Annotated in this window: 104 protein-coding genes, 2 tRNA genes and 2 pseudogenes (2 of these 108 running past the window's edge); 47 read left to right on the forward strand and 61 right to left on the reverse strand. The window is 67.8% G+C overall.

What is annotated here, in order from left to right; translation table 11 throughout:
- Window positions 1–2718, reverse strand: the 5' portion of a protein-coding gene (locus tag AC0B44_RS00920; RefSeq protein WP_471901051.1) for an AAA family ATPase. Its footprint begins 261 nt before the window's first position; only the first 2718 of its 2979 coding nucleotides appear in the window; the start codon lies at window positions 2716–2718; the stop codon falls past the left edge of the window.
- Window positions 2715–3899 carry an exonuclease SbcCD subunit D gene (locus AC0B44_RS00925; protein WP_471901052.1) on the reverse strand — a complete coding sequence of 395 codons (1185 nt, stop codon included), beginning with the start codon at window positions 3897–3899 and terminating at the stop codon, window positions 2715–2717. The genes AC0B44_RS00920 and AC0B44_RS00925 overlap by 4 nt, the downstream gene beginning before the upstream one ends.
- A gap of 78 nt (window positions 3900–3977) precedes the next feature.
- Between AC0B44_RS00925 and AC0B44_RS00930 the strand changes: the two genes are divergently transcribed.
- Both AC0B44_RS00930 and AC0B44_RS00935 read left to right on the forward strand, forming a co-directional pair.
- Entirely contained in the window at window positions 3978–5141 is a 1164-nt protein-coding gene (locus AC0B44_RS00930; protein ID WP_471901053.1) for a DNA recombination protein RmuC, read from the forward strand.
- Between the two features lie 24 nt (window positions 5142–5165).
- Window positions 5166–6083, forward strand: coding sequence for a DUF6542 domain-containing protein (locus tag AC0B44_RS00935; RefSeq protein WP_471901054.1), 918 nt, complete (start codon window positions 5166–5168; stop codon window positions 6081–6083).
- A gap of 7 nt (window positions 6084–6090) precedes the next feature.
- Here the strand turns inward: AC0B44_RS00935 and AC0B44_RS00940 are convergent, their stop codons facing one another.
- Complete coding sequence (locus AC0B44_RS00940) at window positions 6091–7089, reverse strand: 4-hydroxy-3-methylbut-2-enyl diphosphate reductase (protein WP_471901055.1); 999 nt, start codon at window positions 7087–7089, stop codon at window positions 6091–6093.
- A gap of 78 nt (window positions 7090–7167) precedes the next feature.
- Here AC0B44_RS00940 and AC0B44_RS00945 point away from each other — a divergent pair, with 78 nt between their 5' ends.
- The 3 genes from AC0B44_RS00945 to AC0B44_RS00955 are packed head-to-tail and all read left to right on the forward strand — an operon-like array spanning window position 7168 to window position 9433.
- The gene (locus AC0B44_RS00945; RefSeq protein WP_471901056.1) at window positions 7168–7914 is read left to right on the forward strand and encodes a lipid droplet-associated protein; all 747 of its coding nucleotides are present in this window, start codon (window positions 7168–7170) and stop codon (window positions 7912–7914) included.
- A complete protein-coding gene (gene xseA, locus AC0B44_RS00950; protein WP_471901057.1) occupies window positions 7911–9158 on the forward strand; it encodes an exodeoxyribonuclease VII large subunit in 1248 nt (415 codons plus the stop codon). The genes AC0B44_RS00945 and xseA overlap by 4 nt, the downstream gene beginning before the upstream one ends.
- Window positions 9155–9433 carry an exodeoxyribonuclease VII small subunit gene (locus tag AC0B44_RS00955; RefSeq protein ID WP_471901058.1) on the forward strand — a complete coding sequence of 93 codons (279 nt, stop codon included), beginning with the start codon at window positions 9155–9157 and terminating at the stop codon, window positions 9431–9433. Before xseA ends, AC0B44_RS00955 begins: the two co-directional genes overlap by 4 nt.
- A 31-nt stretch (window positions 9434–9464) precedes the next feature.
- On the opposite strand, the gene AC0B44_RS00960 is transcribed toward AC0B44_RS00955, so the two are convergent.
- Window positions 9465–10034: a DUF4245 domain-containing protein gene (locus AC0B44_RS00960; RefSeq protein WP_471901059.1), complete on the reverse strand. Its 570-nt coding sequence runs from the start codon at window positions 10032–10034 to the stop codon at window positions 9465–9467.
- A 183-nt stretch (window positions 10035–10217) separates the two neighbouring features.
- On the opposite strand from AC0B44_RS00960, the gene glpX reads away from it, so the two are divergent.
- Complete coding sequence (glpX, locus tag AC0B44_RS00965) at window positions 10218–11255, forward strand: class II fructose-bisphosphatase (protein WP_471901060.1); 1038 nt, start codon at window positions 10218–10220, stop codon at window positions 11253–11255.
- An 87-nt stretch (window positions 11256–11342) separates the two neighbouring features.
- Window positions 11343–12761 (forward strand): class II fumarate hydratase, encoded by a 1419-nt coding sequence (locus AC0B44_RS00970; protein ID WP_471901061.1) that lies wholly within the window; start codon window positions 11343–11345, stop codon window positions 12759–12761.
- A gap of 21 nt (window positions 12762–12782) precedes the next feature.
- Here the strand turns inward: AC0B44_RS00970 and AC0B44_RS00975 are convergent, their stop codons facing one another.
- The gene (locus tag AC0B44_RS00975; protein ID WP_471901062.1) at window positions 12783–13373 is read right to left on the reverse strand and encodes an LGFP repeat-containing protein; all 591 of its coding nucleotides are present in this window, start codon (window positions 13371–13373) and stop codon (window positions 12783–12785) included.
- A 179-nt stretch (window positions 13374–13552) separates the two neighbouring features.
- Between AC0B44_RS00975 and AC0B44_RS00980 the strand changes: the two genes are divergently transcribed.
- Genes AC0B44_RS00980 through AC0B44_RS00990 form a run of 3 tightly spaced genes read left to right on the forward strand, consistent with a single transcriptional unit; the run spans window position 13553 to window position 16094 of the window.
- On the forward strand, window positions 13553–15193 hold the full coding sequence (locus tag AC0B44_RS00980) for a serine hydrolase (protein ID WP_471901063.1): 1641 nt from the start codon (window positions 13553–13555) through the stop codon (window positions 15191–15193).
- Window positions 15190–15633 carry a limonene-1,2-epoxide hydrolase family protein gene (locus AC0B44_RS00985; RefSeq protein ID WP_471901064.1) on the forward strand — a complete coding sequence of 148 codons (444 nt, stop codon included), beginning with the start codon at window positions 15190–15192 and terminating at the stop codon, window positions 15631–15633. The genes AC0B44_RS00980 and AC0B44_RS00985 overlap by 4 nt, the downstream gene beginning before the upstream one ends.
- A 50-nt stretch (window positions 15634–15683) precedes the next feature.
- Window positions 15684–16094: a carboxymuconolactone decarboxylase family protein gene (locus tag AC0B44_RS00990; protein WP_471901065.1), complete on the forward strand. Its 411-nt coding sequence runs from the start codon at window positions 15684–15686 to the stop codon at window positions 16092–16094.
- A gap of 83 nt (window positions 16095–16177) precedes the next feature.
- On the opposite strand, the gene AC0B44_RS00995 is transcribed toward AC0B44_RS00990, so the two are convergent.
- The 3 genes from AC0B44_RS00995 to AC0B44_RS01005 all read right to left on the reverse strand — a co-directional run bounded on the left by AC0B44_RS00995 (window position 16178) and on the right by AC0B44_RS01005 (window position 20367).
- On the reverse strand, window positions 16178–17539 hold the full coding sequence (locus AC0B44_RS00995) for a PhoH family protein (RefSeq protein WP_471901066.1): 1362 nt from the start codon (window positions 17537–17539) through the stop codon (window positions 16178–16180).
- Window positions 17540–17786: 247 nt separating this feature from the next.
- Window positions 17787–19082, reverse strand: coding sequence for a serine hydroxymethyltransferase (glyA, locus tag AC0B44_RS01000; protein WP_471901067.1), 1296 nt, complete (start codon window positions 19080–19082; stop codon window positions 17787–17789).
- Window positions 19083–19176: 94 nt separating this feature from the next.
- Window positions 19177–20367: a DUF885 domain-containing protein gene (locus tag AC0B44_RS01005; protein ID WP_471901068.1), complete on the reverse strand. Its 1191-nt coding sequence runs from the start codon at window positions 20365–20367 to the stop codon at window positions 19177–19179.
- A 175-nt stretch (window positions 20368–20542) separates the two neighbouring features.
- Between AC0B44_RS01005 and coaA the strand changes: the two genes are divergently transcribed.
- The gene (gene coaA, locus AC0B44_RS01010) at window positions 20543–21475 is read left to right on the forward strand and encodes a type I pantothenate kinase (protein ID WP_471901069.1); all 933 of its coding nucleotides are present in this window, start codon (window positions 20543–20545) and stop codon (window positions 21473–21475) included.
- Window positions 21476–21493: 18 nt separating this feature from the next.
- On the opposite strand, the gene AC0B44_RS01015 is transcribed toward coaA, so the two are convergent.
- Window positions 21494–22261 carry an isoprenyl transferase gene (locus AC0B44_RS01015; RefSeq protein WP_471901070.1) on the reverse strand — a complete coding sequence of 256 codons (768 nt, stop codon included), beginning with the start codon at window positions 22259–22261 and terminating at the stop codon, window positions 21494–21496.
- Between the two features lie 161 nt (window positions 22262–22422).
- On the opposite strand from AC0B44_RS01015, the gene trhA reads away from it, so the two are divergent.
- Window positions 22423–23094, forward strand: coding sequence for a PAQR family membrane homeostasis protein TrhA (trhA, locus tag AC0B44_RS01020; RefSeq protein ID WP_471901071.1), 672 nt, complete (start codon window positions 22423–22425; stop codon window positions 23092–23094).
- A 76-nt stretch (window positions 23095–23170) separates the two neighbouring features.
- Complete coding sequence (locus AC0B44_RS01025; RefSeq protein WP_471901072.1) at window positions 23171–24100, forward strand: mechanosensitive ion channel family protein; 930 nt, start codon at window positions 23171–23173, stop codon at window positions 24098–24100.
- 51 nt (window positions 24101–24151) lie between these two features.
- On the opposite strand, the gene AC0B44_RS01030 is transcribed toward AC0B44_RS01025, so the two are convergent.
- A complete protein-coding gene (locus AC0B44_RS01030) occupies window positions 24152–26233 on the reverse strand; it encodes an ABC transporter permease (RefSeq protein WP_471901073.1) in 2082 nt (693 codons plus the stop codon).
- Window positions 26234–26407: 174 nt separating this feature from the next.
- Between AC0B44_RS01030 and AC0B44_RS01035 the strand changes: the two genes are divergently transcribed.
- Window positions 26408–27070, forward strand: a complete 663-nt coding sequence (locus AC0B44_RS01035; RefSeq protein ID WP_471901074.1) for a TetR/AcrR family transcriptional regulator — start codon at window positions 26408–26410, stop codon at window positions 27068–27070.
- 34 nt (window positions 27071–27104) lie between these two features.
- Here the strand turns inward: AC0B44_RS01035 and AC0B44_RS01040 are convergent, their stop codons facing one another.
- The 3 genes from AC0B44_RS01040 to mca all read right to left on the reverse strand — a co-directional run bounded on the left by AC0B44_RS01040 (window position 27105) and on the right by mca (window position 30387).
- Window positions 27105–29099: a thioredoxin domain-containing protein gene (locus AC0B44_RS01040; RefSeq protein WP_471901075.1), complete on the reverse strand. Its 1995-nt coding sequence runs from the start codon at window positions 29097–29099 to the stop codon at window positions 27105–27107.
- A gap of 80 nt (window positions 29100–29179) precedes the next feature.
- Window positions 29180–29512, reverse strand: coding sequence for a hypothetical protein (locus tag AC0B44_RS01045; RefSeq protein ID WP_471901076.1), 333 nt, complete (start codon window positions 29510–29512; stop codon window positions 29180–29182).
- Complete coding sequence (gene mca / locus AC0B44_RS01050) at window positions 29509–30387, reverse strand: mycothiol conjugate amidase Mca (RefSeq protein ID WP_471901077.1); 879 nt, start codon at window positions 30385–30387, stop codon at window positions 29509–29511. Before mca ends, AC0B44_RS01045 begins: the two co-directional genes overlap by 4 nt.
- Before the next feature lie 162 nt (window positions 30388–30549).
- Here mca and AC0B44_RS01055 point away from each other — a divergent pair, with 162 nt between their 5' ends.
- Entirely contained in the window at window positions 30550–30978 is a 429-nt protein-coding gene (locus tag AC0B44_RS01055) for a DUF4307 domain-containing protein (protein WP_471901078.1), read from the forward strand.
- Window positions 30979–31203: 225 nt separating this feature from the next.
- On the forward strand, window positions 31204–31698 hold the full coding sequence (greA, locus tag AC0B44_RS01060; protein ID WP_471901079.1) for a transcription elongation factor GreA: 495 nt from the start codon (window positions 31204–31206) through the stop codon (window positions 31696–31698).
- A 61-nt stretch (window positions 31699–31759) separates the two neighbouring features.
- Here greA and AC0B44_RS01065 read toward each other — a convergent pair whose 3' ends face one another.
- The 7 genes from AC0B44_RS01065 to AC0B44_RS01095 form a co-directional block, all read right to left on the reverse strand.
- Complete coding sequence (locus tag AC0B44_RS01065; RefSeq protein ID WP_471901080.1) at window positions 31760–33115, reverse strand: C40 family peptidase; 1356 nt, start codon at window positions 33113–33115, stop codon at window positions 31760–31762.
- A 149-nt stretch (window positions 33116–33264) separates the two neighbouring features.
- The gene (locus AC0B44_RS01070) at window positions 33265–35175 is read right to left on the reverse strand and encodes a YecA family protein (protein WP_471901081.1); all 1911 of its coding nucleotides are present in this window, start codon (window positions 35173–35175) and stop codon (window positions 33265–33267) included.
- A 108-nt stretch (window positions 35176–35283) separates the two neighbouring features.
- Window positions 35284–36435, reverse strand: coding sequence for a cystathionine gamma-synthase (locus AC0B44_RS01075; RefSeq protein WP_471901082.1), 1152 nt, complete (start codon window positions 36433–36435; stop codon window positions 35284–35286).
- Window positions 36436–36449: 14 nt separating this feature from the next.
- Window positions 36450–37835 carry a cystathionine beta-synthase gene (locus tag AC0B44_RS01080; RefSeq protein ID WP_471901083.1) on the reverse strand — a complete coding sequence of 462 codons (1386 nt, stop codon included), beginning with the start codon at window positions 37833–37835 and terminating at the stop codon, window positions 36450–36452.
- A gap of 108 nt (window positions 37836–37943) precedes the next feature.
- The gene (locus AC0B44_RS01085) at window positions 37944–38795 is read right to left on the reverse strand and encodes a Bax inhibitor-1/YccA family protein (protein ID WP_471901084.1); all 852 of its coding nucleotides are present in this window, start codon (window positions 38793–38795) and stop codon (window positions 37944–37946) included.
- 117 nt (window positions 38796–38912) lie between these two features.
- Window positions 38913–40040, reverse strand: coding sequence for a class I SAM-dependent methyltransferase (locus AC0B44_RS01090; RefSeq protein ID WP_471901085.1), 1128 nt, complete (start codon window positions 40038–40040; stop codon window positions 38913–38915).
- Complete coding sequence (locus AC0B44_RS01095) at window positions 40034–40393, reverse strand: hypothetical protein (RefSeq protein WP_471901086.1); 360 nt, start codon at window positions 40391–40393, stop codon at window positions 40034–40036. The genes AC0B44_RS01090 and AC0B44_RS01095 overlap by 7 nt, the downstream gene beginning before the upstream one ends.
- A gap of 161 nt (window positions 40394–40554) precedes the next feature.
- Here AC0B44_RS01095 and AC0B44_RS01100 point away from each other — a divergent pair, with 161 nt between their 5' ends.
- Both AC0B44_RS01100 and AC0B44_RS01105 read left to right on the forward strand, forming a co-directional pair.
- Window positions 40555–44037 carry a protein kinase domain-containing protein gene (locus AC0B44_RS01100; RefSeq protein WP_471901087.1) on the forward strand — a complete coding sequence of 1161 codons (3483 nt, stop codon included), beginning with the start codon at window positions 40555–40557 and terminating at the stop codon, window positions 44035–44037.
- A 70-nt stretch (window positions 44038–44107) separates the two neighbouring features.
- Entirely contained in the window at window positions 44108–45127 is a 1020-nt protein-coding gene (locus tag AC0B44_RS01105) for a magnesium transporter CorA family protein (protein WP_471901088.1), read from the forward strand.
- A 3-nt stretch (window positions 45128–45130) separates the two neighbouring features.
- On the opposite strand, the gene AC0B44_RS01110 is transcribed toward AC0B44_RS01105, so the two are convergent.
- Window positions 45131–45292, reverse strand: coding sequence for a hypothetical protein (locus AC0B44_RS01110; protein ID WP_471901089.1), 162 nt, complete (start codon window positions 45290–45292; stop codon window positions 45131–45133).
- 149 nt (window positions 45293–45441) lie between these two features.
- On the opposite strand from AC0B44_RS01110, the gene AC0B44_RS01115 reads away from it, so the two are divergent.
- The gene (locus AC0B44_RS01115) at window positions 45442–45642 is read left to right on the forward strand and encodes a CsbD family protein (protein ID WP_471901090.1); all 201 of its coding nucleotides are present in this window, start codon (window positions 45442–45444) and stop codon (window positions 45640–45642) included.
- Between the two features lie 64 nt (window positions 45643–45706).
- On the opposite strand, the gene AC0B44_RS01120 is transcribed toward AC0B44_RS01115, so the two are convergent.
- Window positions 45707–45898 carry a hypothetical protein gene (locus AC0B44_RS01120; RefSeq protein ID WP_471901091.1) on the reverse strand — a complete coding sequence of 64 codons (192 nt, stop codon included), beginning with the start codon at window positions 45896–45898 and terminating at the stop codon, window positions 45707–45709.
- A gap of 279 nt (window positions 45899–46177) precedes the next feature.
- On the opposite strand from AC0B44_RS01120, the gene AC0B44_RS01125 reads away from it, so the two are divergent.
- Window positions 46178–46318: a hypothetical protein gene (locus AC0B44_RS01125; RefSeq protein ID WP_471901092.1), complete on the forward strand. Its 141-nt coding sequence runs from the start codon at window positions 46178–46180 to the stop codon at window positions 46316–46318.
- A gap of 5 nt (window positions 46319–46323) precedes the next feature.
- Here the strand turns inward: AC0B44_RS01125 and AC0B44_RS01130 are convergent, their stop codons facing one another.
- Window positions 46324–48048: a hypothetical protein gene (locus AC0B44_RS01130; RefSeq protein ID WP_471901093.1), complete on the reverse strand. Its 1725-nt coding sequence runs from the start codon at window positions 48046–48048 to the stop codon at window positions 46324–46326.
- A 184-nt stretch (window positions 48049–48232) separates the two neighbouring features.
- Between AC0B44_RS01130 and AC0B44_RS01135 the strand changes: the two genes are divergently transcribed.
- Entirely contained in the window at window positions 48233–48385 is a 153-nt protein-coding gene (locus AC0B44_RS01135) for a hypothetical protein (RefSeq protein ID WP_471901094.1), read from the forward strand.
- 194 nt (window positions 48386–48579) lie between these two features.
- Here the strand turns inward: AC0B44_RS01135 and AC0B44_RS01140 are convergent, their stop codons facing one another.
- Window positions 48580–48768: a hypothetical protein gene (locus AC0B44_RS01140; protein ID WP_471901095.1), complete on the reverse strand. Its 189-nt coding sequence runs from the start codon at window positions 48766–48768 to the stop codon at window positions 48580–48582.
- 555 nt (window positions 48769–49323) lie between these two features.
- Between AC0B44_RS01140 and AC0B44_RS01145 the strand changes: the two genes are divergently transcribed.
- Complete coding sequence (locus AC0B44_RS01145; RefSeq protein WP_471901096.1) at window positions 49324–50067, forward strand: GAF and ANTAR domain-containing protein; 744 nt, start codon at window positions 49324–49326, stop codon at window positions 50065–50067.
- A gap of 206 nt (window positions 50068–50273) precedes the next feature.
- Here AC0B44_RS01145 and AC0B44_RS01150 read toward each other — a convergent pair whose 3' ends face one another.
- Window positions 50274–51920 (reverse strand): sensor histidine kinase, encoded by a 1647-nt coding sequence (locus AC0B44_RS01150; protein WP_471901097.1) that lies wholly within the window; start codon window positions 51918–51920, stop codon window positions 50274–50276.
- Between the two features lie 274 nt (window positions 51921–52194).
- Between AC0B44_RS01150 and AC0B44_RS01155 the strand changes: the two genes are divergently transcribed.
- On the forward strand, window positions 52195–52659 hold the full coding sequence (locus AC0B44_RS01155) for a hypothetical protein (protein WP_471901098.1): 465 nt from the start codon (window positions 52195–52197) through the stop codon (window positions 52657–52659).
- 30 nt (window positions 52660–52689) lie between these two features.
- Here the strand turns inward: AC0B44_RS01155 and AC0B44_RS01160 are convergent.
- The 7 genes and pseudogenes from AC0B44_RS01160 to AC0B44_RS01190 all read right to left on the reverse strand — a co-directional run.
- Window positions 52690–52763 (reverse strand) — tRNA-Leu (locus AC0B44_RS01160).
- Between the two features lie 13 nt (window positions 52764–52776).
- Entirely contained in the window at window positions 52777–53730 is a 954-nt protein-coding gene (locus AC0B44_RS01165; RefSeq protein WP_471901099.1) for a Ppx/GppA phosphatase family protein, read from the reverse strand.
- A complete protein-coding gene (locus AC0B44_RS01170; protein ID WP_471901100.1) occupies window positions 53727–54254 on the reverse strand; it encodes a DUF501 domain-containing protein in 528 nt (175 codons plus the stop codon). Before AC0B44_RS01170 ends, AC0B44_RS01165 begins: the two co-directional genes overlap by 4 nt.
- A complete protein-coding gene (locus AC0B44_RS01175; RefSeq protein ID WP_471901101.1) occupies window positions 54251–54901 on the reverse strand; it encodes an FtsB family cell division protein in 651 nt (216 codons plus the stop codon). Before AC0B44_RS01175 ends, AC0B44_RS01170 begins: the two co-directional genes overlap by 4 nt.
- A gap of 62 nt (window positions 54902–54963) precedes the next feature.
- Window positions 54964–56250 (reverse strand): phosphopyruvate hydratase, encoded by a 1287-nt coding sequence (eno, locus tag AC0B44_RS01180; protein WP_471901102.1) that lies wholly within the window; start codon window positions 56248–56250, stop codon window positions 54964–54966.
- Between the two features lie 139 nt (window positions 56251–56389).
- Entirely contained in the window at window positions 56390–57151 is a 762-nt protein-coding gene (locus AC0B44_RS01185) for a lytic transglycosylase domain-containing protein (RefSeq protein WP_471901103.1), read from the reverse strand.
- Between the two features lie 47 nt (window positions 57152–57198).
- Window positions 57199–57423 (reverse strand): annotated as a pseudogene (locus AC0B44_RS01190) (sugar transferase); the annotation flags it as partial.
- A gap of 200 nt (window positions 57424–57623) precedes the next feature.
- On the opposite strand from AC0B44_RS01190, the gene AC0B44_RS01195 reads away from it, so the two are divergent.
- Together AC0B44_RS01195 and AC0B44_RS01200 are read left to right on the forward strand one after the other, a co-directional pair.
- A complete protein-coding gene (locus AC0B44_RS01195) occupies window positions 57624–58388 on the forward strand; it encodes a PIG-L family deacetylase (RefSeq protein ID WP_471901104.1) in 765 nt (254 codons plus the stop codon).
- Window positions 58385–59491 carry a methyltransferase domain-containing protein gene (locus AC0B44_RS01200; protein ID WP_471901105.1) on the forward strand — a complete coding sequence of 369 codons (1107 nt, stop codon included), beginning with the start codon at window positions 58385–58387 and terminating at the stop codon, window positions 59489–59491. Before AC0B44_RS01195 ends, AC0B44_RS01200 begins: the two co-directional genes overlap by 4 nt.
- A 19-nt stretch (window positions 59492–59510) precedes the next feature.
- On the opposite strand, the gene AC0B44_RS01205 is transcribed toward AC0B44_RS01200, so the two are convergent.
- From AC0B44_RS01205 to AC0B44_RS01230, 6 genes are all read right to left on the reverse strand, one after another.
- A complete protein-coding gene (locus AC0B44_RS01205; RefSeq protein WP_471901359.1) occupies window positions 59511–60113 on the reverse strand; it encodes a nucleoside triphosphate pyrophosphohydrolase in 603 nt (200 codons plus the stop codon).
- Between the two features lie 50 nt (window positions 60114–60163).
- A complete protein-coding gene (gene mfd, locus AC0B44_RS01210; protein WP_471901360.1) occupies window positions 60164–63808 on the reverse strand; it encodes a transcription-repair coupling factor in 3645 nt (1214 codons plus the stop codon).
- A gap of 96 nt (window positions 63809–63904) precedes the next feature.
- Window positions 63905–64504, reverse strand: coding sequence for a PIN domain-containing protein (locus AC0B44_RS01215; RefSeq protein WP_471901106.1), 600 nt, complete (start codon window positions 64502–64504; stop codon window positions 63905–63907).
- 20 nt (window positions 64505–64524) lie between these two features.
- Entirely contained in the window at window positions 64525–64854 is a 330-nt protein-coding gene (locus AC0B44_RS01220; RefSeq protein WP_471901107.1) for a helix-turn-helix domain-containing protein, read from the reverse strand.
- A 71-nt stretch (window positions 64855–64925) separates the two neighbouring features.
- On the reverse strand, window positions 64926–65567 hold the full coding sequence (locus tag AC0B44_RS01225; protein WP_471901108.1) for a ScbR family autoregulator-binding transcription factor: 642 nt from the start codon (window positions 65565–65567) through the stop codon (window positions 64926–64928).
- Window positions 65568–65694: 127 nt separating this feature from the next.
- Window positions 65695–66285, reverse strand: coding sequence for a TetR/AcrR family transcriptional regulator (locus AC0B44_RS01230; protein WP_471901361.1), 591 nt, complete (start codon window positions 66283–66285; stop codon window positions 65695–65697).
- Window positions 66286–66518: 233 nt separating this feature from the next.
- Between AC0B44_RS01230 and AC0B44_RS01235 the strand changes: the two genes are divergently transcribed.
- The 6 genes from AC0B44_RS01235 (at window position 66519) to AC0B44_RS01260 (ending at window position 71660) form a co-directional block, all read left to right on the forward strand.
- Window positions 66519–66590, forward strand: a tRNA-Gln gene (locus tag AC0B44_RS01235).
- Window positions 66591–66673: 83 nt separating this feature from the next.
- A complete protein-coding gene (glmU, locus tag AC0B44_RS01240) occupies window positions 66674–68149 on the forward strand; it encodes a bifunctional UDP-N-acetylglucosamine diphosphorylase/glucosamine-1-phosphate N-acetyltransferase GlmU (RefSeq protein WP_471901109.1) in 1476 nt (491 codons plus the stop codon).
- Complete coding sequence (locus AC0B44_RS01245; protein ID WP_471901110.1) at window positions 68146–69123, forward strand: ribose-phosphate diphosphokinase; 978 nt, start codon at window positions 68146–68148, stop codon at window positions 69121–69123. The genes glmU and AC0B44_RS01245 overlap by 4 nt, the downstream gene beginning before the upstream one ends.
- 59 nt (window positions 69124–69182) lie before the next feature.
- Window positions 69183–69812 carry a DUF2461 domain-containing protein gene (locus AC0B44_RS01250; protein ID WP_471901111.1) on the forward strand — a complete coding sequence of 210 codons (630 nt, stop codon included), beginning with the start codon at window positions 69183–69185 and terminating at the stop codon, window positions 69810–69812.
- A gap of 155 nt (window positions 69813–69967) precedes the next feature.
- On the forward strand, window positions 69968–70636 hold the full coding sequence (locus AC0B44_RS01255) for a hypothetical protein (RefSeq protein WP_471901112.1): 669 nt from the start codon (window positions 69968–69970) through the stop codon (window positions 70634–70636).
- Between the two features lie 52 nt (window positions 70637–70688).
- Window positions 70689–71660 carry a sodium:calcium antiporter gene (locus tag AC0B44_RS01260; RefSeq protein WP_471901113.1) on the forward strand — a complete coding sequence of 324 codons (972 nt, stop codon included), beginning with the start codon at window positions 70689–70691 and terminating at the stop codon, window positions 71658–71660.
- A gap of 4 nt (window positions 71661–71664) precedes the next feature.
- Here AC0B44_RS01260 and AC0B44_RS01265 read toward each other — a convergent pair whose 3' ends face one another.
- Window positions 71665–72744: a hypothetical protein gene (locus tag AC0B44_RS01265; RefSeq protein WP_471901114.1), complete on the reverse strand. Its 1080-nt coding sequence runs from the start codon at window positions 72742–72744 to the stop codon at window positions 71665–71667.
- A gap of 177 nt (window positions 72745–72921) precedes the next feature.
- On the opposite strand from AC0B44_RS01265, the gene AC0B44_RS01270 reads away from it, so the two are divergent.
- Complete coding sequence (locus tag AC0B44_RS01270) at window positions 72922–73890, forward strand: TIGR03557 family F420-dependent LLM class oxidoreductase (RefSeq protein ID WP_471901115.1); 969 nt, start codon at window positions 72922–72924, stop codon at window positions 73888–73890.
- 156 nt (window positions 73891–74046) lie between these two features.
- Complete coding sequence (locus AC0B44_RS01275) at window positions 74047–76638, forward strand: LuxR C-terminal-related transcriptional regulator (protein WP_471901116.1); 2592 nt, start codon at window positions 74047–74049, stop codon at window positions 76636–76638.
- Here the strand turns inward: AC0B44_RS01275 and AC0B44_RS01280 are convergent.
- From AC0B44_RS01280 to egtA, 5 genes are all read right to left on the reverse strand, one after another.
- Entirely contained in the window at window positions 76622–77845 is a 1224-nt protein-coding gene (locus AC0B44_RS01280) for an MFS transporter (RefSeq protein ID WP_471901117.1), read from the reverse strand. The genes AC0B44_RS01275 and AC0B44_RS01280 overlap by 17 nt on opposite strands.
- 126 nt (window positions 77846–77971) lie before the next feature.
- Window positions 77972–78928 carry an L-histidine N(alpha)-methyltransferase gene (gene egtD / locus AC0B44_RS01285; protein ID WP_471901118.1) on the reverse strand — a complete coding sequence of 319 codons (957 nt, stop codon included), beginning with the start codon at window positions 78926–78928 and terminating at the stop codon, window positions 77972–77974.
- Window positions 78925–79674, reverse strand: a complete 750-nt coding sequence (gene egtC / locus AC0B44_RS01290; protein ID WP_471901119.1) for an ergothioneine biosynthesis protein EgtC — start codon at window positions 79672–79674, stop codon at window positions 78925–78927. Before egtC ends, egtD begins: the two co-directional genes overlap by 4 nt.
- Window positions 79667–81013, reverse strand: a complete 1347-nt coding sequence (gene egtB / locus AC0B44_RS01295) for an ergothioneine biosynthesis protein EgtB (protein ID WP_471901120.1) — start codon at window positions 81011–81013, stop codon at window positions 79667–79669. The genes egtC and egtB overlap by 8 nt, the downstream gene beginning before the upstream one ends.
- On the reverse strand, window positions 80974–82197 hold the full coding sequence (gene egtA, locus AC0B44_RS01300; protein WP_471901121.1) for an ergothioneine biosynthesis glutamate--cysteine ligase EgtA: 1224 nt from the start codon (window positions 82195–82197) through the stop codon (window positions 80974–80976). Before egtA ends, egtB begins: the two co-directional genes overlap by 40 nt.
- Window positions 82198–82348: 151 nt before the next feature.
- Here egtA and AC0B44_RS01305 point away from each other — a divergent pair, with 151 nt between their 5' ends.
- The 5 genes from AC0B44_RS01305 to AC0B44_RS01325 all read left to right on the forward strand — a co-directional run bounded on the left by AC0B44_RS01305 (window position 82349) and on the right by AC0B44_RS01325 (window position 87585).
- Window positions 82349–83527 carry an aminotransferase class V-fold PLP-dependent enzyme gene (locus AC0B44_RS01305; RefSeq protein WP_471901122.1) on the forward strand — a complete coding sequence of 393 codons (1179 nt, stop codon included), beginning with the start codon at window positions 82349–82351 and terminating at the stop codon, window positions 83525–83527.
- A 209-nt stretch (window positions 83528–83736) separates the two neighbouring features.
- Complete coding sequence (locus tag AC0B44_RS01310; protein ID WP_471901123.1) at window positions 83737–84357, forward strand: 50S ribosomal protein L25/general stress protein Ctc; 621 nt, start codon at window positions 83737–83739, stop codon at window positions 84355–84357.
- 101 nt (window positions 84358–84458) lie between these two features.
- Window positions 84459–85031 carry an aminoacyl-tRNA hydrolase gene (pth, locus tag AC0B44_RS01315; RefSeq protein WP_471901124.1) on the forward strand — a complete coding sequence of 191 codons (573 nt, stop codon included), beginning with the start codon at window positions 84459–84461 and terminating at the stop codon, window positions 85029–85031.
- 120 nt (window positions 85032–85151) lie between these two features.
- Window positions 85152–86840: a peptide chain release factor 3 gene (locus AC0B44_RS01320; RefSeq protein ID WP_471901125.1), complete on the forward strand. Its 1689-nt coding sequence runs from the start codon at window positions 85152–85154 to the stop codon at window positions 86838–86840.
- 100 nt (window positions 86841–86940) lie between these two features.
- On the forward strand, window positions 86941–87585 hold the full coding sequence (locus tag AC0B44_RS01325) for a hypothetical protein (protein WP_471901126.1): 645 nt from the start codon (window positions 86941–86943) through the stop codon (window positions 87583–87585).
- Between the two features lie 40 nt (window positions 87586–87625).
- Here the strand turns inward: AC0B44_RS01325 and AC0B44_RS01330 are convergent, their stop codons facing one another.
- The 5 genes from AC0B44_RS01330 to AC0B44_RS01350 all read right to left on the reverse strand — a co-directional run bounded on the left by AC0B44_RS01330 (window position 87626) and on the right by AC0B44_RS01350 (window position 91141).
- Window positions 87626–88663, reverse strand: a complete 1038-nt coding sequence (locus AC0B44_RS01330; protein WP_471901127.1) for an enoyl-CoA hydratase/isomerase family protein — start codon at window positions 88661–88663, stop codon at window positions 87626–87628.
- 57 nt (window positions 88664–88720) lie between these two features.
- A complete protein-coding gene (locus tag AC0B44_RS01335) occupies window positions 88721–89395 on the reverse strand; it encodes a pyridoxine/pyridoxamine 5'-phosphate oxidase (RefSeq protein WP_471901128.1) in 675 nt (224 codons plus the stop codon).
- Window positions 89396–89452: 57 nt separating this feature from the next.
- Entirely contained in the window at window positions 89453–89902 is a 450-nt protein-coding gene (locus tag AC0B44_RS01340; protein WP_471901129.1) for a VOC family protein, read from the reverse strand.
- Window positions 89903–89918: 16 nt separating this feature from the next.
- Complete coding sequence (locus AC0B44_RS01345; protein ID WP_471901130.1) at window positions 89919–90404, reverse strand: nuclear transport factor 2 family protein; 486 nt, start codon at window positions 90402–90404, stop codon at window positions 89919–89921.
- Between the two features lie 131 nt (window positions 90405–90535).
- Complete coding sequence (locus tag AC0B44_RS01350; protein WP_471901131.1) at window positions 90536–91141, reverse strand: TetR/AcrR family transcriptional regulator; 606 nt, start codon at window positions 91139–91141, stop codon at window positions 90536–90538.
- Between the two features lie 97 nt (window positions 91142–91238).
- Between AC0B44_RS01350 and AC0B44_RS01355 the strand changes: the two genes are divergently transcribed.
- Genes AC0B44_RS01355 through AC0B44_RS01365 form a run of 3 tightly spaced genes read left to right on the forward strand, consistent with a single transcriptional unit; the run spans window position 91239 to window position 94710 of the window.
- The gene (locus AC0B44_RS01355; protein WP_471901132.1) at window positions 91239–92762 is read left to right on the forward strand and encodes an acetyl-CoA acetyltransferase; all 1524 of its coding nucleotides are present in this window, start codon (window positions 91239–91241) and stop codon (window positions 92760–92762) included.
- Window positions 92759–93553: an enoyl-CoA hydratase/isomerase family protein gene (locus tag AC0B44_RS01360; protein ID WP_471901133.1), complete on the forward strand. Its 795-nt coding sequence runs from the start codon at window positions 92759–92761 to the stop codon at window positions 93551–93553. Before AC0B44_RS01355 ends, AC0B44_RS01360 begins: the two co-directional genes overlap by 4 nt.
- A gap of 2 nt (window positions 93554–93555) precedes the next feature.
- A complete protein-coding gene (locus AC0B44_RS01365; RefSeq protein WP_471901134.1) occupies window positions 93556–94710 on the forward strand; it encodes an acyl-CoA dehydrogenase family protein in 1155 nt (384 codons plus the stop codon).
- Between the two features lie 60 nt (window positions 94711–94770).
- Here AC0B44_RS01365 and AC0B44_RS01370 read toward each other — a convergent pair whose 3' ends face one another.
- The 4 genes from AC0B44_RS01370 to mgtE form a co-directional block, all read right to left on the reverse strand.
- Window positions 94771–95235 carry a DUF6069 family protein gene (locus AC0B44_RS01370; RefSeq protein WP_471901135.1) on the reverse strand — a complete coding sequence of 155 codons (465 nt, stop codon included), beginning with the start codon at window positions 95233–95235 and terminating at the stop codon, window positions 94771–94773.
- Between the two features lie 98 nt (window positions 95236–95333).
- Entirely contained in the window at window positions 95334–97130 is a 1797-nt protein-coding gene (locus AC0B44_RS01375; protein WP_471901136.1) for an ABC-F family ATP-binding cassette domain-containing protein, read from the reverse strand.
- Window positions 97131–97154: 24 nt separating this feature from the next.
- Entirely contained in the window at window positions 97155–98090 is a 936-nt protein-coding gene (locus AC0B44_RS01380) for a 4-(cytidine 5'-diphospho)-2-C-methyl-D-erythritol kinase (RefSeq protein ID WP_471901137.1), read from the reverse strand.
- Between the two features lie 75 nt (window positions 98091–98165).
- Window positions 98166–99524, reverse strand: coding sequence for a magnesium transporter (mgtE, locus tag AC0B44_RS01385; protein ID WP_471901138.1), 1359 nt, complete (start codon window positions 99522–99524; stop codon window positions 98166–98168).
- An 83-nt stretch (window positions 99525–99607) separates the two neighbouring features.
- Here mgtE and AC0B44_RS01390 point away from each other — a divergent pair, with 83 nt between their 5' ends.
- The gene (locus AC0B44_RS01390) at window positions 99608–100576 is read left to right on the forward strand and encodes a helix-turn-helix transcriptional regulator (RefSeq protein ID WP_378528587.1); all 969 of its coding nucleotides are present in this window, start codon (window positions 99608–99610) and stop codon (window positions 100574–100576) included.
- A gap of 90 nt (window positions 100577–100666) precedes the next feature.
- Here AC0B44_RS01390 and AC0B44_RS01395 read toward each other — a convergent pair whose 3' ends face one another.
- From AC0B44_RS01395 to AC0B44_RS01425, 7 genes and pseudogenes are all read right to left on the reverse strand, one after another.
- Complete coding sequence (locus tag AC0B44_RS01395; protein WP_072699748.1) at window positions 100667–100873, reverse strand: cold-shock protein; 207 nt, start codon at window positions 100871–100873, stop codon at window positions 100667–100669.
- Between the two features lie 368 nt (window positions 100874–101241).
- Complete coding sequence (locus AC0B44_RS01400) at window positions 101242–101448, reverse strand: cold-shock protein (protein WP_072699748.1); 207 nt, start codon at window positions 101446–101448, stop codon at window positions 101242–101244.
- Between the two features lie 231 nt (window positions 101449–101679).
- Window positions 101680–102576 (reverse strand): 16S rRNA (adenine(1518)-N(6)/adenine(1519)-N(6))-dimethyltransferase RsmA, encoded by an 897-nt coding sequence (gene rsmA, locus AC0B44_RS01405; protein WP_471901139.1) that lies wholly within the window; start codon window positions 102574–102576, stop codon window positions 101680–101682.
- 59 nt (window positions 102577–102635) lie between these two features.
- Entirely contained in the window at window positions 102636–103772 is a 1137-nt protein-coding gene (locus AC0B44_RS01410) for a transglycosylase family protein (protein WP_471901140.1), read from the reverse strand.
- A 324-nt stretch (window positions 103773–104096) separates the two neighbouring features.
- Window positions 104097–104525, reverse strand: a complete 429-nt coding sequence (locus AC0B44_RS01415; RefSeq protein ID WP_471901141.1) for a DoxX family protein — start codon at window positions 104523–104525, stop codon at window positions 104097–104099.
- A gap of 113 nt (window positions 104526–104638) precedes the next feature.
- Window positions 104639–105295, reverse strand: a pseudogene (locus tag AC0B44_RS01420) (iron-containing alcohol dehydrogenase).
- A 78-nt stretch (window positions 105296–105373) separates the two neighbouring features.
- On the reverse strand, window positions 105374–106204 hold the full coding sequence (locus AC0B44_RS01425) for a TatD family hydrolase (RefSeq protein ID WP_471901142.1): 831 nt from the start codon (window positions 106202–106204) through the stop codon (window positions 105374–105376).
- Between the two features lie 21 nt (window positions 106205–106225).
- On the opposite strand from AC0B44_RS01425, the gene metG reads away from it, so the two are divergent.
- The 5 genes from metG to AC0B44_RS01450 all read left to right on the forward strand — a co-directional run bounded on the left by metG (window position 106226) and on the right by AC0B44_RS01450 (window position 112444).
- On the forward strand, window positions 106226–107782 hold the full coding sequence (gene metG, locus AC0B44_RS01430; protein WP_471901143.1) for a methionine--tRNA ligase: 1557 nt from the start codon (window positions 106226–106228) through the stop codon (window positions 107780–107782).
- Window positions 107783–107846: 64 nt separating this feature from the next.
- The gene (locus AC0B44_RS01435; RefSeq protein ID WP_471901144.1) at window positions 107847–108986 is read left to right on the forward strand and encodes a DUF2786 domain-containing protein; all 1140 of its coding nucleotides are present in this window, start codon (window positions 107847–107849) and stop codon (window positions 108984–108986) included.
- Between the two features lie 126 nt (window positions 108987–109112).
- Window positions 109113–110267 (forward strand): NAD(P)/FAD-dependent oxidoreductase, encoded by a 1155-nt coding sequence (locus AC0B44_RS01440; protein ID WP_471901145.1) that lies wholly within the window; start codon window positions 109113–109115, stop codon window positions 110265–110267.
- Window positions 110264–111145, forward strand: coding sequence for an RNA polymerase sigma-70 factor (locus AC0B44_RS01445; RefSeq protein ID WP_471901146.1), 882 nt, complete (start codon window positions 110264–110266; stop codon window positions 111143–111145). The genes AC0B44_RS01440 and AC0B44_RS01445 overlap by 4 nt, the downstream gene beginning before the upstream one ends.
- Before the next feature lie 12 nt (window positions 111146–111157).
- Complete coding sequence (locus AC0B44_RS01450) at window positions 111158–112444, forward strand: aminodeoxychorismate synthase component I (protein ID WP_471901147.1); 1287 nt, start codon at window positions 111158–111160, stop codon at window positions 112442–112444.
- Here the strand turns inward: AC0B44_RS01450 and AC0B44_RS01455 are convergent.
- Window positions 112389–115343: the 3' portion of an nSTAND1 domain-containing NTPase gene (locus tag AC0B44_RS01455; protein ID WP_471901148.1), read on the reverse strand. It continues 1020 nt past the right edge of the window; the window shows 2955 of its 3975 coding nt (coding positions 1021–3975); its start codon lies beyond the right edge, outside the window; its stop codon occupies window positions 112389–112391. The genes AC0B44_RS01450 and AC0B44_RS01455 overlap by 56 nt on opposite strands.

Here is a 115343-nt window from a genome sequence, read left to right on the forward strand (position 1 = left end):
CGACGCCTGGAAGGACTCGCCGCCGGAGAGGGTTTTCGTCGACCGCACCACGCCGGTGTATTCGTCGTGGATGTCGAGTCCCAGGCCACCCCGTCGGCCACGGGTGTCGGCCGCGTCGGAGTGCACGAATTCGTATCGGCCACCGGACATCCTGCGCAGTCTCTCGGACGCCGCCTCGGCAACCTCCTCGAGTCGGGCCGCGAGGACGTACGACCGCAACGACATCTTCTTGGCGTTGGAACCGCCACCGGCGACGACGTCTGCGAGATCGGAGAGTTCGGCCTGTTCGTCGCGCAACGGCACGAGTTTCGCGTACGCCTGCTCGAGGCGGGCCGTGAACGCGTCGATGTCGAGAGCCCGCCGTGCCGCTTCGGTCGCGGCCGCGTGCGCCCCGTCGAGCGCAGCAGCGCCCGCCTCGACCCGCTCCCGGGCGCCGGTGACATCGGCCTGCTCGTCTCCGGTGAGCACAGCAATCGCCGGCTCCGCCAGCGTGGCCGTCGCGACCGCGCGTTCGTTGTCGGCTGCCCGAAGGACACGGTCGATCTCGTCGAGCCGCTCGGCCGGACGGAGCGCCGCGCGGGCAGCCTCCAGATCGGCGAAGCCGGCGTCTTCCGCGGCGTCGAGAGCCTCGGCGGACCGCTGGTCGGCCACCCTGCGGGCGTGAGCAGCCGTCGCGCGCGCGTCGAGCAACGCAGTCGCCGCCGCGGCGAGCCCCGCGACCCGTCGTCGCCGCGGCGCTAGGGACTCGGCATCCCCGACAGCGTCGGTGATGCGGGTCCGGATCTCGGCGGCCTCCGCCGACAGCACGGCGTGACGACGGTCCAGGTCGGCGAGTTCCGATTCCACCCGGCGGATTCGTTCGTCGAGGTCGGTGGCGTGACGGTGCAGTTCGTCGACCGCGGCGCGTCGTCGAGCGAGCTGCGCTGCCTCGGTTTTTGCTTCGTCGTGTGCTCGTACCGCGTGTTCGTGGCGCACGGTGAGATCGTCGACGGGTGCGTCACCGCAACGCTGGCGCAGCATCGCGACGGCACCGGCAGTGTCAGCGGCGACGGTGCGCGCATCGGCGAGTGCCGCCTCCGCCCGCTGTTCCGCAGCCTGTGCGGCGGTCTCGTCGTCCTTGGTGACCGTGTCCGGTGCGGGGACGGCCGGAGCGGGATGTTCGGTGGCGCCGCAGACTTCGCAGGGTTCGCCCGCGGTGAGGCGGGCCGCCAGTTCCGCTGCCATCCCCTCGATACGGCGGCGGCGGATGTCGAGATGGGTGTCGCGGGCATCGTTGAATGCCGAGTGCAACTCCAGCACTCGCTGCTGCGCCCGCTCGAGGTCGGCGCTGCGCACCGCAAGTTCGGCGGCGGCCTTCAACGAATCCGCAGCCAGATCGCGGGCCGCGACGAGTCCCGGAACGGTCGCGGCGGCCTGCTCCGCGGCACTCACCGACGCCACTGCCGCAGTGAGCCGGTCGGGTATGGCCGCGCGCTCGGTGACCAGACGTCCGTGATCGTCGCCGAGGGCGCCGCGACGCTCAGCCACACGAACCAGGTCTTGCTCGACGGTTGTCAGGCGCCGGTGCTGTTCCATCAGATCGTCGAGCCGGGCAGCCTCGGCAGACCACTGTTCGCACCGGGGCCGGATCAGCGCCCGGTCGGTGTCGGCGGGGACGTCGCCGATCTCGGACAGCAGGTTCGAGCCTTCGTCGTCTCCCCGCAGCGGGTTCGTGGCTGCTTCCGCTGCGCGGGCCGCTTTCTCTGCGTCCGAAACAGCCCGCACCGCATCACGGTCGAGGATCGATACCGGTATCGCGCGGCGTGCGGCGTCGCGTTCGCTCCGCAGGCCCGCACGGACAGGCTCGATCGCATCGAGCTTTTCGAGTGCGGCCAGCCCGTCGGCGCGACGACGCAAGCTTTGTTCCAGCGCCACGGCGGCGTCGAGTGCCCGCCGGTTCGCGCTGTCGGCCTCGCGGGCGCGTTCGAGGACCGAGGCCGCGGCGTCGCGGGTGTCCGCGGCGTCGGCCGACAGTCGGTGCGCCCACTCGACCGGGTCTGCATCGGCTCCCGCCTCGATGCCTGCTGCGGCGGCTACCTTCGCCGCGAGCAGATCGACCGCCTTCTGTTGCTCGGCGAGGAGTTTGCCGCCCGTGCCACGCCGTTCGCGAAACCACTGCTCGACATCGCCGAAGCGGGTGGTGTCGAACAGACGCTCGAGCAATCTGCCGCGTTCTTCGCTGCCTGCGCGCAGGAACTTCGCGAAGTCGCCCTGGGGCAGAAGCACCACCTGGAAGAACTGTTCGGCGCTCATGCCGAGCAGGCCCTTGACGGCGTCACCGATATCGGGGATCCGGGACAGGTTCTCCCCTCCTCCGTCGAGCCAGGTCAGGGTGGCTTTGGCCTGCTGCTTGACGGTGCCGGTGCCCCGCAACTTGGGACGCTCGTACTCGGGACTGCGTTCGAGGAGGATCCGCCGGCCCGAGATGGTGGCTTCGAGACTGACACGGGGCGCGACGCCCGCCGGAGCATGGTCGGACAGCAGGCGACGGCCGTCGGCGCGCGCCCCCGGAACCGTGCCGTACAGGGCGAAGGCCACCGCGTCGAGGATTGATGTCTTGCCCGCGCCCGTCTGACCGTGGAGCAGGAACAACCCGTCTGCGCCGAGTTCGTCGAAGTCGATCTCGACGGTGTTCGCGAACGGCCCGAACGCCGTGACCTCGAGCGTGTGAAGCCTCACGCGGGCACATCCGTCCGGGCGCGGTCGGCACCGGGCAGTGCGTCGCCGACGCCCTGCTTGCGGTCGGCGTCGCGCAGTGCCTGGTCGATCCACCCCAGTTCGCGAGGCGACGGCGCGGACCGGACGTCGGCGAGGAACGACTCGGCGATCTGCACGTCGCTGCGTCCGCGCACCTTGTCTCGGTAACTGCCCTCCGACGAGGTGGCGGGCCGCTGCCACTCGACGTGGACGGCATGAGGGAAGCGCTCCTGAAGCCTGCGCATCGCGTCGAGCGGACGGACCGGATCGGTGAGCGTGGCTGAGACGTAGTGCTCGACCGCCTCGGCGTGCGCCGAGTCGTCGAGCAGAGTGTCGAGGGTGCCCGTCAGCTTCGTCAGCGGCCGGACCACCGGCAGATCGATCCGGTCGACGGAGCGCAGACCCGTCTCGTCCAGATCTACGACCCACACCGCTTTGCGGTGGGTGCGCTCACCGAACGAATACGGCAGCGGCGACCCGGAGTACCGGACGTGTTCGGCGACCGTCTGGGGCGAATGCAGATGTCCGAGGGCCACGTAGTCGGCACCGGCGAACGACGATGCCGACACGGTCTCGACGCCGCCGACGGAGATGGATCGTTCCGACCCCGTGGGCTCTGCGCCGACCACGAACGCGTGCGCGAGCACCACCGTGCGGCCCCCGCGCCTCGCAGCGTCCTCCCGCACCCGGCGCATCGCAGCATCGAGGATCTCCTGGTGCGACCGTGCTTTCGGCACATCGAGTTCGGCACGGGTGATTTCGGGCTCGAGGTACGGGATGCCGTAGAAAGCGACCGGTCCGTGCTCGTCGTGGAGGACGACGGGATGCTCGATCTGCGACACCCGGGTGATCAGGTGCAAACCACCGTGTGCGGCGAACGCTGCTCCGGCTCCGAGCCGCACCGGGGAATCGTGGTTGCCGGAGGTCGCGACGATGACCGCGCCCGCCGCGCGGATGGCCTCGAAGCCCGCATTGCACACCGCGACCGCGTCGGAACTCGGGATCGAGCGGTCGTAGACGTCGCCGGGTACGACCACCACATCGATGTCCTGCTCCGCGACGAGGTCGGCGATCGCGTCGAGCGCACGACGCTGGTCGGCGAGAAGGTCGACACCGTGGAAGGTGCGACCGATGTGCCAGTCGGAGGTGTGCAGGATGCGCATGGACTCCGACGGTAGAGGAGCGTGCCGACACGTCCCGGTTCCGGGCAGGTGTCGGACGAGTGCGGCATCATGCGCCACATGACTGCACTCACGGCGCTCGGACTGCTTGTCGCCCTCGTTCTCGGTGCCGTCGTCGGATGGCTTGCCCGCGCGTCGCGCGACGGCGAACGTGCGGCACGGGCGGAGGCCGAGCTCGCCGCGCTGCGCGGCAACGAGGCACAGCTGAGGCAGTCGCTGGCCGCCGTGAGCGAGGACGCCGCCCGCCGGCAGTCCGGCGCGATCGGCGACCAGGTCTCGCGGCTGGTCGATCCGCTGCAGGACGCGGTGGGAGCCCTGGCCCGGCAGGTCGAGCAGGTCGAGCGCAGCCGGGTGCACGCGTACGCGGGGCTCACCGAGCAGGTGGAGGGGATGCATCGGGTGTCGCAGTTGCTCTCGACCCGGACGCAACAACTCGTCACCGCGCTGCGGGCACCCCAGGTTCGCGGACGGTGGGGCGAGATCCAGCTCGAGCGCGTCGTCGAACTCGCCGGGATGGTCCGGCACTGTGACTTCGACACACAGGTCACCAAGGATGGGGCACGCCCCGATCTCGTCGTCTACCTGGCCGGCGGCAAGCAGATCGTCGTCGACGCGAAGGTGCCGTTCGCCGCCTACCTCGACGCCGCCGAAGCCGACGACCCGGCCGAGCGCACGAAGCACCTCACCCGTCATGCACGGCAATTGCGCACCCACGTCGACCAGTTGTCCGCCAAAGCGTACTGGGAGTCGTTCGATCCGACCCCGGAGTTCGTGGTGCTGTTCGTCCCGGGCGACCCGTTCCTCGACGCCGCGCTGGGGGCGGACGCAGGTCTGCTCGAGTACGCGTTCGCGCGGAACGTCATCCTCGCGACGCCCACGACGCTCGTGGCGCTTCTGCGGACCATCGCGCACACCTGGAGGCAGGAGGCGCTCTCCCGCGACGCTGCGACGATCCACCGGCTCGGACGCGAGTTGTATCAGCGGCTCGGCGCGGTCGGGTCGCATCTCGACCGGCTCGGTTCGCAGTTGGGGAAGGCGGTGGAGTCGTTCAACGTCACCGTGTCGTCGATGGAGACGCGAGTGGGTGTCACGGCTCGCAAGCTGCACGACCTGGAGATTTTCGACGGCGAGGTGCCCGAGGTGCGGCGGGTCGAGGCGTGGCCTCGACGGAGCACGCACACGAGCAGAACGGAATCCGACGGTCCTGTCGACGAAGCAAGCTGACACCGCCGCGCTAGTGTTTAGCTCGTGTCTCCAACCCAACGTGCTCGCTCGGCGGTGCCGCTCGACACGCGGTCGTTGATTTCGACGGTTCCGGGTGTGCCGTGGTGGGGTGCGATCGCCATCGCAGCCGGGGTCACCGCCGTCGGAATTCTGATCGACGCCGCGCGTGGCAACGAACTCACGGCCGCGTTCACCGCCTTCTACGTGCTCGGGTGCGTAGCGGCAGTCGCCGCGGTTCGCCACAGCGGACTTTTCACCGCGATTGCGCAACCGCCGCTGCTCCTCATGGCGGCCGTGCCGCTGGGCCAGGAGATCATTTCCACGGGAACCTCGTCCGGCCTGAGGGATCTCGTGCTCAATGTCGCGTATCCGCTGGTCAACCGCTTCCCGGCGATGCTGCTCGCGACAGTGCTGGTGCTGCTGATCGGCGGCTTCCGGATCTACGCCGCCCAGCAGAGCGCTGGTGCACGTTCACGTTCGTCTCGTACTCGCTCGGCGTCGAGGTCCCGGCCGGCTCGTCGCAGGCCTTCCGAGCAGGACACCGAATCCAGGCGGGCACGGGTCTCCCGGCGTGCGAGTCCCCGGTCCGGGCAGCCTCAGGGCGGCTCCGAGAAGGCTCCCGTGCGCAAGTCCGCGCCTCCGACAGCGTCGGTGCGCGACGTGACCGATAGCCGGTCCGGTGGGGCGCCCAGGCGCCGCCCCGCGCCGGCGAGCGAGGGGGCTCGCGCCGTCGATCCCCCGACTCGCGTCGAACGGGCCGCGCGACGTCCTCGCGCGCCCCGCGCCGACTTCGTGCCACCGGCCGAGGAACGTGCCCTGCGCCGGCGTCCTCCTGCCCCCGAGGCCGTTCGCCGGGAGCCGCGTCCGGTCGCGGCACCGCAGCCAGCGCCGACTCATCAGCCGCCGCCGCAGGTGCGGTACCGCGACCGCTACGAGGACTGACCCGGAGTCAGTGCCGCGCCGCGCGCAGTTCGCGGGGCAGGGCGAACACCAGGGTCTCGTTGGCCGTGGTCACCGACCGGACGTCGTGGAAGCCGTGCTCGTCGAGCAGATCGACCACTCCCTGGACGAGGATCTCGGGGACCGAGGCACCCGAGGTGATACCGACGGTCTCGACACCTTCGAGCCAGGCCGGGTCCACTTCGCGGGCGTAGTCCACCAGGTGAGCGGCACGCGCGCCGGCGTTGAGGGCCACCTCGACGAGGCGAACCGAGTTCGACGAATTGCGGGAACCGACGACGATGACCAGGTCGCATTCGGGTGCCATCGCCTTCACCGCGACCTGCCGGTTCTGGGTGGCGTAGCAGATGTCGTCGGACGGCGGATCCTGCAACTGCGGGAACTTCTCCCGCAGACGCTGCACGGTCTGCATCGTCTCGTCGACGCTCAGTGTCGTCTGGGACAGCCAGATGACCTTCTCGGGATCGCGGATCGTGACCGCATCGACCGCGTCGGGGCCGTCGACCAGCTGGACGTGTTCGGGTGCCTCGCCGGCGGTGCCCTCGACCTCTTCGTGGCCTTCGTGACCGATGAGCAGGATGTCGTAGTCGTCGCGGGCGAAGCGCTTGGCTTCCTGGTGGACCTTGGTGACGAGAGGGCAGGTCGCGTCGATGGTCCGGAGTTCGCGCTCGGCGGCGGCCTCGTGCACGGCCGGGGACACCCCGTGTGCCGAGAACACCAGCACCGACCCGGCGGGTACCTCGTCGGTCTCCTCGACGAAGACGACGCCGCGCTCGGCGAGGGTCTCGACGACGTGCCGGTTGTGCACGATCTCCTTGCGGACGTAGAGGGGCGCACCGTATTTGTCGAGAGCCTTCTCGACCGTTTCGACGGCCCGGTCGACACCGGCGCAATAGCCGCGCGGTTCGGCGAGCAGCACTCGTTTGCCCGAGGCCTCGCTACGGGCCGATCGAGTGATCCCGACTTCGAGTGGAACAGACGCAGACATAACACCAGAGTACGGGCCGCGTTGTGCCCGGGCCCGTGTCGGCTACCAATCATGCGGTTCATCGGGCAGGCTTGAGGCATGATCCGTCCACCGTTCATGGCCCGGGTGGCCGCCGGCATGGCTGTCACCGCCTTCGAAGAGACCCTCAAACTTCCGAGTACCGCTGTGTCGCTACCGATGACGACGGTGAGCCAGATCCTCCAGACGACGATGCGGTTTCAGCAGGTACTGACGTCGCTGGCGATCAAGGGCGATCATCTTTTCGAGACTCTCGGCGCGCGTCCCGAGGAAAACCCCGAGTGGGCGGTGTTCGACGACGCTGTTCCGTCGAACACGGGCACCGGCACACGCACAGGTACCGGCGCGAACGGCGAGGCACCGGCGACGCCCGGGCGCTTCGCGCTGTATTCGACACCGCCGCCGGTCGCAGGCGACGAGTCGGACAATTCCACGGAAGACTCCTCCACACTCGGTGTGGTGGCGTCCCGTCCGGCCGAGAAGTCGGCGCCCGCCAAGAAACGGCCCGCCAAGAAGACCGCTGCGAAATCGACGGCATCGAAAGCCACGACCTCCAAGGCTTCGGCGTCGAAAGCTTCGGCTTCGAAAGCTGCCCCGAAATCGGGTGCCACGAAGACCGCCGACGTCCCCGAGATCGTCGAGTACCTCGACTACGACGCGCTCACCCTCGCGCAGTTGCGTGCACGTCTGCGCACGCTCTCGATCGACGATCTGACGGTTTTGCTCGACTACGAGACGGCACATGCGGCGCGCGCACCGTTCATGACGATGTTGTCGAACCGGGTCTCGAGCGTGCGTAACAAGTGACGGCGGCACAATCCGCGGCGCGGCCGAACTCCCCGGAGAATCCGTGGCCCGTCCGCACCGTCTCGCAGAAGGTCGCCGGGTGGATCGACCGCCTCGGCACCATCTGGGTGGAAGGTCAGGTCACGCAGATCAACGCGCGCCCGGGCACCCGGACGGCGTTCCTGACGCTGCGTGATGCTTCGGTGGACATGTCGCTGCCGGTGACGTGTTCGCCGCAGTTGCTGCAGAACTCACCGGTGCCGATCACCGAGGGCAGCCGCGTCATCATGTTCGGCAAGCTCACGTACTGGGCGGGGCGCGGCACCCTGTCGCTGCGAGTGACGGAGATCCGGGCCGTCGGCATCGGTGAGTTGCTCGCCCGTATCGAACGGCTGCGGAGCCTGCTCGCCGCCGAGGGCCTGTTCGATCCGCGGCTCAAGCGGCCGCTGCCGTTCCTCCCCCGGCGTATCGGGCTGATCACCGGTCGTGCCAGCGCCGCCGAACGGGACGTGGTGTCGGTCGCTCAGCGGCGATGGCCCGCGGTGCAGATCGACATACGGCACACCACCGTGCAGGGCCCGACCGCGGTCCCACAGATCCTGGATGCGCTCGAAGCACTCGACGTGGACCCGGCAGTGGACGTGATCATCCTCGCGCGCGGCGGAGGCAGCGTCGAAGACCTGCTGCCCTTCTCCGACGAGGCGCTGTGCCGGGCCATCGTCGCGTGCACCACGCCGGTGGTCAGTGCCATCGGGCACGAGCCCGACAGCCCGTTGTCCGATCACGTCGCCGATCTCCGAGCGGCGACGCCCACCGACGCCGCGAAGCGAGTGGTGCCCGATGCGGTCGCCGAGCAGTATCTGGTCGACGAACTGCGCACCCGATCCGCGGCGGCTCTGCGTTCCTGGGTCCGGCGGGAGGAACACGTCATCGCGCAACTACGCGACCGGCCGGTGCTGGCCGACCCGTTCCGTGCCCTGGACCGCAGGCACGAAGAGATCGACCGGTTGCGGCAGGCCGGGCGGCGAGACATCGGCCGGACGATCTCGATGGCGTCGTCGACGCTCGAACACATGCGGGCGCGCCTGAGCACGCTGGGGCCGGCAGCAACCCTGGCGCGCGGTTACGCCGTGGTCCAGCGGGTCGTCCCGGGTGGCAACCCCGAAGTGGTCCGGACGCTGGACGAAATGCCCATCGGCACCCAGTTACGGGTGCGCGTCGCCGACGGCGCGGCGCGAGCCGCAGTGATGGGACACGAGAAATGACGAACACGAGAACCGAGGCAACAACTGTGGACGAGGCCAACGCCGACGTGCGGGAATTCGGCTACGAACGGGCGCGCGACGAACTGGTCAACGTCGTGAAGATGCTCGAACAGGGCGGGCTCGACCTGGACGAGTCGCTTCAGCTGTGGGAGCGCGGCGAAGCCCTCGCCAAGCGCTGCGAGGAACACCTTGCGGGCGCCCGCGAGCGGGTCGAGAGTGCGCTCGCCCAGGCGGACGACATCGACACCGACGAGGACACCGACGACGACGAATAACGCGGCCGCCGAGTACGACGAATGACGCCGGTCAGGGCTCGAGCGGCTCCGCTCGACCGGCGGCGGTCGCCAAGGTGGTGAGTTCCGCCTCGTCGCCGGATCCGCCGATCAGGATCCGGACGTCGCCGAAGTCCGACACCCACAGCGGTTCGACGCCCTCGCCGCCGTAGACCACCCATTCGCGTCCGTCGATCTCGCGGAAGTCGGTGACGGCACGCGAGCCGCCCGCGACGAAGGACACGAGTTCGGTCGGGCCCGCGTCCGACTGGGTGAACCGGACGTACCGGCCAGCCCCCGTGATGTAACCGACGGTGCTCGAGTCGCCGCCCTGGGCGCCGGTGATGATGCTGCGGCTACCCGAGTTGGCCTGCCATTCGTCCGGCACCTCCGGCTGCCGGATCGGGAAGCCGAGTTCGCCGGCGTCGTACTGCAGACCTGCATCGACGTCGAACGACGGCACCGGACCGGCGGTCGGTCCGCCCGGGCTGAACGAGCACTGGGCTGCGATCGCTGCGATGAGGAGACACAGCGCGACCAACGGAATGAGCGACCAGGCCATGTCGCGGGAATCGTTGAGGATGCGGGGTTTGTCGGATGCCACGCATCCAGTCTGACAGCCCGATGTCGCGTGTGCCGACGCCGCCCGGGTCCGGCACGCTGTGCGAGCGGCGGTGGTGAGACAATCAGGACGCGATACACGTATCGGATCGTGCGGGCGCCGAACGGCGGCCGCCCACGTGCCGGCGCTCCGCGTCGACCGAAATTCTTCAGGAGGCAGTAGCCCATGACGGCCAGCACCCCATCTCGTCGCGAAGCTCCGGACCGCAACCTCGCACTCGAGCTGGTGCGTGTGACAGAAGCCGCGGCAATGGCTGCAGGCCGCTGGGTGGGACGCGGTGACAAGGAGGGTGGCGACGGCGCCGCCGTCGACGCGATGCGCCACATGGTGAGCTCCGTGTCCATGCAGGGCGTCGTCGTGATCGGCGAGGGCGAGAAGGACGAAGCGCCCATGCTCTACAACGGCGAAGAGGTCGGCAACGGCGACGGCCCGGACTGCGACGTCGCAGTCGACCCGATCGACGGCACCACGCTGATGGCGAAGGGTGCGCCCGGATCGATCGCCGTCCTCGCGGTCGCCGAGCGCGGGACGATGTTCGACCCGTCCGCCGTGTTCTACATGAACAAGATCGCCGTCGGCCCCGAAGCCGCCGACGTGATCGATCTGTCCGCCGGTGTCGCCGAGAACATCCGTCGCGTCGCGAAGGCCAAGAACCGCGCGGTCTCCGACACCACTGTCGTCATCCTCGACCGTCCGCGGCACGCCGAAATCATCCGTCAGACCCGCGAAACCGGTGCCCGCATCCGGCTCATCTCCGACGGTGACGTCGCCGGTGCGATCGCGACGGCACGCCCGGACTCCGGCGTCGACATGCTGCTCGGTATCGGCGGCACCCCCGAGGGCATCATCGCCGCGGCAGCACTCCGCTGCATGGGCGGCGAGTTGCACGGTCAGCTCGCGCCGACCGACGACGCCGAGCGCCAGAAGGCCATCGACGCCGGACACGATCTCGACCGCGTGCTCACCACGCGTGAACTCGTCACGGGCGACAACATCTTCTTCTGCGCGACCGGCGTGACCGACGGCGATCTGCTCAAGGGCGTCCGGTACTACGGTGGCGGCGCGACCACGCAGTCGATCGTCATGCGAAGCAAGTCCGGCACGGTCCGCATGGTCGAGGCGTACCACCGGCTCGAGAAGCTCGGTGAGTTCTCATCCATCGACTTCCACGGTGTCGAGGGCGCTACGCCTCCGATGCCCTGATCCTCGATCCTCCGTGTGCGGGGCGGCACGTCGACTTTGTCGTCGTGCCGCCCCGCGCTGTAGGGGTGCCGGGCATACGGTGGATTCATGACCGACACATCCGAACAGTCTTCCCAGCAGTTCCGTATCGAGCACGACACGATGGGTGAAGTCCGGGTTCCGGTGGACGCCCTGTGGCGAGCCCAGACGCAGCGGGCCGTCGAGAATTTCCCCATTTCGGGTCGGCCGCTCGAGCCGGCGCAGATCCACGCCCTGGGCTTGCTCAAAGGCGCATGCGCACAGGTCAACAAGGACCTCGGGTTGCTCGACCCCGAGAAGGCCGACGCCATCATCGCGGCCGCGAACGAAATCTCCGCGGGCAAGCACAACGACCAGTTCCCGATCGACGTCTTCCAGACCGGGTCCGGCACCAGTTCGAACATGAACACCAACGAGGTCATCGCCTCTCTCGCGAGCCGCGCCGGCGTCGAGGTCCACGCCAACGACCACGTCAACATGTCGCAGTCCTCGAACGACACCTTCCCCACCGCAACGCACGTCGCGGCCACCGAAGCGGTTGTGAAGGATCTCATTCCGGCGCTCGAACACCTCCGGGCGGCGCTGGCTGCGAAGTCCGAGGAGTGGCGCACCGTCGTCAAATCCGGTCGTACGCACCTGATGGACGCCGTGCCTGTGACATTGGGACAGGAGTTCGGCGGCTACGCCCGGCAGATCGAGGCCGGGATCGAGCGACTGGGCGCCACGTTGCCCAGGCTCGGTGAACTGCCCATCGGCGGGACCGCTGTGGGCACCGGGCTCAACGCGCCCGAGGACTTCGGTGTCCGCGTGGTCGCGGAACTGGTGAAGGCCACCGGCGTCGAGGATCTCCGGCCCGCGCTCGACAGCTTCGAGGCGCAGGCGGCACGCGACGGGCTCGTCGAGGCGTCCGGCGCGCTCCGGACGGTGGCGGTGTCGCTCACCAAGATTGCCAACGATGTGCGCTGGATGGGATCCGGGCCGCTCACCGGTCTCGCCGAGATCCGCCTCCCGGATCTGCAGCCGGGCAGCTCGATCATGCCGGGCAAGGTCAACCCTGTTCTGCCCGAAGCGGTTACGCAGGTAGCGGCACAGGTGGTCGGCAACGACGCCGCGATCGCGTGGGGAGGCGCGGGCGGAGCGTTCGAGCTCAACGTCTACATCCCGGTGATGGCCCGCAACCTGCTCGAATCGATCCGGTTGCTCGCCAATGTCTCCCGGCTGTTCGCCGACCGCTGCATCGAAGGTCTCACCGCGAACGTCGAGCACCTGCGCACACTCGCGGAATCTTCACCGTCGATCGTCACGCCGCTCAATTCCGCGATCGGTTACGAGGAAGCCGCGGCCGTGGCGAAAGAGGCGATCAAGGAAGGCAAGACCATCCGGCAGACCGTCGTGGACCGCGGACTGATCGGTGAGAGCCTCAGCGAGGAAGAACTCGACCGCAGGCTCGACGTGCTCGCGATGACGCGCGTCGACCGGGAAAGCTGACCCGCGCGGAGCGGGCGGCGGTCATTCCTGGACGACTTCGGTGGCACCGTCGATGAAGGTGATGTAGCCGAACTGGAAGTTGCTGCGGAACCCTCCGGGAATCGTTTCCTCGTCGCTGATGGGGAATCCGAGCACCCCGCCCGCTCCCCCGTCCGCCTCCCACGCGACACGGATCTCGCCCCACACGATGTGGGCGTCGGTGTCCGGGCTCCAGGCGATTATGCCGCCCTCGAACTCGGCGACGTAGCCGTCCCCGACCTCTTCCTGGTTGCCGGTCGCGTTGCCGAGCGGGCTCTCCGCACCGCCGGCTTCCATGTACTTGGCGAGGATCGGCCCGCTCAGCTCGACTTCCTCTCCGTTCGGTCCGGGCACGGCGCTCGACTGGTCGGCGGCCGGCTCGGACGGTTCGCCGCCCTCCGTGCTCTCGCCCGCCGTGATCGACTCGACCGCGCTCTGCGCCTGCGACCCGACACTCTCGGCCACCGATCCCGCGGCACTGGTCGCGCTGCCCACCACGTCGGATGCGGAGTTGTCGTCACCGCACCCGACCGCTACCAGTCCGACGGCGGCGACGGCCGCAGCGATGGACGCACTTCGTCGTGGAATTCTCATGGCGTCGCTCCTCGATGGATTGCAATCCCGTCTCACGGCACTGCCGGACGTTCGCACCGATATCCAGGGTGCCTGATCCCGACTACGAAAACCGGCGTTTCCGCCGGATCCGCGGTCTCTGATCGGGCGTCACGAGGCCCCTCCGCCCGTTAGGATTCGACGCAGCGAAAGAGGCCGACATGCGCGTTTCACGTCGTCACCGTTCGACCATGGCCGTCACCGTCGTGGCACTCGTCGCTGCGGGGTGCGCGTCCACGAGCACCGAGGGCAGCGACGGCACCGAGAACACCGGATCGTCGTCGTCGAGCACGGAAGCCTCCACGACAACCGACCCCTCCGCCGCCCTGTCGCCCCCGCAGGTCGCCGGGGTCGCGATCCCCGACGGGCAGATCGACGACGCGGTGTCCCAGGTCGGCGACCTCGCCCAGGGGCTGATGGACAGTTCGGGCATTCCGGGTATGGCTGTCGCGGTCGTGCACGGCGGTGAGACCGTGTACGCCGAGGGCTTCGGGGTGCGCCGAGAAGGAAGCGACGAACCGATCGACGCGCAGACGGTCTTCCAGCTCGCGTCGATGTCCAAGCCCATCGGTTCGACGGTCGTGGCGCACCAGGTCGACGAGGGGGTGGTCTCCTGGGAAACGCCCGTCGTCGAACACCTCCCGACGTTCACCCTCGCCGACCCGTACGTCGGTTCCCATGTCACCGTCGGAGACCTGTACTCACACCGGTCCGGCCTTCCCGAGCATGCGGGTGACGACCTCGAGGACATCGGTTTCGATCGCGCCGACGTGATCGAACGGCTGCGCTACCTGCCCCTGAGTCCGTATCGAATCACCTACGACTACACCAACTTCGGCCTCACCACCGCAGCCGAATCCGTTGCGGTGGCCTCCGGGGAGGATTGGGCCGACCTCTCCGAGCAGGTGCTCTACGAACCTCTCGGCATGACGTCGACGAGTTCCCGGTTCGCCGACTTCGCGGCGCAGGACAACCGCGCGCCCGGCCACCTGCTCGTCGACGGGGAATACGTGGCACGCGACGTGCGGGTCCCGGACGAGCAGTCCCCGGCCGGCGGGGTCAGCTCGTCGGTCGAGGACGTTGCGAAATGGCTGACCATGCTTCTCGCCGACGGCGAGTACGACGGTGGACGCATCGCGTCGCCGGTGGCGCTGCAAGCAGCGTTGATGCCCCAGTCGACGTCGTCACCGCCCCAGACACCGGACAGCCGGGCCGGCTCCTACGGTTACGGCTTCAATGTCGGCACGAGTTCCGCCGGTCGCGTGATGTTGAGCCACTCGGGTGCCTTCGCGTCGGGTGCCGCGACCGCGTTCACCGCGATTCCGTCCGCCGACGTGGCGATCGTCGTCCTGACGAACGCCGCCCCCATCGGGGTGCCGGAAACCCTCGCCGCGGAGTTCGCCGACCTGGTGCAGTTCGGGGAGGTCCGCGAAGACTGGGCCGGCCTGTACACCGAAGCGCTCTCGTCCTTCGCCGATCCGGTCGGATCGCTCGTCGGCCAGTCGCCACCCGCCGATCCGGAGCCGCCCAAGCCCCTCACCGACTACACGGGCGTCTACCACAACGAGTACTTCGGCGCCGCACGAATCGAGGAGACGGACGGTGAACTGGTACTCCTGATCGGCCCCGACGACCGGAGGTACCCGCTGACGCACTGGGACGGTGACGTGTTCACCTTCCCGCTCAGCAACGAGAACGCCCCCGGCGGCACGCTTTCGAAAGCCACGTTCACACCGGACGACGTCACATTCGAATACTGGGACACCAACGGCCTGGGCACATTTCGCAAAGGAGACACATGAGCGAGGACAACACCACCATCCCGACCTCGGGTAGCTCCCTCGTCACGGTGCAGAGTTTTCTCGACGCACTGGGGTCGGGAGCCCTCGACACCGCCACGGATCTGCTCACCGACGACATCGCATGGCACAACACCTCCCTCCCGACGGTGCGCGGGCGCAAACGGGTAGCGGGAATGCTCCACGGAATGGCACGCCCGTGGGTCGATTTCGACGTCGTGACCCACCACATCGCAACGGACGGCGACGTGGTCCTCACCGAACGGACCGACATCTTCCGGCTGGGACCGGTCGACATCGGGTTCTGGGTGTGCGGCACGTTCCATCTGCGCGACGGACGGATCGCGGTGTGGGACGACCACTTCTCACCCGGCAACGTGCTGCTGGGGGCTCTCCGCGGGGTCCTGCATGCTGTGACCGGGCGCCGGGCGGTAGCGGCATAGAATTCTTCGGTCATCGAACCTGTCGGTGACGGGCCGACAAGGAGCAGTGCATGTCCGACGCCGAAAACAGCCCCGGGTTCGCAGCGGGACTCGAGATCCGGCGCGAAGTAATGGGTGACGACTTCGTCGAGCGCGCTTTCGAGCGCGCACGCGGCACCGATTCTGAGCCGATGCAGGAGTTCGTCACCGAACACGCCTGGGGTGCGGTGTGGTCGCGTCCCGGCCTGGATCGCCGCAGCCGGAGCCTGCTCAACCTCGGCATGCTCATCGCCCTGCGTGCCGAGAACGAACTGCGCGGGCACGTCCGCGGCGCTCTGCGCAACGGGGTGACCCGCACCGAGATCGTCGAATCCGTCATCCACTGCAGCGCGTACTGCGGCGCTCCCGCCGGACTCGCGGCGATGCGCGTGGTGCAGGAAGTGCTCGAGGCCGAACTCGGTCCCCTCACCGACACCGAATAGCCGTATGCCCCATCCGGTCTTCGGAGACCGGATGGGGCATACGGGAAGTGCGCGGTGCCCCCCGCGGCGCCGCCCACGTCGTCTCACACTCCGGGCGCGAACTCCTCGAGCATGTCGGTCACCAGTGCCGCGATCGGCGACCGCTCGCTGCGTGTCAACGTGACGTGCGCGAAGAGCGGGTGCCCCTTGAGCTTTTCGATGACCGCCGCCACCCCGTCGTGCCGTCCCACGCGCAGGTTGTCGCGCTGCGCGACGTCGTGGGTGAGTACCACTCGCGACCCGGCGCCGAGTCGCGACAGCACGGTGAGCAGGACGTTGCGTTCGAGGGACTGGGCCTCGTCGACGATGACGAAGGAATCGTGCAGCGACCTGCCCCGAATGTGGGTCAGGGGAAGCACTTCCAGCATGCCGCGGCTGATGACCTCGTCCATCACCGCGGGACTCGCGAGTCCTTCGAGGGTGTCGAACACGGCCTGGCCCCACGGATTCATCTTCTCGGCTTCGGTCCCCGGCAGGTATCCGAGTTCCTGCCCGCCAACCGCGTACAGGGGCCGGAACACCACGACCTTGCGATGCGATCGCCGTTCGAGCACCGCGTCGAGGCCTGCCGTCAACGCCAGTGCCGACTTCCCGGTGCCCGCCTTGCCTCCGAGCGAGACGATCCCGATCGACTCGTCCAGCAGCAGTTCGAGCGCGATGCGCTGTTCGGCGGAACGCCCGTGCAACCCGAACGCCTCCCGGTCACCGCGCACCAACTGGACCCGCTTGTCCGGGGTGACCCTGCCGAGGGCGCTCGACGACCCGCCGAGAAGCCGGACACCGGTGTGACACGGAATGTCCCGGGCGTCGTCGAGGTCGACGACACCCTCGGCGAACAACTCGTCGATCAGGGCGCGGTCGACGTCGAGTTCGGTCATGCCCGTCCACCCGGATGTGACGACGTCCTGCGCTCGGTACTCGTCCGCCCTCAGACCCACAGCGCCCGCCTTGACGCGCAGCGGGATGTCCTTGCTGACGAGGGTCACGTCGCGCCCGTCGGTCGCCAGATTGAGCGCGCACGCGAGGATCCGCGAATCGTTGGTGTCGGTGCGGAAGCCTGCCGGCAGCACGGCCTGGTCGGTGTGGTTGAGCTCCACGTGCAGGGTGCCCCCCGCCTCGCCGATGGGGATGGGCTGGTCCAGACGCCCGTACTGCTGACGCAGGTCGTCGAGGAGACGGAGTGCTTCCCGCGCGAACCATCCCAGTTCGTGGTGGTGGCGTTTGCCCTCGAGTTCACCGATGACGACGAGTGGCAGCACCACCTCGTGTTCGGCGAACCGGGCCACCGCCCACGGGTCGGAGAGCAACACCGAGGTGTCGAGAACGTAGGTCCGGACCAGCGGTTTGCTCGCTGCGGACGCACTCTTGCGGGGGGAACGGGGGGAGACGGAGCGTGCTGCGTTCACGTGAGGCTCCTCGGTCCGGGCGGCACCGCGCGGACGTCGTTCGGTGGGCCGGTAGTCCCTGGTGTCGTCCCGACCACGAGAGCCTGGTGCCGGCCCCCTCGCTCGGACTGTGTCAGCCACACGATCAGGGACCTCCCGCGTACCCGGCACCTGCGCCGACTACACCCCCGACGCTAAACCCGAAACGCCCCTTCCGCCGGATAGCGGAGGGGGCGTGTCGGTGAAATCTACGTAAACGGGGTGCCGGTCAGACGATCTTCCAGTCCTCGAGGCCCTCGTACAGAGGCAGTTCCTGGGCGAGAGCGCTCACACGCTTTCGCAGGGCATCCTTGTCGGCGTCTCCGACGAGCGTCTGCGCGATGATGTCGGCGACCTCGGTGAACTGCGTATCACCGAATCCGCGCGTCGCGAGGGCGGGAGTGCCGATACGCAGGCCGGACGTGACCATCGGCGGGCGCGGGTCGAAGGGCACAGCGTTCCGGTTGACGGTGATCCCGACCTCGTGCAGCAGGTCTTCGCCCTGCTGTCCGTCGAGCTGGGAGTTCCGCAGGTCCACGAGCACGAGATGCACGTCGGTGCCGCCGGTGAGCACCGAGATGCCCTTGTCGGCGACGTCGGGCTGCGACAGGCGATCGGCGAGGATCCGCGCGCCGGACAGGGTGCGCTGCTGGCGATCCTTGAACTCGTCGCCCGCGGCGATCTTCAGGGAGACGGCCTTCGCGGCGATCGCGTGCATGAGCGGTCCGCCCTGCTGACCGGGGAACACCGCGGAGTTGAGCTTCTTGGCCCACTCCTTCTTGGCGAGGATCAGACCCGAGCGCGGACCGCCGAGGGTCTTGTGGACGGTCGTGGACACGACGTCCGCGTACGGCACGGGCGACGGGTGCAGTCCGGCCGCGACCAGGCCCGCGAAGTGCGCCATGTCGACCCACAGGTAGGCACCGACCTCGTCGGCGATGGCGCGGAAGGCAGCGAAGTCCTCGTGCCGCGGGTAGGCGGACCAGCCGGCGACGATGACCTTCGGCTTCTCGCGGACCGCGATCTCACGGACCTCGTCCATGTCGATGCGGTGATCTTCCTTGCTGACGCCGTAGGACGCGACGTCGTACAGCTTGCCGGAGAAGTTCAGCTTCATGCCGTGCGTGAGGTGCCCGCCGTGCGCGAGGTCGAGGCCGAGGAGCTTCTCACCGGGCGTCATCAGCGCCATGAGTACCGCGGCGTTGGCCTGGGCACCGGAGTGGGGCTGCACGTTGGCGAACTCCGCGCCGAAAAGTTCCTTCGCGCGGTTCCGGGCGAGGTCCTCGATGATGTCGACGTTCTCGCAGCCGCCGTAGTAGCGGCGGCCCGGGTAACCCTCGGCGTACTTGTTGGTCAGGACACTGCCCTGAGCCTGGAGCACTGCGCGCGGCACGAAGTTCTCCGACGCGATCATCTCCAGGGTGTCGCGCTGGCGCGACAACTCCCCTGCCATGGCCTCGGCGACTTCGGGATCGAGGTCGGCGAGTGCGGCGGTGTTGACATCGGTGCCGGGCACAGCGGTCATCGAGAATTCTCCAAGCGAAGGGCGGCGGGATACGTACTCCAGTCTACGAACCCTGTCGACCGCGCGGGACGGCGGACCCCTGACGAGACGCAGGTCACCGCAGACTGCTGGGCACGAGGGGCTCGTCGAGAAGTCTCCCGAACCGCTCGACGCGTTCGACGCCGGCGGGCACGCGGTCGAGCCACCCGCCGAGCAGGCGGTATCCCTCGACGTAGGTGCTGGTGTAGGCGCGCCACAGCGGAGAGGACAGGAAACGCAGCATCTGCCGAGCGCGCTCGGGGCTCACCAGCGACCAGCGCTCGAGGAATCCGGCGACCTCGTCGATGTCGCGGCCCCGATCGTGCAGGAGAAGCGCAGCATCCTGCCGGACGGACAGCAGACCCGCGGACGCACCGCTGAGTTGCTCGGCGAGTTCGCCGTCGAAGCGCAGCCCGAGATCGGCGTAGATGTCCTGCGCCCACCGGCCCCATCCGGGGCCGACGATCGCGCTCAGTGCGAGATCGGCGAGCCCTTCCGCCATGAGGCACTGCGGGGTGTTGACGAGAAAGAGCGTCTGTTCCTTCTGGCCGGCCGCCACGAGCCCTGCCTCTTTGCGGCAGTGCTCGGTGTGGTGGCCCGGGTAGCTCTCGTGGGCGATCAGGTTCGGCAGGTGCGCCATGTGCTGCTCGATGTCGGAGTTGATCGCCACTCGCGACCGGTAGTCGCCGAGGTAGTAGTTGAACCCCGCCCACGGCTTGTCACCCACGACCTCGTACTCGACGCGTTCGGTGTCGGGAAGCGGATAGACCGCGCGCACCTTCTCGCGCAGCGCTCCCGAGAAAGCCTCGACGCATTCTGCGAGCCGGTCCGCGGGAATCACTTCGGACTTACGGTGAGCCTGCAGTCGTTCGGCCAGCGGTCCGGGTCCGGGCAGGAGGGCGTCGAGACGCCGGTGCGCGTCGAGATAGTCGTCCTCGTTGCCGGGCGCGATACGCACGTCGAAGTACGCCTCGACTTCGTCGACGAATCCGATGTCCTCACCTGCGAACTTGCGTGCGGAGCACTCCATCGCGCGCAGATGCACGTCGAGGAAACGAGTGCGTTCCTCGGACAACGACGCCGACGGAAGTTCCTCCCGCAGACGACGTGCCGTGTGGGATAGGTCACGGGGTTCGGGTCTCGGTGCGTTCTCGATCCGTCGGCGCAGTTCCGGATCTCCGGTGTACGCATCGACGAAGCCCTCCTCGAGTCGGTCGAAAGACAGCCCGAGAAGCAGGTATTCGGTGACCAAGTCGTCCGCTCGCATAACGTGCAACCTTAGCCCTTCGCTGCGCCCCCGGGGGCGTCGTGCACCGCGCCACGGGGACCCCGACGAGGCATCGTCCTGTGTCTGCGAGCACAATTCGTTCCATGGACATGCATCGCCGCTCCCTCCCCGTGGGATGTGCCGACGAATCGCCCGTGGTCGAGGGACGGTGCCGATGGCGCGTCTGAGCGAACCCAGCCCCTACATCGAGTTCGACCGGAAGCAGTGGCGCACCCTGCGGAAGTCGACGCCGCTCGTGCTCACGGAAGACGAGTTGATCGGTCTCAGGGGTCTCGGTGAGCAGATCGACCTCGCCGAGGTGGCGGAGGTGTATCTGCCGCTCGCGCGACTGATCCATCTGCAGGTGGCCGCGCGGCAGCGACTGTTCGCCGCGACCGCCACGTTCCTCGGCGAGAAGCACCCGGACCAGCAGGTGCCGTTCGTGATCGGCGTCGCGGGCTCGGTCGCGGTGGGCAAGTCGACCACCGCCCGAGTGCTGCAAGCCCTCCTCGCGCGGTGGGAGCATCATCCGCGCGTGGATCTGGTGACCACCGACGGATTCCTGTATTCGTCGAAGGAACTCATGCGGCGGAATATCATGCACCGCAAAGGGTTTCCCGAGAGCTACGACAGAAGGAAGCTCCTCCGCTTCGTCACCGAGGTCAAGTCCGGTGCCGAAGAGGTCACGGCTCCGATCTATTCGCACACCTCGTACGACATCATTCCGGGCCAGTACCACATCGTGCGGCAGCCGGACATCCTCATCATCGAGGGCCTCAACGTGTTGCAGACCGGTCCGCGCCTGATGGTCTCCGACCTCTTCGATTTCTCGATCTACGTCGACGCGCGCCTCGAAGACATCGAACAGTGGTACGTGGAGCGGTTTCTCGCGCTCCGGAAGACGTCGTTCGCCGATCCGAAGGCGCACTTCCACCATTACGCGAACTTCTCCGACCGCGACGCGATCAGCGCCGCGAAAGAGATCTGGCACTCGATCAACCTGCCGAACCTGGTGGAGAACATTCTGCCGACCCGTCCGCGCGCAACGCTCGTGCTGCGCAAGGACTCCGATCACTCGATCAACCGGCTCCGGCTGCGGAAGCTCTGAGCCCCCGCCGGATCCGGTTCAGATACCGAAGCGCCGGTGCCTGGCTGCGTAATCGCGCAGTGCACGCAGGAAGTCGACGCGCCGGAACTCCGGCCAGTACGCCTCGGTGAACCAGATCTCGGAATAGGCGCTCTGCCAGAGCAGGAAGCCCGACAGCCTCTGCTCCCCGGAGGTCCGGATGACGAGATCGGGGTCGGGCTGCCCGGAGGTGTAGAGGTGATCGTCGACGGCGTCGACGGTCACCGATTCGATGAGATCGGTTCCGGTGAGCCCCTCGGCGTTCTTCGCACGCAGCAGCGACTGGACCGCGTCGACGATCTCCTGCCGTCCGCCGTACCCGACGGCAACGTTGACGTGTGTCCCGGTACGCCCTGCCGTGCTCGCGGCCGCATCGCGCAGGCGCTTGGCGTGATCTTCGGGCAGCAGATCGGGTGCGCCGACGATCTTCACGCTCCAGTTCTGCCCCGGCGCCGAGATCTCCTCGACGACGTCGGCGATGATCTCGAGCAGGACGTCGAGTTCTTCGGGCGCGCGGCTCAGGTTCTCGGTCGAGAGCAGGTAGATCGTCGCAGTGTCGATTCCGGCGGCGTCGCACCAGCCGAGCAGTTCGGCGATCTTCTTCGCGCCCTCGCGGTGCCCGTGACTGACGTCGGTGAAGCCGTTTTCGCGGGCCCATCGACGGTTTCCGTCGCACATCACCGCGACATGGCACGGGCGCTGGGCGCCCTCGAGTTGCCTGAGCAACCGTCGCTCGTAGAGTCGGTACAACACGCCTCGAGCGCTCACCCCGTCATCACCACGTGGGTCACATTACGCCCACCCACATGCCGGGTCGCGGCGGTGGTCACACTGTCGAACCGTGGTCCTCCGGCCGGGGTATCGTGGCGGCGACAACCAACCTACGGAGCCGTAGGTTACCTCCGGGTACAGAAGGTGGGGGCGCACTCATGACGGCTTTCGGTATCGAAGAACTGCCGGTCAAACCCCGTATGCGCGGGTGGATCCACCTGTGGGCGTTCGGCGTCGCCGTTATCGCGGGTGTCGCCCTGGTGCTTGCCGCGGTGTTCGTCGCCGACCGGCCCGGCGCGGTGTGGCCGACCGTGATCTACAGTCTGACGGTCTGCGGCGTCTTCGGGGTGAGCGCCCTGTACCACCGGGTCCACTGGAACGACCCCCGCGCCCGCGTGTGGATGAAGCGCGCCGACCACTCCATGATCTTCGTGTTCATCGCCGGTAGCTACACACCCTTCGCCATGCTGGCACTCCCGCCCGCGACCGGCAGGACCCTGCTGATCGTGGTGTGGGCGGGAGCGCTCGCCGGCGTGGCACTGAAAATGCTCTGGCCCACCGCGCCCCGATGGGTCGGCGTTCCCCTCTACCTGCTGCTCGGCTGGGCCATCGTGCCCGTCGCGGGCGATCTCGTCGACGAGGCGGGGATGGTGCCGATGCTGCTCCTGCTGGTCGGTGGACTGCTCTACAGCGCCGGCGCAATCCTGTACGCCACGAAGTGGCCGGATCCCTGGCCCTCGACCTTCGGTTACCACGAGTTCTTCCATGCCGCGACAGTGCTCGCCGCGCTGTGTCACGCGGTCGCGGTCTGGCTCGTCGTCTTGGGTTGAGCACGCCCCGAAACGTGCCGGTGTCACATCTCACACCATCTGCCACACCGGTCACAGATTTGTACACTCGCCAACGATGTCTATGCCGAATCTGCCGACCCATTGGCTGGCCTTCGAACTGACCGAGACCAACCGCGAGTGGCTCATCGAGCGTCCACTTGCGATCGCGAGCTACATCTTCGCGGCGATCGTGCTCCGGTTCGTGCTGCACCGCCTCATCGACCGGATGACCAAGCCCCGCGATCCTTCCAAGGGACCCCGGCGCTCCATCCTCAAGCCGCTTCAGCAACGGGCGGGCAAGACCCCGGGCGACCCGTACGCGCGCGAACGTCGCGCGCAGCGTGCGCAGACGATCGGATCGGTCTTCAAATCCGGCGTGTCGATCATCGTGCTGGTCTGGGCCGTGTTGCAGACCCTCGACAGCCTGGGATTCAACGTCGCGCCGTTCATCGCGTCGGCCGGGATCGCCGGTGTCGCGCTCGGTTTCGGCGCCCAGAACCTCGTCCGTGACTTCATCTCGGGAATGTTCATGCTTCTCGAAGACCAGTACGGCGTGGGTGACGTGGTGGACGTCGGCGACGCGGTGGGCACCGTGGAATCGGTGGGACTGCGGGTGACGACCATCCGCGACATCGACGGGACCCTCTGGTTCTGCCGCAACGGCGAAATCCTCAGGGTCGGCAACATGAGCCAGGGGCACGCGGTCGCCGTCGTCGACATCCCGATCGCTCCGACCGCCAACGTGCACCGAGCCTGCCAGGTGGCGCTGCGTGCGGTCCTCGACCGCGTGGAGGGCGACGACATCGCGCCCGACGTGCTCGACAAGCCCGAGTTGCTCGGCGTCAATTCCGTGATCGCCGGTGCAGTGACCCTCCGTCTGACGGTGCGCGTCCGGGCCGGCAAACAGTGGGGTGTGCGTCGCTCGCTCACCCGTGCCGTACTCGAAGCATTCGAGCAGGACGACATCGGCTCGCCGTCGGTGTTGCTCGCCCCCTCGACGACCTGACCGGCGACGCGCGGGTGCGCGTCGCCGGTCGGTGGTGCGTGGCCCGACGAATCAGGCGTCGACGGCCTGCTTCCGGGCCGACCGCGCCCGTACGACGTCGATCAGGACTACGCACGCGAGCGACACCGCACCCCAGATCGCGAACGTCACGAGGTGGCTGCCGACCGTGTCGCCCCCGAAGTACAGGATCGACCGCACCGACTCCACCGCCGCCGGCATCGGCAGCACGTCGTGCAACGTCTTGAAGATCTCCGGTGTCATGTACACCGACAGCGCACCGTTGGATGCCGGGACCCCCACGAACATCAGGATGGCGACCACCGGAAGCACCGCGAGCAGACCGAACAACCGGGCGGGTACCGCCGTGAACATGGCCGTCGAGAAGATCGCGACGATTCCCGTGCCGAACAGCGGCCAGAAGTGGCCGTCGAGGGCTCCGACGATCGGGTCTGCGATCACCCAGATCACGGCCGACATGAACACCGACCATCCGGCCGCGATGGGCAGGAACCGGCGCAGACGCATCGCCCCGGGCTGGGCGTTGCTGCCGACGACGACGAGCATGAACCCGGACATGATCCAGCCCATGGCGACGTAGAGCGTCACCGTTCCCATGGAGTCCGCACCCGGAAGCGGTGTGAGGTTCTCGGTGGTGAGCGGCATCTGTGAACCGGCGGCGACCTGACCGAAGACGGTCGACACGACCTGCTGCTGGCTTACGCCGGCGGCCTCGTTGGTGATCAGGGTTGCCGTCGGCGACGCCTGGGACGGGAGCACGTATGCGGCGACGGCCGTGCGGTCCTGGACTGCGGCGCGCGCCTCGTCGAGCGAGTCGGACGCCCGCAGATCGAACAGGCCGGTCATGTTCTGCTCGAGACCCGCGACCGCCTGCTCGGCCTGCTCGGTCGTCGCGGCGACCACGGTGACCGGCATGTCGCGCGGAGCGGGCTGGTACATCGCACCGAGCATGAACGACAGCATCATCACGACCAGGCCGAGCGGGAAGAACGCCAACGTCACGTACCGGACGCGGTTGCTCGTGGGACGCGGTCCCGCAGTCAGCGACGGCAGCGTGATCTCCGGGTCACCGGCATCGGGATTGCGGCGACGCTTGAGGGCGTCGACGCCTACGGTCGCGGCAAGGGCGAGTATCGCTCCGACGACCAGGACCACCAGGTGTCCGCCGAGACCGTCGCCGCCGAAGTACAGCACCGATCGCAAGGCTTCGCCGGTGGCGGCGGTCGGCAGGAATCCGTGCAGCGTCGCGTACAGCGACGGCAGCGAGTGCACCGACATTCCCATGTTGGATGCGGGAACACCGAGAACCATCAGGAACAACATGCCGGCGACCACGGCCATCGGGCCGAGGATGCGGGTGAGGAACAACTGCACGGCACCGACGGCGAAGACGGATAGCCAGGAGATTCCCAGAACAGCCGCGGTGTTGCCCTCGATCGCTCCGAGGACCGGACCTGCCACGAGCCACACCAGCGCCGCGATGAGAGCGGACCATCCGGCCAGCAGCGGGACCACTCGGCGTATCCGAAGGAGTTCCGGCGAGTTCGACAGCATGACACTCAAAGGCACGTAGCCCGCGAGCATGAGCGCGGTGGCCATGAACATCGCGGCCAGGCCGGCGCCGTCGTGTTCGGGCAGCGGAGCGAGATCCTCCACCACCAGATCGAGGCCCTGCCCCAGCACAGGCGCCGCGAGCAGACCGTTGACCATGGACGATTGAGACGCACCGGCCGCACCGGCGGTGTACACCGTCGCCGCGCCGTTCTGTCCCAGCGACACCGCACCGGAGACCTCCCGGGCGAGCACGAGGTCGCGGGCTTCCTGATCGTCCGAGACGACACGGACGTCCATGGCGCCGGGATCGGCCTCTTCGAGTGCGCGAGCGAACTCCCCGGCCTGCTGCGACGATCCGGCCACCGCGATCGGCATGTCGTTGGGGGCCGGTGAGTGCATGGCGGCGAGGTAGCCCGTGATCATCATGGAGACCATCACGAACGGCAGCAGGATCATCGCGACGTAGCGGCCGATGTGTTCCTTGCGCGCGCGGGCGGCGGCGGCTTCGCCACCGTCACCTCCGGGTGGGCCGCTGGTCTCGGACGCGATGGTGTCGGTCAAGTGAAATCTCCTCGAAGTCGGGCGCGGCGTATTTCCGGACATCAGAAATACGCCGACTGACTTAAGAATTTTACGCTGCATGTCTTAAACTGAATCCACCGGGCGTAGGTGACCTTCGTCCCATGACAGCCGGGCACACTGGCGACCCGACACAGAGAGGCGGCGGACCCGACCGTGGGCACTTATGGGGACCAGGCACGACAAGCACTGCTCGATTCGGCCGAACAACTCTTCGCAACGTTCGGCGTGGACGCGGTCTCGAACCGGCGGATCGCCGAGCATGCCGGCAACGCGAACCATTCCGCCGTCAACTACCACTTCGGCAGCCGCGACGCGCTCGTGCGCGCGACGATGCTGCGTTACGCCGAGGACGCGCGGCGTCGGCGGCGGGAACTGGTCGAGTTGCTCGGCCCCGAACCGGGACTACGAGACCTGTTGAGCTGCCTCATCGTTCCGTTGACGGACCAGCTGGCGTCCCTTCCCGTCCCAAGCTGGCGAGCGCGTTTTCTCCGGCAGATGCGTACGGTGCCATCGATGGTCGCCGTCGTCGCCGCCGACACGACGGCGGACCCGGACATCGGGTCCCTGATCGAACGGGCGCGCGCGACCGTATCGGATCTTCCCGCGTCGGTCATCCACGGACGGTCGTGGCTTCTCGGGCACATGGTGATCGACGCCTGCGCCGAGTACGAAGAACGTCTCGAGCACGAATCCGTCGAACCCGACTGGACGGGCTTCGCCTCCTTCCTCGTCGACGCCTGCGCGGGCATGCTCGAGGCACCCGTGACCAGCCAAGGGGACTTCCTCGGCACTCGCGCCGAGTCCACCTGGGCGTGACGACCCGGCCGCGAGGTCATCGGGAGCGAGGCGATCAGGACGCGCCGAGCACGTCGACGAGGTCGGGCACCGAGGTCACCGGACGGTCGCACACGAAACCGCGGCACACGTAAGCGGTGGGCACGCCGTCCACGAGTGGCCGGTTCGCGAGCAAGGGCGACGATCCGGGATCTCCCCCGACGACGACGGCTCCGCCGGGCGCGAGGTGGCGCGCCGCCCGCAGGAGTTCACCGCCGCCGGCGACCGCGATCTGCAGAGGACCCCGGACGGCCGCCTCGGCCACCGTCAACCAGTGGCCGGCCGACCGGGGGGCCCGCTCGAGCAGAATCGATGCGGCCGCGACGGACGCGTGGGCCGCGGTGGCATACCGCCCGTCCGCCTCGTCCAGCGCGGCGAGCGACAGGAGAGCCTCGGCGATCAGGGACGCACCTGAGGGCGTCGCGCCGTCCATCGGATCGCGCGGGCGTGCAACGAGTTCCGTCGCATCGTGCGCGGTATCGAACCAGCTTCCCGGCTTCCCGGGGTCGGCGAACGCGCCGAGCGCGGTATCGGCGAGCCCGAATGCCGAGACGAGCCACGTCGCATCGCCGGTCGCCTGGTGCACCGCCACCAGGGCCGTGACGAATGCTCCGTAATCCTCGAGCACTCCCGCCGGCTCACCCACCACTCCACCGAGCGAGGCACGTCGCAGACGGCCGTCCACGAGGTGCCGCTCGAGCAATGCCTGGGCACACGTCGCAGCGGCATCGATCCACTCGGAGACGCCGAATGCTGCCCCTGCCTCGGCGAGCGCGGTGACGGCGAAGCCGTTCCACGCGGTGACGACCTTGTCGTCGCGGGCGGGCTGCGGCCGGGTCTGCCGCGCCAGGAACAACCGTTCACGGACGCGGGCGAACCGCTCGGGGTCGTCCGGATCCTCCCGCAGTTGCAGCACGGACGTCCCGGCCTCGAAGGTTCCCTCCGCCGTCACGGAAAAGATGCGTGCGGCCCAGGCACCGTCGTCGGGACCGAGAATCTCGGTCAGCTGCGCGGGCGCCCACCCGTAGGTGAGGCCCTCCACACCGTCGGTGTCGGCGTCCAGCGCCGACGCGAAGCACCCGTCCTCGGTCCGCAGATCACGCAGGAGAAAGGCGGCGGTCTCATCCGCCACCCGCCGGTGGAGCGGCGCATCGGTGACGCGTGCGAGATGGGCGTAGAACCGCAGCAGCAGAGCATTGTCGTAGAGCATCTTCTCGAAGTGCGGCACCACCCAGCCGGCGTCGACACTGTAGCGGGCGAAGCCGCCACCGAGTTGGTCATATATCCCGCCGCGCGCCATCGCGTCGGCGGTGCGGGTCACGAGACCGAGGGTCTCTTCCCGGCGGGTGCGCTCGTATCCGCGCAGGAGTCCTTCGAGCAGATTCGACGGCGGGAACTTCGGTGCCCCGCCGAATCCGCCGTGTTCACGGTCCTCGTCGCGGGCGACGGCGAGCGCTGCCGCGTCGAGAAGCGCGGCGTCGACCCTGCTCGTCCCGGGAGGCAGGCCACCGCTGCTGCGCTGTAATTCGCCGACGATGGCGGCCGCGGCCTTTCCGACGTCGTCGCGACGCCGATGCCATGTCTCGGCGATGGCGTGGAGCACCTGCTGGAACGACGGCATTCCGCCGCGCGGAGTGTTCGGGTAGTAGGTGCCGCAGTAGAACGGCGCGCCATCCGGGGTTAGAAAGCAAGTCATCGGCCATCCGCCCTGCCCGGTGGTCGCGACGGTCGCGTTCATGTAGATCGCGTCGAGATCGGGGCGTTCCTCCCGATCGACCTTGATGCACACGAAATGCTCGTTCATGACGGCGGCGGTGGCGTCGTCCTCGAACGACTCGTGCGCCATGACATGACACCAGTGACACGCGGCGTAGCCGATGGACAGGAGTATCGGCACGTCGCGGTCGCGCGCTTCCGCCAGCGCCGCCTCGCCCCACTCGTGCCAGTGGACCGGGTTGCCGGCGTGCTGTCGGAGGTAGGGACTCAGTGAATCCGCAAGGAGATTCGCCATTCCCCCACGTTACGTCGAAGCGGGGACCGAGAACGTGGAAGCGAGGGGTGTTACCTCGGCTCCTCGGTTCGCCCCGTACCTCAGTTCGACGCGGCCGGCGGCGTGCGTTCCGGGTCCGCCGACGCGTCCTTCGCGGATGCTCCGCTTGCCTTGGGGGCCGGTGCCGCATCGCCGGCAGTTTCCGGCACGACGACCGGAAGTGTGCCGTCGTCCACCAACTGGTCGGGCTCGGGGCTCTCCGGTTCGAAGGTCTCGGGCAGTCTGCCCAGACGCTTGTTCATGTTCCAGACCAACAGAGCTGTCGCGATCAGAAGGACGACCACCAGCGCGAGGCCGAACGGTGACGCCTTACCGAACTCGGGGCCCGTCGGGTCCTGTGCCAGGACCTCGACTGCCAGCGTGCCTACCGTCATTTTTCCTGTCCGTCCTCGATGCCCGCGAACAGATCCGTCTCGGGAATCTGCGTGGCCACGCGGGTCTTGGCCAACTCGAACTCCTCCGTCGGCCACACCTTCTGCTGAATATCCAACGGCACCGCGAAGAAGGACCCGTTGGGATCGATCTGCGTGGCGTGCGCCCGCAATGCGTCGTCACGCTGCGGGAAGTAGTCACCACAGGTTATCTGGGTGGTCACCCGGGCCATGAGGTCACCCTGCTCGGTCCGCCACCGGCTGAGCCATTCCTCCATCGGGAACTTCTCGCCCCGGCGAACGTACTCGTCGCGGAACAACTCGATGCGCTTGCGGATGAATCCGTGCGAGTAATACAGCTTCGACACTTCCCACGCCTCGCCGAGTTCGGGATGGAACTCCGGGTCGGCAGCCGCGTCGAATGCCGCCACCGACACTTCGTGGCACCGGATGTGATCCGGGTGGGGGTAGCCGCCGTTCTCGTCGTACGTGGTCATGACGTGGGGGCGGAACTCGCGGATCACCCCGACGAGTCTGCGTACCGGTTCGTCGAGCGGGATCGCCGCGAAACTTCCTTCGGGCACCGGCGGCCTGGGGTCGCCTTCCGGCAGTCCCGAGTCGACGAAGCCGAGCCAGCGCTGCTGCACGCCGAGGATGCGGGCCGCTTCGGCCATCTCCTCGCGCCGCACCTCGCTCATGCGGTCGCGGACACCTGCCACGTCCATCGCCGGGTTGAGGATGTCGCCGCGCTCGCCGCCCGTGAGCGTGACGACGAGAACGTCGTTCCCCTCTGCCGCGTAACGCGCCATGGTGGCCGCACCCTTGCTCGACTCGTCATCGGGATGGGCGTGCACGGCCATGAGCCGTAGTCCGCTCACGTGTTTTCCTCCACCTCACGTCGTGTGCATGGTCGTAACCGCATCGGTGACCGCCTCGCGGGCCGTTCGGGTCCTTCCCCTATAGTTCCACCTGATAATCCCTCCGTCAGCCGTGACCCCACGGCACCGCCCGCCCGCCTGCACGGGCTCGAAGGCAAAGTGATGAGCAACACCACCACGACCGACCGTTACCCCTCCGATCGCTACCCCTCGAAGAAGGGGGCGATGCGCGGCAGACGCTGGGGGTTCACCGCGGCCGGACTCGTTGCGGGCCTGCTTCTCGCCTTCGTGTTGTTCCAGAACAACACGGCGCCGATCGAGTCGGAGATCGTGGCATTCGATGTCGTCGACGACCACACGATCGAGGTTCAGCTCAAGGTCACCCGCGACGATCCGTCGGAAGACGCGGTGTGTGTGATCCGCGCGCGGTCGAAGGACGGCAGCGAAACCGGCCGGCGTGAGGTGCTCATCCCGGCATCCGATTCGGCGACCGTGGTCCTCACGTCGCGGATCACCACGACGCAGCGGCCCGGTATGGCAGACGAGTACGGCTGCAGCACCGACGCTCCGGACTATCTCCGCGCCCCCTGAGTTTCGTCCCTTACGCAGCGGTTTTCCCGGCACGGGACCGCGATGGTGCTAGAATAGCGGGATACACGGTTCCACCCATTGGGGCCGTGTATTGCTGCATAGAAGCACAGTGCGGCCCTGCTCACCTGCATACCAGGGGGGATTGCGTGGGTCGTGCTCGTAGTCGTTGCACGTGCACGACTTGTCCACGGAGCCGGGGGCTCCAACCCGAAGGAAGTGATCGAGATGACCGAGACCCAGGTGACCTGGCTGACCCAGGAGTCGTACGACCGACTCAAGGCCGAACTTGACCAGCTCATCGCCAATCGTCCCGTCATCGCGGCCGAGATCAACGAGCGTCGTGAAGAGGGCGACCTCAAGGAGAACGGCGGCTACCACGCGGCTCGCGAGGAGCAGGGGCAGCAGGAAGCCCGCATCCGCCAGCTCCAGGAGCTGCTCAGCGCCGCCAAGGTCGGGGTCGCTCCGACCGAGTCCGGTGTCGCGCTCCCCGGTTCGGTCGTCACCGTCTACTACGGCGGCGACGAGACCGACAAGGAAACGTTCCTGATCGCGACGCGCGAAGAAGGCGCCCGCAACGGCGACCTCGAGACCTACTCCCCCGGCTCGCCCATCGGTGGCGCGCTGATCTCGGCAAAGGTCGGAGAGACCCGCGAGTACACGCTGCCCAACGGCAACACCATGAAGGTGACGCTCGTCAGCGCGGAGCCGTACCAGGGCTGATCCCCCGAACCGCGAAGAAGGGGCCGATCCGGATTTCCGGATCGGCCCCTCTTCCGTTCGGTCAGATGATGCGTCGTGCCTTCATGTCGGGGAACACCGCTCCGACCCGCACGACGTCGCCGGTCGTGGGCGCGTGGACCATCTGTCCTCCGCCGATGTAGATCGCGACGTGGCCCGGTCCGCCGGCCTGCCAGTTACCGAACAGCAGGTCGCCCGGTCGTGCGAGCTGGAGCGGAATCTCTGTGCCGACATGCCACTGGGTCTCGGACGTGCGCGGAAGCGTGATGCCCGTCGCGGCGAACACGGCGTGCGAGGTCAGTCCCGAGCAGTCGAAACCGCCGCCCGACGGACCGTTGATGTTGCCACCGCCCCAGACGTACGGCAGGCCGAGGAACTTGAACGCGAGATCGACGATGCGGTTGCCGACGTCGGTGGAACCACCGATACCCAGACCCAGGAACGGGGAGAGCATGCGCGCGAAGACCGGTTCGGACGCGCGGATCTTCGCCACGTAGGGCTTGGTCTGGTTCTCGTAATCGGGATGACCGGACGGCATACCGCCGGATCGGCGCACCGCTCCGACACCGGCGTTGTACGCGGCGAGGGTGAGATCGAGGGTGTCGCCTTCGACGATTCCGCGGCGCTTCCAGTCGTCGATGAGCTTGTAGTTGTCGCACAGGAGGTTGCCCGACGCCATCACGGGGTCGGCGATACCGAGAACGTCGGCCCGGCCGTCACCGTCGACGTCCTTGCCGTACTGGTCCCAGGTGCCGGGCATGAACTGTCCGGGTCCCTTGGCGCCCACCGGTGAGACGGGTGCGGTGGGCCCGTAGCGGAAACCGTTCTCGGCCGAATACAGGGCCGCGAGCACGGGCGCGGTGACCCCGTCGCAGAGCGCTCCGGCCTTCTTGAGCCACGGTGCGAACACCGCGATCGCCCCGATCGGAGCGAGGGTCGTGCCGGGAAGAGTCGCGGGCATCGACGGAAGCGTGACGCCTCCACCACCGCCCGGGACCGCGGAGCCTGTGCTCGGGCCGGGTGCCGGCGCCGGCGCGACGGGCGGAATCGACGGAACGACCCCGAAAGGCGTCGGGCGCGCAGCGGGTGGTTGCGGAACGAGTTCCGGCGGTGCCGGTTCCAGCGCCGCGACAGCCTCGGCCGGAAGGTGCGGCTCGATCATCTCGGCCACCGACTGCGTGGCGTCGGCGACGGCCTGTTCCGCACTTTGCTGCATGGGTTCGGGCAGAGCTACCACGAAGTCCTGCACACCCGTATCCGTCGCCGGAGCCGTCGCCTGGAAGGACTCGATGACCTGGGTGGCCTGGTCCTTCACCTCCGCGGGTACGTCGGCTCCCTGGACGATTGCGCTCGCTGCCGTGGCCACTGCCACGATGACCGCAGACGGGTCGACTGACATCCACAACCCCCACATCCCGATGACCGAACACACTCACCGTACTTGTGACCCCCGTCACCGGTACCAATACTGCTACTTCATATCACATATATTCGAGAACAGGTTTCAGTTTTGGGGTTGGTGAGATGTATGTGATCGGTGGGGTGAAGTTATTCGTCGATCGACGCGAAGAAATCGGCGGCGTCGGCACTCGTGAGGGCCTCGACGAGGTCCACCGGATCGACCCGGTCTCCGTCGAGCAACTCGAGCAGCACCTCGCGCTGCTCCGCCGTGACGACCTCCGCGCCACCGGGCATCAGGTGGACATCGCCGGCCGGCAGCACCCGCGCGCACAACAACGTTCCGACCGGGAGGTCACCGGTGATCGTCGGCACGGAGACGTCGGACACGGTGTCGCTCCGGATATCTCGCACGGTGAGCCCCTCCCCCTCGCGGACGTCCCGGACTTCGAACACCGACCGCGCGACGCCGCACCACCGTTGCGCCAACTCCGCCTCGTCCTCCGGCAGAAGCGCACCTCTCCGCTCGAGAAAATCGGCGAATGCCCCCGCCTCGTGCAGCAGCACATCGTCGACCAACGGGTCGTTGACGGCATCGGCCACCGCGTCGTCGTCGCCGTATCCGGCACGCGCCTCCGCCAACGCGACCCGTTCGTCGGCCCACGCCGGATCGAGCGCGTGCATCGTCGCCTTGACGTACAGCCACTCCGCGCGGTCTTCGATCGGATGGTCTGCCCTGCCGAGATGGCACACCTTGTATTTCCGGCCCGACCCGCACCAACAGCGATCGTTCCGCCCCAGACCCGGCCGCTCGACGGGCTGAAAGCGCTGCAGCACGTCGTGAAGCGGGTGCTCGTCGCCTCCCGGAATCCGGCCGAGCAGAGAGAGGCCACGCACCGCGTCGCCTCGGTCGGAGGCGTATCTCGCCAAGTCGAACAACGCGAGGTCGAAGTCGCCGCCCTCGTCCGCGGACTTCTCGTAGCGCCGTTCCGCTTCCTGGATCCGGCCGTCCGCCTCGGCCCCGCGCGCCGCGAACCAGTACGCCGCGGCAGCAGCACGCCGGGGGGCGTGGTCGAGCAGCCACAACGCGGCCGCCTCGATGGACGCGGGCGCGAATTCCTCGCCGACCAACTCGTCCAGAACGATCTCGGCGATCTCGGGGTCGGCGAGAACGGCGAACAAGCCCGACTTCCCGTGTGCGAAGCGCTCTTCGAGGTCGTCATCGTCACCGGAGTCGATCGCGTCGACCAGCGAGGCGAACAACGCGACCCCCGGGACGGCGTCGACCGGAATACCGAGTTGGTCGGCGTAGTCGTCGAACATCGTCCTGCTGATGTAACCCTCGAAATCGAACCCTTCGGCAGCGACGAGGTCACCCGAGCGCTCCAGACCCGCGGCCTCGATCGCCTCGGTCAGCGGCGGGGCCGGCTCGGTGAAGGCAGACGGTACGTCGGCCAGCAGTTGGAGAAGTTCGTCGTCCAGACTCGCGGCCGAGCCTTCGGCGCTGCGCCGTCCGAGCACGTCGAGCAGGAGCGGAACCGGGGTCGGGTCGTGGTCGACCGTGACGAGCGAGAGCCGTCCGCTGCCCGCCGTGAGCGCCACGAGATCGCCCGGCGACCGAGCGGCGAAGGTGCCACGGGGAAACAGCAGGACCTCGGCGGGCAGCGGATCGTCGTCGGTCACACCGCGCTCGGTGAGACGGTCGCGCTGCTCGTCGACCGCCACGAGTTCGAACTCGTCGTCGTCGGAGACGAGGAGCAACAGCGGTTCGACGTCGTCGACCGCGATCAGGTCACGCGCGATCTCGTCGGCGGAGAGCCGGTGGGTGAAGATCCGTCCCTCGAACAGGGCGTCGAGCGCTGCGAACCGGCCGTCCGGCAACGACAGGACGAGCGGATGCGGCGGCAGGTCCTCGAGATCCTGAACCAGGGTCTCGGCCGTGCCCGAACCGGCGTCCTCGAGGTGATCGGCGAGTTCTTCGGTGGTGAGGGGACCGTTCATCCTCAGCACCTCGAGAGCGGCTTCCATCAGGGCGTCTTCGGGGGCTGCACTGTCCGTCACGTTCGTGATCGTACGGGGTTCCCGACCGGCTCGGCGCCACCTCGCCACCGACGACGAAAGGCGCCCCAGGGGACGCCTTTCGTCGTGGTCGAAAGGGATGGGCGGTCGTCAGCCCAGTGCTTGTTCCACGTCGGCGAGCAGGTCGGCGGCGTCTTCGATACCGACGGACAGGCGCACCAGATCGTCGGGGACCTCGAGTGCCGAACCAGCGGTCGACGCGTGCGTCATGGCACCGGGATGCTCGATGAGCGACTCGACTCCGCCGAGGGACTCGGCGAGCGTGAAGATCTCGGTGCGCTTGCAGAAGTCCAGTGCCGCCTGCCGGCCGCCGGCGAGGCGGACTGAGATCATGCCGCCGAATCGGCGCATCTGCTTGGCGGCGTACTCGTGGCCGGGATGGTCGTCCAGGCCCGGGTAGAGCACCTTGGTGACGGCCTTGTGTCCCGACAGGAGTTCGACGATCTTCTCGGCGTTGTCGCAGTGCCGTTCCATACGGACCGCGAGCGTCTTGATGCCCCGCAGCGTCAGGAAGGCATCGAACGGACCGGGGACCGCGCCCGCGCCGTTCTGCAGGAACGCGAACGCAGTGTCGAGTTCCTCGTCGTTCGTCACCAGTGCGCCGCCGACCACGTCCGAGTGACCACCGATGTACTTCGTGGTCGAGTGCAGCACCACGTCGGCACCGAGCGTGAGCGGCTGCTGCAGGTACGGCGACGCGAACGTGTTGTCGACGACGAGTTTGGCGCCACCCTCGTGGGCGACGTCGGCCAGCGCCGCGATGTCACCGATGTTGAGCAACGGGTTCGTCGGCGTCTCGAGCCACACGAGCTTGGTCTCGGGCCGCAGCGCCGCGCGGACGCCGTCGGCGTCGTTCACCGACACGGGCGTGTACTCGATGCCCCACTGGGTGAAGACCTTGTCGATCAGCCGGAACGTGCCGCCGTATGCGTCGTTCGGGATGACGAGGTGGTCGCCGGGGCGCAGCACCGACCGCAGGAGGCAGTCTGTGGCCGCCATGCCCGAACCGAAAGCCCGGCCGTACGTACCACTTTCGAGCGCAGCGAGATTCGCTTCGAGGGGACGGCGGGTGGGGTTGCCGGTGCGCGCGTACTCGAAACCGTTGCGCATCTCGCCGACACCGTCCTGCGCGAACGTGGACGACGCGTAGATCGGGACGTTGACGGCACCGGTCTGCGGGTCGGGTTCGAAACCCGCGTGGATGGCGCGGGTGGCGAAACCGTGCTGAGTCTGATCGGTCATGAAGTATCTGTGTCCTATCGGCCTTGGGAGATGAATCCGAGGAGGTCGTGCCGCGTGATCACGCCGACGGGCTTGCCGTCGTCGATGACCATGAGCGCATCGGTGTCGCCGAACGCCTTCGTCGCCTCGGCAACGGACTCGCCGACGCCGATGTTGGGCAGCGGCGCACTCATGTGCTTCGCGACCGGGTCCGCGAGGTTCGCACGACCCTCGAAGACGGCGCTGAGCAATTCCCGCTCGCTGACGGACCCGGCGACCTCACCTGCGGTGACGGGCGGCTCCGCGCCGACGACGGGCATCTGGGACACGCTGTACTCGCGGAGGATCTCGATCGCGTCGCGGACCGTCTCGGAGGGATGGGTGTGCACGAGGTCGGGCAGGTCACCGGACTTGCCCCGCAGCACGTCGCCGACGGTGGAGTCGTCGGGCTTGCCGTCGAGCGGCGCCCGCAGGAATCCGTAGCTGGCCATCCACTTGTCGTTGAAGATCTTCGCCAGGTAGCCGCGGCCGCCGTCGGGCAGCAGCACGACCACCACCGCGTCCGGACCCTCACGCTCGGCGACGCGCAACGCGCCCACCATCGCCATGCCGCACGAGCCACCGACGAGCAGGCCCTCTTCCCGGGCGAGACGGCGGGTCATCTCGAAGGAGTCGGCGTCGGAGACCGCGATGATCTCGTCGGGGATGGACGCGTCGTACGCGCTGGGCCAGAAGTCCTCACCGACACCTTCGACGAGGTAGGGACGCCCGGTTCCACCGGAGTACACCGAACCCTCGGGATCGACGCCGACGACCTTGACCTTGCCGCCCGACACCTCCTTGAGGTACCGCCCGGTGCCGGAGATGGTGCCGCCGGTGCCGACGCCCGCGACGAAGTGCGTGATCTTGCCGTCGGTGTCGGCCCAGATCTCGGGGCCGGTGCTCTCGTAGTGGCTTTCGGGGCCGGCGGGGTTGGAGTACTGATTGGGCTTCCAGCCTCCGGGGAGTTCGGCAGCGAGCCGATCGGAGACGTTGTAGTAGCTGTCCGGGTGCTCCGGCGGCACGGCGGTCGGGCACACGACGACCTCGGCGCCGTAGGCGCGGAGCACGTTGCGCTTCTCTTCACCGACCTTGTCGGGGCAGACGAACACACACTTGTATCCGCGCTGCTGGGCGACGAGAGCAAGACCGATACCGGTGTTACCGGAAGTGGGTTCGACGATGGTGCCGCCCGGCTTCAGCTCGCCGGAGGCTTCGGCGGCGTCGATCATCTTCACCGCGATGCGATCCTTGGAGCTACCGCCCGGGTTGAGGTACTCGACTTTCGCCGCCACGAGTCCGGAGCCCGGTTTCACCACGGAGTTGATTTTGACGAGTGGGGTGTTTCCGATGAGGTCGACGACCGAATCCGCAATGCGCATACGACCATGTTCCCACGACCGTCTCCGGCGTCGCGGGGACGGTCGCGGGAGGCCTGGTACGACGAAGGCCCCGGGCGAATCCGCCCGGGGCCTTCGTACAGGTTGCTGCTAGTCGTTCTGGAAGTAGCTGAGCAGACGCAGGATCTCGACGTACAGCCAGACCAGGGTGACGGTCAGGCCGAGCGCGACGCCCCATGCGGCCTTCTCCGGCGCCTGGGCGCGGATCAGCTGGTCGGCGGAGTCGAAGTCCAGCAGGAAGCTGAACGCGGCGATACCGATGCACACGAGGCTGAAGATGATGGCGAGCGGGCCGCCGTCGCGCAGACCGAGGCCGCCGTCGATAAAGAAGCTCGCGATGATGTTGCCGAGCGCCAGGACGAGCACACCGACGAGCGCGCCGACGATCATCCTGGTCAGCCGCGGGGTAACCCGGATCGCGCCGGTGCGGTAGACGACGAGCATGCCGAAGAAGACACCGAACGTGCCGAGAACGGCCTGTGCGATCAGTGTCGAGCCGCCGGCACCGCCGAAGGTGATGTCGGTGAACATGAACGACAGCGCACCGAGGAAGAAGCCCTCCGCCACCGCATACGCGAGCACGATCCCCGGATTGTCCATCTTGCGACCGAAGGTGGCCACGAGAACCAGGACGAGTCCGATGAGACCGCCGCCGATCACGAACGGCGCAGCCAGACCGGTGTTCATGGTGACCAGGACGTACGAGATCAGCGCCGACACGGTGAGCACGCCGAGCGTGATACCGGTCTTCGTGACGACGTCGTCGATGGTCATCGACCGCTCGGTGGTGGGCCGGGCCCACGGATCCGTAGGCGAGTACTGCGGCTGGCCGAATTGCTGGGTGGCTTGCGTGGCACCTGCCGTCGCAGAGCCGAAACTGGCGTATCCGCCGCCCTCTTGCTTGGGCAGGTTGCGGAACACCGGGTTACTGGTGGTGCGCACCGGGCACTCCCTTCTGGTGGTCGCTTCTGTCCGCTCAACGCGTCGGCCGGGGCGAAAGTTCCCACCTCCGGATGACCGTCGGGGTCTGCTCGGGGCGGACCCCGGACAAAGGGGACTCTACCGGGTGCGCACCGACCTGGTCACCGTGAACTTGGGGTTGCGGCCCGCGACGGTCGTGGCGCCGACCACGCGATTCAGGACGGGTCGGTAGCGGAGGTGGGAGTTGTAGACCGTCCACATCTCTCCTCCGGGGCGGAGGATGCGGCCCGCCGACGCGAACATCTTCTCCGCGGCACCCGTGTGGACGGCCGCGCCGATGTGGAACGGCGGGTTGCACACGACGAGATCGACCGAGGAATCGGGCAGCGATCCCGCGACGTCGTCGCGCAGCGCCTCGACGCGATCGGCGAGACCGTTCGCGGAGGCGGTCGCCGCAGCCGACGCGACAGCAGCGGCGGATTGATCGGTGGCGACGACCCGCAGGTCCGGATGTGTCCGGGCGAGCACGGCGGCGAGGATTCCCGTTCCGCACCCGAGGTCCACGGCAACGGACGCTTCCGGCGCCGCGCGCGGCAGGAATTCGAGCAGGAAGCGGGTCCCGATGTCCAGCTTGGGGCCGGCGAACGCAGCGCCGTGCGCGACGACGACGAGATCGAGTTCGGCGAGGGTCTGCCGGACCGGGTAGGTGCTCGGACCCGGTATCAGGCTGCGTGCGGTCACCACGCGGGACTTCTGCCGGCCCCGCGATGCCCGGACCTCGGCGAACGAACGCGCAAGCACGTCGTTCATGGCCACGGTTATGTGCTTGTCCCGGCCGCCGGCGAAGACGACGACCTCGGGATCGGCGTGGGCGGCGACCGCTTCGGCGATCTCGGTGAGCGCACCGAGAGAACGCGGCAATCGCAGGAGCACGACGCGAGCGCCGGCGAGCAGATGTTCGTCGAGTGCGTGCGTGGTGAATCGGTCCGCGAGGTTCTCGCGGGAGGCGTTCGAAGCGAGGGCGCGTTCGGCCACGATCGAGTCCTGATGGACGCGCAGGCCGGTTGCGTCGTAGCGCACCGCGGTGCCGAGGGTCAGAGCACCGTACTGGTCGTCGATGACGACGACGGTGCCGCTCGGAGCCGCTTCGAGGGCTTCATGAGCTTCGTCGAGGATGAGCCGGTCGGCGGCATCGACAGCGAACAGATTGGGCGCTTCCACGTCCGGGAAGCGCCGCAACCTGTCGAACAGCGGATCTGTCAGCACTCGCCCTTGCCGGCGTTCTCGATTGCACGGAGCGTGTCCGCCTGCTGCCCTGCGTCCAGTTCCTGCCACTGCGGAAGCTGCTGCTGGGCGTCGGCGACGGCCTGTGCGGCCTGCGTCCGATCCTGGCCCCATTCCTCGAGCTCGTCCAGGTACGGCACGAGGGCGTCGCAGTTCTCCTCGTAGCTGTTGCCGAGTTCCACCCCTGCGCCGCCCTGCGCGGACGACGATGCACTCGTGGTGGTGGTGGTGGTCGTGGTGGTCTCGTCGGCCGAGGCGGTTCCGTCCGAGGATCCGCACGCCGACGCGAGCAGGACCACACCTGCGCCGAACAGCGCTGCGACAGTCTTCTTCATTGATGTCCCACTTCTGATAGCAGTGTCGTTGAGCCGGGCCGAGGGCGTCGTTGCCAGCGTCCGGTCGGATCACGGTAAACGAGGGCCCCCGGACGATTCGCGCCGGGAGTGCACATTCCGGGACTACGCTGAGAAAACGGCCGTGCGAGGTGATCGAAGCGATGCACGAGAACGAATTGATCTCGACCCAGCGCGCTCCGGCGCCGAGGGTCGACGACGCAGCGGTCGTGGACGCGCTGGCCGATGCGGGATTCACCGATGCCCGTGAAATCGGCCAGGGCGGTTTCGGGGTCGTGTACCGCTGCCGTCAGGAGTCACTGGACCGGACGGTCGCGGTGAAGGTCCTGCGCACGACGCTCGATCCCGACAATCTGGAGCGATTCCTGCGGGAGCAGCGGGCGATGGGCCGGGTTTCGGGGCACCCCAACATCTGCAATGTGCTGCAGGCCGGGACTATCGCGGAGAACCAGCCGTACCTGGTGATGCACTACCACCCCCACGATTCGCTGGAGACTCGCATCCGTCGACACGGTGCACTGCCGTGGCCGGAGGCGGTACGGATCGGCATCAAGGTCGCGGGGGCGCTCGAGACGGCTCATCGTGCCGACGTCCTGCACCGTGACATCAAGCCGGGCAACATTCTCGTCACCGAGTACGGCGCTCCGCAGCTCACCGATTTCGGTATCGCACACGTCGGCGGCGGTTTCCGCACGACGTCCGGCACGATCACCGGATCGCCCGCGTTCACCGCTCCCGAGGTCCTGCGCGGTGGGGACCCGACTCCGGCATCCGATGTGTACGGGCTCGCCGCCACCTTGTTCTGCGCGATCACCGGTCACGCCGCGTTCGAGCGCAAGGAGGGGGAGCGGGTCGTCGCGCAATTCGTCCGCATCACGTCCGAGCCCGTCCCGGATCTGCGGGGCTCCGGCATCCCGGACGACGTCTGCGCAGCCCTCGAATCGGGTATGGCACCGGATCCCGCAGAGCGACCGGCGACGGCCGCCGAATTCGGGGAGATGCTCCGGCGGATCCAATGGCGTCACGGCTTGAAGGTCGACGACATGGCGCTCCCCGGCGGCCCACCTCCCGAACCCACCGACGCATCCGGCACCGAATCGCCTAACGTCACCTACCCGGTCACCAGGGTGCCGTCGCCGTCCACTGCCCCGGCGACCCGCTTCCACCCGCCGGTGACGACCCGGCCGCTGGTCGCGCGGACCCGGTTGCTCCGCTTGCTGCGCACAGGACAGCATCGCCGGCTCACCGCAATCCACGCCCCCACCGGTTTCGGGAAGTCCACCCTCGCGGCGCAGTGGCAGGACGTCCTCACCGCCGAGGGCGTCCCGGTCGCCTGGCTGACGGTGGACAGTGACGACAACAAGGTCCTGTGGTTTCTGGCGCATCTCATCGAAGCGGTGAAGCAGGTCCGGCCGGCGCTCGCCCGCGACCTCGAGCAGATTCTGCAATCGCACGGGGACGACGCGACCCGTTACGTTCTGAGCACTCTGATCGACGAGATCTACCGGACCGGTGAGCCGATGACGCTCGTGGTGGACGACTGGCAACGCGTGACCTCGCGGGAAACCGTTGCCGCTCTGGATTTCCTGCTCGAGCAGGGACCACCGAACCTTCATGTGGTCGTCACCAGCCGACGCCGGACCGGATTACCGCTCAGCCGCTTGCGTGTACGCGACGAGCTTCTCGAAATAGACTCCACAGCACTGCGTTTCGATGACCAGGAGTCGGAGCAGTTCCTCCGCGACGTGGGTGGACTGCACCTGACGCCCGACGATGTGCGGGAACTGAACAACACGACCGAAGGGTGGGCCGCCGCGCTGCAACTCGCGTCGTTGTCGTTGCGGGACAGCGACGATCCGTCGACTCTCATCGAGAATCTCACCGGCCGCCACCACGCGATCGGGGAATATCTCGCGGACAACGTGCTCTCCACACTCGAACCGGAGATGTACGAATTTCTCAGCGCGATTTCCGTAGCGCAGTCCATCTGCGCAGGTCTGGCGATCGCTCTGACCGGCGAGCCACGGAGCCAGGCAATGCTCGAGGACGCCGAACAGCGCGACCTGTTCCTGCGGCACGTGGACGACGACCGCGTCTGGTTCCGCTTCCATCACATGTTCCGCGATTTCCTGCGCCGGCGTCTCGAACGCGACCATCCCGAGCGTGTCCCCGAACTGCACCGTGCCGCCGCACGATGGTGTGCGGAACACGACCTGCTCCGCGAGTCCGTCGATCATGCTCTCGCGGCGGGTGACACGGCATTCGCAGTGGATCTCGTGGCTTCGGACGGCATGGATCTGATGGAGCACGGGCACATGGGCACTCTCCTTGCCCTGATCGACAAACTCCCTCCTCGTGCAGTCGCCGACGACCCCCGTCTGCTCCTGAGCCGGGCGTGGGCCGACGGTGCGTTGCAACGGTTCTCCGAGGCGCGGTCGGCTCTCGCGGCCATCCCCGGTCTCTGCGCCCGGAGCACCCTGCCTCCGGACGACCTCGACGCGCTCCTCGTCGAAAGCCGCGTCGCCGAGGCGTCCCTGCTGATGAACACCGATCACGTCGAGGGCATCGAAGAGTTGGTGGAACCCGTGCTCACGGCACCCGACGAGGCGCGCCCGTGGGTGGTGGGCGCCGCGACGGTCTTCGCCTGCTACGCCGATCTCCTCAGTTTCGAATTCGACAGTGTGCGACGCAGGCAGAAGTGGGCGCGGCCGTACCACGAGCGCACACGCGGGCAGTTCGCCGCGATCTACGGGCTGTGTCTGTGCGGCATCGCTGCCAACGAACAACTCGATGTCGCGGCAGCCGAGGACTACTTCCGCCGCGCGATGCGTGCCGCCCGGCAGAGCGGGGGGATCCATACCCATGCGGGCCGGTTGTCGGCGGCAATGCTGGGTGAACTCATGTACGAACAGGGCCGAACCGCCGAGGCCGAGACCTTGCTCGACGAAAGCAAGATGCTCGGAATCGAGGGCGGCATAGCAGATTTCATGATGGCCCGGTTCGCGACCGGCGCCCGGTTGAAGATGCTGAGGGGAGACCGGCAGGCTGCTGTCGCACTGCTCGACGAGGGACTGCGCGCGGCGTCCACGCATGATCTGCCGCGGCTGCGTGCGCGCATCGAGAACGAGCGCATGCGACTGGGGATCGAACCTCGCTTGACGCCGCGGCGAACGATGCCGGATCCGGAGACCCGGCCCCCCGTCGGCCCCGAAGAGGTCACCGCACAGTTCGAGGACGCCACCGCCATCCGGATCCTCTACCGCACCGGCGAACCCGGCGCGGTGGCAGAGGCCGTCGAGTGGGCACGGTGGTGGCAACGCCGGACCGCCGGCCGGCGCCCCCGGACGCACATGAGTTACACCCGCTTGGTCGTCGCATGCCTGCACGCCGCGGGCCGGCAGGAGGAAGCGGAGCGGACTGTCGCGCCACTGGTCGCGTTGTGCGGGGAACGGGGAATGGTGCGCCACCTCATCGATGGCGGGCCGCGTGTGGTTGCGGTCCTCGAGTCGTTGCAGGACAGGGTGCGGAACGGCAGCACGCCGAAGGGCTGGCCCATCGTCGACGAGGCATTCCTCGCCGAAATGGTGCGACTGGCCGAAGAGGAAGGCGCCGGTACGCGGTTGTGACTGCCGTCGACGGCACGGCGTCCCGTCTCCCTTCGGCACCCGAACGGCCACAGTGGGGCAGACTTCCAGCATGACCACCATCCACAACGGAGAGGTCCGCACCCGGGTGTGGCGGCACGGAAAGCTCGAGGCCGAAGACTTCCCGTTCGCCGACGTGTCGGAACACCTCGAGGATCCGGACTCCCTGGTGTGGGTCGACCTGCTCGATCCGAAACCCGAGCGCCTGCTCGACCTCGCCGACGAGTTGGGCTTCGACTCCCTCGCGGTGGAGGACGCGCTCGCACGAGGCGAACGCACCAAAGCGACGCGCTACCCCACACACACCTTTCTCACGGTCTACGCCACGCATCTCCGGAGCACGCCCGACCCCGCTCTCGAAGCGTACGAATCCCGTCTCGCCACGACACGGGTGTCGGCGTTCATGATCCCCAGGTGCCTGGTGACGGTCCGTCGCGACGGTCCGTTCGACATCAACGAGGTGGTGAACCGCTGGGACGCCAATCCCGACCTGATCCGGTACGGCACTGCGGCGCTCCTGCACGGCCTCCTGGATGTGGTGGTCGACGGCCAGTTCGACACCATCCGCGACCTCGACGACGCGATCGAGGAGATCGAAGACGGCCTCTTCGCCGACCAAGCCCACACCAAGACGATCCAGCGGAACGTCTACCGGATGCGGAAGGAACTCGTCCAACTGCGAAGGGTGGTGCTGCCCATGCGGGAGATCGTCAACGCGGTCACGCATTTTCGCGCCGACCACGGCATTTCGGGCGACCTGGACAGTTGGTACGCAGATCTGTACGACCATGTCCTTCGGGCCACCGAGTGGACCGAATCACTGCGCGACATGGTGACCACCGTCTTCGAGACCAATCTGTCCCTGCAGGACGCCCGTCTCAACACCGTCATGAAGAAACTGACGGGGTGGGCCGCGATCATCGCGGTGCCGACGGCGGTGACCGGGTGGTACGGAATGAACGTGCCCTACCCCGGCTTCGGTGAGCGAGGGGGCGTCGCGTCGGTGGCGGTCATCATCGTTCTCTCCGCCGCCGTGCTGTACCTGCTGTTCAAGCGTCGTGACTGGCTCTAGGCCCTAGAGAAAGACCACGATCAGCACGATGACCAGCGCCACCACCACGAGCGACGTGATCACCCGCCACAGCCCCGCAGCGCCTCCGCCGGATCGATTTCGGGTCAGTTCGGGGTCGGCATCGGGGGCGTCACCGATGGCGTCGCCGTCGTTGGGGTCGGACATTGCTCCTCCTCGTGTCGGTCCGGTCGTGTCGGTCCAGGCAGTCTTACACGGCCGGAGAGTTTCGGGACGCGTTGTCGACCCGCTGTTTCACATCACGCGAGCCGGGTATTCGAAGCGGGAACCGTCCGACAAACAAGGAGGACCGACCGATGGCAGATTTCATCGACAAGGCAAAGCACAAGGCTGAAGAACTGGCCGGCAAGGCCAAGGAAAAGGGTGGCAAGGCCACCAATGATCGCGATCTCGAAGCCGAAGGCAAGGGCGATCAGACCAAGGGCGGTATGAAGCAGGCCGGAGACAAGGTTTCCGACGCCGCTGACGACGTCAAGCGGAGTTTCAAGCAGGCCTGATACCTGCCCGATATGCCGGGGGCCGCGCATTGTGCGCGGCCCCCGGGCATGTCGTAGGAAGACCTCAGGACGTTCCCTCGGTGTCGTCGAAGAAGTGCCACGTACCGTCCTCGTCGTTCTGAGCTTCCATCCGCCAGCCGAGTTCGCTGTTGTCGGCCCGCTTGTCCACGAACCACGCGTGCGCATCGTCCGCGCTGGAGATTTCCTTGGTCTCGACTACGTCACCCTTGGGGTCGATCACTCTGTAAGTTGCCATGCCCGAGGACTTCCCGGCACATACCCGGCCTTAAACCTTCGGAAGCGCGTAACACGCGCTGACCAGCGGAGCCGTGTCGGACGTCCGTCGGGCGGGCCGGGGGTGTAGGGTGGAGAAATCGTACGGTTCGCACGCTCCGAGCTATCTTTTCGGACGAACCTCGATGATCTTCTTCGATCTGCACCCGAGTATCCGCGCACACACTGCGCGACCTCGCCGTTTGCACCTCGTCGCTTCCCTTCGGCCGGAGTTGTCCGTGCCGAACCCGAAAGGACCACCATGAGCAGCTACACCGAAGCGAACAACCCCTTGTTCCTGCAGCCGGTCAACCCGAACGAGCCCGAGCAGGCCGAGCCGGTCGCACAGGCCCCCCAGGTCGGGCCGTACGACTACAGCTCGATCTTCTCCGGTCGCCCCTGAGCGGATTATGGTGTCGCGAACTCTACGAGAGCTCGCGACACCGCTTCACCGCGCCCGTCGTTCTGATCGGCGGCGGCGGTGAGAACGTCGATGTGGTTGTACCCGGGAAGGGTGATCAGCACGGCGTTCGGATGAGTTGTCGCCGACGGGAGCGTTATCCCGCCACTTGCCTGCACCGTGAGCACCGGGTTCCTCGAAACCCCGTCCCGGTGCAGGTGATGCGCCTCGAGTGACGGTGCCGAACTCTGGGCGAGATCCGACGGTAGGCGCATCGGGAAGTACCACTCGGTGAAGTCCAGCGGAGGCTCGGAGAGATTCCGCGCGATTTCGTCGATCGAGGTCGCTTCCCCTGTGCGCGAGGTATATCGGCTCTCCTCCGGCAGCGACGCTTCCGTCCCGACCTCGTCGTAATCCAGCCACCGGTAGACCACCCGAGGGTCGCCGTACACGGCCGGGGATGCCTTCGGGGCATCTCCGAAGGATCCGGACTCGAGCGTCGCGGGCGTCGAAGGAAGCGGGAATACCTTGTCCTGCACCGGTCCTCCGGTCATGAACCCGAGACTCGCCTGTAGGAAACTCAACGGTTGCGAGTTGTCGTCCAGGATGGCGCCGAGCACGGCTTCGTTGGTCGCGTTCAACGACCGTACGTCGGGTGTCTCGGTCGCGAACATCGCCGGATCCTTTGCCAGCAAGGTACGCAGGGTCCAGTTCACATTCGCGTTGTCCGGCATCCGCGACACGATGTCGTTGACCCCGTCCGGATTCAGCCGGGCCGCAAGTCCGGTCAGCGCAAGAATATTCGTGGTTTCGGGGTTGATCACCGCCGGCAGCGCCAAGACCGGGCTCGCCGTGGAGATCGCCCCGGTGAATGCCTCGAGCGGCGCCGCCAGCGCGTCCGGCAGTTCCGACTGCATGCCGGAACTCGGGAACGGCGCCCCGGCACGAATGACGGTGTCGAGCGCGAAGTATCCGGAGCACTGGTTGAAACCGGCGTCGTCGGTGGTCGCCGGGTCGCCGTCGAAATCCCACTCGGCGAAATAGCCGGTGATGAAGCCGCCCATGGAATGCCCGCCGCAGAGCACCTTCTCCTTGCGGACCGTCTGATCCGGAAACTCATGGCGCAGAAGGTCGTACTGGTCGCGCAGGGTCTGTTCGAGCCCGACCTGTGCGAGCCACGCGACGTCGGAGCCCGACGCATATCCCTCGAAACGCCGTCCGTCGATCTCCTTGCCGTGGAAGTAGTAGTCGGTAGCGGTGTCGAGGTCTCCCGTCGCGAGAGCGGCCTGTGTCCCGGTACGGTCTTCGAGACAGTTCGAGCGGCGGTCGAGCGCCCAGAATTCGACGTGCATGCCGTGTTCCGCAGCCGTGGCCACGGTGTTGCGGGCCACGCTCTCGAATGCCCCGGCGCCCTCGAAGATTCCGGGTTGCGCGACGAAGATCCGGTCGGCATCCGCAGAGTCCGCGGGGCCGTCGATCGACCGCCACCGGAGATAGGACAAGCGATCGCACTCCGGCGGATGCGGCCCCGCCTCGGCGGGCAGCGGTACCGCGACGGACACGACCGAGCCTGCGACCTGCGCGGCGAGCGGAGCGGTGGAGAGGTAGGGGATCTCCGTGCGGTCGCCGGATTGCCCTTGTGCGATTCCCGGGAGTACCACCATCCCGACGACAGCCGTAACGGTCGCCAGCATCGCCGTCGACACCCGCGCAACCCTGTGCACGATGTTCATGCATCCCCCCACCGATTGCCACCGATCGAACCGCACCGGACGGTGTACGGCAAGCCTGCGGTCCGGATTCCATAGATTTCACCATGGCGGGGTGGGCAGAGAACCCGATATCCACTTTCCTGCTGAGCCACAACAGGCAGACGGCTTCTGGCTATTTCAGGACAACGAGTCCATTCTTCCTTGCATGCATTGGGTCCTGTGGGCGCTCGTCGCCTGGTTGTCGGTGTCGGTGATGACAGCACTGATCGTGGGGCGCGTCATCGCGACCCGAGATCGACGTGAGGTGCCCGCGCGCGCCGGGGACGACGAGGACCAGAACCGAACCCCGGCCGTGTGACCCGCCGGCCCGGGGTCGATGGCGTGGCCGAGGGGCGCCGAACGTCCTTTCCTCTAGGGACATTCGGCCCCAATCTCGACGACTTCGGGCCTTCCGCCGGTCGCCGCGCCGCCGGCGGTGACCCGTTCCTCGAAACGGGTCACCGGCAGCGCGCCGGCCACCGACGTCACTCGACGTTGCCGAAATGACCTCGCTCACTTGCGGCGATTACGTCGCCTCTCGAGAAAGTTCGACACCCCGTTCAGCAGTTTCGACGTCTTCGTGGGACGTCCCTTCTTGCGCTGCAAAACGTCGGCGAGGAGAGACAAACCCCCGGCGACCAGCGGAACTGCGAGCGACATCAGCAACCATCGCCGCAGAGGCTTACTCAGCAGAGCCCACATGTGATGTCCTTTCACCCCACGGCCGTCTCCTCGGTCGAGGCGACGGTAGTTCGTTCCTCGGGATGACAGACGCCTTCCCCTCCTATCTATGCCCCGCCGACTCGTTACCTACTCCATCCAGCGACGATGAAGATCATCTGGCACAAGGCGATCGGGACCGCCTCGAAAACCCCGCCCGACACCGGCCGAAAGCCTCCCGCCAGGGCCGCAGGCAGGCGTAAGACGTCGTATCGCTCGGGTACGATCCATCGGGGTTAAAGAGAAGCCCATGATCGTCTATCGTGTCCGCGGTATCGAGTACGTGTTGTCGAGCCGGCGGGATCGGGTCTGTTTCAGGAGAAACCCTTAAATGAGAGTTGTTTCCGCGTCGATTACTCGACCGGTCCCCCCGCCCCACAGTCTCGGGGGAATCGAGGCTCCGGATCGCCGTTCCTCGCGTTACCGGTCGTACTCGTCGAGTGGATCCCGCGGAGAATCGGCTTCGGTTGAACCCGAACCGTTCTCGAGTTCCGACGGGGCCTCGCACAGAGTTCTCGGCCGGCCGGTGGTCTGCGCATGACGGACAACGACCAGGACGGAATCTGCACGGTCACCCCCGCGTCGAGCGGTGCCGACCCGGCGACGGTTTTCACGGCCCTTGCCGAGATTCTGTACGGCGGAGCCGACGCATCGGAGGTGTACTCGGCGATCTGTGTCGCCGCAACCCTCCTGGTACCCGGGTGCGACCACGCGAGCGTCATGCTGCGCCGCAACGGGGAGTTCGTGCTCGTCGCCGCGAGCGACGACGTCGCCGCTGCGATCGACGCCCACGAGCGGCACCTGGGCCAGGGCCCTTGCCTGGACGCCATCGAGGAAGAGGTGCCACAGATCGAAGCGGATCTGCGGACCGGATCGTCGTGGCCCGCGCTGGCCCGGGCAGTGGTCGAGTCGACGCCGGTGCGAGGGGCGATGGGATTCCGCCTGCTGATCGATCGTCGCAAGATCGGAGCACTGAATCTGTTCTCGGACACTCCCGGTGCCTTCACCTCCGCGGCGGCCGAGCACGCCAGCATGCTGGCAGCGTTCGCGTCGGTGACAGCAACGGCGATCGGGCGGGGCGAGGACATCGATTCGCTGAGGAGCGGACTGGTGAGCAACCGGGAGATCGGGAAAGCGGTCGGGCTCGTGATGGCGGCCCAGAACCTGTCCGCCGACGAGGCGTTCGACCTGCTGCGGCGTACCTCTCAGCAGGTCAATCTCAAGGTGGCCGATCTGGCCCGCACCGTCGTCGAGAATCACTCCGTCAGCCAGAAGCCCTGAGGCCTGTGACGGCGGCGTGAGCTACCGCTCTGAACTCACGCCGCCTGAGTCCGACAACCCGCCCGGGCAGATGCCAAACCTCACCATGCGTTACCCCGCGTTGCCCGCCCGGAAACCCCGTTGAGACCATCGGATTTCCGGCGTCCCTCCCCCTAGTCGTGGGCCCCTCCGCCCCCACCGCGCCGGGCCGCTCGACTCACGCCGGACTATGCCGAAGTACTCACGGCCCGGTCGTCGATCGGTGAGCTCGGTTCCGATTGGGGTTTTGCGCCCACCAGGGTGAAGCAGACACGGGCGCCCTCGTCGACGGTGGTGTCGATCCAGATGCTGCCGCCGTGGTAGTCCACGATCTTCCTGCACACCGCGAGGCCGATGCCGGTGCCCGTGTAGACGTCACGAGCATGCAGACGCTGGAAGATGACGAACACCTTCTCGGCGAACTCGGCAGGGATACCGATGCCGTTGTCGCTGACCGTGAACTGCCAACCGGCGGCACCGTCCTCCCCCTCGGCCTTCTCGCACGTTATCCGCACGACCGGGGGCCGGTCGGGATGACGGAACTTGATCGCGTTGGCCAGCAGGTTCTGCCACAGCATCGTCAGGAGCGTCGGGTCGCCGGTCAGCTCGGGCATGTCGTCCGGGCGCTCGATCCGGGCCTGCGACTCGTCGATCATGATGGCGAGATTCGATTGTGCCTTGTCCAGCGTCTTGCCCAGGTCCACGCGCAGCCGGGCGTCGTTGACGCGTCCCACACGAGAGAACGCCAGCAGGTCGTTGATCAGCACCTGCATCCGTTTCGCACCGTCCACGGCGAACGCGATGTACTGGGCTCCCCGGTCGTCGAGCTTGTCTCCGTATCGCTTCTCGAGAAGCTGACAGAAGGAGGCCACCTTGCGGAGAGGCTCCTGCAGGTCGTGGGACGCGACGTAGGCGAACTGTTCGAGTTCGGTGTTGGAGCGACGAAGCTCGTCCGCCTGGGCATCGAGATCGGCGGTCTGCCGGGCGAGCTTGTCCTGCTGCCGGCGTGCATCCGTCAACGCGTGGGCGATGTGCTCGCGCATCGCCTCGACATCGTTCGCGAGGTGCCGGATGTCCTTCGGGCCCTGCGGGTAGATGTGCTGATCGAAGTTGCCGTCGCCGGCAACGCGCCGCGCCGCTGCCCGCAGACGGACGAGCGGCGTGGCGACGAGGTTGTGCACCAGCACCACCATGAGCGCGCCGGTGAGCAGGAAACCCACCACCATCGCCACGAGAACCGAATTGCGGACCGTGCGGGCTTGCACGAGCCCCTCATAGCCGTCCGCCTGTGCCTGGACGAGCATCGCGTTCTGGTCCCCGAACTGAGCGCGCAGCACGTCGAAGGCGGCACGTCCGCGTTCGATCTCCGCGATGCCGGTTCGCTCCGTCCCGCTCGGTGGGGCATCCACGAGCGGCTCTGCGTACTCGGCACGCCATGCCGCCGCATTCGACGTGATGGCATCGAGGTTGGCGAGCAGATCGCTGTGGCCGGCCATCAGGGTGCGCAGCCGATCGACGGAGTTCTTCTCTGCCTCGAGTCCGGTGAGGTACGGCTCGAGAAATCCCGGGTCGCCGGTGAGCGCATACCCGCGAGCCCCGGTCTCCTGGTTCAGGAGTGCCGACTGGAACCGGTATGCCTCCACCTGCGCCGGCTGGATCTCGACGACCAGTTCGTCGGTGATCCGGGCCGTGCGGTCGATGAAGTAGGTTCCGATGACCGTACCCACCAGCAAGAACATCGCCATGGCGGCGAAGGCGACCTGGAACCAGCCCTGGACGGTCATCCGGGAGCCGATCTGTTCGCTCCTGGGTTCGGGTAACGAGGGATCTCTCATGCTCGCTTAGGTCCTCTTCTTGTTACTTCGCACGGCACACCGCTCCGATGCCCCGCGTACGTTCCGGCCCGAGCGTGACGGCAAGACCCTGTCGGCAGGGGCACCCGATCGAGAACACCGCCGTAGCGTACTGGGAGGAATCGGACAGGGGTAATCACGCGACTTCCGCCGGTGCGCTCCGGCCCTGCTTTCCATCCGGAGAAGGACCTAGGTCGTTGACACGGCTCATACCTGCGCGTTCACCGAGTACTACCACGTAGGCGCGGAGGCCACCATGATCATTTTCATCGGACTAGTTCTCCTTATTGCCGCCGTTGTCGTCGGCGTTGTGGGCGTATTGACCAACAGCGGCGACGAACACGCGATCACCGACGGGTTCTCCGTGTTCGGTTACGACGTCACGGGGTCGACCGGCACTCTGTTTCTGTACGGCATCGTCGTGGGCGCGGTCGGCCTGCTCGGGCTGAGCCTGCTCATGGCCGGTGCCCGGAGATCGTCCCGGAAAGCCAGGAATGCGCGCCGCGAGGCGAAGGACGCCCGCAAGGAGGCAACGGAAGCGCAGCACGATCGCGACCGCATCGCGGAACAGAACAGTGCGCTCGCTGCCGACTCGAATGCCGGCGCTCCCCCGCACCGGACCGCACCCGCGCCCCACGACGCGGCGGGTCCCAGCAGCGGTGCAACGTCGTACGGAGCCCACGAACGCGGTGCGCAACCTCCACGGGACGACCGACCCTGAACGCTTCCGGCCGGTGTCTTCAGTTCGAAGTGCCCCCAGTCGGACTCGAACCGACACTTGGCGGATTTTAAGTCCGCTGCCTCTGCCAATTGGGCTATAGGGGCCGTCCGGATCACCCTAACGCGTGACGGACCGCGCGATCCCGTCGAGGATGTCGTGTTCGCTCACCACGAGTTCGGTGATGCCCGCACGACGTTCGAGTTCGTCGGCCAGCACGGTGGTGACGATCGCGCCGCCACAGATGACGTCCACGCGACCGGGGTGCATCGGCCCGAGGGCCGCGCGCTCCTCGCGGGTGGCGGCGAGCAATCCGTCGCACACCTGCCGGAGGCGATCGAATCCGACGGTCGACAGATGAACCCTCGCCGGGTCGTAGGTGTCGAGGTTGTTGCCGAGCGCGGCCAGAGTGGTCATGGTGCCGGCGACACCGATCCAGGTGCGGGCTTGTTCGACGGGCACCTGCGCGAGGGCCTCGGAGATCTTCTCTTCCGCGATCTCTCGTGCCGCCGCGATCTGGGCGTCGGTGGGCGGATCGTCGTGCAGGCACCGCTCGGTGAGGCGCACACATCCGATGTCCGTGGAATACGCTGCGTGAACGCCATTTTCGTCGCCCAGCACGACTTCGGTGGAGCCGCCACCGAGGTCGACGACGACGAAAGGCCCACGCGCGGCGTCGAGTTCGCCGACGGCACCGGCAAACGACAGCCGCGCTTCTTCGTCGCCGGTGATGACTTCGGCCTCGGCGCCGGGGATCACGGCTCCGAGCACCTCCCGGGTCATGGAGAAGAAGTCTTCGCGGTTCTGCGCGTCGCGAGTGGCCGACGTCGCGACCATACGCACCCCGGTCGCACCGGTGTCAGCGATGATTCCGGCGTACTCGGTGAGCGCGATACGGGTTCGCTCGATCGCTTCGGGCGCGAGACGACCCGTCGCGTCGACGCCCTGTCCGAGCCGCACGACGCGCATCAGCCGTGTGACGTCGGTGAGGGTGCCGTCGTCGGCGATGTCCGCGACCAGCAGGCGAATGGAGTTGGTACCGCAGTCGATACCCGCTACCCGGGAGCCGCTCACTGCTGCTCTCCGCGCAGTTCGGCGTACGTGGGCCAGTCCGCGGGCACGGCGGTGCCGCGCAGGCCCGCATCTGCCGCGAGCGCGACAGCTTCGTCGCCGAGCAAGTTGAGGCCCGGGCCCTTCGCGAGCGAATGCGCGATGAGCACGTGCAGGCACTTGACCCGGTCGGGCATGCCTCCGCCCGTGAAGTCGGTACCCAGCGATTCGATCGCGTTGCGTTCGGCAAGGTACGACTCGTGCGCGCGCCGGTACGAGGCGGCGAGTTCGGCGTCGGTGCCGAGCCGTTCGGTCATCTCCCGCATCACACCCGCGGATTCCTGCCGGCTCGCCTCCGCGGTGAGCCGCGGGTCGGTGAGGTAGTACAGCGTCGGGAACGGTGTGCCGTCGGGCAGTTTCGGGGCGGTCTTGACCACTCCGGGCACGCCGTCGGGGCAACGGTAGGCGATGGCCAGGACGCCGCGGGGTTCGCGCCCGAGCTGTGCTGCAACGGCGTCGAGGTCTTCCTGCGTCACTGAATCGGTCACCCGGGGATATCTCCTGGTTCTGGGGGTGCCACAGGCATCGGCTGCGGCAGTGGTTCGGTCTCGGGTTCGGGAGGCGGTTCGGCCACCGAACGCCACAGGTCGCTGTACCAGGCGCCGGTGGTCGGCGACTCCGGTTCTTGTTCTTCGAATTCGGGCGGCACGTCGCCGGGCAACTGAACCATGTAGGGAATGTCGCCGGGCATCACGAAGCGCAACCGCTCTCGCGCCTGCGCACGGATCCAGGCCGGATCCTGGATGTGGGCCTTCTGTTCTTCGAGCGCGGCGATCTCCGTCTCGAGCTGTTCGCGTTCGCGCGCGAGTTGCTCGGCTTCGGAGCGCTGGCTCACGTACGTCCGCAACGGCACCGCAAGAGTCAACGCGAGCGCGCACACCACGAGCGCGAGGATGACCGCGCGGCCCGTGGACAGACCCAGGAACGTGCGTTCCTGGGTCCGGCGCGACGCGCCGTCCGCGCCGACCCGCGTGGGCCGGGCACGGCCGGAAGCGCCGGAACGCCCGCGACCGGGGGACGAATGGACAGGGTCCTCGCGCCCGGCGGGACGGGCTCCGGCGCTCTCGGTTCCGCTGTCGACCGGAGCGGTAGATCCCGTGGGTCGTGCCCGACCGGGCCGTCGCGTGCTTGCCACACCATCGGTGCGGGCTCGACGGGCTCCGGGCCGGGATCTACCGCGCTGGCTCATACCGGAGTTCAGCCCTCGAGGTTGAACCGCGGGAAGGCCACTTCACCCGCGTAGCGGGCAGCGTCCCCGAGGGACTCCTCGATGCGGAGCAACTGGTTGTACTTCGCGACGCGCTCGGAGCGTGCCGGTGCACCGGTCTTGATCTGACCGCTGCCCACCGCTACCGCGAGGTCGGCGATGGTGGTGTCCTCGGTCTCGCCGGAACGGTGGCTCATCATCGTCTTGTAGCCGTTGCGGTGCGCGAGATCGACGGCATCCAGCGTCTCGGTGAGCGTGCCGATCTGGTTCACCTTCACGAGCAGCGCGTTCGCGGCACCCTTGACGATGCCCTCTTCGAGGCGCTCGGGGTTGGTGACGAAGAGGTCGTCACCGACGAGCTGCAACTTGCCGCCGAGCTTGTCGGTGAGCGCAACCCAGCCTTCCCAGTCGTCCTCGCTGAGCGGGTCCTCGACGGACACGAGCGGGTACGCGGCGAGCAGTTCGGCGTAGAAGTCCGCCATCTCGTCGGCGGTGCGGTTCTTGCCCTCGAACGCGTAGCCGGTGCCCTCGGTGTAGAACTCGGTGGCCGCGACGTCCAGTGCCAGCGCGACGTCGGTGCCCAGCTTCAGACCGGTCTTCGAGACGGCCTCGCTGATCAGGTCGAGTGCTTCCTTCGTACCTGCGACGTCCGGAGCGAAACCGCCCTCGTCACCGAGACCGGTGGCCAGCCCCCGGCTCTTGAGGACGGACTTGAGCGAGTGGTACACCTCCGCACCCCACCGCAGCGATTCCTTGAAGGTGGGTGCACCGATCGGAGCGACCATGAACTCCTGCACGTCGACACCGGTGTCGGCATGCGCACCACCGTTGAGGATGTTCATCATGGGGACCGGAAGAATGTGCGCGTTCGGGCCACCGAGGTAACGGAACAGCTCGAGTCCGGCGGACTCGGCGCCGGCCTTGGCGACGGCGAGCGACGCACCGAGAAGTGCGTTGGCGCCGAGGCGGCCCTTGTCGGGCGTGCCGTCCGCGTCGAGAAGTGCCTGGTCGACCGTGCGCTGCTCGGTCGCGTCGATGCCGATGATGGCGGGCGCGATCTCCTCGAGCACTGCCTCCACGGCCTTTTCGACGCCCTTGCCGCCGTAACGGTCGCCGCCGTCACGCAGTTCGACGGCTTCGTGCTCACCCGTGGAGGCGCCGGAGGGCACCGCGGCGCGGGCGAAACTTCCGTCCTCGAGCAGCACCTCGACCTCGACCGTCGGGTTGCCCCGGGAGTCGAGGATCTCGCGGGCTCCTACCTGCTCAATGATGGCCACTGGCTGATTCTCCTTCGATGGACTTCACGCTGCGGTGTCTGCACGCTGTGGACAGCCTAACGGCTCGACCAGGGTGTGAGGCACAGGCGCGCGTCTGGGAGCCGGCCACCGCCCGCGCGGACCGTACGCCCCGGGCCGGCTACGGACGTACGCCCACACCGTACGCGGCTGCACGGTCGCGGACGAGGGTCATGTACTCCCCCGACAGGTTGTAGGCCATCAGCGCTCGCGTCCACCCTTCCGCACCGGTCAGGTCACCACCTCTGTCGCACAGGTAGCGCCCGGCGCTGAGCGCGGCGTCGTCGATGTTGTCCGGGTCCGCCACGCCGTCCCCGTTGGCGTCCACGCCCCACCGCTCCCATGTCTCGGGAATGAACTGCATCGGTCCCATGGCCCGGTCCAGCAGGGGGTCGCCGTCGAGTTCGCCGCCGTCGGTGTCGCGGATCTCGGCGAGGCCGGGTCCGCCGTCGAGCGGTACACCCCGTATCTCGGGTGTCGCCGTGCCGTCGGGCCCGAGGGTGGCTCCGCCGTGCCGTCCGTGCCTGCTCTCGACGCTGCCGATGCCCGCGAGAGTGGTCCAGGCGAGGCCGCACTCGGGTCGTGTGGCCGCCAGCACGGCCGCGGCGTGGCCGTACGCCTCGAGGGCAATCACCGGGATGTCCAGCGCTTCTGCCTGTGGTTCTGCCCATTCCCGGAGCAGGCCGGCCGTGCGCCCGGGACCGGAGAAGTCGATCGGCGGAACCTCCGTGCCGCGCGCGGGCGGTACGCCCTCCGGAATTTCGATCCTGGGTCCCTGCGGCGCGGTCAGGTTGATCCCCACGGCGAGCAGAACCACGACCCCGAAGATTCCGAACAGGAAGATCGGCCAGGGTGAGCGGCGTCGGCGCGGTGCTTGGTACACCCCTCCATACTCCATGGGTCACGCGAGTGAGCGCCCGAGCGGCACCGTCAGTAGGCGCCTTCCCTGCGCAGCACCGCCCCGATCGTGCGACGGAGAATCGACAGGTCCATGGCGAAACTCCAGTTCTCGACATACCGCAGGTCGGCGCGAACGGACTCTTCCCAGGAGAGATCGCTGCGACCGCTGACCTGCCACAGCCCTGTCAGACCCGGCTTGACGAAGAGTCTGCGGTGCGCCCCGTCCTCGCCGTAGCGCGCGACCTCGGCTTCCAGCGCGTAATAGGAATTGCATCGAGAGTAAGGGCAACACCCACACCTTTCAAACGGAAGCCCAATATTTCAGTATGTTTCCACCGGCTTTTTAGTCTATGAGTATTCTTGACACTGAGAAACGGATGTGCAGTCGGAGTTCGCCCAACGAAGCGGTCAGCGTCCACGTGGCCGCGACCGGCCACCCGAGGAGAAAGAATCGCATGATGATCGGACTCCGGACGCCGGGGCTACGCGAGATCGCGGTCCTCGGAGTGCGCTGCGGCGACATAGCGGCGGGGATGGGTGGGACGTTGCTGACACTGACTTCCGGGGAGAGTGGGTCGCTACGTATTCGCGCCCTCGTGCTGTCGGGGGCGAACACCCACCGCGAGGTCGAGGAACATCGCACCCTCTCGGCGCTGTGCGGAAGTGCCGAACTCGACCTCCGCGTACTGCAGGTACCGGGCAGCAGCACCGGCTGGCGGGGTCACGAGATGATTTCGGCGCTCGAGGAGATCCGTTATCGGTGCGAACCGGACGTCGTCTACGGTCCACACCGCGCCGCCGGCACGGTGGTCGCGGGGTTCTCCGAAGGTCACGGTGTCGCAGACCGTGCCGAAGACGCAGACCTCTCGGAAGACGCGGATTTTTCGCAAGACACCGGCATCGCCGAGTACGTGCACCAGGTCTTCCGCGATCATGTTGTGCTGGGGTACGAGACGCCGCACCGCCGCGCCGCCGCCGGAGCCGCCACCCTCTTCCATCCCCTGACCCGGGAAGTCGTCGAACGGAAGACCCATATCGTGTCCGCCCCCGGGCGTTCCGGCCCCGCGGACCTGTCACCACTTCCGGAGCTGGCCCGCCTGCGCGGGTTGCAGTGCGGCAGTCCGTACGCCGAAGCGTTCGTCGCCGAGAAGGTCGTCCTTCCCGACCCGAGTGGGCGGCCGTCGGCTCCCGTGGCGCGCGAGACCGGACGCTCACGGTGACGGGTTGCCGCGCATGCGGTCATCCGGATCTCGATCCGGCGCTCGACCTCGGCCCTGTGCCCGGGTCCAGCCGATTTCCGTTTCGCGGAACCTCCGTCCTTCCCGGCGAAGTGCGCAACCGCCTGTCGATGATGCTGTGTCGTGGGTGCGGGCTGGCCCAACTCGGGAGTGACGCCGGCCCGCACGCTCGCCTCGGCGGAAGCCGTACGTCCCGCCACGACATCGAGCACGCGATCGGACTGGCTCGCGGCTCCGGTCTCCTCGACGGCGGAACCATGTCGGAACTCGCAGCGAGCAGCGCCGACCGATGGCTCCCGCACTTGGAGCACGGCGACTTTCGGGCAGCCCGCCCCGGCGAACCGTCCTCGGTGGTGGTCGACTCGTTCGTGCTCGAACAGGAACCCGACCAGTACAAGGCGCTCCGGGCACGGGCCGCCGCACTGGCCACCGACGGAGTTCTCCTGCTGAAGCTCCATGCCTTGTCGGCGATCGTCGCCCAGGGCCGATGGGACGCTGTGCAGTACGGGCGTTTCGCGTATTACAGCCTCACCACGCTGCGTCGCGCCCTCGAAGACGTGGGACTCCTCCTCTGGAACGCCTGGCCCGTCGGACCGACGGCAGACGTGATACTCGTTGCGGCCCTGCGCGACAACTCGTTGTCTCCCGAGCCGTTCGTGCGCCGGCGACTCGCCTCCGAACGAGAGGAAGGCATCACCGACGTTCGGACGATCCGTGTCCTGCAGACCGTCGCGGATCGGCAGGCGGCCGCGCTGCGCACCTGGCTCCAGCTGATGGCTCTCCGACACCGGACTGTGATCGCCTACGGGGCAACAGCTTCGAGTATCACCTTGTTCGCCCGGGCGCAGGTGGACGCCACTCTGGTCGCTGCGGTCGCCGATCCTTCGCCGGAGCGGTTCGGACGGAGGATGCCGGGCACCGACGTGCCCATCGTCTCGCCCGAGGCGATGGTGGCGACAGCACCCGACCATATTCTCGTCACGGCACCGCACGAGCTGACAGCCCTGCGCCGGCGCCACCCGGAACTCGAAGGCAGATGGACGGTGATGCCGCGCAGCACCGACGACTTCTACCGCGGGGGTTGAGAACTCGCCGGTGTGCCGATCAGCAAACCCAGTGACGCTTCCAGGTGTCGGGATCGAGCGGTGTGGTGCCGGCGGATCGCTCGGCCGCCCGGATCGCTCGGGCGAACCGCAGGACGATGCTGCGCAATCTCGCCTCCGTGTCGCCGGAACCGTCGATCCGGACCGTTCGCAAATCGTCGGGGACCAATTCGTCGGGGAATCCGGCGCGGCGCGCGCGTTCGAGGACCTTGTCGACCAGCGCCAAACTCGGCTGAGCCATGGCGATGCCGTCGAGACACGACTCGCGTGCCTTCTCCGCCTTCTTGGCGACCTCCCACGCGGCTTCCTGCTCCGCGACATCCATCGGCCCGGTGTGACCGTTGGTCAGGTGGGGGCTGCGCGCAGCGAGCTTGGCGACGAGCGTCGCAGCAACGTCGTCGACCGTGAAGGCTCCCGACTCCTGTGCGATCCGGGAGTGGAAGAGCACCTGCAGCAGCAGATCACCGAGTTCTTCCCGCAGCGCGTCCAGATCGCCGGAATCGATCGCGTCGAGGACTTCGTACGTCTCCTCGACGAGATACCGGCGCAGCGACTCGTGTGTCTGGGTGACCTCCCAGCCGCCGAACGACCACAGCCGGTCCATCACCTCCACTGCCTCGCGCAGACTCTCGCCCGGCCCTGTCGTCTCGGCGCTCACACGGTCACCGACACCGGAGCGCTGATGTCCACCGACCCCTGGGGCTTGCCGTCCATCGCGAGGAGGAAGTCCGCGATGAACTGCAGCAGTTCGACATCACGCACGCGATCCGATCCGATCCCGCCCGTACGCGGGATCGGCAACTGCACGGTGCCGCTGGTCGGGCGGTACTGCGCCGCGGGATACAGCCGCTTGAATCGCATCTGCTTCGAATCCGGCAGTTCCATCGACGCGATCTTGACCTGCGAGCCGACGACGGTGACCTCGTCGAGGCCGTACTCCCGGCACAGCAGACGCAGCTTGGCGACGGAGACGAGCCGGCGAACCTCCTCGGGCAACGGGCCGTACCGGTCGACGAGTTCGTCGATGACGGTGTCGATGGCGGCGTCGTCGTTCGCGGCGGCGAGCTTGCGGTACGCCTCGAGACGGAGCCGGTCGGACGTGACGTAGTCGGCGGGGATGTGCGCGTCGACAGGCAGATCGATGCGAACCTCCTTGGGCGCTTCGTCGGTCGCGATGGGGCGGCCGTCGGCGGCAGCGCGGTAGGCCTCCACAGCCTCGCCCACCAGACGCACATACAGGTCGAAGCCCACCCCGGCGACGTGACCGGACTGTTCGGCGCCGAGTACGTTACCGGCACCGCGGATTTCGAGGTCCTTCATCGCCACGGCCATACCGGCACCGAGGTCGGAGTTCTGGGAGATCGTCGCTAGGCGGTCGTACGCGGTTTCCGTCAGCGGCTTCTCCTGCGGGTACAGGAAGTAGGCGTAACCACGCTCGCGGGACCGGCCGACACGCCCGCGCAACTGGTGCAACTGCGACAGCCCGAGCGAATCCGCGCGTTCGACGATGAGGGTGTTGGCATTGGGGATGTCCAGTCCGGTCTCGACGATCGTCGTGCACACCAGCACGTCGAACTCCCGTTCCCAGAAGCCCTGGACAGTCTTTTCCAGGGTGTCCTCGTTCATCTGGCCGTGTGCGACAGCCACCCGCGCTTCCGGCACGAGATCGCGAATCTTCTTGGCGGCCTTGTCGATCGAGCTGACGCGATTGTGGACGTAGAACACCTGGCCGTCGCGCAGCAATTCGCGACGAATCGCGGCGGCTACCTGCTTGTCGTTGTAACCACCCACGTAGGTGAGGATCGGGTGCCGCTCCTCCGGAGGGGTGAGGATCGTCGACATCTCACGGATACCGGCCATGCTCATCTCGAGCGTGCGGGGAATGGGTGTGGCGGACATCGTCAGTACGTCGACGTGGGTGCGCAGCGCCTTGATGTGCTCCTTGTGCTCGACACCGAACCGCTGCTCCTCGTCGACGATGACGAGACCGAGATCCTTCCAGCGAATGCCCGTCTGCAACAGGCGATGGGTGCCGACCACGATGTCGACCGTGCCGTCCTCCATGCCCGCGAGGGTCTCGCGGGATTCGGCGGTGTCGGTGAATCGGCTCAGCCCCTTGACGACGACGGGGAATGCCGCCATCCGCTCCGTGAACGTCTGCAGGTGCTGTTGTGCGAGCAGGGTTGTCGGCACCAGCACGGCGACCTGCTTGCCGTCCTGCACCGCCTTGAACGCCGCGCGCACGGCGATCTCCGTCTTGCCGTATCCGACGTCGCCGATGATCACGCGATCCATCGGGACCGGCTTCTCCATGTCCCCCTTGACTTCGGAGATGACGGTGAGCTGGTCCTGGGTCTCGGTGAAGGGGAACGCGTCCTCCATCTCCTTCTGCCACGGGGTGTCCGGGCCGAAAGCGTGCCCGGGCGAGGCCTGCCGCGCCGCGTACAACCGCACCAGTTCGCCGGCGATCTCCCGGACCGCCTTGCGCGCCTTGCGTTTCGTGTTCGCCCAGTCCGACCCGCCGAGCTTGCTGATCGACGGAAGCTCGCCGCCCACGTAGCGCGAGAGCTGATCGAGCGACTCCATCGGCACGAACAGGCGGTCGCCGGGCTGGCCACGCTTGCTCGGGGCGTATTCGATCACCAGGTACTCGCGACGGGCACCGCCGATCGTGCGCTCGACCATCTCCACGAACCGCCCGATGCCGTGCTGGTCGTGGACGACGTAGTCACCCGCGGTGAGCGCGAGCGGATCGACCTGGTTGCGGCGCTTGACCGGTGTCTTGCGTGCCTCGGTGACCACCCGGTTGCCGGTGAGGTCCGCTTCGGTGACCAGCACGAGCCCGGGCACCACGTTGTCGCTGTTCCCGGAGAGCACCAGACCCTCGTGCAGCGCTCCGCGGAGCACACCGACCTGTCCCCGCACCGGCTCCGCGCCGGGTTCGAGTTCGGCTGCCGGGACCTCGTTCTCCTTGAGCCGCTCGAGCACGCGCTGGCCGGTACCGCTGCCCGCGACCACGATCACCGCACGACCACCGGTGGTGACGTGGGCGCGCAGGTTCGCGAACAACATCGACAGCAGTTCCTCGGAACCGCGGATCTCGGGTGCCGACTGCACTGCGAGAACGGTCTCCGTGTCGGCGCCCGACTCGAGCTGGCTCAGCGACCACCACGGCGTTCCCTCGGCTTGCGCCGCCTCGCGCACCTGCCGCAGCGACCTGTACGCCGACGCCGCGAGATCGAGCTTGTTCCCGTCGACCCCGTTGATGTTCGACGGGTCCAGCGGCGCGGCTCCGCCGATCGACGCTGCGGTCCACGACGCCTCGAGGAATTCCTGGCCGGTGCGCACCAGGTCGGTTGCACGGGTGCGCACCTTCTCCGGGTCGCACAGCAGGACGTGGGTGCCGCGCGGGACGACGTCGGTGAGCAACTGGAGTTCTCCCGGCTGCAGCACCGGAAGCAACGCTTCCATGCCCTCGACGGGGATTCCGCCGGCCATCTTCTCGAACATCTCGGCGAGCGCCGCGTCGGCCGGGTTGTCCGCGGCGAGTTTCGCGGCGCGCTCTCTCACGGCGTCGGTGAGCAGGAGCTCACGGCACGGCGGTGCGATGAGCGTCGTGATCTCGAGTTCGGGAATGGAGCGCTGGTCCGCGACCGAGAACGGCCGCAGTTCCGTGACCTCGTCGCCCCAGAACTCGATGCGAACAGGATGGTCCGCCGTGGGCGGGAACAGGTCGAGGATGCCGCCGCGGACCGCGAACTCGCCGCGCTTGCCCACCATGTCGACGCGTGTGTACGCGAGCTCGGTGAGCCGCGCGACGAGTTCGTCGAAGTCGTGCTCGGAACCGAGACGCAGGGTGATGGGCTCGATCTCTCCGAGCCCGGGAGCCATCGGCTGCACCAAGGACCGCACGGTGGCGACGACGATGCGCAGTTCCGGACCGAGGTCGCGGTCGTCGGGGCGGGCTAGGCGGCGCAGCACCTGTAGTCGCCGGCCGACGGTGTCGGCGCTCGGCGAGAGCCGCTCGTGGGGCAGCGTCTCCCACGACGGGAACTGGGCGACGCTGTCGCCGACCATCTGGGTGAGCTCGGACGTGAGATCGTCGGCCTCGCGGCCTGTTGCGGTGACCACGAGAACCGGGGTCTTCTCCGCGATGGCTGCGGCGACGAACGGACGGACCGCGGACGGCGCGACCAGCGACTGTTCGGCGGTGCCGACCAGTTCACCGATCCTCTGGAACTGGGAGTCCAACAGCGCGATCCGCGCCAATCCGGACAGGGGGGTGGTGACCGGGGGCACAGCAGACAAGGAAAGCGCTCCTGAGTTTGAGACGAGAACCTTATCGAGTCTATGCCCCGCGCGCGACACGCGTCAGGAGCGAGCGAACAAGATGCGTCACCCCACGCCGTGCGGTCCGGTCGCGGTCGCGTAACCGCGGAGCAGATCGGCGCTGTTGTCCCCGAGGACTGCCCCCGCCCAGGTCGCGAGTCGCCGGAGCAGATCGGCGTCGGTCGGGGCGGCACCGGGCCCGGAGGAGAGCCACCGTCGACGCACCATCCGCAGCAACGACCGCTGCGCCCGGGCGGGATCGGCGTCAAGTGCGAAAGTGACGAAAGCGTCGCGGGTCCACGCTTCGACGCCGGAGCGTTCCAGTGCCTGCGCGATCACCGGGTCGGCGGTGACGACGGCGTCCGCGTGACACAGCAGAGCCACCGAGGTGACGTGGGTTTCTCTCGGGTCGATCACGTAGGGCACCTCGCGCAGCACCGCGGTAGGCCAGGTCACCCGCGCATCCGGGAAGGCACGGTCGAGTTCGGCGAACAGATAGTCCCGGGTGGCCCGGGCCAGGTGGCCGGGCAGCCGCCGGTCGACCTCCGCGATGATCCCGTCGCTCCAATACGGTTGATACAAACCGTCTTCCGCGAAGGCGAGCGCGACGTCCCGAACTCGCGCATTCGCCAGGACCGTCGCATCGAGGACTACTCTGATCGGCACCGCTCGTCCTTCCGTCGACGTCAGAACTGCTCGTACATGCCTTCGCTGCGGGCGAGGTCTGCGAGGTTGTCGAGCACCTCCGCACGAATACGGGTGCGGCGTTCGGCGAGCGCGAGCACCTCGCTCCGCGGCACCCGGCGGTGCAAGCCGTGGAACTCCGCGGCGAGGGCGCCGGTATCGACCAGGCGGGCCGCGTAACCCCGTGAACACCCGAGCACGTCGGCCGCCTGAGCGATGGTCAGCAACGCGGGTACTGCGGCGATCGTGACGGCGGCGTCCGGGCCCAGGTCGTCGAGCAGCCGCGCCAGTTCACCGGGCGCCTGCCGGGCGTCGAAGGGTCCGAACGTCACGGCGCGATGCTGTCAGGACCACGGAGCGATTGCAACGGCGCGCCGCACGGCAAAGCAGCGCGGACGGGCGCTCAGGACTGCAACCGCAACCTGCGGGCGGCGAACTGCCGGAAGTATTCGAGCTTGCCGGGCGGGACCACCGACGGCAGCAGCAGGCTCCACATGGCCTCGATCCGCTCGGTCAGATGCTTGGTGCCGCTCATCGCCGCACCCACCGTGCGGGCACCGATACCGGCCTCCATCAGCAGCAACGCGAATGCGTCGGTGTCGACGTGCTCGGCGAGGTCGCCTTCGTCGCCCGCGCGCCGGGTGAGTTCCTTCAGTTCCTCGAGCCACACCTCGAAGGGTCGTTCCTCGGCACCGCGGTAGTCGCCGATCTCGACGAGGAGGCGGAACATCGCGCGCACGACCGGTTCGGTTTCGGCGAGGTCGACACCCAGTACCGACTGTTCGATGGCTGCTTCGAGCGCGGGTGCGCGCCGATCCGTCTTGCCGGCGGTCTCGGCGGCCAGCCTGGTGTAGCCCGCGTCGATCACGCCGCGCGCGAGTTCTTCCTTGGAACCGAAGTGGAAGTACAGGGCGCCTTTGGTCACGCCCGCTTCTTCGATGATCTCGTTCAGGCTCGCGTTGGCGTAGCCCTCCCGCACGAAGACGTCGGCGGCTCCTCGCAACACCGACTCACGTGTTACTTCTGCGCGTACCTGCCGTCCCACAGAGACCCCGATTCGTCGTTCGCCGATGGGCGTCGGTTGTGCACTCCTGCACAGATCACCGTAACACCGATTATCCAGCTGCCGGTACGTTGTAGGCCCTGAAACAGAACCCGTATGAGTTCAGATGCTAGTTGCCCAGCGTCGGGTCTGCTTCGAGCCGCGTCAACCCGTTCCAGCACAGGTTGACGAGGTGCGCGGCTACCACCTCTTTCGACGGGGTGCGCTCGTCGAGCCACCACGTCGCCGTCGTGGCGACCATCCCCACCAGTGCCTGTGCGTACAGGGGCGCGAGTTCGGGATTGAGGCCCCGCCGCGAGAAGTCACCGGCAAGCAACTGCCCGACCTGCCGCATCGCCTCGTTGAGGAGACTCGAATACGTGCCCTCCTTCGCCGCGACCGGCGAGTCGCGCACGAGAATGCGGAAACCGTCCGTGCGTTCCTCGATATAGGTGAGCAGCGCGAGAGCGGCGCGCTCGACCCGAACCCGCGACCTGTTTCGGGTCAGGCTCTCCGTCACCATCGACATCAGCACCGTCATCTCGCGGTCCACCACCACCGCGTAGAGCCCTTCCTTACCGCCGAAGTGCTCGTAGACGACCGGCTTGGACACCTGCGCCCGCTGCGCGATCTCCTCGATGGACGCGCCGTCGTAACCGCGCTCGGCGAACAACGCGCGCCCGATCTCGATGAGTTGCTCGCGCCGCTGCGTTCCGGTCATCCGGATGCGGGGGGCGCGATCGGCTCGATTCTGCGCCGTCCGGTCGGTAAGGTCCTGCGACGATGGTGACACGGTTCGTCCTTTCCGACGCAGCGCGCCGGGGCATCCCTCGGGTTGGTCGCACCCAGACTATCGACACCGCACCGACCGCCCCCCACGTTCGACGCCGGACGCCTCCCGTGCGAGGATTAGGGGCGCACGCCCGGGGTGCCCGCGCGCCGGGGGTGTGGCAGTCCGCCGTGGTGTAATCGGCAGCACCTCTGATTTTGGTTCAGATAGTTCAGGTTCGAGTCCTGGCGGCGGAGCGGGGACCGTTTTCTGGGAGCCGTCGTGCTCCCGTGCGCACGAGCGAATTCCGTGCGTATGCAGACATTGTCGAGGGAGCTACATGCAGGTGCAGACCGCGATCATTGTGCTGGCAGCCGGAGCAGGAACCCGGATGCGGTCGAAGACCCCGAAGGTTCTGCACAGTCTCGGCGGGCGCTCGATGCTCGCCCACTCGCTCGCTGCGGCGACCGCGCTGGAGCCCACCCACCTCGTCACCGTCATCGGGCACGAACGCGACCGGGTCGGCGCCGCCGTCTCCGAGTTCGCGAGCGAATCGGGACGCGAAGTGCGCATCGCGGTCCAGGACGAACAGCGCGGCACCGGTCACGCCGTCGCGTGCGGACTTGCCGAACTGCCCGCCGACTTCGCGGGCACGGTGCTCGTCACCGCCGCCGACGTACCTCTCCTCTCGCCCGACACGCTCCGGGAACTCCTCGAAACGCACACCGAGCCCGAGTCCGCCGCGGTGACCGTCCTGACGACCACGGTGCCCGACCCCACGGGGTACGGGCGCATCGTCCGGACCACGGACGGCGACGTCGCGGCGATCGTGGAAGAGAAGGACGCCACCCTCCACCAGCGTGCGATCGTCGAAGTCAACACCGGCGTGTACGCGTTCGACGCCGCCGGTCTGCGGTCTGCGCTCGACAAGCTCGACACCGACAACGCGCAGGGCGAGCTCTACCTCACCGACGTCATCGAGATCGCCCACAGTGAGGGCCTCGCGGTACGCGGCGTGCACACCGACGACTCCGCACAGGTCGCGGGAGTCAACGACCGCGTCCAGCTCGCGGCGCTGACGACCGAACTCAACCGTCGCGTGCTCACCCGCTGGATGCGCGAAGGAGTGACCGTCCTCGATCCCGCCTCGACGTGGGTGGACCTCGACGTGCTGCTCGGCACGGATGTCACCCTCCACCCCGGCGTCCAGCTGCACGGCCGGACCGTGATCGCGGAGGACGCCGTGATCGGCCCGGACACGACCCTCACCGACGTGCAGGTCGGTGCCGGTGCGTCGGTCGTGCGTACGCACGGCACCGGATCGGTGATCGGAGCCGGAGCAACCGTCGGTCCGTTCACCTACCTACGTCCGGGAACCGAGCTCGGCGCGAACGGCAAACTCGGCGCATTCGTCGAGACGAAGAATGCACAGATCGGTTCGCACTCCAAGGTGCCGCACCTGACGTACGTCGGCGATGCTGAGATCGGCGAGCACTCCAACATCGGCGCATCGAGCGTGTTCGTCAATTACGACGGCGTCGAGAAGTACCGCACCGTGGTCGGATCCCACGTGCGGACCGGCTCGGACACCATGTTCGTAGCCCCCGTGACAGTCGGCGACGGCGCTTACACCGGAGCCGGAACCGTACTTCGCCGCGACGTTCCGCCGGGGGCGCTGGCGGTGTCGGGCGCGCCACAGCGCAATATTGACGGGTGGGTCCAGCGAAACCGCGCCGGAACCGCGGCTGCCGAGGCAGCATCGAGAGCACAACAGCAGCACGACCACGATCGGCAAAAGGACGGCCAGGACCAGTGACCAATTGGATCGACAACCAGAAGAACTTGATGCTCTTCGCCGGCCGGGCGCATCCCGAGTTGGCCGAGCAGGTCGCCAAGGAACTGGGTGTACCCCTCACCCCGCAGACGGCACGTGATTTCGCCAACGGCGAGACCTTCGTCCGGTTCGACGAGTCGGTGCGAGGCTCCGATGCGTTCGTGCTGCAGAGCCATCCGTTCCCGCTCAACCAGTGGGTCATGGAGCAGCTCATCATGATCGACGCCCTCAAGCGTGGTTCCGCCAAGCGCATCACCGCGATCCTCCCGTTCTACCCGTATGCGCGGCAGGACAAGAAGCACCGCGGCCGCGAGCCCATCTCTGCCCGTCTGATCGCGGATCTGCTCAAGACCGCCGGCGCGGACCGCATCATCACCGTCGACCTGCACACCGATCAGATCCAGGGCTTCTTCGACGGCCCCGTCGATCACATGCACGCGCAGGGTCAGCTCGCCGAGTACATCCGCGGCAAGTACGGCGTCGACAACATCGCCGTCGTCTCCCCCGACTCCGGGCGCGTCCGGGTGGCCGAGAAGTGGGCCGACACGCTCGGCGGCGCACCGCTCGCGTTCATCCACAAGACCCGCGACCCGCTCGTCCCGAACCAGGTCAAGTCGAACCGCGTGGTCGGTGACGTCGAGGGCCGCACCTGCATCCTCATCGACGACATGATCGACACCGGCGGCACGATCGCCGGAGCGGTCCGCGTCCTCAAGGAAGCCGGCGCCGGCGACGTCATCATCGCCGCCACTCACGGTGTACTGTCCGACCCGGCCGCCGAGCGCCTCGCGGCGTGCGGTGCCAAGGAGGTCATCGTCACCAACACGCTGCCCATCCCGCCGGAGAAGCAGTTCGACACGCTGACCGTGCTGACGATCGCGCCGCTGCTGGCACAGACCATCCGCGAGGTCTTCGAGAACGGTTCGGTGACTTCGCTGTTCAACGGCGTCGCCTAGGATCCACGCCACGAGGTGGTGCACTTCCGGGCCGCACGGACCGAAAGGCACTCTCTTCGATGTTCACCGGTTTCCCGACCGCGGCACTCGACTTCTACGAAGACCTCGAGGCCGACAACAGCAAACCGTTCTGGGCCGCGCACAAGGCCGTCTACGACGACTGCGTGCGCGGCCCGATGCTTGATCTGCTCACCGATCTCGAGCACGAGTTCGGTCCGGGCAAGGTTTTCCGGCCCTACCGGGACGTCCGGTTCAGCCACGACAAGACCCCGTACAAGACCCATCAGGGTGGCTTCGTCCAGACCGCCCCGGGGGTGGGCTATTACGTCCAGATCGACGCGGCGGGGCTGAGGACGGCCGGTGGGTTCTATTCGGGTTCGGCCGCGCAGGTGGCGGCGTACCGCAAGGCCGTAGACGACGAACGACGCGGAACCGAACTCGGCAAGATCGTGCGGCGACTCGAACGGTCCGGGTACGAGATCGGCGGTTCGACGCTGAAGACGAGGCCGCGGGGCGTCGACCCCGACCACCCACGTCTGGATCTGCTGCGGCACCGGTCGCTGAACGCCGGCCGCAGTGAGGTCTCTCCTCCGTGGATCGACACCGCGCGCACCCTCGACGAGGTGCGCGACTCCTGGCGCGCGTTCCGGCCGCTGGTGGAGTGGCTGACCTCGGCGACCGCTTCTTGACCTGCAGACCATCCGGTATGGAATTGCAGTGTGCCGCAATGGTTTGCCCCTAAACCTGGCGCGTGATGATCTTCGTCACTTCCGGTCTGCTCCGCTGCAGGTCGCGCCCCACGGGGGTCCCGCAACGGCCCGGTTCTGACCTAAGGTTGCTCCTCGTGATCGACGCGCAGACTCTCGAGGCCCCCACGGAAACCGCGACAATCCGGACCTCGCGACGGTGGTCTCCCGGGGCATGCGTCTGGTGCGGGGACACCGACTCCGTCGAGGAGTACCGCAACGAACCCCGCTGCGCGACTTGCCGTCACCACGAATCCGTGATCGAGGAAGCCCGCCGGTTCATGGGCATGTACGGCCTGCGTCCCATCGGCGGCACCCTCCAGTCCGACGACGACGAAGAGTACGAGCATCGCCTCGGTGCCCGCGATTCCCGGCGCGTGCTCAACGAGATCCGTCTCGAACAGCAGCCCGACCCCGAGCTCGTCCGGAAGGCACTGCGTCCGCGTGCAGCCGCGGTCGTCGCGGAGGGCAAGCCGGCGGCCAAGCGCCCCTCGACCACCGGATCCGCGAGCAGCTCCCGCCCCGCTTCGTCCGCGAAGTCCGCGGCTCCCGTCGCGACGCGGGCGGTCGACATCGACGAGATCCAGACCCGCGCGCTCGCTCTGCTCGACCAGCTCACGGCGATCGACGCGCAGCTCGCCCGCGTCGCCGACCAGAGCGGCCTCGCCGCCCGAGCTCGCCGCAGCGATCTCGAGAAGCAGAAGGCCACCGTCCTGCGCACTCTCGCCGCCCTGGAAAAGGCCCGCCTGAGCGCCGCGTCGAAGTAGTTCCGCAGGGGCCGGGAAGCCATAAACCGGTCTGCGCGATACCCTTCCACCGATGAATCCCGTCCTCGGTATCGTCACCGGCCTGGTGATTCTCGTGGTCGGGGCCGAGGTGCTGGTGCGCGGCGGCTCGCGCCTCGCCGCCCGGCTCGGCATCACGCCGATCGTGGTCGGGGTGACGGTCGTGGCCCTCGGTACGAGCGCACCCGAACTCGCGGTGGGCATCGAGTCCGCCGCGACGGGCAACTCGGGTCTCGCGCTCGGCGCCGTCGTCGGCACCAACATCGTCAACCTTCTGTTGATCCTGGGCCTGAGCGCTCTTCTGCGAACCCTTCACCTGGGGACGCAGACCCTCCGCATCGATCTTCCGGCCATCACCCTGGCTGCGGTCCTGCTCTGGGTGACGGCGGCAGACGGCCGGATCACACCGGCCGAAGGCATCGGGCTCATCGCGTTCGGTCTGCTCTACACCGTTCTGGTGATCCGCGCCGGACGGACCGAAGCCGCGGCCGTCCGCCTGGAGTACGCCGACGAATTCTCCCCCGACCCGGTGCCCTGCGACTCGGCGCGACGATCACCGAGGTCGCGATGCTGCTCGGCGGGATCGCCGTCGTCGTGCTCGGCGCGGAAATCCTCGTCGACGGCGCGGTCGCCTCCGCGCAGTCGGCTGGGCGTGTCCGACACCGTGATCGGTCTGACCGTCGTCGCGATCGGTACCTCGGCACCGGAACTCGTGACCACGATCGTGTCGACGATCCGCGACGAACGCGACATCGCCATCGGCAACCTGCTCGGTTCGAGCGTCTACAACATCGTCTTCATTCTGGGTGCGACCGTGCTCGCAACCCCGGGCGGGATCACGGTCCCCGGCGAGATCGTCCGGGTCGATCTGCCGCTGATGGCCGCCGTCGCATTTCTGTGCATCCCTGCGTTTCTCACCGGTCGCAGGCTGTCGCGGGCCGAGGGAGCACTGTTCATCGGGACGTACGGCGTCTATCTGACATTCCTGCTGACCACGCGCACCTGATCGATCACGTCAGCGCCAGATCGGCGAGTTCCGCCACCAGGGCCGGCAGGCCCTCGCATACGCCGTCGGCACGGGACACGACGACGGTGGGGACATTGCGCCCGGACGACCGTTCGTCCGAGGGCGCGGCGTCGCGGTTCGTATCGACGACGTCCTCCACCGGCGTGGCCGCCTCACATATTTCGCCCTCGCGCCGGACGACGATGCTGCGTCCCGCCGCAGCCGTCCCCTCGATCCCGGGTCCTGCGACCGTGTCGTGTTCCGGTTCGAGCCGGAACCGCACGTTCCACGTCGCGGCACCACCACCGGGCAGCAGCACCGAATAGTCACAGCGGTAGGGATCGCTGTCCACCGACCAGTGCACGAGGTCCTGGGGTGCGAACCACGCCACGATCTCGCAAGGGTCCGCGGCGGCCAGGCGAATCCTGCCCGGTCCGCTCGTCGGGCGGGCGGGAAGTGCCCGGAGCGCGCCCACAGCGACACCGTGGATCCGATCGACCGCCTCGCACACCGTCTGCGACTCGGCCACGGCACCATCCGGGAAATGCTCGACGGCACGCACCGTCGCGGCCCGGGCCGACGGTGCACCGTCGACGAACGCCGTGACGGGCAGATCGAGGACGAACCGCCCGGTGCAGGCGGACGTGGGCTCGCCGATCACGCGCGAACGCTGGATCTCGTTGTTGCCGAACCGGACCGGCCGATCGTCGTCACCCGGGTCCGGCGCCGACAGGTCCAGCGTGATCGACAGTTCGTGGTCTTCGCCGTCGCCCCGCCCGAGGACGGCCGTACACGTGTCGAACCCCTCTTCCGGCCCGAATCTGCGGACATCGCCGTATTCCGCGACCACAGCTTCGGGCATCAGCCCACACGGGTCGAGACGCCGAAGCCGTTCGGCGAGTTCGAGCACCACCTTGTCGGCGGCCGAGACCGGCTGGCTGTAGGTGTTGGGTTCGATGCGATCCGGTTCGCGGGGCGGTGGAACCGGGGAGGGACGCGCGACCACCGTGGCGCACGCAGCGAGGACGAGCAACAACACGCCCGCGATCGCCGCCACTGCCGTCAGTGCTCCCCGACGATGCACACCGGCCCCCGAATCCCCTACGAATCTCCCGCCGGACCCTCCCCAGATCCGTGCCGTCACCCTACAACGCCGGAAGGAGGGAGACGGGCATACCGGACACCACAGGTATCCGCCGTTTTCGAGTCGGCCGGCCGGGTACCCGCACAAGGGTTATCCCCATTGCACCAAGGAGTACATATGAAGTTCGGATACAAACTCGCTTCCGAAGCGTTCGGCCCCGCCGAACTCGTGCGGCAGGCAGTGGCCGCGGAAGCCGCCGGTTTCGATTTCGTGGAGATCAGCGACCACTACCATCCCTGGCTCGACGTGCAGGGACACTCTCCCTTCGCCTGGTCGGTGCTCGGCGCGATCGCGGCCCGCACCGAGAAGGTCGGACTGGCCACCGGCGTCACCTGCCCGACCATCCGGTACCACCCGGCGATCATCGCGCAGGCGGCCGCCACGGTCTCGCTGCTGTCCGACGGCAGGTTCAGTCTCGGGGTGGGCTCCGGTGAGCGGCTCAACGAGCATGTCGTGGGGGCCGAATACCCGTCGGTGCGGCACCGCCAGGTGATGTTCCGCGAAGCACTCGAAATCATCCGCCTGCTCTGGACGGGCGGTTACCACAGCTACGACGGCGAGTACCTTCAACTCGACGACGCGCGCGTCTTCGACCTCCCGGAGGTGCTTCCCGACATCGTTGTCGCCGCGGGCGGGCCGGAAGCGGCCCACCTGGCCGCCGAATACGGGGACGGATTGTTCACCACCGAGCCCAACCCCGACCTGGTCGACGCATACCGCGGCGCAGGCGGTACCGGACCGCGCTACGCCGAGATGTCGGTGGCGTGGGCACCGGACGCGAACGACGCCGCAGACGCCGCGTTGCGCACCAACCGATGGGGTGTCACGGGCTGGAAGGTCATGAGCGAGCTACCCAATCCGGTGAATTTCGACGCGGCCACCGGGACCGTGCGACGCGAGGACATGCTGGAGAATTTCGTGTGCGGCGCCGATCCGGAGGCGTACCTCGATCTGGCGCGAACTCACGCCGAAGCGGGGTACGACCACCTCGTCTACATGAACGCCGGTCCCGATCCCGACGGGTTCATCTCGTTTTTCCGGAATGAACTCCTCGACCCGTTGCGCGGCATCGCCTCCTCGAGCTGAACTGGGGGTGCTCGCCGAACGAACAGTATTGGCTGAACAGACGTTGTTTTACGGGTGCTCTACGGACCCGACCGGTAGTCTCCTATCGACCAGGTCTGTCGGGGGCCTCGTTCACGCCTCGACACGAGCCGCCAGGCGATCCCCGAAGGAGCTTGCGTGAGTGTGCCCGCCGGTCGTGTCGGCGTACCCCAGTGGCGCGCGCTCGCATCGGCTCTGCCCCGGCCCCGCCTGTTCTCCGCCCTCGACCGTGGCTCGCCGCTGACCGTGCTCGACGCACCCCCCGGATTCGGCAAGCGCACACTCGTCGCATCCTGGCTGCACGGCGGCGGCGCCCACGGGCGAACGGTGGTGTGGGTGCCGTCGAACCACCTCGACTCGGGCCACCGCGCGACGTGGCAGGCGGTCCTGGAGGTACTCGAGCGCCACGACTCCGGAGAGTTCCCGCGGACCGACGGACCGGACGAGCCCGGCGCAGACCCGTTCACGCGCGTGGTGCACGCGTTCCGATCGTCGGCAGGACCAGCCATCCTGGTTCTCACCGGCGTCCACGATCCCGCGACCACGCTGCCCTGCGTCTACGAATTGCTCGATCGATGCCCGTCCGTCGATGTGGTCGTATGCCTGCCCGGGACGACGGAGGCCGATCTGGCGGGCGCCGCCGCACAGGGAATCGATTGCAACTACATCCCTGCCGACCTGATGGCCTTCACGCTCGACGAGACCGCCGAACTCTTCCGCGACTCGGATGTGGCGCGCACCGACGTCGAGTGCCACTCGCTCCACCGCGCGCTGGGCGGCGTACCCGTTCACCTTGCCGTGTGCGTGCGCCTGGCCCGCTCGGTACCCGGGCGGCTCGTCGACTTTTTCGGGGTACCGAACCCCCATCTGGCACACGTACTCGAGCGCTACACCGAAGCATGCCTGGCCGAACTGGACGACGAGACACGCACTTTCGCGCTCTCGATCGCCGCGTCCCACAGCACTGACGCGACAGATGCCGCCGACCTCACCCGGCACCCCGACCCCGCGAAGCCGCTGGACCTCATGACAAAGCACGGACTGCTCGTCGCCACCCGGCCCAGTAGAACCTGGCGATGGAACGATGCCGTCCGCTCCGCCGCACTCGAGATCTCCCGGAGGGCTCGGCCGGGACATGCCGATGCACTGCTCGCCGAGCTGTCCAGGCGTCACCGCAGCGCCGGAAACCCCGTCGAGGCCGCCACGTACGCCGTGGAGGCCGGGGACTGGGGAATGGCGAAGGAAATCGTCTGCGACTCCTGGGTCACCATGGTGGACAAGCACTTCGGTGCGCTCGTCAAGATCCTTCGTAGCCTTCCCGAAGAGGCTCTCGACGAGCATCCGCAGATTCTCGCTGGACGCGCGCTGTTCACCCAGATGCTCGACGAGCACGCCATCCTCCACACGTCCCTTCCGTCCGACCCCGCCGATCTCCGGGAACTCGGCAGGACGAAGGACGCGCCGCAGGCACTGTTCGTCGCGACGATACAGACGCTGGCGTTGCGGGTCGGCGGCCAGGTAGCCGAAGCAGCCCGGCGGACGTTGCTCCTCGAGCCGCTGGTCGACTCCATCCTCGAACACCAGCCCGACGCCATCACTTCCCAGCTGCCGGTGCTCCGCATGCAGTGGGCCATCAGCCTGCAACTCGCGGGATTGCTCGACCGCTCGACCGCCGCGTTCCGGCGCGCCTACCGGGGTGCCTTCGCGTCGGGCATCACCTTCGCGATCCAGAACGCGGCCGGCAGTTCCGCGTTGAACTGGGCGGTACGGGGCGACAACCCGCACGCTGTCGAATGGCTGCAAACCGAGCAGCGAGCCGAACCCACCGGGGGACACTGGGGCCCTGTCGTTCGCGTGGGCGGCCGGGCAGCGACAACCCTGCTCCAGCTCGACGCCCTCGACCTCGACGCCGCAGCCGAAACCCTCGATCTGCTCGGTACTCCCGGTGAGTCGGAGGAGCTGTGGGGGTTCGTCGCCTATTGCCGGGCGTACCACGCCCTCGCGACGGGCAACGCGTACGACGGGCTGACCGCCGTGCACCAGCTGATCGCCTCGCACCACGACCGCCACACGCCGGGCGCGATGTCCCGGATACTCCTCGGCGCAGCGGAGGTGGATCTGCAACTGGCGCTGGGCAACGGCAACCTCGCACTCGGCCGGGCGGGGGAAGACGCCGACGACCATCCCGTACCGGTCGTGGCCGGCGCGCGCGTGGAACTGCTCACCGGGCACCCCGATGCCGCCCTCACCAAGCTCCGACACGTGCAGTGGCCGGAATGCGGTTTCCCCCGAGCGCATCTCGAGGCGCTGCTCATCGGCGCGGCGTGTCACCTCGACATGGAGGATCGCGACGAAGCCGTCCGCGACTGGCAGCGCGCGTGCGCCCTCGCGTCGACCCTCGGAAACCGGCGGGCTTTCACCATGCTGCCGCCGCGAACCGCGGAGCAGTTGCAGGAGATCAGCGGCACCGCTGTCCCCGGTGGCCCGGTCGCCAGTGTGTTCACCGCACGTGTGTCGCGCGTCGAGTTGTCGCCACGCGAGACCGACGTTCTGGTTCTGCTCTGTCAGAGCTCCACGCACGCGGAGATCGCCAAGGCTCTGTTCGTCTCCGCCAACACGGTGAAGACCCAGTTGCGCAGCGCCTACCGCAAACTTGGCGCGCACTCGCGGTCCGAAGCCATCGGGCGAGCCCGCGAACTGCGACTGCTCCCCGTCACCGAGGAGTCGTGACAGCGGGCTCCGATCCGGTCCGGCCTGCCTTCGCGGCGACTCGCATATCGACCATCCACACCGCAGCGGTGCACAGGGCGAGACCGACACCGAGCACACACACCGCCGTCCATCCCCCGGCCGACCACGCGACCGCTCCCAGAGCCGATCCCGACGCCGCACCGACGAAGTACGTCGTCATGTACACCGAGTTGAGGCGCGAGCGGGCCTCCGGATCCAGCGCGTAGACGATGTTCTGATTGTTGATGTGGACCATGTTCACCGCGAGATCGATCACGACCATCCCGACCACGAACCAGACGAGAGACTCCGCTCCCGCTGCCAGCGCCGCCCAGGAGACGACGAGCGCCGCGATCCCGCCTCCGGTGGTCAGTCCACCGAGTCCCCGGTCGACCAGTCGCCCCACCACCGAAGCCGCGACGGCCCCCACCACTCCGGCGAGTCCGACGAGGCCGATCTGCAGTTCCCGGAGACCGTGCTCCGGGCCGGACAGTAGGAACGCCATGGTGGAGAACATCGCACTGATCGAAGCGAAGCTGAGTCCACCCATCAGCGCGCGCGTGCGCAACCGGGGATGTTCGAACACCAGTGTGCCGAGCGAACGTAGTGTCGCGCCGTAGCCCTGACGCGCCGTCGGCGTGGTCGCCGGAAGCACGCGCCACAGCGCGAGTGCCACGACGGCTGTGAGGACCGCGCCGATGCGGTAGACCGTGGACCAGCCACCGACTTCCGCGAGCATCCCCGCGACACTCCGGGCGAGCAGGATGCCCACCAGCAGGCCGCTCATCACGGTGCCTACCGCCGCGCCGCGCCGTTCCGGGGTGGCGAGCGTGGCCGCGAACGGCACGAGCACCTGTGCGGCGACCGAGAACAAGCCCGCGATCGCCGTGCCCAGCATGAGCACCCCGATGCCGGGAGCGAAACCGCTGATCGCCTGACCGGCCGCGGCGGCGAGCATGAGGGTCACGGCGAGGCGCCGCTGCGGAAAGACGTCACCCAGCGGCACCAGAAAGACGAGCCCTGCCGCATAGGCGACCTGCGCGACGGTGACGGTCGTCGCCGCCGCCGAGTGCGACGTGCCCAACGCGGACGCGATGGACTCGAGCAAAGGCTGGTTGAAGTAGTTTCCGCCCACGCACAACCCCGTGGCCACCGCCATGAGCAGCAACACCGGGGTCGTCAGAACTGGGCGGGACCGGGCTTCCATACCTACTACCCTCTCCTCCACCGCACCCGGGTGTCCAACCGATCCGGCCCGTCCACGCTCGTCCGGAGCCCGGGTTCGGCGCCGGGCAGGGTTCGGCGATAGGCCGGGTTCGACGATGGGCCGGGTTCAGCGACGGGCCGCACCGAGCACGGTGAACCGTCCGTCCCGGTCGATCCATTCGCGACGGACGACGAACCCCGCGCGGTCGAGTTCCGCCCCGAGACGGTCGAGCCGGAACTTGGCGGAGATCTCGGTGCGGATCTGCTCGCCCTCCTCCAACGACACCTCGAGGTCGAGTCCGGGCACCGACACCTTCATCGCTTCCGTCGCCTCGAGCCGCATCTCGATCCACTCGTTCTCCGCGTCCCACACCGCGCGGTGGACGAAACGCTCGGGGTCGAAATCCGCGCCCAGACGAGCGTTGAGCACCCGCAACACGTTCCGGTCGAACTCCGCGGTCACTCCCGCAGCGTCGTCGTATGCCGGAATGAGAATCTCGGGATCCACGACGAGGCCGGCGCCGAGCAGGAGCCACTCGTCGCGCTCGAGGATCGACGCGAGTCCGGAGAGGAAGTCGGCGCGCTCCTGCGGAACGAGGTTGCCGATCGTGCCGCCGAGGAAGGCCACCATCCGGCGGCCGCCCGACGGAAGTCGCTCGAGCGAGTCGGTGAAGTCACCCACCACCCCGTGCACTGCCAACGTCGGGTATTCGACCGACAGTTGTGACACGGCGCTGCGCAATGCCGGCTCGGAGACGTCCTGGGGCACGTAGGTGTGAATGTACGGTTCGAGCGCGTCGAGCAGCACTCTGGTCTTCTCCGACGAGCCCGACCCCAGTTCGACGAGGATCTCCGGGTGGGCGGAATCGGCGATCTCTCCCGCATACCGTTGCAGCAATCCGAATTCGGTGCGAGTCGGGTAGTACTCGGGCAGGCGCGTGATCTCTTCGAAGAGTTCACTGCCCCGCGCGTCGTACAACCAGGTGGGCGAAAGGTACTTCGGGTTCGACGTCAATCCTCGGTATGCGTCGGCGCGCAATTTCTCGTCGAGTTCTGCGGGTTCGAGATATACGTCGACTGTCATGGAGCTTTGACCTCCAGTGGGGTGACGATGAGCTTTCCGGGTATCGCGTGGACGAGGTGACGGTCGGGCACCTGCTGCCAGCGCAGGTCGTCGTCGTACGGTTCCGAGGCCACGATCGCGAGATCCTCGTCGACAAGCGTCCACAGCGAGTGGTACCAGGCGGTCGCCCACATCTCGGAACCGTTGGACAGCAACAGGTTCAACCGGGATTCGGGTGCGGCGGCGATGATCTCCCGCACGAGGGACATCAAGGCTATGTCGGGGGTCGAGGACCGAAGCCTGGAACGCAACAGCAGCCACAGGGTCGCGGCGTCGGTCGGAGCCTCGAGGTGCAGCAGTTCTTCGACGGGCAGCGCAGACGCGAGGGCTGTGACCGACCCCGGCCAACCACGGACGACGCCGTTGAGACTGAAACCCCAGCGCGTGTCGCCGAACGGGGCAGATGCCGACCGTTCGACCGGCATTCCTTCCGTCGCCGACCGCAGCGCAACCAGCAACGCGCCGGCACGGATACTCGACATCCCTTCGGCGACAAAGGGATCGGACCACACCGGCGAGGCCGAACGATACCGGCCGAAGGCCCCGTCGTTGCCCCACCAGCCCACGCCGAAACCGTCGGCGTTGATCGTTCCGCCACCCCGCATGTCGCGGGGCGCAAACGATTGACGGATGAGCGAGTTCGATCCGCGGTGGAGAAGATCGGCGGCGCCGGTCGCGGGGCCGAGGTAGCCCAGGTGTCTACACATCGAGCTCCCCGGCACCGGCGGGCGTGTACGCAAGGCGGAAACCGGCGAAGATCTGGCGGCGGATCGGAAGATCCCAGTTGCGGAAGGTTCCGCGGCACGCGACCGAATCGGTCCCGAAGGACCCGCCTCGCAGCACCCGATAGTCGTTGCCGAAGAACACTTCCGAGTACTCGGGGTACGGGAACGCACGGAATCCCGGGTACGGTTCGAACGGCGAGGACGTCCATTCCCACACGTCGCCGATGAGCTGGTGGACGCCGAGCGGCGATACCCCCGCCGGATATGCGCCCAGCACGGCGGGGCCGAGGTGCCGTTGCCCGAGATTCGCATGCTCGGGGCCCGGCTCCTCGTCACCCCACGGGTACACCCGGCTGCGACCGGTCTGCGGGTCCCACCGCGCCGCCTTCTCCCACTCGAACTCGGTGGGCAACCGCCCTCCGGCCCAGCGAGCGAACGCCTCCGCCTCGTAAAAACAGACGTGCACGACCGGCTCGTCCGGGTGCAGTTCGACGACATTCCCGAACTGCTGCCGCGCGCGCCGGCCGGAAGCATCGAAGGTCCAGAAGCGCGGCGCTTCGAGCCCGGCGTCGCAGCGATGCTCCCACCCCGGTGTGCTCCACAGGTCGGCGCGCTCGTACCCACCGTCCTCGACGAATTCGAGATAGCGCCGGTTGGACACCGGCACGGTGTCGATCGAGAACGCGGGCACGTGGACCCGGTGCGCCGGTTTCTCGTTGTCCAGAGCCCACGGGTCGTTCGACGTCCCGATCTCGACGTCGCCGGCAGGCACGAAAACACACGTTTGTTCCGGTTGCGTCCCCTGCCTCGGCGCCTCGGGCGCGTCGAGCAGCGGTGGTCCTTCACGCAACTGGTGGGTGGCGAGCATCGTTTCACCGTGTTGCTGCTCGTGCTGCGCGACCATCGCGAAGACGAACCCGTTGCGGGTGAGTTCCGAATCGAACGTCCCGCTCTCGAGAGCTTCCCAGGTGGCCGCCCGGACCTCCTCGACGTACCGGCGCGCCTCGTCGGGTCCGAGCAGCGGGAGACCCGGGCGGGTCGCGCGGGGATGCAGGAAGGCGTCGTACAGGTCGTCGATGCCACTGCGCAGCGGCGCTCGTCCGCCGACCTCGCGGACGAGCCACCGTTCTTCCTGGTTGGCGATGTGCACGAGATCCCACACCAACGGGCTCATCAGCGGTGAATGCTGTGCGGTCAGTTCGGAATCGGAGATATCGGTCAGAAACTTCGTCCGATCGCGCGCGCGTTCCAGATGGCGGCGAAGCCGGGTACGCGCGGAGTTCACCGGCCCGTCACCTCCGGGCCCCGCCCCCGCAGGCATCGCGCGGCGGCGGCGTCGAGAGCGGTGGTGAAACGCATATCGCGTGAGGCCTCGGCAGCGAGCGACAGCAAACCGGCTGCGGCGGCACGGAATTCGACCGAACCGAGACCCACCTGCGCGGCTTCGCGCCACATCTCCCGGACGGGAGCGGCGACGGCGGTTGCCTCTTCCGTGACGGCCGGTGTGCTGAGCAGGGCCTCGATGGCAGCGACCGGCACCTGCCACATGTCGCCCGGCTGAGCGTCGATGTACCGCACCTCCAGGTGTCCTTTCGGCCGCACCGGGGGGAACAGGGTGGTCATGTGATAGTCGAGATCGCCGACGGTCGGGCGGCGCCCGATCTCGTCGTCGAGAGCGCCTTCGAGCCAGTCGGCGAACGAGGCTCCCGCAGGCACGTGCCACTCCGGTTCACCGGACCGCACACAGGTCAGCGGCGCGTCGATCACCCACGCGGGGTAGCCGGCGGGATCGGGCACATCGGTGAGATCGGGATCGAGGTCCAGCCACGCTCGCATTCGCTGCGACACCCATTCGGCCTCGGGCGCACCTCGCATGGCCGGTGAACACGCGAACGCGGCGATCATCGCCGGACCCATCGCGTGCAGCAGGTTCCAGCGCCGATCGATGTCGTCGTCGTCGGCCCCGGCGTCGACACTTACCTGTACCGCGGCGGTGTTGTTCATCATCAACCGGCCCATCGGCCCGATCCGGTCGTATCGCATCTCCATCGCCCCGTACCGGGGTGTCCGGAGCAGTCGCTGCGGCGGCCTGACACCGTCTGCTGCGCCGTCGAGCATCGTCACCGACCGGCGGGCGAGAAGTGCGCGGAGCATCCTGGCATCGGCGGTGAGCCGGTCGCACACCTGACGCGCGGAGGTGCACGGAGCGCTCGACAGTTCCACCTGTCCCCCGGGCTCGAGGCTGACGACACTGCCCGACGGAAGCGGCCGTTCCGACGACGACGGCAGAACCGTGCGAGGTGCGTGGGAGCCGAGTGCCTCGACGAGCGAGCTCAGCTCGGGGCGGGCCGCGGTGACGTCGGCGCGCGCCGTCAGCCACTCGAGTTCGACACCGATCAGCCGGGGCGTACCCGCACGGAAACTCACGTTCCGAACATGCTTTTCCGCTGCCCCACGTGTGCCGAGTCCTGCCCGAGCGTGCGACACCGGAAAGTTGATCGCCATCACCACTCGATTCACCCCCCCTCGGCTGCCTGACATGGTCTGCGAACGAGACTAACGCGCGTCGGCGCGCATCGCGGGGAGATCGCTGCCGCACACACGGGGACCGGTTAGATTCCGTGCCACGGGACCACTGCGTCGAGGGGATATGCCCATGCTGGATGTGGAGCAGGCACGCCGGGACACACCGGGGTGCTTCGAACGCGTGTTTCTCGACAGCGCCGGGTCGTCGCTCCCGCCCACCCCCGTCGTCGACACGGTCGTCGCGCATCTGCGCCGGGAAGCCGAAGTCGGTGGATATGCGGCGGCGAACGAGCGGCGCGACGATCTCGCCGCGGTGAAGACCTCCCTCGGCCGTCTCCTCGGTGCTCCCGCGGAATCCGTCGCGCTCTCGGACAGCGCCTCACGCGCCTGGGCGTCCTTCTTCTATTCGGTGCCGCTGCAGCCCGGCGACCGGATCCTCCTCTCCCAGGCGGAGTACGCGGCGAACGCCGTGGCGGCGCTTCAGCGCGCACGCACCACCGGTGCCCGGGTCGAGGTGGTGCCGTCCGATCCGTCCGGACGCATCGACCTCGACGCGTTGACCGGGATGCTCGACGAACGCGTCCGGCTGGTGTCGGTGGTGCACGCCCCCACCAACAGCGGGCTCGTCAACCCGGTGCGGGAGGTGGCCGACGCCGCCCACGCGGTGGGCGCGCTGGTGCTGCTCGACGCATGCCAGTCGGTGGGGCAATTGAGGGTCGACGTCGGCGAACTCGATGTCGACGCGCTCTCCGGCACCGGCCGCAAGTGGCTGCGTGGACCGCGCGGCACGGGATTCCTCCAGGTCCGGCCCCGTCTGATCCGGGAACTCGAGCCCGCCATGATCGATCTGCACAGCGCCGTGTGGACGGGCCCGGACTCCTACGAGTGCGCCCCCGACGCCACCCGGTTCGAGATGTGGGAAGCCGACGTCGCGGCCCGGCTCGGGCTGGGCGCCGCAGTCGACTACCTGCTCGATCTCGGGGTCGACGAGGTGGTCGACGCGCTCACCTACCGGGCCGAGCACCTCCGCGACGGTCTCCGCCGCATCCCGGGGGTCGCCGTGCGGGATCTCGGCGAGCGGCTCAGCGGGATCGTCTCCTTCACGGTGGACGGCTGGGAGCCGGGCGCATTGCGGGACGCGCTCGCGGAACGATCGGTGACCGTGACGGTGAGCCACCGCAGTTCGACACTGCTGGATATGTCGGCGCGGCATCTCGACGCGGTGGTGCGGGCCTCCCCTCACTATTTCGTCTCCCCCGCCGACGCGGACCGGTTCCTGTCGGCTGTGCGGACACTCGCAGCGGTGTAAAACCGTCGCTACCTGCGCGGGTTCGCGTCCAACTGCGCAATCCGGTAGAGTGGATCGAGTTGTCTCGGCGAGGGTGAACCGCATACGTGCCGGATCACCGTGATCGACGCGGCCGCGGCTTTGATGAGCACATGCTCCTGTCGCGCGTGCCGGCCCACTTGCCGAGAACACCCGACCACGAAGTGCCATCAGCGTAGGAGCCGTTACACATGTCCGACGAGAACAATCTCGTAGCCAGCGTCCGCACCGAGTTCGGCAAGGGCGCCGCGCGCCGTGCCCGCCGCGACGGTCAGGTCCCCGCCGTGCTGTACGGCCACAACACCGAACCGCAGCACCTCGCGCTGCCCGCCCGTGACTTCGCAGCCGTCCTGCGTAAGCACGGCACCAACGCCGTTCTGACCCTGGACGTCGACGGCACCGAGGCGCTCGCGCTGACCAAGTCCGTCGTCGTCCACCCGATCCGCCGCTACATCGAGCACGCCGACCTGCTCGTCGTGAAGCGCGGCGAGAAGGTCACCGTCGAGGTGCCCGTCGTTCTCGAGGGTGAGCCCGCGAGCGGCACGCTGGTCGTCAACGAGGTCAGCACCATCAAGATCGAGGCCGACGCGATGCACCTCCCCGAGGAGATCAAGGTCTCCATCGAGGGCGTCGAGGCCGGTACCCAGATCCTCGCCGGTGGCGTCGAGCTGCCGTCCGGCTCGGTCCTTCAGGACGATGCCGATCTCCTGATCGTGAATATCGTCGAGGCGCCGTCCGCCGACGAGCTCGAGGGCGAAGAGGGTGCCGAAGAGGCCCCCGCCGAAGAGGCAGCAACCGAAGAAGAGGCCTGAGCCTTCACCGGTTCCCTGTGAAGTCACTCGTGCGGCGCGTCATCCTCCGGGGTGGCGCGCCGCACGTGGTTGTAGACGCAGATGTACGGAAGGAAATGCACGTGAGCGAGGACACCGCGCTCGTGGTCGGGCTGGGGAACCCCGGGCCCAAGTACGAGAACACCCGTCACAACATCGGTTTCATGGTGGCCGATGTGCTGGCGGGGCGGGTCGGCGGCAAGTTCGGAGCTCACAAGCGCAGCAACGCCGACATCGTCCAGGCACGCCTCGACGGTCGCCAGGTGATCATCGCCAAGCCCCGCACGTACATGAATCTTTCCGGTGGGCCGGTCGCGAACCTCGCCAAGTTCTTCTCGGTCGACCCCGGGAACATCGTGGTGATCCACGACGAACTCGACCTGGACTTCGAGACGATCCGCCTCAAGCAGGGCGGCGGCGAGAACGGGCACAACGGCTTGCGGTCGACATCGTCGGCCCTGGGCACCAAGGACTACCTGCGCGTACGCATGGGTATCGGGCGTCCCCCCGGCCGGCAGGACCCCGCCGATTACGTCCTCAAGCCGTTCTCCGCGGCAGAGCGCAAGGAACTCGCGGTGTGGTGTGAGGAAGGCGCCGACGCGGTGGAACTGCTGCTGCGCCTCGGGCTCGAAGGGGCCCAGAACCGCGTCCACTAGTTAGACCCCGTTCGGGCGGAGACAATCGAATCTGACCGAGCTGACCGCACGACATGCCGAGTAACATTGATAAGTTGTCGGCGACAGCCGCACCAGTCCCGCTTCGAGAGGTTTTCCGCGTTGAGCACCCCGCCCGCTTCGGCCGTCAGCGAATCCACCGGAGTCCCGAAGCCCAAATCGGGCAAGGAAGTGCGTGCCGAGGCCCAGCGTCGCCGCACGTTCGCCGTCATCTCGCACCCCGACGCCGGTAAATCCACTCTCACCGAGGCCCTCGCGCTGCACGCGAAGGTCATCTCCGAGGCAGGCGCCGTCCACGGCAAGGCCGGACGCAAATCCACCGTCTCCGACTGGATGGAGATGGAGAAGGCACGCGGTATCTCCGTCAGTTCCACCGCGCTGCAGTTCAATTACACCTCTTCGGAGGCGCCCCGCGACGAGGACGGGGCCGAGACGGTCAACGTCATCAACCTCGTCGATACCCCGGGCCACTCCGACTTCTCGGAGGACACCTACCGTGTTCTGACCGCCGTCGACGCCGCTGTGATGCTCATCGACGCTGCGAAAGGCCTCGAGCCGCAGACACTCAAGCTCTTCCAGGTATGTCGCCACCGCGGCATCCCCGTCATCACCGTCATCAACAAATGGGACCGTCCCGGTCGCACCCCCCTCGAACTGCTCGACGAGATCGACGAACGCATCGGCCTCACTCCGACGCCGCTGTTCTGGCCGGTCGGGATCGCCGGCGACTTCCGCGGTCTGCTCCGTCGCGGCGAGGACGGCATCGCCACCGAATACGTCAAGTTCACCCGGACCGCGGGTGGCGCGAAGATCGCGCCCGAGGAACACCTGACCGCGGACGAGGCGTCCGATCGGGAAGGCGACGTCTGGACCGAAGCCGCCGAGGAATCCGAACTGCTCTCGGCGAGCGGTCAGGACCACGACCAGGAGATGTTCCTCGCCGGGCAGACGTCCCCGGTGATCTTCGCGTCCGCGATGCTCAACTTCGGTGTCCGGCAGATTCTCGACACGCTCGTCTCGCTGGCACCGCCGCCGCGCGCCCGGATCGATGTCGACGGCAACCCGCGCATCGTCGACGATCCGTTCAGCGCCGTCGTGTTCAAGGTCCAGGCCGGTATGGACACCGCCCACCGGGACCGGCTCGCGTTCATGCGCGTCGTCTCCGGTGTCTTCGAACGCGGCATGGTCGTCACGCACGCCCAGACCGGCAAACCGTTCGCCACCAAGTACGCGCTCACCGTGTTCGGCCGCGAACGGACGACCGTGGAGAACGCCTATCCGGGGGATGTGGTGGGCCTGGTCAACGCGACCGCGCTCGCACCGGGCCACACGCTGTACGTCGACAAGAAGGTGGAGTTCCCGCCGATTCCGTCGTTCGCGCCGGAACACTTCGCCATCCTGCGCGCCGAAAGCGCCTCGAAATACAAGCAATTCCGCAAGGCCGTCGATCAGCTCGATTCCGAGGGTGTCGTGCAGATTCTGCGCAACGACATCCGCGGTGACGCGTCGCCGGTCATGGCGGCGGTCGGTCCCATGCAGTTCGAGGTCGTCGCGGCACGGATGAAGGCCGAGTACAACGTCGAGCCGAAGATCGAACCGCTGGGTTACGCCCTCGCGCGGCGCACGGACGCCGCCTCGGTCGACGAACTCAACCGGCAGCGCGGGGTCGAGGTGTTCATGCGGTCCGACGGCGTACTGCTCGCGCTCGTCAGCGACAAGTGGCGTCTGCAGTACATCCAGAAGGAACTTCCCGGGCTCACGCTCGAGCCGCTCGTCGCCGCGACGGACTGAGCGCATACCGCAGGGTGCACCCGATGGGTGCACCCTGCGGACTTTACTGATACTTTCCCTTCCGTCGATCCGACGTATCGGGCGGAATCAGGAGCAATCGATGAGCGACGACGCACCGGCCTCGGCCGGCGACGGCCTGCCCTCCGGCAAGCCGGGGGACGCCACCTCACGGTCCGGAGGACCGAAACGGTCGGGAACCTTCGTCTACCCGTTGCCGAGCACACCGTTGCCGAGCAGCACGCCGCTCACCGGCCCGGGGCGAACCGGTTCTGCCGGTCCGGGTGGGCCGGGTATCTCCGATGAGCCGCTTCTCGGCGTTCCCGGGGCGAGCACCGACAGCGAGCGCGCGATCGACCGCGACCCGGCCGGCGGGGTGGACGCCGGCATCTTCGACGAAGGGAAGACCCCGGTGAGCAGCACCAGCACGAACGGCACGGTCAACGGTGCGGGAACCGCATCGGACGATGCCCGCACAGCCGTCACCACCTCGGCCGCCACCGCGCCGACCCCCTCGCGGCGCAAGGCGATGGGTGTGGCCTCGGTCCGGATCGCAGCCCGCCTCGCCCAGAACGAGTTGGGGAGCACGGGCGGGAACACCGACCCGATGTCCGACAACGACGAACTGCTCACGCTTCTCGGCGAGTACCTCCTCGCCGGTGGGCTCGAGAAGCCCGAACTCCACGCGACCCTCGGCGGTCAGCCCATCGTGGTGGACCTGCAGACTCCGCAGCGCCACGCCCGCTGACCGGTCTCCGGCGACGACGAAGAAGCGCCGCCGGAAGCCGTCAGGCGTCCAGTAGCGCCGTCACCGCCGCCTGATCGACCGCGTCCAGCGACGCGGGCGACCACTGCGGGTTGCGGTCCTTGTCGACGAGCACGGAGCGCACCCCTTCGGAGAAGTCGGGGGTGAGAGCGATCCGGACCGCCACCCCGAGTTCACGGGCGAAGCACTCTTCCAATGTGCTTTCGGCACCACGCCGCAACAGTTCGGCCGTGACCCAGACGCTCGTCGGCGACAAGGCCGTCAAGGCGTTGCGCGTCTTCTCCGCCCACGCGGAGTCGATGTCGGGATCGTCCGTGAGACGGGCGAGCATGTCCAGAACGGTGCCGTCGCCGAACACCGCTTCGATGTCGGTGAAGCGCAGCGCCAAGTCCGATTCCGGTGCGGGTTCGACGTATTCGTCGAGCGCATCCTGCCAATGCCCCGCCCGGATCCGGTCTGCCAGCTCGTCGATACGTGCGCTCGGCACATAGTGCGTAGCCAGGCCGACCGCGAGTGCGTCACCGGCATCGATCCGGGTGCCGGTGGTGCCCAGGTACATCCCGACCGCGTCGCAGCGGGCGGTGGTGCCGCGCAGGCGGGGAAGGAAGTGGCTGGAACCGACGTCGGGGATGAAGCCGATCGCGGTCTCGGGCATGGCGAACGTGGACTTCTCAGTGGCGATGCGCACGGCTCCGTGTACCGAGATGCCGAGTCCCCCACCCATGGTGACGCCGTCGAGCAACGCGAGGTACGGCTTGGGGTAGGTCGCGACGAGCCGGTCGAGCCGGTATTCGTCGGCAAAGTATCCGCGGACGGTGTCGGCGTCGCCCTGGACGGCTGCCTCGCGCACCGGCTTGATGTCACCGCCCGCGCAGAACGCGCGATCGGACAGGCTGGTGACCAGGACGGCCGTGATGTCCGGGTCGTCGCGCCACGCCTCGAGCGGCGCATACATGTCGTGGATCATCGACCGGTCGAGCGCGTTGAGCGCGACGGATCGGTCGAGTTGCACTTCGCCGACACCATTGGCGACGCGTGTGCGGATGAAGGAGTCGTTCACGCGCCGGAGCCTACCGGTCACCGGCCGGTATGTCGGTATGCGCGCGCCGCCTCCGGCCTAGGGAAACAGCTGCTCGCGCGTCCACTCCGTATCGGTGCGGCGATACCGCAGCCGCCGGTGCCGGCGACCGGGATCGGCCTGCCAGAACTCCACCGTCACGGGCTCCACGCACCAGGCCGTCCAGTGAGGTGAGACCCATCCGGGATCGGCCTCGAGCGTTTCGCGCCGTTCCCGCACCAGCCGGTCGTAGTCGCCCGGGTCGTCGAGGACGTCGCTCTGCCTGCCGGTGGCCGCGACCGCGCGGGCGAGCAGTGAACGTTCGCGGAAATCGCGGGCACACACCTCGGGACCGCCGGAGCGCACCGGGCCCCGCAGTCTGACCTGGCGGCCGTGTTCGCGCCAGTAGAACGTCAGGGCCGCCGCGGGCGTCGTACCGAGGTGACGGCCCTTCGGGGACCGAAAGTCGCCGGAGAACCACCAGCCCTCCGCGGTCACGTCCTTGACCAGCAACATCCGGGCATCAGGCCAACCGTCCTCGCCGACCGTCGACAGGGCCGCCGCGTGGGGTTCCGCGAGACCGGCATCGACGGCGTCGGTCAGCCAGTGCAGGAACAGGTCGTGTGGTCGCGGTGATGCCTCGTGCTCGGGCGGAGGCTCCGTGGCGAACACGGGTATCGCCCGGATCCACGCGCGGACGTCGGGGAACTGCTCGAGGTGAGGGATCTCGGCCACAGCGGAAGGGTAGACGACCCTGTCCCGGTCCTCACCCGGTCTCGGCGCTCACCCGTGTCAGCCCTCGTCCGTGTCAGCCCTCGCCGTGGCGGCATCGCCGGTGAGCGGACCGGCCAGCATCCATCGGTGACCGAACGGGTCGAGCAGGGTCGCGTTGCGATGACCGTGGCTTTCGTTGATCCAGCGTTCCACCTCGCCGCCGGCGGCGCGGGCACGGGCCAGCACGGCGTCGGCGTCACCGACCGGAAGCATCAAACTCACCGAGGTTGCCCCGGCCAGTGGCGCGGTCAGGCCCATCTCGGGAAACTCCTCCGCGAGGTACACCATCCCCGTCGGAAAGCTCAGCTCGGCGTGACCGATCCGCCCGTCTTCCATCACCACCGGCTCACCGACGAGAGAGGCACCGAAAACGACGGTGTACCAATCGATTGCGTCCTGAGCCCGCGAGACGGTGAGGTACGGCAGAGCGCCGACGGCCGGGAATTCGTCGTCGGAGATGTTCGACACGAGGCTCTCCGTTCGGTTACGAGGCGCGAGGCTGGTTCGACAGCATCGCGCGCCGGTTCGTGTTCAGCCGGAAGTTGGGCAGGTCGGACAGGAAAGTCACCGTCTCCCAGTTGCGTTCGTAACCGGTGTGGCAGATGCGCCACTTCCCGTCGTCGCTCAGCACGTACCGGTCGTAGTAGTGTGCCGACCCGCGCATCAGTATCCCGTCCTCGGGCACCATGACCGTGTCGGCCAGCAGCCACACCCCGGTGGCCCTCGTGCCGTCGGCCGAGATCTCGATCTCAGGGTGGCTGCAATGGTGCTCGGTGACCATCAGGGTGCCGAGCGTGTTCTCGAGGAAACCGATGAACGCGTCGCGCGACTCGAAACTGAGATGTTCGCCGTACACCGCCGTGGCGTCGGGCATCATGGTGTCGGACAGTTCGGTCCAGGATTTGGTGTCCAGCGCACGCAGGTAGCGGTACTTCAGTCGCTCGATCGCCGCCACCGCCGCCAGATCCATCGCGCGCCTCCTGTCACGAGGTACCTGCAGGTACCGTTCTCAGGCTAGTCCGGAAATGTTTCGGCGGGCGTGCAATTCGGAGACTCACGGCGGGGCTCGATTGCGTTTCGGTTACAGGACCGGGACGAGAGTCACGACGGTGGCCGGAGCCCGCGGACGGTGGTCTCCACGACGAGTTCGGCGTAGGCATCGTCCTCGGCGGGTTCGGGCGTGGTGAGGGCGAACAGCGCGTGACTAAGGACCGCACCGGTCACCAATTCCAGCAGCAGTGTCGCCGAGGTGTCCGCCGGCAGATCACCGCGCTCGACCGCACGGTGCACGATCGTGCGTGCGGCGAGCAGGCGGCTCTTGTTGAGCGTGTGGGTCAGCCGCGCGAGCAACTCCGGATTGACCCGGGCGTCGAGGGCGACGCGAAGACTGACCAGTCCCGGCGTGGTGCGGTAGCCCTGCAAAAGCTGGCGCGCGAGCTCGACGAGGTCCGATCGGAGATCTCCGGTGTCGATCGGCACCGGCAGGGGGCTGCGTGCCTCGAGAGCCTGGACGAGCAGATCGTCCTTGCTCTCCCACCGGCGGTAGAGGGCGGCTCTGCCCACCCGGGCACGCCGGCCCACCGCGTCGAGGGTGAATCCGCGCCAGCTCGTCTCGGAGTACACCTCCAGAACCGCGTCGAAGACACGGTCCTCGAGGTCGGCGTCGCGGGGCCGTCCACGGCGTCGCGGGGGAGCTACATCGGTCACCACCCGAGTGTGCCAGACCTACTCCACATTTACAGACTGAAATCGTCCGTATTAGGCTGTGGGCGTCCCTCCCCGACGAAGTACTCGAAGGAACGCCATGACAGACCCCACCCGGGTGCCCGTCGTGATCGGCGTCGGCGACCTGCGCTCCGGCCGCGCCGGTTCGCCCGCCGACCCACGCGAACCGCTCGACCTCATCCACGAGGCCACCGCGGCCGCTCTGACCGACACCGGTGCCGACCGCGACGACCTCGTCTCGCGCATCGACACCATCCGGGCCGTGAAGACGGCAAGCTGGTCCTACGACGATCTGCCGGGTCTGCTCGGCGCACGTCTCGGTGTCGACGCCGTCCACACGTCGACCACTCCCATCGGCGGGCACTGGCCGGCAGCGCTGCTCGACCGCGTCGCCCGCGACATCGCCGACGGCACGAGTGCTGTCGCACTGCTCGTCGGTGGCGAGGCACAGGCCTCGGTGACCAACGCGTTCAAGGCGGGCACCGACCCGGCGTCGCTCGGCTGGACCACCGCCCCCGGCGGCCCACCCGCATTCGATCCGGACGACCTGGGCAGCACAGCCATGCAACGGGCGGGAATGATCGCGCCGACGCGGGTCTACCCCCTCTTCGAGAACCGGCTCAGCCACGACCTCGGCCACACGCGCGAGGAGTCGATCGGCTGGTCCGCGCAGTTGTATGCGGCCTTCTCCGAAATCGCCGGCAACAACCCCGCCGCGTGGAACCCCACCCTGCGGACCGCGGACGACATCCGCACCCCCGGCCCCGGCAACCGCATGGTCACCGACCCGTATCCGCTGCTGTGCAACGCGATGCCGTTCGTCGACCAGGCAGCGGCCGTGGTCGTCACCTCACTCGCGACGGCACGCGAACTCGGGGTCGCCGACGACCACGTGCTCTACGTGTGGGGTGGCGCCGGAGCCACCGAGACACCGGACGTCCTCGCTCGCGGCGACCTCGGCCGCTCCGCCGCCCTGGCGGATTCCCTGCGCCGCACGCTCGCCGCCACCGACCTGAAGGCGGCCGACTTCGACATCGTCGACGCGTACAGCTGCTTCCCCGTCGTACCCAAACTGCTCGTCGAGCACCTGGGCCTGCCCCGCGACACGGTTCCGTCGGTCACCGGTGGGCATTCGTTCTTCGGCGGGCCCCTCAACAGCTACACGCTGCACTCGATCGTCGCGGTCGCGCAGCGACTCCGCCGCGACGGCGAACTCGCCCTCGTACACGGCAACGGCGGATACCTGACGTACCAGCACGTCGTGGTGCTCGGGTGCGCCCCGCACACCGAGGGTTACGTGGGCGATCCCGAACCCGTCCAGCTGCCGGCGACTGCACCCGAAACGGCCCTCGACTACACCGGTGACGTCGAGATCGTCACCGCCACCGCCGAATACGGTCGCGACGGCAACCCGTCCGTCGGATTCCTCGTCGGCACCACACCCGACGGCCGTCGCGTGTCGGGCCACACAGACGCGGAAGGCGCCGCGATCCTGTCGGCCGGCGCGGACCTGATCGGCACCGTCGTGCACGTGACCGACAACGGCGGGCAACTCACCGTTGCCCGCATCGACACCACTTCCTCCGAGGAGCACCCGCAGTGACCGACCCGATCGTTCTCGTCGAACAGCGCGACCACACGCTGATCGTCACCATCAACCGCCCCAAGGCCGCCAACAGCATCAACGCGGACGTGCACCGCGCGCTCGGTGAGGCCTGGGAGCGTGCCGCCGACGACCGCACCGTGCGCGCCGTGGTTCTCACCGGTGCGGGCGACGCCGTGTTCTGCGGCGGTGCCGATCTCAAGGCCCTCGGCACGGCAGGACCGGACGGTGTCACCCCGCCCGACACGGCACACTGGGGATTCGCCGGTGTCGTCAAGCACCACATCGCGAAGCCGATCATCGCCGCGGTCAACGGCACCGCACTCGGCGGCGGCACCGAACTCGCCCTCGCGAGCGACCTCGTGGTCGCCTCCGAGACAGCAGAGTTCGGTCTGCCCGAGGTCCATCGCGGGCTGATCGCCGGGGCGGGCGGCGTCTTCCGCATCGGGCAGGCCGTGCCCAAGGCGATCGCGATGGAACTCGTGCTCACCGGTAAGCCGATGTCCGCGGCCGACGCGCTGCGCTGGGGCCTGGTCAACCGCGTCGTGCCGCAGGCCGACGTGCTGACCACCGCCCTCGATCTCGCCGCACAGATCGCTGCCGGCGCGCCACTGGCCGTCCAGGCGAGCAAGACCGTCGCGCGCGGCATCGTCGACGGACACGTCTCGGCGGAAGACCAGTCGTGGGAGCTGACCGAAAAGGCTCTCGCACGCCTGACCACCAGCGCCGACACCCTCGAAGGCGTCATGGCCTTCATGCAGAAGCGCGAACCCGTCTGGAAGGGCGAATGACGATGACCACCACCGAAATCCTGCGCTGGGACACCGACGAGCAGAAGGCTCTGCGGCAACTCGCCGCAGACTTCACCCGCAAGGAGATCCTCCCCCATCTCGACACGTGGGAGCGCGAGGGTGCCATCCCGCGTGAACTTCACCGCAAGGCAGCCGAAGCCGGCCTGCTCGGCGCGTCCGTCGCCGAGGAGCACGGCGGTTCGGGCGGCAACGCCCTCGACATGCTCACCATCCTCGAGCAGATCATCCTGTCGGGCGGGTCGTCCGGGTTGATCTCCGCATTGTTCAGCCACGGGATCGCGACCCCGCACATCATCGCCTCCGGCGACACCGCCCTCATCGACCGGTACGCACGGCCGGCACTCGAGGGCATGAAGATCGGATCGCTCGCGATCACCGAGCCCAGTGGTGGTTCTGATGTCGCGAACATCCGCACCACGGCGCGGCGCGACGGCGACGACTACGTCATCAACGGTGCCAAGCTGTACATCACCTCGGGCACCCGAGCGGACTTCGTCACCACCGCCGTGAGGACGGGCGACGCGGGCGCCGGCGGCATCTCCCTGATCGTCGTGCCCACCGACACACCGGGTTTCACGGTCTCGCGCAAGCTCGACAAGATGGGCTGGCTGTGCTCGGACACCGCCGAACTGTTCTACGACGACGTGCGGGTCCCGGCCTCGAACCTCATCGGCGCGGAGAACTCGGCCTTCGGCCAGATCGCCCAGCAGTTCCAGGGTGAGCGCCTGTCGCTGGCCTTCCAGGCCGTCGCCACCGCACAGCGGTGCTTCGACCTGACCGTCGAGTGGGTCAAGTCGCGGGAGACGATGGGACGGCCGCTGTCGAAGCGGCAGGTCGTGCGGCACCGCCTCGCCGAACTTGCCACGGAAATCACTGCGGCACAGACCTTCTGCAGATCCGTCGCGGAGCGGTGGGTCAACGGCGAGGGCATGCTCGTCGAGACCTCGATGGCGAAGAACAACGCGGTGAAGGTCTGCGATACCGCGGTCATGGAGGCCGTCCAGCTCGCCGGTGGTATCGGGCTCATGCGTGAAAGCGAGGTGGAGCGTCACTTCCGCGACGCCCGCGTGCTCGGAATCGGTGGTGGCACCACCGAAATCATGAACGAGATCATCAGCAAGCTGCTGGGCTTGTAACCCTGCGAATGTGAACCGATATGCCGACGGCCGAGCACTTCGGCCGTCGGCATATCGCTGTCAACGCGGGGTCCGGAGATGTCCCGCATCGCCCCGGTGCCGCAGGACTTCGAGTCCCGCCACCGCTGCGGCCGCGACGACCACGTGCATCGTCACCAGTGCGACAGTGCTCGCGGTATCGAAATCGGCCACGACGGTCCCCTGGATCGTGGCGAGGGGCAGCAGTGCCCCCACGACCTGCGCGATCCTCAGGAACCCGCTCCACCACAGACTCAGCAGTGCCGCGAGGGCAAGTCCGGCCGCGAGCGGGCCCGCGGTCATGAGCACGACACCACCGGGCGCCGCAGAAGCCACGGTGCCGGCGTCGGTGTGCTCGAACGAACCGCCGGCGGCGAGTCCGACGAGCCACACGACGAGATTGACCACGAGCGCAAGCAGCACGGTCGCCACCACGACGACGAGCCTGCCCGGAAGGCGCACAGCGGCGGAAACAGAAGACGATCGAGAAGTTTCGGGCGCAGTCATGAATCCTCCTGAAGGGTGCTGTCATTCGACGACACCCATCGTCCGACCTCGAGTCGGCTCGAGGTCAAGACCTCGACCGCGCCCGGTGCCGGCGGAGGTCAGCCCACGTCTTCGGCGAGCTCCATCCACTGCTCCTCGGCGGCTTCCTTTTCCGCCACCACCTCACGCAGTTCGGCGTCGAGTTTCTGCAGCTTGTCCGGCTCCGTCGCGGCCTCGGCCAAACGCACGTGCAGCTTCGCCTCGCGCTCGTCGAGCTTGGCGATCGCGCGCTCGAGGCGTGAAAGTTCCTTCCGCGCCGCACGTTCCGCCGCGCCGTCACGCTTCGCGGGTGCCACTCCCCCGGTGTCACCCGGCTTGGAGACGGTCGACGCCACGGACACCACGCCCTCGTCGCCCATGGCCGCGCGCCGGCGGAGATATTCCTCGATGCCGCCGGGAAGGTTGGTGAGCTTGCCGTCACCGAAGAGCGCCCACGTCGAATCACAAAGCCGCTCGATCAGGAACCGGTCGTGACTGATGACGACGAGGGTGCCCGCCCAGCCGTCGAGCAGGTCCTCGAGTTGCTGCAGCGTATCGATGTCGAGGTCGTTGGTGGGCTCGTCGAGCAGGAGAACGTTGGGCTCGGCCATGAGCACCCGCGTCAACTGCAGTCGCCGCCGCTCACCGCCGGACAGGTCGCCGACCGGCGTCCGCTGCCGCGCCGGGGTGAAGCCCAGCCGTTCCGCGAGCTGTCCGGCCGAGACCTCCTTGTCGCCGAGCATGATCCGCTCGGCGACGTCCTTGACGGCGTCGAGCACGCGCATGTCGGTGGGAAGGTCGTCGAGTTCCTGTCGCAGCCAGCCGATTTCGACGGTCTGGCCCTGAATGCGGCGTCCGGAGGCCGGTTCGAGCTCACCGGCGAGAGTACGCAACAGGGTGGTCTTGCCCGACCCGTTGACGCCGACCAGACCGATCCGCTCACCTGGTCCGAGCCGCCATGTCAGGTCGTGCACGAGTTCACGGCCGTCCGGGGTGGTCAGCGTCGCGTTCTCGAGTTCGATGACGACGCGGCCGAGGCGACGCTTGGCGAACGATGCCAGCGCAACCGAATCGCGCGGCGGCGGCACGTTCGCGATCAGCGCCTCCGCGGACTCGATGCGGTAGCGGGGCTTGGAGGTGCGTGCCGGCGCACCGCGCCGCAGCCATGCCAACTCCTTGCGCGCGAGGTTCTGACGCCGTTCCTCCATGGCGTCGGCCTGCCGCGATCGTTCGGCCCGCGCGAAGATCCAGTCGTTGTAGCCGCCCTCGTAGCTTTCGACCTTGCCGCCGACGACCTCCCAGGTACGGGTGGCCACCGTGTCGAGGAACCAGCGATCGTGGGTCACGACGACGAGGGCGCTGCGACGTGAGACGAGATGCTCGGCGAGCCACTGGACTCCCTCGACATCGAGGTGGTTGGTGGGCTCGTCGAGCACGAGCAGGTCGAGGTCCTGGACGAGAGCGGCGGCGAGCGCGACGCGGCGGCGCTCACCACCCGACAGTCCGTCCACGAGAGCGTCCAGACCGAGCTTGTCGATGCCGATCCCCGTCAGCACCGAGCGGATCCGGGAGTCACCGGCCCACTCGTGGTCCGCGACACCGAGCGGACCGAGAACGACCTCCGCGACGGAGGATCCGGGGGGCAGCACGCCGCGCTGGGTCACCACCGCCATCCGCAGTCCGCCGACCCGGCTCACACGTCCGGAATCGGGCTGTTCGATGCCGGCGAGGACCTCGAGCATGGTGGTCTTGCCGCCGCCGTTGAGACCGACCACACCGATGCGCTCGCCCTCCTGCACGCCGAGCGACACCGACTCGAGCAGCGGCTTGACGCCGAAGGACTTCGAGACCTGTTCGAGATTGATCAGATTTGCCACGTGGAACGTTGCCTTCCGGAGTGTTCAGTGATGTGCGGTGTCGGTGTCGACCACGACGCGGGCGCCCGGCACCGGGCCGGACGCGATGCGGACCGTGCGGCACACCCCGGCGCCGGCCAGTTCGGCGCTGACGGTGACGGCCGCGTGATGGTCTGCGACGAGGAACGCGCAGGTCGGCCCGGAGCCGGACACCAGGCCCGCGAGCGCGCCCGCGTCGACGCCCGCGCGGAGAGTGCGACGGAGTTTGGGATCGAGTGAGAGCGCAGCGGCCTGCAGATCGTTGCCGAGCAGCGGCGCGAGTTCGTGCGGGTCGCCGGACGCGAGTGCCGACAGGACGTCGTCGGAACTGCCGACGCGCTGGGGATCGCCCCCTGCACGCAGGCCATCGAGTTCGCGAAAGACGACAGGTGTGGACAGGCCACCCTTCGCCAACGCCAGGACCCAGTGGAATGTTCCCCGGGTGAGCACCGGCACGAGCCGTTCACCGCGACCTGTGCCGAGGGCGGTGCCGCCGTGCAAGCAGAACGGCACGTCGCTGCCGAGCTGGGCGGCAAGTCCGTCGAGTTCCTCGCGGGACGCTCCCAGTCCCCACAGGGCGTCGAGGGCGACGAGCGTCGCGGCCGCATCCGCACTGCCGCCGGCCATACCACCGGCGACGGGAATGCCCTTGGCGATGGTGATCGCCACCTCGGGTGCGCGGCCCGCGCGTTCGGCGAGCAGTTCTGCGGCACGCCACGCGAGGTTGGTCGAATCGGTGGGCACCGCGCCGGCGTCGGCACCGGTGACGTGCACGCTGAGAGTGTCCGAACCCACCACCGAGACCTCGTCGTAGAGCGACAGTGCCTGGAAGACGGTGTGCAGATCGTGATAGCCGTCCGGGCGCAGATCGCCCACCGCCAGATGCAGATTGACCTTGGACGGGGCCCGTACGGTGACGGGGGCCGGAACGACGGAAAGCACGAGTACACAGCTTACCCGCGTGCTGATACCGGGCCGGACCGCCGCTCGGTGAGCGGATGCATCGAGGCGCCCGCCTCAGATGCCGAGGACCACCTTCGCGATCATGAAGTACACGAGCAGGCCCGTCGCGTCGACGAAGGTCGTGATGAACGGGTTGGAGAACACCGCCGGATCGGCGCGGACCGCGCGTGCCAGCATGGGCATCACTCCGCCGACCGAGGCGGCCATGGTGCAGATGCCGAGCAGGGTCAATCCGATGACCAGACCCATCGACGGCTCGTAGAGCAGGGTGACCAGGACGAAACCCACGGTCCCGAGCAGCAGTCCGAGCGACAATCCCACGCTCAGCTCACGCAGGAACACCTTCCAGACGTCGCGCGGAGTCACGTCGTTGAGAGCGAGGGCACGTGTGACGGTCGTCGCCGCCTGGTTACCGGTGTTGCCGCCCGTGCCGATGAGCAACGGGATGAACAGCGCCAGCGCGACCATCTGCCCCAGCGTCGCCTCGAAGACCTCGAGGACCTGCACCGTCAGCGACGCACCGATGGCCAGCACGAGCAGCCACACGACGCGGGAACGCACGATGGCGAACACCGGGGTGGTCAGATACGGCTGCCGGAGCGGTTCGGTGCCGCTGATGCGCGCCTGGTCCTCGCTGTCGGAGTCTTCGAGAATCCGCAGCGCGTCGTCGAAGGTGAAGATTCCGACGAGCCGGGTCTCACTGTCGACGACCGGCAGGGCGAGCCGTTTGAGGTCGGCGCATCGCCTGGCGGCCTGTTCGCTGTCCTCGGTGGCGTACGCCCAGTCCGGGCGTCCGGCGATGTCGGCGATCAGCGCGTCGCGGGGGGCTTTGAGCAGGTCGCGCAGGCTCACCACGCCCACGAGGACCCGCGCGCGATCGGTCACCGGAAGCGTGTAGATCGTCTCCGCGTCCTCGATCCGCCGCTCGAGTTTGTCGAGGGTCTCGGCAACTGTGAGGTCGGGGTGGGTGACGACGTATTCCGGGCTCATCCGGCGCCCGATCGATCCGCGCGGATACCCGAGGATCTCGGCGGTGAGATCGCGCTGGTCGGGCGGCAGGCCGTGGAGCAGTTTCCCGGCGACCGTCGCGGGCAGTTCGTCGAGCAGACCGACCCGGTCGTCGGGCTCGAGTTCGGCGAACAGCGCGGCGACGTCGTCGTCCTGGAGCGCGCCGACGAGGCTGCCCTGAAGTGCGGGGTCGAGTCCCTCGAACACGGTCATGGCGCGGTCCTTGGAGAGCAACCGGTACACGATCGCGCGTTGCGTCGGGTCGAGTCGTTCGAGGACGTCGACGACCTGTCCGGTGGTGAGTTCGCCGAGAACGTCGGTCATCGCCGGCAGATCGGTGCGCGCGAGCGCGGCCTCGACCGCCTTGACTGCGGACTCGCCTCCTGCAACGCGGGACTCACTCACCGTTGCACCTTATCGAAGGAACCATGTCGGGCTTCGGCCCGATGAGGACACCTACGGTCCGCAATTCGTGCGAGGGTCGATCCATGCGTGAAACCTCGGCCCGACTGTTGCGCCTTCTCTCGCTTCTCCAGATGCGACGGGAATGGTCCGGCAGCGAACTCGCCGACCGACTCCGGATCACGACGCGCACGGTCCGGCGGGATGTGGAGAAGCTGAGGGAACTCGGGTATCCGGTGGAGGCGACCGTGGGAGTCGGTGGCGGTTACCGGCTGGGAGCCGGCGCGGAGATGCCGCCGCTGCTGCTCGACGACGACGAGGTCGTCGCCGTCGCGTTGGCGTTGCGCGCGGGCGCCACCCACGCGGTCACCGGGATCGGCGACGCCGAAGCTCGGGCCCTCGTGAAACTGCGGCAGGTCATGCCGTCACGGATCCGTATCCGGCTCGAAGCGTTGCAGGTGGACGTGGTGGACCGCGGTCCTGCCGAGTCGGCGGTGGACGCGGCTCTGCTGTCCACCATCGCGTCGGTGTGTCACGCCCACGAGCGGTTGCGATTCGACTACCGCACCCATAACGGGGCGTCGTCACGGCGCGAGGTCGAGCCGCATCGGGTGGTGCGTGCCGGACTGCGCTGGTATCTCGTGGCGTGGGATCTCCAGCGCGACGAGTGGCGTTCGTTCCGCGTGGATCGGATGGAGCCGAAGATTCCCACCGGACCTCGCTTCACTCCTCGTGACCTTCCGGCGGGTGGGGCCGCGGAGTTCGTCTCGAGGGGGATCGTGAGCGGCACGTGGGTGGTGACCGCCAGGATCCTGTTTCATGCACCGTTCGAAGCGGTCGCGCCGAAAGTGGACGAGCGGTGGGGCACGATCGAACCCGTGGACGACGATCACTGCGCGGTGGTCCTGGGCGGAAGCTCGCTCGAGTCGATTGCGCCGTGGCTCGCGGCATTCGACGTCGACTTCACCGTGCTCGACCCACCGGAACTGCGGGAGGCGTGTGGGCGGGCTGCCAGGCATCACGCGGCGATCGCCGAGCGGTACCTACGGGCGTGACCCGGCGGTACCGAACTCGTTGGGGCCCTTACACATACAGCTGGGCCGGCACCCAAGAACGGGTGCCGGCCCAGCCGGAGAAAGTTGGTGTCAGCCGATAACGGTGACGCCGGTGGCCTGCGGGCCCTTCTGGCCCTGGCCGATCTCGAAGCTCACGCGCTGGTTCTCCTCGAGGGTGCGGAAGCCGCCGCCCTGGATCTCGGAGAAGTGCACGAAGACGTCAGCGGATCCATCGGCCGGAGCAATGAAGCCGAAGCCCTTTTCGCCGTTGAACCACTTCACGGTACCTTCAGTCATACTGTTTCCTTAAGCAGGCAGGACGCACAAAGACTGTCCTGTCTCGTCGGGAGACTGTGTGTCTCCCGGGTCTGTCACTACACGATTTGAAACGATTCCGTGGGGGCTATCGCATCCGCTCGCAACCAGAAATGTGCGAGGGGCTAACCACAAACACACAACCTAACGACCAGATTCCATTAGATCACAGATCGGCACCGACCGCCAGTGCATGGTGGGTGGGCTCACACGGCCGCACTGCGCACCGGCCCTCACCCACACAGCGAAGGGGCACTACGACCGTCATCACGAAAACGGTTGAAACTCTTGGAAATACAGCTGGGCCGGCACCCGAGAACGGGTGCCGGCCCAGCCGGAGAAAGTTGGTGTCAGCCGATAACGGTGACGCCGGTGGCCTGCGGGCCCTTCTGGCCCTGGCCGATCTCGAAGCTCACGCGCTGGTTCTCCTCGAGGGTGCGGAAGCCGCCGCCCTGGATCTCGGAGAAGTGCACGAAGACGTCAGCGGATCCATCGGCCGGAGCAATGAAGCCGAAGCCCTTTTCGCCGTTGAACCACTTCACGGTACCTTCAGTCATACTGTTTCCTTAAGCAGGCAGGACGCACAAAGACTGTCCTGTCTCGTCGGGAGACTGTGTGTCTCCCGGGTCTGTCACTACACGATTTGAAACGATTCCGTGGGGGCTATCGCATCCGCTCGCAACCAGAAATGTGCGAGGGGCTAACCACAAACACAATATCCAACGACCACGATCAGTAGATCACATCGAGACCCGGCTGCACCAGAACTGGTGACCCGGATCACATTCTCAGTCGACGGAAGCGAGTCGCACGAACGCGGCCGCGTCGAGCTTCTCCCCACGCGCCGAAGGATCGATTCCTGCGGCGACGAGCCGGCGCTCCGCCTCTGCGGGAGAGCCTGCCCATGTGCTCAAGGCTGCTCGTAAAGTCTTGCGGCGCTGAGCAAATGCCGCGTCGATGGCAGCGAACACCTTCTTGCGGTGCACGGCGTCGGTGGGCCACGGCGGCTCGGCGTAACGGTCGACCCGAACGAGCCCGGATTCGACCTTCGGCACCGGCCAGAAGACCGCACGCCCCACCGCGCCCGCCCGCCGGACATCACCGAAGAAGCGTGCCTTCACACTCGGCACGCCATAGATCCGGCCACCCGGCTCGGCCGCGAGTCGATCGGCCACTTCCGACTGAACCATGACCAATGCCGTACGCAGCGAAGGAAATTCGGAGAACAGGTGAAGAAGCACCGGCACGGCGACGTTGTACGGCAGGTTCGCCACCAACGCGGTCGGCGCCGCGGGAAGATCGCCCGGCAGCACCTTCATCGCGTCCATGTGGACGACGTCGAGCCGGTCGGCCAATTCGGGCGCACGCTCGGCGACGGTGGCGGGGAGGCGTTCGGCGAGCCTCGGGTCGAGCTCGACGGCCACCACACGATCGACGACGTCGAGCAGGGCGAGCGTGAGCGAACCGAGACCCGGCCCCACCTCGAGCACCACATCGTCGCGGCCGACACCGGCGACATTGACGATGCGACGCACCGTGTTGGCGTCGTGGACGAAGTTCTGTCCGAGCTGCTTGGTCGGACGCACCCCGAACTCCTCCGCGAGGGCGCGGACCTCTGCGGGTCCGAGCAATGCGGCAAGGCCGCGGGGAGAAGCCGGGGTGGCGTCTGGAGAATCTGCTGGCACGAGGCGAACCTAGCGCACGGGCCGGGGCGTCATGCGCACCACGAGGTCATCGGGAGCACTCAGCGCAGCCCGAGCTTGCTGGTGCACGAAGGCCACGCGCCCCAGCCCTGACCGGCCTGAACCTTCTCGGCGACCGCGATCTGCTGCTCGCGGGTCGCGAGATCGGCCCGCGGAGCGTACTGGGTTCCGCCGAATGCGGCCCATGTCTGCTGCGTGAACTGGAGACCGCCGTAGAACCCGTTCCCGGTGTTCGCCGCCCAGTTTCCGGTCGCCTCGCACTGCGCGAGCGAATCCCACGTCGATCCGCGGCCCGATGCGGGAACGGCCGGCGGAGCGGGCTTGGGCTTGGTGCCCACGCGCACCACGGCGGGTGCGGGCTCGGTCACGACGCCCGAACGGGTTTCCGTGCGCCCGACCTCGACCCCGTTGACCATGTGCACGTCGAAAGTGACTTCACGCTCACCCGGCGCACCCGGATGGTCGTGGGCGACTTCGCCCTCGAACATGCCGGGGTCGTCGACCCGGTTCTCGGGCTGAGCAATGGGCTGGCGCTCGGTGCGGGACTCGACACGGTCGCGGGTCACCACGATCTCCATGCCTTCGGCAAGCCGGGCATCGAGCGGAGGATTCACGGAGTCGGCCTGCTCGAGCTTCAGGTTCTGGCTCTCCAGAAGATCGCCGACCGTCGGCGCTGCGACCCGGATCTCGGCAGCCGGGGCGCCGTTGTCCGCCAGACGCACGTTCTTGGCGTTGACGACCTCGAGGTCGGTGCCCTCGAGCGGAAGACGATGCGAACGCGACGCGGAGACGTACACGTCGTCACCCAACCGGAACTGGGCCAGCGCTTCGTCGACGGTGAGCGCGGTCGTCCACACCGAACGGCTCTCCCCGTCGACGGTGAGCTGGATTTCCCGGGCCCGACGCAGCACGAGCGTGTCGCCGTCGGAGACCTTCGCGTCGACCGCGGGTGCCACGACGTCGTTCTCGCCGACGACGTAGCCGGCGTCTTCGAGGACGTCGCCGACGGTGGAACTCATGGTCCCGAAGGCCCGCGTTTCCCCGTCGATGTCGAGGGTCAAGTCCTTGTGCTTGACGAGAGCCGTAACCCCACCCGCCACAAGAGTCACCAAAAGCGCGGCGACAACGGCGAATAACACCGGGGATTTCGAAGAGTTGATCTTACCTAGAGGTGACACGACAAATTCCAGTCAGAAGGCAACATTGATAACGACACGGTAACGAACCCATATTGTTATGGCAACTCGATGCCTTTTACCTGCGTTTATAACGAAAAACCCGTAGTTACAATTCGTGATTTCAGGGGCAAATAAATGGCGCTTCGGAGTGGTGGAAATGTCCGATACCAGAGGTATTTGTGACCGGTCTTACAGCGCTCGGATATATCACTGCATTTCACGGATCATCCAGGCGAGAATCGCCCGAATCTGCAGAAACCGGACAGAAAAGAGAGAGAGAGGCTGCGGGTGATGCACCCACAGCCTCTCTCCTCGCACTCGCGACTACGCAGCGCGGAGAAGCGGAATCTTCGGCGCGAGGAATCGGTCGATACTGAACGCGCCCGCACCGACGACGGCGAGCAACAGCGCGCCGAGTCCGAGCGCGGTGACGAGTTCGAACCCGCCGTCGGCGGCGTACACGCCGTTGTCGACGTGCGCGATGAAGAAGGCACCCGCCATGACGAGGAACAGCAGGACCCCGAACACCGGAACGAGGACGCCGAGGATCAATGCGAGACCGCCGAGTACCTCCACCCACGTGGCCACGAACGCAGTGACGGCAGGGACCGGAGCACCCATACCCTCGAATCCGGCCTTGGTGCCCTCGTATCCCCAGACGTTGAGCTTCTGGAGGCCGTGAACCAAGAAGATGAGGCCGATGCCGAGACGGGCGACCAGGATTCCGATGTCGCGGGCGAGCGTGCTGTTCACAGAGGGGGGGCCTTTCGATGAGCGAGGCCGACGGCCCCAGCGCGTGATGCGGCAAGTAGTTGACGCGACAACCAAACTAGCAGAGATGGTTGTAGGTTCAACTACAAGGGGGCTCACTCAGGTCTGGTGCCCGCGAATGCCTCTCCGAGCAGGCGCCGCACACCCGCGAAGGTCACCTCGCGGGGATTCGGGTACGTCCGCTCCGTCGTGAGGCGTGCCGCCTCGTCGAGGTCGCTTTCGGCCATGCCGAGTTCGGCGAGCGTCGTCGGTCCCCCCGCCGCGACGATCAGGTCGTACACGCCGGACCAGCCAGAGGGATGGGCATTCCGGCGATGAAGTCGACGTCGTACATCACCGCCTCCGGCTGGATGTGCGGCGACGACCGCGTCACCTTCACCCCCTCGCTGGTCTCCCCGAGCACCGGAGTCACCTCCGAACCGGCGAAGGTGGTCGGCAGAATCACCTGGTCCAGCCCGGTGCGAAACGCGAGCGCTTTCGCGAGACCGGTGGTCGAACGTCGAACCACCACCCACGGCGACGATCACATCCACATCACTGACCGCCATCCGGACGATCACGCGTTCGGTGACCTCGACGGGAGTGTGCATCACCGCGCCGTCGAAACGATCGGCCGGCAACGGTCCGAGCGCCTCCTCGACGACCGCAGCCTGGCTACTCACGTGTCGACCCGCGAGCAACAGCACCCGCGAAGCACCGAATCGACGCACCTCGTCGGCGACACCCGTCGCACAGCCCGCCCCGAAGATCACCCGGGACGGATGAGAGGTGTGGACGAAACTGCGCGTGAACCTACGGTCTCACGTGGGTACCGTGCCTGCGCGCCGCGTTCACGAAAGTCGATATACCCGTTCGGCGTTCGCTGTCGTCACGGCCGCGAGATCCTCGGCGCTCTCGCCTCGGATCTCCGCGAGTGCCCGCACCGTGTAGGGCAGGCAGTACGACTCGTTGGGAGCACCCCGGAACGGGTGCGGCGTGAGGAACGGCGCGTCGGTCTCGACCAGGACGAGTTCCGGCGGCACGAGCGTGGCCGCCTCGCGCAGCGTCTTCGCGTTCTTGAAACTCACGGTGCCCGAGAAGCTGAGCACGTAGCCGGCGTCGATGCACTCGCGCGCCATCTCGGGGCCGGACGAGAAGCAGTGGAAGATCACCGTCTCCGGTGCCCCCTCGTCGTGCAGAACGCGCAGGAGATCCGCGTCGGCTTCCCGGTTGTGGATCATCAGCGGCTTGCCGAGTCGCTTCGCGAGATCGATGTGCCAGCGGAAGCCCTCCTCCTGCTCCGCCGGTTCGGCGCAACCGTCGAGCTTGCCCGGCCAGTACAGATCGAGACCGGTCTCCCCCACCGCGACGCAGCGTGGATCGGCGGCGAGGGCCTCGATCTCGGCCCGGGTCGACTCGTCGAGACTGTTCGCGCGGGTCGGATGGATCGCGACGGCGGCGAACACCCGCTCGTCCCAATGCGCGGCGCGGACGGCGAACCGCGCGGCCTCGAGGTCGTCGGCGACGGTGACCACGCGCCCCACGCCCACGTCCGCGGCCCGATCCACGATCGCGGCGGTGGTCGCCGCGTCCTCCGCTCCACACGCATCGAGATGGGTGTGGGCGTCGACGAGCGGCGACAGCGGCTGTGGGGGTTCGGGGGCGGGACGGGCTTTGCTCACGCCCTATAAACTAGCGCCACCATGACTGCGCCTGATTCCTCCCGCCCGCCGTTCTACGTCACCACCGCGATCGCGTATCCGAACGGCGTCCCGCACATCGGGCACGCCTACGAGTACATCTCCACGGATGCGATCGCCCGGTTCAAGCGTCTCGACGGCTTCGATGTCCGCTTCCTCACCGGCACCGACGAGCACGGCTTGAAGATGCAGCAGACGGCGGCGAAGGAGGGAATCTCCGTCACCGACCTCGCGTCGCGCAACTCCGACCGCTTCGAGGCGATGGACAAGGCCTTGAAGATCTCGTACGACCGCTTCATCCGGACGACGGACGCGGACCATCTCGAGGCGAGCGCGGCGATCTGGCAGCGGATGGTGGATGCGGGCGACATCTACCTCGATACGTATGCGGGCTGGTACTCCGTCCGCGACGAGGCCTTCTACACCGACGCCGAGACCACGTTGCTGGAAGACGGATCGCGTATCTCGACCGACACGGGAACGCCGGTCGAATGGACCGAGGAGTCCACGTACTTCTTCCGGCTGTCCGCGTATCAGGACAGGCTGCAGAAGCTGTACGAGGAGCAGCCCGACTTCATCGCTCCGGCAACCCGGCGCAACGAGATCGTCAGTTTCGTCGCCGGCGGGCTGAAGGACCTGTCGATCTCGCGCACCACCTTCGACTGGGGCGTTCCCGTCCCCGGCAATCCCGAGCACGTGATGTACGTGTGGGTCGACGCCCTCACCAACTACCTGACCGGTGCCGGGTTCCCCGATACCGAGTCCGAGTCGTACCGGCGCTACTGGCCTGCCGACCTGCACATCATCGGGAAGGACATCACGCGGTTCCACACCGTCTACTGGCCTGCCTTCCTGATGTCCGCCGGTCTCGAACTCCCCAAGCGGGTGTTCGTGCACGGTTTCCTGTTCAACAAGGGCGAGAAGATGTCCAAGTCGGTCGGCAATGTCGTCGACCCGCTGGACATGGTCGAGCGTTTCGGTCTCGACCAACTGCGGTTCTTCCTGCTGCGCGAGATCTCCTACGGTCAGGACGGCAGCTACAGCCACGACGCGATCGCCGGCCGCATCAACGCCGACCTCGCCAACGACCTCGGCAACCTCGCCCAGCGCTCGCTGACGATGGTCGCGAAGAATCTCGAGGGGAAGGCCCCGGCCCCCGGCGCGTACACCGCGGAGGACGAGGCGATGCTCGCGCAGGCGGACGCGTTGCTCGACGAGGTGCGTGCGGAGTTCGACGTGCAGGCGCTGCACCTCGGCCTCGAAGCGATCTGGCGGGTCCTCGGCGAAACCAACCGGTACTTCTCGGCGCAACAGCCCTGGGTGCTGCGCAAGACCGATCCGGAGCGAATGGCGACAGTTCTCTACGTCACGCTCGAGGTCGTGCGCATCGTCGGGATCCTCGTCCAACCGGTGATGCCCGACGCCGGTGCGAAGATCCTCGACCTGCTCGGCCAGGATCCCGGCGCCCGGCAGTTCACGGACATCGGCACGCGTCTCGTGCCCGGTACCGCGCTCCCCGCACCGAGCCCGGTTTTCCCGCGCTACGTCGACGAGGACTAACCCCTCACCAGCAGATTCGCGGCACCCCATCGATCTTGTCGGTGGGGTGCGCCACACTCCGCTCATGCGGAGCGATAGAACATACATTCGAACGGACGAGTTGCACGCCGAGGTGCTCCTCGCCGAACTCGGAGATGTCTACGAGCGCGGCTGGCAACCGGCCGACATAGTGCACCTGACGGCGAGATCGGGCGACGAAACCGACGTGCCCCTCGCCGCGACGACGGTGCTGTTCCACGCGCACCGGGCGCGGGCCGCGGAACGAGCGCCCGAAGACTGGGTGCGGCAGTTGCGGGCCCTCGCCGACCGGTACCCGGATGCCGCCCGGCGGGCGACGCTTTCGCCCGGTCTCGGATCGTGCCTGCGCCACGCCCTTCCCGAGGTCTCGGGTTACCAGGTCGACGCGCTCGCCTTCACCTGGAAATACCTACCGGCGTTCACCCGTCTCGACCCGCCACCGTCGCAGTGGCCTCCGTTGCGTGCGCCCGGCGCCGCATCCGCCGCTCCAGATCCGCGCGTGCTCGAACGTATCCGCGGCCTGCTGTCGAAGGCCGAGTCCACGGACTTCCCCGACGAGGCCGAGGCCCTCACCGCGAAGGCACAGGAACTCGTGACGAGGTACGCACTCGGCTCCGTGCTGCTCACGGGTGCCACCCGTCTCTCCGATCCCGTGCGTGGCCGGCGTTTCCACCTCGACGGCCCGTACATCAAGGAGAAGGTGCTGCTGCTCACCGCGATCGGCGATGCCAACCGCGTCCGCACCGTGTGGTTCACCCGAGTGCAGATCGCGACCGTCGTCGGCGCGGTGCCCGACCTCGCTCAGGTCGACCTGCTTTTCACGTCACTGCTCGTGCAGGCCACCCGCGCGCTGAATGCCGCCGGGACTGCCGGACGACGCGGCGGGTCGGCGACCGCCTTCCGGCGCGCGTTTCTCACCGGCTACGCGAAACGGGTCGGTGAGAGGCTGCGCGAGGCCGACGCCCGGGCCACGGCGGGCGCCGCCGCCGATGCGCACGTCCCGGTGACCTCGCTCGCGCCGATCCTGGCGCGTCGCTCGGAGGCGGTCGACACCGAGTTCCGGCGCCTCTTCCCCACCACCCGGGCGTCCCGTAGTCGCGGGATCGACGCCGACGGGTTCCACGCGGGGCGCGACGCGGCCGAGTCCGCATCCCTCAAGGCAGGGCAGCACCCCATCGAGCGGTAACTCCCGCAGACCTTCCCCGAGACCCCTTCGCAGCAAACCGCAATCCGATGTCACACATCGCGCTCCACCGGTGTCCTATCGGCGACACATCCGAACGACACACAACCGGACCAGCGGAGGATCGAAATGACAACGCACTTCGACGTGGTGGTGGTCGGCGCCGGGTACGCAGGCGTCACCGCAGCGAATCGGCTCGCACGTCACCCCGAGGTGACAGTGACCGTGGTGAATCCGCGGCCGATGTTCGTCGAGCGCACCCGACTGCATCAGGTGGCGGCGGGTTCGGGGTCTGCTACCCACGACCTCGTCGGCCTGCTTCATCCACGCGTGTCGCTGCGGGTGGGTATGGCGGAACGGATCGAACCGGACGCGGTCACACTCGTCGACGGGACGGTACTGCGGTGCGACGCTGTCGTGTATGCCGTGGGAAGCGGTCCGGCGACGGGTGCCGTACCCGGGATGGAACGAGCGTTCTCCGTATCCGACCTCGAATCGGCGACAGCACTGCACAGCGCGCTCGCCGAACTGCCCGCCCACGCGCCGGTCGTGGTCGTGGGTGGGGGGTTCACGGGCATCGAAGTCGCCGCCGAACTCGCATCCGCACATCCCGGGGCCGAGCACAGCCTCGTCGGCGATCCGGGCGTGAACCTCCCCGACGGCACCCGGCGGTACGTGAATCGCACATTGACCAGTGCCGGTATCGACGTGCGACCAGGCGTCCGCGCGACGTGCGTGACCGAAGACGCAGTACTGCTCGACGACGGCACCGCGATCCCCGCTGCGTCAGTCGTCTGGACCAGCGGATTCTCCGTTCCCGACCTCGCTCGTCGCAGTGGCCTGCCGGTGGACGACTCCGGCAGGCTCCGCGTCGACGCCACCCTGCAGGCGACGGACGGCACCGCCGTGGTGGGAGTCGGCGACGCCGTGACCGTCGCGGGCCAGGACCATATTCGGATGAGCTGCCAGGCCGCGATGCCACTCGGAGCGCACGGTGCCGACACCGTCTGGGACATCCTGCAAGGCCGCGCGCCCTCCCCGCTGTCGCTCCGGTTCGTCGCCCAGTGCCTTTCGCTCGGGCGCCGCCGCGGCGCGGTGCAGTTCACCGCACGCGACGACACCCCCACCCCTTTCTCTTTGCGCGGCCGGATCGTCGCGCCGGTGAAGGAATCGATACTGCGTGGGACGATCCTGTCGATGCGACGACAGGCTCGGGGCCGCGACCTCCGATCGACGGAAGGTCGCGGCGCGGGCATCACCCCACCCGCGAGGAGTGTGCAGTGACGGCCGACGACGTCTTCACCGAACACCGGGGGCTGTTGTTCTCGATCGCCTACGAGATCACCGGCAGCGTCGCCGACAGCGAAGACGTCCTCCAGGACAGCTTCCTGCGCTGGGCCGCCAACGATCGGGCCGCGGTCGACAACCCGCGTGCATACGCGGCGCAGATCGTGACCCGGCAGGCGCTCAACAGCCTGCGCTCGACCCGCCGTCGCCGCGAGGAATACGTGGGCCCGTGGCTTCCCGAGCCTGTTCTCACTTCGCCGGATGCCTCCGGCGAGGTCGAACTCGCCGAGTCCGTGTCGCTGGCGATGCTACTGGTCCTGGAAACGTTGAGCCCGCTCGAACGGGCAGTGTTCGTGATGCGCGAGGTGTTCGGATTCGAGCACGCCCGGATCGCCGAGACCGTCGACCGCCGCGAGGACACCGTGCGGCAGATCGCCCACCGGGCGCGCGAACACGTCCGTGCGCGACGCCGCCGGTTCACTCCCGCGGGCGACGAGGCGAACCGGGTGGTCGTCGAGTTCATGACCGCCGCGACCACCGGCAACCTCGCCGCCCTCCTGCACCTGCTGTCGCCCGACGTCGTGTACATCGCGGACGGAGGAGGCAAGGTGACCGCAGCGCGGGTTCCGGTGACCGGCGCGACCCGGGTGGCGCGGCTGTTCGGCGGACTCGTGCGACACCCACTGCCGGACATGAGAATCGAGGCCGTCCCGGTCGGCAACATGCCGGGATTGCTCGTGTACTCCGGTGACAGACTCGATCTCGTACTCCAGTTCGAGGTCGACAACCGCCTGATCACGGGTGTGTACGTGGTCCGCAACCCCGACATGCTCGCGCATCTCGGGGCTCGCCCGGAGGCTGCCGGGCCGGTCTGACAAGCTCGAGCCATGCGGATGGAACGGCTCGGGCGCGGCGGCTCTCCCGATCGGGTTCTCGCCTCCCTCGCGGAACGTGCCCGGCGTCTCGGGGTACCGCCTCCCGCGGGGGTGGCGGGCGACTGGTTCGGCTCGGCGGCAGTGATCGCACCGTCCCTGGCCACCGGCGCGGTCGACCCGCCCGAAGCCTTCGCGTGCCCCGATATCCGGTGGGCGCGTACGCCCGACGGCCCGGCCGTCGGCGGCGGCTGGATCGGGTACCTCGCCTACCCGGACGGATCTGCTGCCGGTCCGTCGCCGGACCACTCCGGGCTGCCCGCCGCCGCCGGCGGTTGGACCGACACGGTGCTCAGGCTCGACGCCGACAGGTGCTGGTGGTACGAGACCCTCGGTGATGCTCCGTGCCCACCCGACCTGGCTTCCGCCGTCGCGGAGCCCCAGGTCTCGCAGACGTCCTGGCACATCGACTGGTCGCCGCCGCACCGCGAGACGCACCGGCGCGGCGTCGAGCAGTGTCTCGCCGCCATCCGTGACGGCGAGGTCTACCAGGCGTGCGTGTGCACCCGGTTCACCGGCACCTGGACCGGTGATCCCCTCGCGTTCTTCACGACGGCGATTGCTCGCACCTCACCGTCACGTGCCGCCTACGTGGAAGGACCGTGGGGTGCGGTCGCGTCGCTGTCGCCCGAACTGTTCGTCTCCCGCCACGGCGACGCACTGAGGTCCAGTCCGATCAAGGGAACACTCCCGTTGTCCGCCGACCCGGCGTTGCTTCGGGCGTCGGTGAAGGACGTAGCCGAAAACATCATGATCGTCGATCTCGTCCGCAACGATCTCGGGCGTATCGCGGAGATCGGAACCGTCACCGTCGACGAACTGCTTGCCGTCCGTCCCGCGCCCGGGGTGTGGCACCTGGTCTCGACGGTGACGGCCCGCTCGGGGCAGGGCGTCACCACCGCAGACCTCCTCGACGCCGCGTTCCCGCCGGCGTCCGTCACCGGATGCCCCAAAATCCGGGCGCGCGACCTGCTGCAGCAGTGGGAGCCGCATCCCCGGGGTGTCTACTGCGGCACCGTCGGCATGGCGAGTCCGCTTGCGGGCACCGAACTGAACGTCGCGATCCGCACCGTCGAATTCGGTGCGGGAACCTGCGTGCTGGGAGTCGGCGGTGGCATCACCATCGACTCCGACCCCGACGCCGAATGGCAGGAGTGCCTCGACAAGGCCTCGAGCATTCTGGCTCTCAGCACACCTCGCGACCGGGCAGGGGCAGATCGAACTGCGGCAGGAAGTCGCTGACCCGTCCGGACGTGGATCGACAGACCCGCTCGGCGATGGTCGACGCATCGAGATCCCACATCCGGAGCACCCCGTCGCCTCCCGCGGCGACGACCGAACCGTCCGGGCGGAACACGACCTGCCAGCGTCCGACCCCGGTATCGGTGATGGGCCCGCCGACCTCGCGCATCCCGTCCGCATCGGAGACATCCCACAAGCGGATCGTGCCGTCGTCGCTGCCGCTGATCGCCCTGGTGCCGTCCCGCGTGATCGACACCGAATAGACGGTGCCGGTATGTCCGCGAAGGCCGGTGGGTCGCGCGGTGAAGTTCCCGGCGGCGTCCCGGTCCCACATCAATACGCGGTGGTCGTCGCTGCCGGTGACCAATACGTCTCCGTCCCGGCCGAACGCTGCCGCGTTGACCCCGGCGTCGTGTCCACCGTCGACCGCGACGGGCGTCGCCGCTCGCGGATCGGTGATGTTCCAGGCGTAGATCCTGCTGTCGGCACTGGTCACCACGAGGCTTCGCCCATCGGGGCTGATCGTGGCGCTACGCACCAGGTTGCCGGGACCGGTGAGCGGATCTCCCCAGGGCACGGGCCTTGCGGGGTCGGCGATGTCCCACAGTTGCACGGAGAAATCGTCCGCGCCTGTCACCAGCGTGGCCCCGTCCGGTGAGAACGCCAAGGCAGAGGTGAACCGTGTTCCCAAAGGAACCGGGTCGGCGAACGGTTTGGGGGCTGCGGGATCGCGGACGTCCCAGAGTTGGACGCTGCCGCCGGACGTGGGTGCAGTCGCGAGAATCGTGCCGGAGGGCGACAACGCGGACACATAGGCGCCGCCGAGCGGCCTGGGCAGGGTGACACTTCCCGCGCGCGACCAGTCGTCTGCCTCGTCCACCCGCCACAGCGAGACCGACGGGCCGTAACTGCCGGTCGCGACGAGAGTTCCCGACCGGCTCACGGACGGCTTGGTCAGAGCGGCGTCGACGACGGAGATCCGTGTGTGCGGCATCGTCCAGACGCGCAGGTTGGCGTCCTGTCCTCCGGTGATCACCGTGTCGCCGTCCGGGGTGACCGCCAGGGTTGCGACGCCACCACCGTGCCCGGTGAGGGCGGGGCTGATCTCGTCGAGGTACCGCTGATCCGGGTCGATGTCCCACAACTTGGCCGTGCCGTCCCACGACGCGCTGGCCAGTGTTCGCCCGTCGGGAAGGAACGCGATACTCCAGACGCCCCCGGTATGCGCGCGGATCGGGACACCGACGGGATACGCGGCCCGCGGATCGCTGACGTCGAACAGGCGCAGCACCCCGTCGTCGCTGCTGGCCGCGAGGGTTTTCCCCTCGCCACTGAAGCTCACCGAATGCGCGACGTCCTCGAATCCTCTCAGCGGTTCCCCGAGAGGAACCGGCGCGGCGCGGTCGGTGACGTCCCAGAGCCGGACGGTGCGGTCGTCGCTGGACGTGGCCATCACGTTCCCGTCCGGCCGGAACGCCACCGTGCGGACGCCACCCTCGTGTTCCCGGACCGCCGCCACCGGAAAGCGACCCGACGTGGGATCGGACGTGTCGACGAGCACGACGGTGCCGTCGTCGTAGGGCACGCCGAGTACGCGGCCCGACGGGGCGTACCGCACGTTGTGGACGGCGCCGGAAGCGAATACCTGCTGGTCGAGCAGCCGCCGCGGGGCCGAGTAATCGGAGACGTCGAAGATCCACACCGCACCGTCGCCGCTGCCGGCCGCGAGATACCGGCCGTCGGGGCTGAACGACACCGACGCCATGTATTTCGACGACAACTCGAGCGGATCACCGATCTGCGCGGGCCCCGATTCACCTTCGAGCGACCAGAGGCGGACGGTGCCGTCGTCGCTTGCAGAGGCGACGACGGATCCGTCGGGGGACACCGCGGTGCTGTACACCGGGCCGGTGTGACCCCGGAGCGTGTTGGCGAGCGGGACACCTTGGGTCGCGATGAGGCGCGAGTATGCGACGTCGCTGTCGGGCCGCAGATGAGCGGCCGCCAGCGCCAGATGCGACGAGGTGGTCGGGTCCTCCTCGCGCATGGAGTCGGAAAGGGCGATGATCTGCTGGAACTGGGCTGTACTGCGCGCGGCCTCCGCACGTCCCTTGGCCACCCACGCGACCCCGCTCATGACCAAGGCTGTCAACGCCGCGAGTGCCAGGCCGGCGATGACGGCGCGCCGTCGGCGTCCGTGCCAGGCGATCTGTCTCCTCGACGCGTCGAGGAACTCCACGGCATTCGGTCCGAGCGCGACCACATCGTCCGTATCGGGCGCCGACGCGAATTCACCGAGGCGGGGATCCTGTTCGGCGATGACATCCAAACGTCCACGTTGGTAGAGCAAGCCGCGGTTTCGTCCGCTCTCTATCCAGGTGAGGGCATCGGCTTCGATTCTCTGACGCAGGGCGGCGTCGGCCCGGTCGTCCTGGATCCAGGATTTCAGGCGCGGCCAGGCGTCGATGACCGCGTCGTGGATGAGTTCGACGCTTCCGGCATCCGCGACCAGTACACGCGCCGAGACGAAATAATCGACGACCTGCGCTGCGGCGTCCCGGTCGCCGCCGGCCACCGCGAGCAACTCCGGCAGCGGGCGGGCGATCTTCACGTCGGTGCCGGTCGCCGTCACGTACACCAGGTGCACGAGCATGGCCCGTGCCCGTCCACGATCGGCCTCGCCGAGTTTCTCCCACGCACGTTCGGCGCTCGCCGCAATGGACCCGCGGACACCACCTGTCGCGCGGTACGCGGAGACCGTGAGCGCTCCACCCGACCGTTTGTCCCACAGCGTGTCGAGCAGGTGCGACAGCAGCGGCAACTCCTTGCCGCTGATCTCGCCGTCCGCGAGACCTCCGAGGTCGTGGAGGATCAGGTCCACGAGACCGGCTTCGAGGCG

The sequence above is a fragment of the Rhodococcus sp. NPDC019050 genome, assembly GCF_055664235.1.

Bases quoted from the DNA above. Each gene is read 5' to 3' on its own strand.
- AC0B44_RS00925 (WP_471901052.1), bottom strand. From the start codon at position 3,899: ATGCGCATCCTGCACACCTCCGACTGGCACATCGGTCGCACCTTCCAC.
- AC0B44_RS00930 (WP_471901053.1), top strand. From the start codon at position 3,978: ATGACTGCACTCACGGCGCTCGGACTGCTTGTCGCCCTCGTTCTCGGT.
- AC0B44_RS00940 (WP_471901055.1), bottom strand. From the start codon at position 7,089: ATGTCTGCGTCTGTTCCACTCGAAGTCGGGATCACTCGATCGGCCCGT.
- AC0B44_RS00945 (WP_471901056.1), top strand. From the start codon at position 7,168: ATGATCCGTCCACCGTTCATGGCCCGGGTGGCCGCCGGCATGGCTGTC.
- AC0B44_RS00955 (WP_471901058.1), top strand. From the start codon at position 9,155: ATGACGAACACGAGAACCGAGGCAACAACTGTGGACGAGGCCAACGCC.
- glpX (WP_471901060.1), top strand. From the start codon at position 10,218: ATGACGGCCAGCACCCCATCTCGTCGCGAAGCTCCGGACCGCAACCTC.
- AC0B44_RS00970 (WP_471901061.1), top strand. From the start codon at position 11,343: ATGACCGACACATCCGAACAGTCTTCCCAGCAGTTCCGTATCGAGCAC.
- AC0B44_RS00975 (WP_471901062.1), bottom strand. From the start codon at position 13,373: ATGAGAATTCCACGACGAAGTGCGTCCATCGCTGCGGCCGTCGCCGCC.
- AC0B44_RS00980 (WP_471901063.1), top strand. From the start codon at position 13,553: ATGCGCGTTTCACGTCGTCACCGTTCGACCATGGCCGTCACCGTCGTG.
- AC0B44_RS00985 (WP_471901064.1), top strand. From the start codon at position 15,190: ATGAGCGAGGACAACACCACCATCCCGACCTCGGGTAGCTCCCTCGTC.
- AC0B44_RS00990 (WP_471901065.1), top strand. From the start codon at position 15,684: ATGTCCGACGCCGAAAACAGCCCCGGGTTCGCAGCGGGACTCGAGATC.
- glyA (WP_471901067.1), bottom strand. From the start codon at position 19,082: ATGACCGCTGTGCCCGGCACCGATGTCAACACCGCCGCACTCGCCGAC.
- AC0B44_RS01005 (WP_471901068.1), bottom strand. From the start codon at position 20,367: ATGCGAGCGGACGACTTGGTCACCGAATACCTGCTTCTCGGGCTGTCT.
- coaA (WP_471901069.1), top strand. From the start codon at position 20,543: ATGGCGCGTCTGAGCGAACCCAGCCCCTACATCGAGTTCGACCGGAAG.
- trhA (WP_471901071.1), top strand. From the start codon at position 22,423: ATGACGGCTTTCGGTATCGAAGAACTGCCGGTCAAACCCCGTATGCGC.
- AC0B44_RS01025 (WP_471901072.1), top strand. From the start codon at position 23,171: ATGTCTATGCCGAATCTGCCGACCCATTGGCTGGCCTTCGAACTGACC.
- AC0B44_RS01040 (WP_471901075.1), bottom strand. From the start codon at position 29,099: ATGGCGAATCTCCTTGCGGATTCACTGAGTCCCTACCTCCGACAGCAC.
- AC0B44_RS01045 (WP_471901076.1), bottom strand. From the start codon at position 29,512: ATGACGGTAGGCACGCTGGCAGTCGAGGTCCTGGCACAGGACCCGACG.
- AC0B44_RS01055 (WP_471901078.1), top strand. From the start codon at position 30,550: ATGAGCAACACCACCACGACCGACCGTTACCCCTCCGATCGCTACCCC.
- greA (WP_471901079.1), top strand. From the start codon at position 31,204: ATGACCGAGACCCAGGTGACCTGGCTGACCCAGGAGTCGTACGACCGA.
- AC0B44_RS01065 (WP_471901080.1), bottom strand. From the start codon at position 33,115: ATGTCAGTCGACCCGTCTGCGGTCATCGTGGCAGTGGCCACGGCAGCG.
- AC0B44_RS01075 (WP_471901082.1), bottom strand. From the start codon at position 36,435: ATGACCGATCAGACTCAGCACGGTTTCGCCACCCGCGCCATCCACGCG.
- AC0B44_RS01080 (WP_471901083.1), bottom strand. From the start codon at position 37,835: ATGCGCATTGCGGATTCGGTCGTCGACCTCATCGGAAACACCCCACTC.
- AC0B44_RS01095 (WP_471901086.1), bottom strand. From the start codon at position 40,393: ATGAAGAAGACTGTCGCAGCGCTGTTCGGCGCAGGTGTGGTCCTGCTC.
- AC0B44_RS01100 (WP_471901087.1), top strand. From the start codon at position 40,555: ATGCACGAGAACGAATTGATCTCGACCCAGCGCGCTCCGGCGCCGAGG.
- AC0B44_RS01105 (WP_471901088.1), top strand. From the start codon at position 44,108: ATGACCACCATCCACAACGGAGAGGTCCGCACCCGGGTGTGGCGGCAC.
- AC0B44_RS01110 (WP_471901089.1), bottom strand. From the start codon at position 45,292: ATGTCCGACCCCAACGACGGCGACGCCATCGGTGACGCCCCCGATGCC.
- AC0B44_RS01115 (WP_471901090.1), top strand. From the start codon at position 45,442: ATGGCAGATTTCATCGACAAGGCAAAGCACAAGGCTGAAGAACTGGCC.
- AC0B44_RS01120 (WP_471901091.1), bottom strand. From the start codon at position 45,898: ATGGCAACTTACAGAGTGATCGACCCCAAGGGTGACGTAGTCGAGACC.
- AC0B44_RS01125 (WP_471901092.1), top strand. From the start codon at position 46,178: ATGAGCAGCTACACCGAAGCGAACAACCCCTTGTTCCTGCAGCCGGTC.
- AC0B44_RS01130 (WP_471901093.1), bottom strand. From the start codon at position 48,048: ATGAACATCGTGCACAGGGTTGCGCGGGTGTCGACGGCGATGCTGGCG.
- AC0B44_RS01135 (WP_471901094.1), top strand. From the start codon at position 48,233: ATGCATTGGGTCCTGTGGGCGCTCGTCGCCTGGTTGTCGGTGTCGGTG.
- AC0B44_RS01140 (WP_471901095.1), bottom strand. From the start codon at position 48,768: ATGTGGGCTCTGCTGAGTAAGCCTCTGCGGCGATGGTTGCTGATGTCG.
- AC0B44_RS01145 (WP_471901096.1), top strand. From the start codon at position 49,324: ATGACGGACAACGACCAGGACGGAATCTGCACGGTCACCCCCGCGTCG.
- AC0B44_RS01150 (WP_471901097.1), bottom strand. From the start codon at position 51,920: ATGAGAGATCCCTCGTTACCCGAACCCAGGAGCGAACAGATCGGCTCC.
- AC0B44_RS01155 (WP_471901098.1), top strand. From the start codon at position 52,195: ATGATCATTTTCATCGGACTAGTTCTCCTTATTGCCGCCGTTGTCGTC.
- AC0B44_RS01195 (WP_471901104.1), top strand. From the start codon at position 57,624: ATGATGATCGGACTCCGGACGCCGGGGCTACGCGAGATCGCGGTCCTC.
- AC0B44_RS01205 (WP_471901359.1), bottom strand. From the start codon at position 60,113: ATGGACCGGCTGTGGTCGTTCGGCGGCTGGGAGGTCACCCAGACACAC.
- AC0B44_RS01230 (WP_471901361.1), bottom strand. From the start codon at position 66,285: ATGACCGGAACGCAGCGGCGCGAGCAACTCATCGAGATCGGGCGCGCG.
- glmU (WP_471901109.1), top strand. From the start codon at position 66,674: ATGCAGGTGCAGACCGCGATCATTGTGCTGGCAGCCGGAGCAGGAACC.
- AC0B44_RS01250 (WP_471901111.1), top strand. From the start codon at position 69,183: ATGTTCACCGGTTTCCCGACCGCGGCACTCGACTTCTACGAAGACCTC.
- AC0B44_RS01260 (WP_471901113.1), top strand. From the start codon at position 70,689: ATGAATCCCGTCCTCGGTATCGTCACCGGCCTGGTGATTCTCGTGGTC.
- AC0B44_RS01270 (WP_471901115.1), top strand. From the start codon at position 72,922: ATGAAGTTCGGATACAAACTCGCTTCCGAAGCGTTCGGCCCCGCCGAA.
- AC0B44_RS01280 (WP_471901117.1), bottom strand. From the start codon at position 77,845: ATGGAAGCCCGGTCCCGCCCAGTTCTGACGACCCCGGTGTTGCTGCTC.
- egtD (WP_471901118.1), bottom strand. From the start codon at position 78,928: ATGACAGTCGACGTATATCTCGAACCCGCAGAACTCGACGAGAAATTG.
- egtC (WP_471901119.1), bottom strand. From the start codon at position 79,674: ATGTGTAGACACCTGGGCTACCTCGGCCCCGCGACCGGCGCCGCCGAT.
- egtB (WP_471901120.1), bottom strand. From the start codon at position 81,013: ATGCCTGCGGGGGCGGGGCCCGGAGGTGACGGGCCGGTGAACTCCGCG.
- egtA (WP_471901121.1), bottom strand. From the start codon at position 82,197: ATGGCGATCAACTTTCCGGTGTCGCACGCTCGGGCAGGACTCGGCACA.
- AC0B44_RS01305 (WP_471901122.1), top strand. From the start codon at position 82,349: ATGCTGGATGTGGAGCAGGCACGCCGGGACACACCGGGGTGCTTCGAA.
- AC0B44_RS01310 (WP_471901123.1), top strand. From the start codon at position 83,737: ATGTCCGACGAGAACAATCTCGTAGCCAGCGTCCGCACCGAGTTCGGC.
- AC0B44_RS01325 (WP_471901126.1), top strand. From the start codon at position 86,941: ATGAGCGACGACGCACCGGCCTCGGCCGGCGACGGCCTGCCCTCCGGC.
- AC0B44_RS01345 (WP_471901130.1), bottom strand. From the start codon at position 90,404: ATGGATCTGGCGGCGGTGGCGGCGATCGAGCGACTGAAGTACCGCTAC.
- AC0B44_RS01355 (WP_471901132.1), top strand. From the start codon at position 91,239: ATGACAGACCCCACCCGGGTGCCCGTCGTGATCGGCGTCGGCGACCTG.
- AC0B44_RS01365 (WP_471901134.1), top strand. From the start codon at position 93,556: ATGACCACCACCGAAATCCTGCGCTGGGACACCGACGAGCAGAAGGCT.
- AC0B44_RS01370 (WP_471901135.1), bottom strand. From the start codon at position 95,235: ATGACTGCGCCCGAAACTTCTCGATCGTCTTCTGTTTCCGCCGCTGTG.
- AC0B44_RS01390 (WP_378528587.1), top strand. From the start codon at position 99,608: ATGCGTGAAACCTCGGCCCGACTGTTGCGCCTTCTCTCGCTTCTCCAG.
- AC0B44_RS01395 (WP_072699748.1), bottom strand. From the start codon at position 100,873: ATGACTGAAGGTACCGTGAAGTGGTTCAACGGCGAAAAGGGCTTCGGC.
- AC0B44_RS01400 (WP_072699748.1), bottom strand. From the start codon at position 101,448: ATGACTGAAGGTACCGTGAAGTGGTTCAACGGCGAAAAGGGCTTCGGC.
- metG (WP_471901143.1), top strand. From the start codon at position 106,226: ATGACTGCGCCTGATTCCTCCCGCCCGCCGTTCTACGTCACCACCGCG.
- AC0B44_RS01435 (WP_471901144.1), top strand. From the start codon at position 107,847: ATGCGGAGCGATAGAACATACATTCGAACGGACGAGTTGCACGCCGAG.
- AC0B44_RS01440 (WP_471901145.1), top strand. From the start codon at position 109,113: ATGACAACGCACTTCGACGTGGTGGTGGTCGGCGCCGGGTACGCAGGC.
- AC0B44_RS01450 (WP_471901147.1), top strand. From the start codon at position 111,158: ATGCGGATGGAACGGCTCGGGCGCGGCGGCTCTCCCGATCGGGTTCTC.